At 61.1% G+C, this 107,364-nt stretch carries 125 protein-coding genes and 5 pseudogenes (2 of these 130 running past the window's edge); 64 read left to right on the forward strand and 66 right to left on the reverse strand.

The annotated features are described in order from the left end of the window. The 3 genes from ACRHIG_RS17705 to ACRHIG_RS17715 all read right to left on the reverse strand — a co-directional run. Positions 1-464, reverse strand: the 5' portion of a protein-coding gene (locus tag ACRHIG_RS17705) for an oxidoreductase (protein WP_489627288.1). It extends 349 nt beyond the left edge of the window; the window shows 464 of its 813 coding nt (coding positions 1-464); its start codon is at positions 462-464; the stop codon falls past the left edge of the window. Positions 465-561: 97 nt separating this feature from the next. After that, positions 562-1,197 (reverse strand): TetR/AcrR family transcriptional regulator, encoded by a 636-nt coding sequence (locus ACRHIG_RS17710; RefSeq protein ID WP_489627289.1) that lies wholly within the window; start codon positions 1,195-1,197, stop codon positions 562-564. Between the two features lie 74 nt (positions 1,198-1,271). Then, positions 1,272-1,676 carry a ribonuclease domain-containing protein gene (locus ACRHIG_RS17715; RefSeq protein ID WP_475413783.1) on the reverse strand — a complete coding sequence of 135 codons (405 nt, stop codon included), beginning with the start codon at positions 1,674-1,676 and terminating at the stop codon, positions 1,272-1,274. Positions 1,677-2,096: 420 nt separating this feature from the next. Between ACRHIG_RS17715 and ACRHIG_RS17720 the strand changes: the two genes are divergently transcribed. Continuing rightward, a complete protein-coding gene (locus ACRHIG_RS17720; RefSeq protein WP_489627290.1) occupies positions 2,097-3,956 on the forward strand; it encodes an amidohydrolase in 1,860 nt (619 codons plus the stop codon). A 95-nt stretch (positions 3,957-4,051) separates the two neighbouring features. Here the strand turns inward: ACRHIG_RS17720 and ACRHIG_RS17725 are convergent. From ACRHIG_RS17725 to ACRHIG_RS17735, 3 genes and pseudogenes are all read right to left on the reverse strand, one after another. After that, a pseudogene (locus tag ACRHIG_RS17725) lies at positions 4,052-6,000 on the reverse strand (FTR1 family protein). 158 nt (positions 6,001-6,158) lie between these two features. Next, entirely contained in the window at positions 6,159-6,746 is a 588-nt protein-coding gene (locus tag ACRHIG_RS17730; RefSeq protein WP_489627291.1) for a hypothetical protein, read from the reverse strand. Between the two features lie 217 nt (positions 6,747-6,963). Continuing rightward, on the reverse strand, positions 6,964-8,001 hold the full coding sequence (locus ACRHIG_RS17735; protein ID WP_489627292.1) for a zinc-dependent alcohol dehydrogenase: 1,038 nt from the start codon (positions 7,999-8,001) through the stop codon (positions 6,964-6,966). 194 nt (positions 8,002-8,195) lie between these two features. On the opposite strand from ACRHIG_RS17735, the gene arsH reads away from it, so the two are divergent. Then, complete coding sequence (gene arsH / locus ACRHIG_RS17740) at positions 8,196-8,954, forward strand: arsenical resistance protein ArsH (RefSeq protein ID WP_489627293.1); 759 nt, start codon at positions 8,196-8,198, stop codon at positions 8,952-8,954. Positions 8,955-8,958: 4 nt separating this feature from the next. Here the strand turns inward: arsH and ACRHIG_RS17745 are convergent, their stop codons facing one another. Next, positions 8,959-9,942, reverse strand: coding sequence for an acetoacetate decarboxylase (ADC) (locus ACRHIG_RS17745; protein ID WP_489627294.1), 984 nt, complete (start codon positions 9,940-9,942; stop codon positions 8,959-8,961). 43 nt (positions 9,943-9,985) lie between these two features. Next, a complete protein-coding gene (locus ACRHIG_RS17750; RefSeq protein ID WP_489627295.1) occupies positions 9,986-11,242 on the reverse strand; it encodes an NADH:flavin oxidoreductase/NADH oxidase family protein in 1,257 nt (418 codons plus the stop codon). A gap of 235 nt (positions 11,243-11,477) precedes the next feature. Between ACRHIG_RS17750 and ACRHIG_RS17755 the strand changes: the two genes are divergently transcribed. Together ACRHIG_RS17755 and ACRHIG_RS17760 are read left to right on the forward strand one after the other, a co-directional pair. Next, positions 11,478-12,266: a type 1 glutamine amidotransferase domain-containing protein gene (locus ACRHIG_RS17755; protein WP_489627296.1), complete on the forward strand. Its 789-nt coding sequence runs from the start codon at positions 11,478-11,480 to the stop codon at positions 12,264-12,266. 16 nt (positions 12,267-12,282) lie between these two features. Further along, positions 12,283-12,696 (forward strand): MerR family transcriptional regulator, encoded by a 414-nt coding sequence (locus ACRHIG_RS17760; RefSeq protein ID WP_489627297.1) that lies wholly within the window; start codon positions 12,283-12,285, stop codon positions 12,694-12,696. A 19-nt stretch (positions 12,697-12,715) separates the two neighbouring features. Here ACRHIG_RS17760 and ACRHIG_RS17765 read toward each other — a convergent pair whose 3' ends face one another. Both ACRHIG_RS17765 and ACRHIG_RS17770 read right to left on the reverse strand, forming a co-directional pair. Then, the gene (locus tag ACRHIG_RS17765) at positions 12,716-13,210 is read right to left on the reverse strand and encodes a MarR family winged helix-turn-helix transcriptional regulator (RefSeq protein ID WP_489627298.1); all 495 of its coding nucleotides are present in this window, start codon (positions 13,208-13,210) and stop codon (positions 12,716-12,718) included. Beyond that, complete coding sequence (locus ACRHIG_RS17770; RefSeq protein ID WP_489627299.1) at positions 13,203-14,534, reverse strand: S41 family peptidase; 1,332 nt, start codon at positions 14,532-14,534, stop codon at positions 13,203-13,205. Before ACRHIG_RS17770 ends, ACRHIG_RS17765 begins: the two co-directional genes overlap by 8 nt. Positions 14,535-14,622: 88 nt before the next feature. Here ACRHIG_RS17770 and ACRHIG_RS17775 point away from each other — a divergent pair, with 88 nt between their 5' ends. After that, positions 14,623-14,985, forward strand: a complete 363-nt coding sequence (locus ACRHIG_RS17775; RefSeq protein ID WP_489627300.1) for a hypothetical protein — start codon at positions 14,623-14,625, stop codon at positions 14,983-14,985. 85 nt (positions 14,986-15,070) lie between these two features. Here ACRHIG_RS17775 and ACRHIG_RS17780 read toward each other — a convergent pair whose 3' ends face one another. Both ACRHIG_RS17780 and ACRHIG_RS17785 read right to left on the reverse strand, forming a co-directional pair. Further along, positions 15,071-16,129: a DUF455 family protein gene (locus ACRHIG_RS17780; RefSeq protein ID WP_489627301.1), complete on the reverse strand. Its 1,059-nt coding sequence runs from the start codon at positions 16,127-16,129 to the stop codon at positions 15,071-15,073. A 25-nt stretch (positions 16,130-16,154) separates the two neighbouring features. Continuing rightward, on the reverse strand, positions 16,155-17,066 hold the full coding sequence (locus ACRHIG_RS17785; RefSeq protein ID WP_489627302.1) for a hypothetical protein: 912 nt from the start codon (positions 17,064-17,066) through the stop codon (positions 16,155-16,157). 492 nt (positions 17,067-17,558) lie between these two features. Between ACRHIG_RS17785 and ACRHIG_RS17790 the strand changes: the two genes are divergently transcribed. From ACRHIG_RS17790 to ACRHIG_RS17805, 4 genes are read left to right on the forward strand one after another with little or no spacing between them, the layout of a single operon-like run. Continuing rightward, complete coding sequence (locus ACRHIG_RS17790; RefSeq protein WP_489627303.1) at positions 17,559-18,629, forward strand: phenylacetate--CoA ligase family protein; 1,071 nt, start codon at positions 17,559-17,561, stop codon at positions 18,627-18,629. A 36-nt stretch (positions 18,630-18,665) separates the two neighbouring features. Beyond that, on the forward strand, positions 18,666-19,643 hold the full coding sequence (locus tag ACRHIG_RS17795) for an ABC transporter substrate-binding protein (RefSeq protein WP_489627304.1): 978 nt from the start codon (positions 18,666-18,668) through the stop codon (positions 19,641-19,643). After that, positions 19,643-20,452, forward strand: coding sequence for an ABC transporter permease (locus tag ACRHIG_RS17800; RefSeq protein ID WP_475417931.1), 810 nt, complete (start codon positions 19,643-19,645; stop codon positions 20,450-20,452). Before ACRHIG_RS17795 ends, ACRHIG_RS17800 begins: the two co-directional genes overlap by 1 nt. After that, positions 20,452-21,177 carry an ABC transporter ATP-binding protein gene (locus tag ACRHIG_RS17805; protein ID WP_475417929.1) on the forward strand — a complete coding sequence of 242 codons (726 nt, stop codon included), beginning with the start codon at positions 20,452-20,454 and terminating at the stop codon, positions 21,175-21,177. The genes ACRHIG_RS17800 and ACRHIG_RS17805 overlap by 1 nt, the downstream gene beginning before the upstream one ends. Here the strand turns inward: ACRHIG_RS17805 and ACRHIG_RS17810 are convergent. From ACRHIG_RS17810 to ACRHIG_RS17830, 5 genes are all read right to left on the reverse strand, one after another. Then, on the reverse strand, positions 21,162-21,584 hold the full coding sequence (locus ACRHIG_RS17810; RefSeq protein WP_489627305.1) for a methyltransferase domain-containing protein: 423 nt from the start codon (positions 21,582-21,584) through the stop codon (positions 21,162-21,164). The genes ACRHIG_RS17805 and ACRHIG_RS17810 overlap by 16 nt on opposite strands. 156 nt (positions 21,585-21,740) lie before the next feature. Beyond that, positions 21,741-22,424, reverse strand: a complete 684-nt coding sequence (locus ACRHIG_RS17815; protein ID WP_489627306.1) for a hypothetical protein — start codon at positions 22,422-22,424, stop codon at positions 21,741-21,743. 27 nt (positions 22,425-22,451) lie between these two features. Further along, positions 22,452-23,795, reverse strand: coding sequence for a sulfatase-like hydrolase/transferase (locus ACRHIG_RS17820; protein WP_489627307.1), 1,344 nt, complete (start codon positions 23,793-23,795; stop codon positions 22,452-22,454). A 78-nt stretch (positions 23,796-23,873) separates the two neighbouring features. Then, the gene (locus ACRHIG_RS17825; RefSeq protein ID WP_489627308.1) at positions 23,874-24,392 is read right to left on the reverse strand and encodes a 2'-5' RNA ligase family protein; all 519 of its coding nucleotides are present in this window, start codon (positions 24,390-24,392) and stop codon (positions 23,874-23,876) included. Positions 24,393-24,520: 128 nt separating this feature from the next. Next, positions 24,521-24,811 (reverse strand): hypothetical protein, encoded by a 291-nt coding sequence (locus tag ACRHIG_RS17830; RefSeq protein ID WP_489627309.1) that lies wholly within the window; start codon positions 24,809-24,811, stop codon positions 24,521-24,523. 662 nt (positions 24,812-25,473) lie between these two features. Between ACRHIG_RS17830 and ACRHIG_RS17835 the strand changes: the two genes are divergently transcribed. The 4 genes from ACRHIG_RS17835 to ACRHIG_RS17850 are packed head-to-tail and all read left to right on the forward strand — an operon-like array spanning position 25,474 to position 27,553. After that, positions 25,474-26,058: a ferritin-like domain-containing protein gene (locus tag ACRHIG_RS17835; protein WP_489627310.1), complete on the forward strand. Its 585-nt coding sequence runs from the start codon at positions 25,474-25,476 to the stop codon at positions 26,056-26,058. A gap of 8 nt (positions 26,059-26,066) precedes the next feature. After that, positions 26,067-26,912: a cupin domain-containing protein gene (locus ACRHIG_RS17840; RefSeq protein ID WP_489627311.1), complete on the forward strand. Its 846-nt coding sequence runs from the start codon at positions 26,067-26,069 to the stop codon at positions 26,910-26,912. Next, on the forward strand, positions 26,902-27,372 hold the full coding sequence (locus ACRHIG_RS17845) for a hypothetical protein (RefSeq protein ID WP_489627312.1): 471 nt from the start codon (positions 26,902-26,904) through the stop codon (positions 27,370-27,372). Before ACRHIG_RS17840 ends, ACRHIG_RS17845 begins: the two co-directional genes overlap by 11 nt. 10 nt (positions 27,373-27,382) lie before the next feature. After that, on the forward strand, positions 27,383-27,553 hold the full coding sequence (locus ACRHIG_RS17850; protein ID WP_489627313.1) for a hypothetical protein: 171 nt from the start codon (positions 27,383-27,385) through the stop codon (positions 27,551-27,553). A 77-nt stretch (positions 27,554-27,630) separates the two neighbouring features. Here the strand turns inward: ACRHIG_RS17850 and ACRHIG_RS17855 are convergent, their stop codons facing one another. Further along, the gene (locus ACRHIG_RS17855) at positions 27,631-27,942 is read right to left on the reverse strand and encodes a helix-turn-helix domain-containing protein (protein ID WP_489627314.1); all 312 of its coding nucleotides are present in this window, start codon (positions 27,940-27,942) and stop codon (positions 27,631-27,633) included. 143 nt (positions 27,943-28,085) lie between these two features. Here ACRHIG_RS17855 and ACRHIG_RS17860 point away from each other — a divergent pair, with 143 nt between their 5' ends. From ACRHIG_RS17860 to ACRHIG_RS17925, 14 genes are all read left to right on the forward strand, one after another. Continuing rightward, entirely contained in the window at positions 28,086-28,349 is a 264-nt protein-coding gene (locus ACRHIG_RS17860) for a hypothetical protein (protein ID WP_489627315.1), read from the forward strand. A gap of 95 nt (positions 28,350-28,444) precedes the next feature. Further along, a complete protein-coding gene (locus ACRHIG_RS17865) occupies positions 28,445-28,696 on the forward strand; it encodes a hypothetical protein (protein ID WP_489627316.1) in 252 nt (83 codons plus the stop codon). A 65-nt stretch (positions 28,697-28,761) separates the two neighbouring features. Next, a complete protein-coding gene (locus tag ACRHIG_RS17870) occupies positions 28,762-28,986 on the forward strand; it encodes a hypothetical protein (protein WP_489627317.1) in 225 nt (74 codons plus the stop codon). Between the two features lie 154 nt (positions 28,987-29,140). Continuing rightward, a complete protein-coding gene (locus ACRHIG_RS17875; RefSeq protein ID WP_489627318.1) occupies positions 29,141-29,347 on the forward strand; it encodes a hypothetical protein in 207 nt (68 codons plus the stop codon). Beyond that, positions 29,344-30,873 (forward strand): virulence factor TspB C-terminal domain-related protein, encoded by a 1,530-nt coding sequence (locus ACRHIG_RS17880; protein ID WP_489627319.1) that lies wholly within the window; start codon positions 29,344-29,346, stop codon positions 30,871-30,873. Before ACRHIG_RS17875 ends, ACRHIG_RS17880 begins: the two co-directional genes overlap by 4 nt. Then, the gene (locus tag ACRHIG_RS17885; RefSeq protein ID WP_070310738.1) at positions 30,870-31,157 is read left to right on the forward strand and encodes a DUF2523 domain-containing protein; all 288 of its coding nucleotides are present in this window, start codon (positions 30,870-30,872) and stop codon (positions 31,155-31,157) included. Before ACRHIG_RS17880 ends, ACRHIG_RS17885 begins: the two co-directional genes overlap by 4 nt. Before the next feature lie 16 nt (positions 31,158-31,173). Beyond that, positions 31,174-31,833 (forward strand): zonular occludens toxin domain-containing protein, encoded by a 660-nt coding sequence (locus tag ACRHIG_RS17890; RefSeq protein WP_489627320.1) that lies wholly within the window; start codon positions 31,174-31,176, stop codon positions 31,831-31,833. 71 nt (positions 31,834-31,904) lie between these two features. Beyond that, complete coding sequence (locus ACRHIG_RS17895) at positions 31,905-32,090, forward strand: hypothetical protein (protein ID WP_489627321.1); 186 nt, start codon at positions 31,905-31,907, stop codon at positions 32,088-32,090. Beyond that, on the forward strand, positions 32,087-33,340 hold the full coding sequence (locus tag ACRHIG_RS17900) for a type II secretion system protein GspD (protein WP_489627322.1): 1,254 nt from the start codon (positions 32,087-32,089) through the stop codon (positions 33,338-33,340). Before ACRHIG_RS17895 ends, ACRHIG_RS17900 begins: the two co-directional genes overlap by 4 nt. A 237-nt stretch (positions 33,341-33,577) precedes the next feature. Next, positions 33,578-34,672 carry a rolling circle replication-associated protein gene (locus ACRHIG_RS17905; RefSeq protein ID WP_489627323.1) on the forward strand — a complete coding sequence of 365 codons (1,095 nt, stop codon included), beginning with the start codon at positions 33,578-33,580 and terminating at the stop codon, positions 34,670-34,672. 40 nt (positions 34,673-34,712) lie between these two features. Then, positions 34,713-34,994 carry a hypothetical protein gene (locus tag ACRHIG_RS17910; RefSeq protein WP_489627324.1) on the forward strand — a complete coding sequence of 94 codons (282 nt, stop codon included), beginning with the start codon at positions 34,713-34,715 and terminating at the stop codon, positions 34,992-34,994. A 187-nt stretch (positions 34,995-35,181) separates the two neighbouring features. Further along, positions 35,182-36,003 carry a hypothetical protein gene (locus ACRHIG_RS17915; protein WP_489627325.1) on the forward strand — a complete coding sequence of 274 codons (822 nt, stop codon included), beginning with the start codon at positions 35,182-35,184 and terminating at the stop codon, positions 36,001-36,003. Next, positions 35,996-36,730 carry a hypothetical protein gene (locus ACRHIG_RS17920; protein WP_489627326.1) on the forward strand — a complete coding sequence of 245 codons (735 nt, stop codon included), beginning with the start codon at positions 35,996-35,998 and terminating at the stop codon, positions 36,728-36,730. Before ACRHIG_RS17915 ends, ACRHIG_RS17920 begins: the two co-directional genes overlap by 8 nt. Before the next feature lie 212 nt (positions 36,731-36,942). Next, the gene (locus ACRHIG_RS17925; RefSeq protein ID WP_489627327.1) at positions 36,943-37,287 is read left to right on the forward strand and encodes a hypothetical protein; all 345 of its coding nucleotides are present in this window, start codon (positions 36,943-36,945) and stop codon (positions 37,285-37,287) included. Here the strand turns inward: ACRHIG_RS17925 and ACRHIG_RS17930 are convergent. The 23 genes from ACRHIG_RS17930 to ACRHIG_RS18040 all read right to left on the reverse strand — a co-directional run bounded on the left by ACRHIG_RS17930 (position 37,284) and on the right by ACRHIG_RS18040 (position 49,401). After that, positions 37,284-37,409: a hypothetical protein gene (locus ACRHIG_RS17930; protein WP_285817012.1), complete on the reverse strand. Its 126-nt coding sequence runs from the start codon at positions 37,407-37,409 to the stop codon at positions 37,284-37,286. The genes ACRHIG_RS17925 and ACRHIG_RS17930 overlap by 4 nt on opposite strands. Then, positions 37,406-37,576, reverse strand: coding sequence for a hypothetical protein (locus ACRHIG_RS17935; protein ID WP_475417768.1), 171 nt, complete (start codon positions 37,574-37,576; stop codon positions 37,406-37,408). The genes ACRHIG_RS17930 and ACRHIG_RS17935 overlap by 4 nt, the downstream gene beginning before the upstream one ends. A gap of 8 nt (positions 37,577-37,584) precedes the next feature. Beyond that, positions 37,585-37,758 carry a hypothetical protein gene (locus ACRHIG_RS17940; protein ID WP_219137056.1) on the reverse strand — a complete coding sequence of 58 codons (174 nt, stop codon included), beginning with the start codon at positions 37,756-37,758 and terminating at the stop codon, positions 37,585-37,587. After that, complete coding sequence (locus ACRHIG_RS17945) at positions 37,755-37,949, reverse strand: hypothetical protein (protein ID WP_489627328.1); 195 nt, start codon at positions 37,947-37,949, stop codon at positions 37,755-37,757. The genes ACRHIG_RS17940 and ACRHIG_RS17945 overlap by 4 nt, the downstream gene beginning before the upstream one ends. A gap of 90 nt (positions 37,950-38,039) precedes the next feature. Continuing rightward, complete coding sequence (locus ACRHIG_RS17950) at positions 38,040-38,348, reverse strand: hypothetical protein (RefSeq protein ID WP_489627329.1); 309 nt, start codon at positions 38,346-38,348, stop codon at positions 38,040-38,042. A gap of 26 nt (positions 38,349-38,374) precedes the next feature. After that, positions 38,375-38,977 carry a glycoside hydrolase family 24 protein gene (locus ACRHIG_RS17955; protein ID WP_489627330.1) on the reverse strand — a complete coding sequence of 201 codons (603 nt, stop codon included), beginning with the start codon at positions 38,975-38,977 and terminating at the stop codon, positions 38,375-38,377. A gap of 17 nt (positions 38,978-38,994) precedes the next feature. Further along, complete coding sequence (locus tag ACRHIG_RS17960) at positions 38,995-41,022, reverse strand: SGNH/GDSL hydrolase family protein (RefSeq protein WP_489627331.1); 2,028 nt, start codon at positions 41,020-41,022, stop codon at positions 38,995-38,997. Next, the gene (locus ACRHIG_RS17965; RefSeq protein WP_489627332.1) at positions 41,019-41,882 is read right to left on the reverse strand and encodes a hypothetical protein; all 864 of its coding nucleotides are present in this window, start codon (positions 41,880-41,882) and stop codon (positions 41,019-41,021) included. The genes ACRHIG_RS17960 and ACRHIG_RS17965 overlap by 4 nt, the downstream gene beginning before the upstream one ends. Then, on the reverse strand, positions 41,879-42,478 hold the full coding sequence (locus ACRHIG_RS17970; protein ID WP_489627333.1) for a hypothetical protein: 600 nt from the start codon (positions 42,476-42,478) through the stop codon (positions 41,879-41,881). Before ACRHIG_RS17970 ends, ACRHIG_RS17965 begins: the two co-directional genes overlap by 4 nt. Further along, complete coding sequence (locus ACRHIG_RS17975) at positions 42,475-42,894, reverse strand: hypothetical protein (RefSeq protein ID WP_489627334.1); 420 nt, start codon at positions 42,892-42,894, stop codon at positions 42,475-42,477. Before ACRHIG_RS17975 ends, ACRHIG_RS17970 begins: the two co-directional genes overlap by 4 nt. After that, positions 42,867-43,088 (reverse strand): hypothetical protein, encoded by a 222-nt coding sequence (locus ACRHIG_RS17980; protein ID WP_475417817.1) that lies wholly within the window; start codon positions 43,086-43,088, stop codon positions 42,867-42,869. The genes ACRHIG_RS17975 and ACRHIG_RS17980 overlap by 28 nt, the downstream gene beginning before the upstream one ends. Continuing rightward, positions 43,085-43,453, reverse strand: a complete 369-nt coding sequence (locus tag ACRHIG_RS17985; protein WP_489627335.1) for a hypothetical protein — start codon at positions 43,451-43,453, stop codon at positions 43,085-43,087. The genes ACRHIG_RS17980 and ACRHIG_RS17985 overlap by 4 nt, the downstream gene beginning before the upstream one ends. 10 nt (positions 43,454-43,463) lie before the next feature. Next, on the reverse strand, positions 43,464-44,264 hold the full coding sequence (locus ACRHIG_RS17990; protein WP_489627336.1) for a major capsid protein P2: 801 nt from the start codon (positions 44,262-44,264) through the stop codon (positions 43,464-43,466). 55 nt (positions 44,265-44,319) lie between these two features. Next, the gene (locus ACRHIG_RS17995; protein ID WP_268766380.1) at positions 44,320-44,442 is read right to left on the reverse strand and encodes a hypothetical protein; all 123 of its coding nucleotides are present in this window, start codon (positions 44,440-44,442) and stop codon (positions 44,320-44,322) included. A gap of 104 nt (positions 44,443-44,546) precedes the next feature. Beyond that, positions 44,547-45,248 (reverse strand): hypothetical protein, encoded by a 702-nt coding sequence (locus ACRHIG_RS18000; protein WP_489627337.1) that lies wholly within the window; start codon positions 45,246-45,248, stop codon positions 44,547-44,549. Then, the gene (locus ACRHIG_RS18005) at positions 45,235-45,747 is read right to left on the reverse strand and encodes a hypothetical protein (protein WP_475417821.1); all 513 of its coding nucleotides are present in this window, start codon (positions 45,745-45,747) and stop codon (positions 45,235-45,237) included. Before ACRHIG_RS18005 ends, ACRHIG_RS18000 begins: the two co-directional genes overlap by 14 nt. Positions 45,748-45,750: 3 nt before the next feature. Beyond that, positions 45,751-46,077: a hypothetical protein gene (locus ACRHIG_RS18010; protein WP_475417822.1), complete on the reverse strand. Its 327-nt coding sequence runs from the start codon at positions 46,075-46,077 to the stop codon at positions 45,751-45,753. A 30-nt stretch (positions 46,078-46,107) separates the two neighbouring features. After that, the gene (locus tag ACRHIG_RS18015; RefSeq protein WP_489627338.1) at positions 46,108-46,254 is read right to left on the reverse strand and encodes a hypothetical protein; all 147 of its coding nucleotides are present in this window, start codon (positions 46,252-46,254) and stop codon (positions 46,108-46,110) included. Then, positions 46,251-46,403, reverse strand: coding sequence for a hypothetical protein (locus ACRHIG_RS18020; protein WP_489627339.1), 153 nt, complete (start codon positions 46,401-46,403; stop codon positions 46,251-46,253). The genes ACRHIG_RS18015 and ACRHIG_RS18020 overlap by 4 nt, the downstream gene beginning before the upstream one ends. Next, positions 46,400-48,139: a replication endonuclease gene (locus tag ACRHIG_RS18025; protein WP_489627340.1), complete on the reverse strand. Its 1,740-nt coding sequence runs from the start codon at positions 48,137-48,139 to the stop codon at positions 46,400-46,402. Before ACRHIG_RS18025 ends, ACRHIG_RS18020 begins: the two co-directional genes overlap by 4 nt. A 112-nt stretch (positions 48,140-48,251) precedes the next feature. Further along, positions 48,252-48,521, reverse strand: coding sequence for a hypothetical protein (locus tag ACRHIG_RS18030; protein ID WP_489627341.1), 270 nt, complete (start codon positions 48,519-48,521; stop codon positions 48,252-48,254). Next, on the reverse strand, positions 48,521-48,787 hold the full coding sequence (locus ACRHIG_RS18035) for a hypothetical protein (protein ID WP_489627342.1): 267 nt from the start codon (positions 48,785-48,787) through the stop codon (positions 48,521-48,523). Before ACRHIG_RS18035 ends, ACRHIG_RS18030 begins: the two co-directional genes overlap by 1 nt. Next, the gene (locus ACRHIG_RS18040; protein WP_489627343.1) at positions 48,784-49,401 is read right to left on the reverse strand and encodes a DNA cytosine methyltransferase; all 618 of its coding nucleotides are present in this window, start codon (positions 49,399-49,401) and stop codon (positions 48,784-48,786) included. The genes ACRHIG_RS18035 and ACRHIG_RS18040 overlap by 4 nt, the downstream gene beginning before the upstream one ends. Before the next feature lie 286 nt (positions 49,402-49,687). Between ACRHIG_RS18040 and ACRHIG_RS18045 the strand changes: the two genes are divergently transcribed. Further along, positions 49,688-50,017, forward strand: coding sequence for a hypothetical protein (locus ACRHIG_RS18045; protein ID WP_489627344.1), 330 nt, complete (start codon positions 49,688-49,690; stop codon positions 50,015-50,017). A gap of 141 nt (positions 50,018-50,158) precedes the next feature. Here the strand turns inward: ACRHIG_RS18045 and ACRHIG_RS18050 are convergent, their stop codons facing one another. Continuing rightward, positions 50,159-50,815, reverse strand: a complete 657-nt coding sequence (locus tag ACRHIG_RS18050) for an SDR family oxidoreductase (RefSeq protein ID WP_489627345.1) — start codon at positions 50,813-50,815, stop codon at positions 50,159-50,161. A gap of 545 nt (positions 50,816-51,360) precedes the next feature. Here ACRHIG_RS18050 and ACRHIG_RS18055 point away from each other — a divergent pair. Beyond that, positions 51,361-52,722: a chitinase gene (locus tag ACRHIG_RS18055; protein WP_489627346.1), complete on the forward strand. Its 1,362-nt coding sequence runs from the start codon at positions 51,361-51,363 to the stop codon at positions 52,720-52,722. 74 nt (positions 52,723-52,796) lie between these two features. Here the strand turns inward: ACRHIG_RS18055 and ACRHIG_RS18060 are convergent, their stop codons facing one another. Next, the gene (locus tag ACRHIG_RS18060; RefSeq protein ID WP_489627347.1) at positions 52,797-53,579 is read right to left on the reverse strand and encodes a hypothetical protein; all 783 of its coding nucleotides are present in this window, start codon (positions 53,577-53,579) and stop codon (positions 52,797-52,799) included. A 219-nt stretch (positions 53,580-53,798) separates the two neighbouring features. Between ACRHIG_RS18060 and ACRHIG_RS18065 the strand changes: the two genes are divergently transcribed. Continuing rightward, positions 53,799-54,227, forward strand: a complete 429-nt coding sequence (locus ACRHIG_RS18065) for a DUF2061 domain-containing protein (protein WP_475415091.1) — start codon at positions 53,799-53,801, stop codon at positions 54,225-54,227. Positions 54,228-54,340: 113 nt separating this feature from the next. On the opposite strand, the gene ACRHIG_RS18070 is transcribed toward ACRHIG_RS18065, so the two are convergent. After that, complete coding sequence (locus ACRHIG_RS18070) at positions 54,341-55,780, reverse strand: amidase (RefSeq protein WP_489627348.1); 1,440 nt, start codon at positions 55,778-55,780, stop codon at positions 54,341-54,343. Positions 55,781-55,881: 101 nt separating this feature from the next. Here ACRHIG_RS18070 and ACRHIG_RS18075 point away from each other — a divergent pair. The 3 genes and pseudogenes from ACRHIG_RS18075 to ACRHIG_RS18085 all read left to right on the forward strand — a co-directional run bounded on the left by ACRHIG_RS18075 (position 55,882) and on the right by ACRHIG_RS18085 (position 60,359). Next, a pseudogene (locus tag ACRHIG_RS18075) lies at positions 55,882-56,804 on the forward strand (LysR family transcriptional regulator). Positions 56,805-56,993: 189 nt separating this feature from the next. Then, positions 56,994-58,996: pseudogene (locus ACRHIG_RS18080) on the forward strand (c-type cytochrome). 82 nt (positions 58,997-59,078) lie between these two features. Beyond that, complete coding sequence (locus ACRHIG_RS18085) at positions 59,079-60,359, forward strand: NRAMP family divalent metal transporter (protein ID WP_489627349.1); 1,281 nt, start codon at positions 59,079-59,081, stop codon at positions 60,357-60,359. Positions 60,360-60,362: 3 nt separating this feature from the next. Here ACRHIG_RS18085 and ACRHIG_RS18090 read toward each other — a convergent pair whose 3' ends face one another. Next, a complete protein-coding gene (locus ACRHIG_RS18090) occupies positions 60,363-61,157 on the reverse strand; it encodes an SDR family NAD(P)-dependent oxidoreductase (RefSeq protein ID WP_489627350.1) in 795 nt (264 codons plus the stop codon). A gap of 70 nt (positions 61,158-61,227) precedes the next feature. Here ACRHIG_RS18090 and ACRHIG_RS18095 point away from each other — a divergent pair, with 70 nt between their 5' ends. The 7 genes from ACRHIG_RS18095 to ACRHIG_RS18125 all read left to right on the forward strand — a co-directional run bounded on the left by ACRHIG_RS18095 (position 61,228) and on the right by ACRHIG_RS18125 (position 66,166). Next, complete coding sequence (locus tag ACRHIG_RS18095) at positions 61,228-61,620, forward strand: MerR family transcriptional regulator (RefSeq protein ID WP_076568687.1); 393 nt, start codon at positions 61,228-61,230, stop codon at positions 61,618-61,620. Between the two features lie 3 nt (positions 61,621-61,623). Then, positions 61,624-62,274 (forward strand): SMI1/KNR4 family protein, encoded by a 651-nt coding sequence (locus ACRHIG_RS18100; protein ID WP_489627351.1) that lies wholly within the window; start codon positions 61,624-61,626, stop codon positions 62,272-62,274. A 100-nt stretch (positions 62,275-62,374) separates the two neighbouring features. Then, on the forward strand, positions 62,375-62,926 hold the full coding sequence (locus ACRHIG_RS18105; RefSeq protein WP_489627352.1) for a DUF4142 domain-containing protein: 552 nt from the start codon (positions 62,375-62,377) through the stop codon (positions 62,924-62,926). Positions 62,927-63,040: 114 nt separating this feature from the next. Beyond that, complete coding sequence (locus ACRHIG_RS18110) at positions 63,041-63,427, forward strand: hypothetical protein (protein ID WP_489627353.1); 387 nt, start codon at positions 63,041-63,043, stop codon at positions 63,425-63,427. A 28-nt stretch (positions 63,428-63,455) separates the two neighbouring features. Further along, a complete protein-coding gene (locus ACRHIG_RS18115) occupies positions 63,456-63,872 on the forward strand; it encodes a hypothetical protein (protein ID WP_489627354.1) in 417 nt (138 codons plus the stop codon). A gap of 224 nt (positions 63,873-64,096) precedes the next feature. Next, the gene (locus ACRHIG_RS18120; protein ID WP_489627355.1) at positions 64,097-64,564 is read left to right on the forward strand and encodes a cache domain-containing protein; all 468 of its coding nucleotides are present in this window, start codon (positions 64,097-64,099) and stop codon (positions 64,562-64,564) included. Positions 64,565-64,615: 51 nt separating this feature from the next. Then, entirely contained in the window at positions 64,616-66,166 is a 1,551-nt protein-coding gene (locus tag ACRHIG_RS18125) for a methyl-accepting chemotaxis protein (protein WP_489627356.1), read from the forward strand. Positions 66,167-66,171: 5 nt separating this feature from the next. On the opposite strand, the gene ACRHIG_RS18130 is transcribed toward ACRHIG_RS18125, so the two are convergent. Then, on the reverse strand, positions 66,172-67,218 hold the full coding sequence (locus ACRHIG_RS18130) for a hypothetical protein (protein WP_489627357.1): 1,047 nt from the start codon (positions 67,216-67,218) through the stop codon (positions 66,172-66,174). A gap of 47 nt (positions 67,219-67,265) precedes the next feature. Next, positions 67,266-67,697, reverse strand: coding sequence for a Cd(II)/Pb(II)-responsive transcriptional regulator (gene cadR / locus ACRHIG_RS18135; protein ID WP_034787498.1), 432 nt, complete (start codon positions 67,695-67,697; stop codon positions 67,266-67,268). Positions 67,698-67,797: 100 nt separating this feature from the next. On the opposite strand from cadR, the gene ACRHIG_RS18140 reads away from it, so the two are divergent. The 3 genes from ACRHIG_RS18140 (at position 67,798) to ACRHIG_RS18150 (ending at position 72,685) form a co-directional block, all read left to right on the forward strand. After that, a complete protein-coding gene (locus ACRHIG_RS18140; protein ID WP_489627358.1) occupies positions 67,798-70,077 on the forward strand; it encodes a heavy metal translocating P-type ATPase in 2,280 nt (759 codons plus the stop codon). A gap of 84 nt (positions 70,078-70,161) precedes the next feature. Further along, positions 70,162-71,604 (forward strand): alpha/beta fold hydrolase, encoded by a 1,443-nt coding sequence (locus ACRHIG_RS18145; RefSeq protein ID WP_489627359.1) that lies wholly within the window; start codon positions 70,162-70,164, stop codon positions 71,602-71,604. A gap of 28 nt (positions 71,605-71,632) precedes the next feature. After that, a complete protein-coding gene (locus tag ACRHIG_RS18150) occupies positions 71,633-72,685 on the forward strand; it encodes an alpha/beta hydrolase (protein ID WP_489627360.1) in 1,053 nt (350 codons plus the stop codon). A 4-nt stretch (positions 72,686-72,689) separates the two neighbouring features. On the opposite strand, the gene ACRHIG_RS18155 is transcribed toward ACRHIG_RS18150, so the two are convergent. Then, positions 72,690-74,168 carry an MFS transporter gene (locus tag ACRHIG_RS18155; protein WP_489630826.1) on the reverse strand — a complete coding sequence of 493 codons (1,479 nt, stop codon included), beginning with the start codon at positions 74,166-74,168 and terminating at the stop codon, positions 72,690-72,692. A gap of 118 nt (positions 74,169-74,286) precedes the next feature. After that, on the reverse strand, positions 74,287-74,871 hold the full coding sequence (locus tag ACRHIG_RS18160) for a GNAT family N-acetyltransferase (RefSeq protein WP_489627361.1): 585 nt from the start codon (positions 74,869-74,871) through the stop codon (positions 74,287-74,289). Between the two features lie 118 nt (positions 74,872-74,989). On the opposite strand from ACRHIG_RS18160, the gene ACRHIG_RS18165 reads away from it, so the two are divergent. The 3 genes from ACRHIG_RS18165 to ACRHIG_RS18175 all read left to right on the forward strand — a co-directional run bounded on the left by ACRHIG_RS18165 (position 74,990) and on the right by ACRHIG_RS18175 (position 77,123). Next, positions 74,990-75,850 carry a LysR family transcriptional regulator gene (locus ACRHIG_RS18165; protein WP_489627362.1) on the forward strand — a complete coding sequence of 287 codons (861 nt, stop codon included), beginning with the start codon at positions 74,990-74,992 and terminating at the stop codon, positions 75,848-75,850. Positions 75,851-76,408: 558 nt separating this feature from the next. Beyond that, positions 76,409-76,630, forward strand: a complete 222-nt coding sequence (locus ACRHIG_RS18170; RefSeq protein WP_489627363.1) for a DUF6434 domain-containing protein — start codon at positions 76,409-76,411, stop codon at positions 76,628-76,630. Positions 76,631-76,700: 70 nt separating this feature from the next. Further along, a complete protein-coding gene (locus tag ACRHIG_RS18175; RefSeq protein WP_475415073.1) occupies positions 76,701-77,123 on the forward strand; it encodes a hypothetical protein in 423 nt (140 codons plus the stop codon). Positions 77,124-77,126: 3 nt separating this feature from the next. Here ACRHIG_RS18175 and ACRHIG_RS18180 read toward each other — a convergent pair whose 3' ends face one another. Next, positions 77,127-78,191: an NAD(P)/FAD-dependent oxidoreductase gene (locus ACRHIG_RS18180; protein ID WP_489627364.1), complete on the reverse strand. Its 1,065-nt coding sequence runs from the start codon at positions 78,189-78,191 to the stop codon at positions 77,127-77,129. Positions 78,192-78,213: 22 nt separating this feature from the next. Next, positions 78,214-78,756 (reverse strand): GNAT family N-acetyltransferase, encoded by a 543-nt coding sequence (locus ACRHIG_RS18185; RefSeq protein WP_475415071.1) that lies wholly within the window; start codon positions 78,754-78,756, stop codon positions 78,214-78,216. A gap of 100 nt (positions 78,757-78,856) precedes the next feature. On the opposite strand from ACRHIG_RS18185, the gene ACRHIG_RS18190 reads away from it, so the two are divergent. Further along, on the forward strand, positions 78,857-80,029 hold the full coding sequence (locus ACRHIG_RS18190) for a citrate synthase family protein (RefSeq protein ID WP_489627365.1): 1,173 nt from the start codon (positions 78,857-78,859) through the stop codon (positions 80,027-80,029). Positions 80,030-80,390: 361 nt separating this feature from the next. Here ACRHIG_RS18190 and ACRHIG_RS18195 read toward each other — a convergent pair whose 3' ends face one another. The 3 genes from ACRHIG_RS18195 to ACRHIG_RS18205 form a co-directional block, all read right to left on the reverse strand. Continuing rightward, entirely contained in the window at positions 80,391-81,254 is an 864-nt protein-coding gene (locus ACRHIG_RS18195; RefSeq protein WP_489627366.1) for a class I SAM-dependent methyltransferase, read from the reverse strand. 307 nt (positions 81,255-81,561) lie between these two features. Further along, a complete protein-coding gene (locus tag ACRHIG_RS18200; RefSeq protein ID WP_489627367.1) occupies positions 81,562-81,852 on the reverse strand; it encodes a hypothetical protein in 291 nt (96 codons plus the stop codon). A gap of 21 nt (positions 81,853-81,873) precedes the next feature. Further along, positions 81,874-82,767 (reverse strand): NAD(P)/FAD-dependent oxidoreductase, encoded by an 894-nt coding sequence (locus ACRHIG_RS18205; RefSeq protein WP_489627368.1) that lies wholly within the window; start codon positions 82,765-82,767, stop codon positions 81,874-81,876. Positions 82,768-82,961: 194 nt separating this feature from the next. Between ACRHIG_RS18205 and ACRHIG_RS18210 the strand changes: the two genes are divergently transcribed. From ACRHIG_RS18210 to ACRHIG_RS18235, 6 genes and pseudogenes are all read left to right on the forward strand, one after another. Continuing rightward, the gene (locus ACRHIG_RS18210) at positions 82,962-83,549 is read left to right on the forward strand and encodes a TetR/AcrR family transcriptional regulator (RefSeq protein WP_489630827.1); all 588 of its coding nucleotides are present in this window, start codon (positions 82,962-82,964) and stop codon (positions 83,547-83,549) included. Positions 83,550-83,735: 186 nt separating this feature from the next. Continuing rightward, positions 83,736-83,936: pseudogene (locus tag ACRHIG_RS18215) on the forward strand (transposase); the annotation flags it as partial. A gap of 106 nt (positions 83,937-84,042) precedes the next feature. Beyond that, complete coding sequence (locus tag ACRHIG_RS18220) at positions 84,043-84,219, forward strand: hypothetical protein (protein WP_489627369.1); 177 nt, start codon at positions 84,043-84,045, stop codon at positions 84,217-84,219. A gap of 306 nt (positions 84,220-84,525) precedes the next feature. Then, positions 84,526-85,017 carry a MarR family winged helix-turn-helix transcriptional regulator gene (locus ACRHIG_RS18225; protein WP_489627370.1) on the forward strand — a complete coding sequence of 164 codons (492 nt, stop codon included), beginning with the start codon at positions 84,526-84,528 and terminating at the stop codon, positions 85,015-85,017. Positions 85,018-85,050: 33 nt separating this feature from the next. Next, positions 85,051-85,503, forward strand: coding sequence for a PaaI family thioesterase (locus ACRHIG_RS18230; protein ID WP_489627371.1), 453 nt, complete (start codon positions 85,051-85,053; stop codon positions 85,501-85,503). Positions 85,504-85,638: 135 nt separating this feature from the next. Next, a complete protein-coding gene (locus tag ACRHIG_RS18235) occupies positions 85,639-86,988 on the forward strand; it encodes a transposase (RefSeq protein ID WP_489627372.1) in 1,350 nt (449 codons plus the stop codon). 349 nt (positions 86,989-87,337) lie between these two features. Here ACRHIG_RS18235 and ACRHIG_RS18240 read toward each other — a convergent pair whose 3' ends face one another. Beyond that, positions 87,338-88,282 carry an alpha/beta fold hydrolase gene (locus ACRHIG_RS18240; protein ID WP_475417939.1) on the reverse strand — a complete coding sequence of 315 codons (945 nt, stop codon included), beginning with the start codon at positions 88,280-88,282 and terminating at the stop codon, positions 87,338-87,340. A gap of 175 nt (positions 88,283-88,457) precedes the next feature. On the opposite strand from ACRHIG_RS18240, the gene ACRHIG_RS18245 reads away from it, so the two are divergent. Both ACRHIG_RS18245 and ACRHIG_RS18250 read left to right on the forward strand, forming a co-directional pair. After that, positions 88,458-89,177: a helix-turn-helix transcriptional regulator gene (locus tag ACRHIG_RS18245; protein WP_475417938.1), complete on the forward strand. Its 720-nt coding sequence runs from the start codon at positions 88,458-88,460 to the stop codon at positions 89,175-89,177. A gap of 517 nt (positions 89,178-89,694) precedes the next feature. Further along, positions 89,695-90,054: a hypothetical protein gene (locus ACRHIG_RS18250; RefSeq protein WP_489627373.1), complete on the forward strand. Its 360-nt coding sequence runs from the start codon at positions 89,695-89,697 to the stop codon at positions 90,052-90,054. 160 nt (positions 90,055-90,214) lie between these two features. Here the strand turns inward: ACRHIG_RS18250 and ACRHIG_RS18255 are convergent, their stop codons facing one another. Both ACRHIG_RS18255 and ACRHIG_RS18260 read right to left on the reverse strand, forming a co-directional pair. Then, a complete protein-coding gene (locus ACRHIG_RS18255) occupies positions 90,215-90,706 on the reverse strand; it encodes a site-specific integrase (protein ID WP_489627374.1) in 492 nt (163 codons plus the stop codon). 97 nt (positions 90,707-90,803) lie between these two features. Then, on the reverse strand, positions 90,804-91,196 hold the full coding sequence (locus tag ACRHIG_RS18260) for a site-specific integrase (protein WP_489627375.1): 393 nt from the start codon (positions 91,194-91,196) through the stop codon (positions 90,804-90,806). A gap of 257 nt (positions 91,197-91,453) precedes the next feature. Here ACRHIG_RS18260 and ACRHIG_RS18265 point away from each other — a divergent pair, with 257 nt between their 5' ends. Beyond that, the gene (locus ACRHIG_RS18265) at positions 91,454-92,470 is read left to right on the forward strand and encodes a DNA-binding protein (protein ID WP_489627376.1); all 1,017 of its coding nucleotides are present in this window, start codon (positions 91,454-91,456) and stop codon (positions 92,468-92,470) included. A gap of 70 nt (positions 92,471-92,540) precedes the next feature. On the opposite strand, the gene ACRHIG_RS18270 is transcribed toward ACRHIG_RS18265, so the two are convergent. The 3 genes and pseudogenes from ACRHIG_RS18270 to ACRHIG_RS18280 all read right to left on the reverse strand — a co-directional run bounded on the left by ACRHIG_RS18270 (position 92,541) and on the right by ACRHIG_RS18280 (position 93,417). Continuing rightward, positions 92,541-93,092 carry a hypothetical protein gene (locus ACRHIG_RS18270; protein ID WP_489627377.1) on the reverse strand — a complete coding sequence of 184 codons (552 nt, stop codon included), beginning with the start codon at positions 93,090-93,092 and terminating at the stop codon, positions 92,541-92,543. Further along, positions 93,089-93,292: pseudogene (locus ACRHIG_RS18275) on the reverse strand (DUF1801 domain-containing protein); the annotation flags it as partial. The gene ACRHIG_RS18270 and the pseudogene ACRHIG_RS18275, both read right to left, overlap by 4 nt. A 2-nt stretch (positions 93,293-93,294) precedes the next feature. Continuing rightward, on the reverse strand, positions 93,295-93,417 hold the full coding sequence (locus ACRHIG_RS18280) for a hypothetical protein (protein ID WP_475417639.1): 123 nt from the start codon (positions 93,415-93,417) through the stop codon (positions 93,295-93,297). A 329-nt stretch (positions 93,418-93,746) separates the two neighbouring features. On the opposite strand from ACRHIG_RS18280, the gene ACRHIG_RS18285 reads away from it, so the two are divergent. From ACRHIG_RS18285 to ACRHIG_RS18295, 3 genes are all read left to right on the forward strand, one after another. Beyond that, positions 93,747-94,709 (forward strand): VirK/YbjX family protein, encoded by a 963-nt coding sequence (locus ACRHIG_RS18285; RefSeq protein WP_489627378.1) that lies wholly within the window; start codon positions 93,747-93,749, stop codon positions 94,707-94,709. A gap of 11 nt (positions 94,710-94,720) precedes the next feature. Continuing rightward, positions 94,721-96,094: a serine hydrolase gene (locus ACRHIG_RS18290; protein ID WP_489627379.1), complete on the forward strand. Its 1,374-nt coding sequence runs from the start codon at positions 94,721-94,723 to the stop codon at positions 96,092-96,094. A gap of 123 nt (positions 96,095-96,217) precedes the next feature. Further along, the gene (locus tag ACRHIG_RS18295; RefSeq protein WP_489627380.1) at positions 96,218-97,570 is read left to right on the forward strand and encodes a serine hydrolase domain-containing protein; all 1,353 of its coding nucleotides are present in this window, start codon (positions 96,218-96,220) and stop codon (positions 97,568-97,570) included. A gap of 3 nt (positions 97,571-97,573) precedes the next feature. On the opposite strand, the gene ACRHIG_RS18300 is transcribed toward ACRHIG_RS18295, so the two are convergent. The 3 genes from ACRHIG_RS18300 to ACRHIG_RS18310 form a co-directional block, all read right to left on the reverse strand. Then, complete coding sequence (locus ACRHIG_RS18300; RefSeq protein ID WP_475417637.1) at positions 97,574-97,927, reverse strand: hypothetical protein; 354 nt, start codon at positions 97,925-97,927, stop codon at positions 97,574-97,576. Further along, positions 97,924-99,492, reverse strand: a complete 1,569-nt coding sequence (locus ACRHIG_RS18305) for an EAL domain-containing protein (RefSeq protein ID WP_489627381.1) — start codon at positions 99,490-99,492, stop codon at positions 97,924-97,926. Before ACRHIG_RS18305 ends, ACRHIG_RS18300 begins: the two co-directional genes overlap by 4 nt. A gap of 92 nt (positions 99,493-99,584) precedes the next feature. Beyond that, positions 99,585-101,102 (reverse strand): MFS transporter, encoded by a 1,518-nt coding sequence (locus ACRHIG_RS18310; protein ID WP_489627382.1) that lies wholly within the window; start codon positions 101,100-101,102, stop codon positions 99,585-99,587. An 84-nt stretch (positions 101,103-101,186) separates the two neighbouring features. Here ACRHIG_RS18310 and ACRHIG_RS18315 point away from each other — a divergent pair, with 84 nt between their 5' ends. After that, the gene (locus ACRHIG_RS18315; RefSeq protein WP_489627383.1) at positions 101,187-102,062 is read left to right on the forward strand and encodes a LysR family transcriptional regulator; all 876 of its coding nucleotides are present in this window, start codon (positions 101,187-101,189) and stop codon (positions 102,060-102,062) included. On the opposite strand, the gene ACRHIG_RS18320 is transcribed toward ACRHIG_RS18315, so the two are convergent. Further along, the gene (locus ACRHIG_RS18320) at positions 102,059-102,631 is read right to left on the reverse strand and encodes a helix-turn-helix domain-containing protein (protein ID WP_489627384.1); all 573 of its coding nucleotides are present in this window, start codon (positions 102,629-102,631) and stop codon (positions 102,059-102,061) included. The two genes, ACRHIG_RS18315 and ACRHIG_RS18320, sit on opposite strands and share 4 nt — an antisense overlap. A gap of 91 nt (positions 102,632-102,722) precedes the next feature. Here ACRHIG_RS18320 and ACRHIG_RS18325 point away from each other — a divergent pair, with 91 nt between their 5' ends. After that, a complete protein-coding gene (locus tag ACRHIG_RS18325) occupies positions 102,723-103,253 on the forward strand; it encodes a GNAT family N-acetyltransferase (protein WP_489627385.1) in 531 nt (176 codons plus the stop codon). A gap of 13 nt (positions 103,254-103,266) precedes the next feature. Here ACRHIG_RS18325 and ACRHIG_RS18330 read toward each other — a convergent pair whose 3' ends face one another. Continuing rightward, positions 103,267-104,457, reverse strand: a complete 1,191-nt coding sequence (locus ACRHIG_RS18330; RefSeq protein WP_489627386.1) for a low temperature requirement protein A — start codon at positions 104,455-104,457, stop codon at positions 103,267-103,269. Between the two features lie 167 nt (positions 104,458-104,624). On the opposite strand from ACRHIG_RS18330, the gene ACRHIG_RS18335 reads away from it, so the two are divergent. After that, positions 104,625-105,083: a hypothetical protein gene (locus tag ACRHIG_RS18335; RefSeq protein ID WP_489627387.1), complete on the forward strand. Its 459-nt coding sequence runs from the start codon at positions 104,625-104,627 to the stop codon at positions 105,081-105,083. 198 nt (positions 105,084-105,281) lie between these two features. Here ACRHIG_RS18335 and ACRHIG_RS18340 read toward each other — a convergent pair whose 3' ends face one another. Next, positions 105,282-105,449, reverse strand: a complete 168-nt coding sequence (locus tag ACRHIG_RS18340) for a hypothetical protein (protein ID WP_475417629.1) — start codon at positions 105,447-105,449, stop codon at positions 105,282-105,284. Positions 105,450-105,542: 93 nt separating this feature from the next. On the opposite strand from ACRHIG_RS18340, the gene ACRHIG_RS18345 reads away from it, so the two are divergent. Together ACRHIG_RS18345 and ACRHIG_RS18350 are read left to right on the forward strand one after the other, a co-directional pair. Next, positions 105,543-105,920 carry a hypothetical protein gene (locus ACRHIG_RS18345; RefSeq protein ID WP_230538010.1) on the forward strand — a complete coding sequence of 126 codons (378 nt, stop codon included), beginning with the start codon at positions 105,543-105,545 and terminating at the stop codon, positions 105,918-105,920. A gap of 182 nt (positions 105,921-106,102) precedes the next feature. Further along, a protein-coding gene (locus tag ACRHIG_RS18350) for a hypothetical protein (RefSeq protein ID WP_489627388.1) crosses the window boundary here: on the forward strand, positions 106,103-107,364 show its start. It continues 2,407 nt past the right edge of the window; only the first 1,262 of its 3,669 coding nucleotides appear in the window; the start codon lies at positions 106,103-106,105; its stop codon lies off the right edge, out of view.

The raw sequence follows: 107,364 nt of genomic DNA on the forward strand, positions 1-107,364 counted from the left end.
CCCTCGATGGCGTGCTTGCTGGCCGAATACAGCGCGCCATAGGGCATGGGCAGGAAGCCCACGACGGAACCGATATTGAGGATGCGCCCGCCGCTCTGGGCCCGCATGTGCGGCAGCACGGCCAGGGTCATGCGCACAACGCCGTGGAAATTCGTATCGAATATCGCTTGCGCTTGCGCCACGCTGCTTTCCTCGGCGCCCGCTGGCGCCACGCCGAAACCGGCGTTATTGACCAGCAGGTCGATGCGGCCCTCCGCCTGCAGGACGGCCGCGACGGCTGTCGCCACCGAGGCATCGCTGGTGACGTCGAGCGCCAGCATCGTGTAGTCGCGCACGTCTTGCGCTTGCGCGCCGCGGCGGCTGGTGCCATACACCGTGTAGCCCGCCTGCGCCAGGCGTTGGGCCGTGGCGGCGCCGATGCCGGACGAGGCGCCGGTGACCAGGGCAATCTTGTTGTTGTTCATGGCAGTTCCTTCAGTGGTGGACAGTTTTGGAAATAAAATATGATGATCGTCATATTGTTGTTTGAAAAAAGCCCGGGACGGACCCGGGCCATGGGCGTTACGGCTGGTTTGTCTCTTGAAACTGCGCCAGGGTGGCCGCGCACAGCGCGTCCGACAGGGCCGGCTCGTCGACGGCGCGCGCCAGGATGGTGGTGCCGATCATGGCGCACACCGTCGCCATGGCTTGCGCGTGCGCTTCCGGCTGGCCCCAGTTCGGCAGCTGGCGCGCGAACAGGTCGATCATTTCCTTGATGTGGATGGTGGCGGCGCGCCGCACCTCGGGCGCCTGGCGCGGCATTTCCGAACCCAGCGCCGAGACGGGGCAGCCCACCTCGATGGCGGCGACGTGTTCGGGCGACAGGTAGGCGGCCAGCATGGCCTGCAGCGCCTGGCCGGGCGGGGCGGAGGCGGCCACCCGGGCCGCCAGCGCCACCGCTTCGGCGCCCGCGCGGTCGCCCGCTTCGGCCAGCAGCGCGTCGCGCGAAGCGAAGTGCGCATAGAAGCCGCCGTGCGTCAGGCCCGCTTCCTTCATGATGTCGGCCACGCCTGTCCCCGCATAGCCGCTGCGGCGGATGGCGCGCGTGGCCACCTCGACGATGCGGTCGTGGGTGGCTTCCTTGCGGCTGTGCGCCGTGGGTTTGGCCCCTGAGTTGTTCGATGTCGCAGTAGGTAAATTTCGCATGACGATCATCATATCGCAGTTTTCAACACCGTGCACGCGACGCGCCGCAGCAGGTGTTCCGCTGCTGCGGCTCGTATTTGAAAAAACTAGTTCTTCAGGCTGCAAAAGGACGCATAGTGATCCTGCGTGTAATAGCGTTCCACCAGCTTGCGTTTCCCCGCCGGGGTCTGCACAAGCAATACCGCACGATGGGAACCGGCTCCGCCATCGCCGCCGATACCCAGATAATATTCATAATAAACCTCGTCCTTGCCTGCGGCGGGAAGGCGGCGTTCATTGTTATTGAAGACGGTATTGCCCGGACCACCGGCCACCGCGGTCGTCTTCGCATTGCGGTATGCGTCATATTCGCTGTTTTGCGGGGTGGGCAGGGTTTTGCTCGGTTCCCTTTTGCCGCAGTCGGGAATTTTCGCCGCATAGGCATGCGAAGATAACAGGGCGCCTGCCACAATAAGACCCAGCGACCAGGTTGTTGCGCGTTGAGTTTTCATCGATAAGCTTTCGTTGGTGGTGCATTCAATGGATGGGAATTTCTGGATACGGCCGCTGTTCGGGTGGCCGGCATAATCTCTGCAATGCTGAATATAATTAAAATTTATAAAATATAGCTATCCAATTGTCACGCGATGATCTATATCGGGATTTCTTTTGCCGGAAACATTGGAAGATAAAATTCTTCTAAAAATAAATACGCTGCAGGGTGTCAGAAAAATCCATGCAGTCATTTACATTGACGTGACAATGTTTGAGTCTTTTTGATTTTCAATTCGTTATGCTCCGAGATAGTTACTGGCAACAAGCAAGCCAGTCCGGACGTAATATTCTCCCGATATTCTGTCGTTGGGTATATTTAAACCAGAATAATGGATGACTTCATTGATTTAAATCATTAACTTCTGATAGGAATCTGCATGAGCCATGACCATCTCGGTTGCGCCTGCTGCAACCTGCCCCATCTGCCAGCATTGACTAGCGGCCTGTTGACGGAAACCGTACCCGGCGGTGAACTCGATGCGGCGTTTCAACAAGCCTATGGCCAGCATTCCCGGACACTGGCGCCGCAAGCCATGATCTTCCATAACGGTGTGATCCATACCCTGGCCAGCGCCGGTAGCGGCCAGGTGGAGGCCCTGGGCATCGCCGGCGGCAGCATCGTTGCCGCCGGCACGCTGCACGCGGTGCGCCTGGCCATGCAGCCGCACCAGCCGGGCGAGACGGATTTGAACGGACGCACCTTGCTGCCTGGTTTCGTCGAACCCCACATGCACGTCCTGCCCAGCGCGCTGTACAGGAGCTGGCTGCCGCTCACGCCGTTCCAGCAGCCCCTCCTGCAACAGGAGCTGGATCCTGAATACAGTTTCCACAGCATCAGCCGGCAGATCGGCAACGCGCTGGCCCAGCCGGACACGCTGCCGAAAGACAAGAATGGCAACCCTTGGGTGCTCGGTTTCGGCGTCGATCCCTCGCTGATGCTGGATTGGGAAGATATCACCGCCAGCCGGCTGGATCCGCTGAGCGGCACGGTGCCCATCCTGCTGATGAACTCTTCCGGCCACCTTGCCTATCTGAATACCGCCGCGCTGAACGCGGCTGGCATCACGGACACCCCTTCCGGCGTGCTGACCGAGATCAATATCGCCAAGGCGCTGCTGGTCGCGCCGCAACCCAGACTGCTGGAATTTGTGGCCAGCCTGAAGCAGGTGCTGGACAACGCATCCGCCATGGGCATCACCACCGTCTTCGATGCCGGCCTCGGTGCCACCGAGCAGCCGCAGCTGGAAATCGGCTTGCTCAAGCTGGCGGCCCACCTGGGGCCCGTGCGCATCGGTGCCGCGCTGTTCACCAAACCCGAAGAACAGGCGCTGGACCACTGGCTGCAGCGCTACACGCCGGATCTGGACAGCCGCGGCGACCAGCGTTTCAGCATCAAGGCGATCAAGCTGATCGCGGATGGCTCCAACCAGGGCTTGACGGGCTACCAGAGCGAGCCCTATGCCTGTTCGCACGAGCACTCCGTTCCCGGGGTGCCGGACACCGGCCTGAGCAATTATCCCGAGACGTCCGTGTTCACCCGCATGCTGGACAAGGCGGTGGGGCACGGCTGGCCCGTGCTGGTGCACGCCAACGGCGACAAGGCGGTGGAGTATGTGCTGGACAGCTACGCGCAGGTACTAACGCCGCAGCCGGGCGGTCCCGGCGAAGAGGAGGCGCGGAAGCGGCGCCAGCTGCGGCTGCGCGTCGAGCACGCGTCGCTGCTGAATGACGCGGCAATCGACAAGATGGCCGAACTGCAATTGAATCCCAGTTTTCTCATCGGCCACGTCGGCTACTGGGGGCATACGTTCCAGCACACCATTTTTGGCCAGGAGCGCGCCCAGTTGCTGGACCGTTGCCAGTCGGCATTGCAAGCGGGTATGCGCATCAGCTTGCATTCGGACCATTTCGTCTCGCCGCTGGGACCCTTGCGCATGATGGAGCAGGCGGTGTTCCGCACCATGGAAGCCGCGCCGGCGAAAGAGGTGCTGAATCCGGATGAGCGCCTGGGCCGCATGGCGGCCTTGCGCGCCGTCACGCTCGATGCCGCCTGGCACTGCCACCTCGATCACCTGGTCGGCTCACTGGAAGCCGGCAAGCGGGCCGACCTGGTGATTCTGGCGCAAGACCCGCTGGACGAGACCGTGCGCAAGCTGCGCGACATCGAGGTGGAGGAGACCTGGCTGGCGGGGGTGAAGGTACACGGCAACAAGTCGTCGGGCGCCACGGCGCGCTAAGCCGCCGCAATGCAACAGCCCCCGATGGCGGCCTGCTGCTATCGGGGGCTGGCGGAAACGCCCGTACCGGCGCGCTTCAAGGGGCGAACTTAATGTCAGGCCAGCTTGCGCTTGCCTGCGGAAACGCGGTTCCAGCCATAGCCGACGATGATGATGGCCAGGATGGCCGCCTGCGCCAGCAGGGTTTCCGCCGTCGGCAGGATGCCCAGCAGGTCGATGCGCATGAAGTCGACGGGGGTGACGCCGACCCAACCCGCTTCCTGCAGTGCGGCCACGCCTTTGCCCATCAATATCACGGCCAGCACGGCCACGAAGGCGGACGTCCACGAGAAGAACTTGCCGATCGGCATGCGGGCGCTGGTGCGCAGCAAGGCCCAGGCGATCACGACCAGCAGCACGATGGCCACCAGGAAGCCGCCCAGCAGGGCGCCGCCGTTGCCGTCCGCCGCCAGGGCGGAATAGAACAGCACGGTTTCAAACACTTCGCGGTAGACGGCGATGAAGGCCAGGGCGAACAGGCCCCAGGCCGAGCGCCGCGTCATCGCCGCCGTGAGTTTCTCGTGCAAATATTCCTGCCAGCGCCCGGCGCTGCTCTTCTGGTGCATCCACAGGCCCACGCTGAGCAGGACCAGGGCCGCGAACACGGAACCGAGACCCTCGCTCACTTCGCGGCTGGCGCCGCTGATGGTCACCAGATACGTTGCCGCCACCCACGTCAGGCCGCCCGCCACCAGGGCGCTGGCCCAGCCCGCATGCACGTAAGGCAGCACGTCGTTGCGCTTGGCCTTGCGCAGGAAGGCGATGATGCCGATGACGATCAGCAGCGCTTCCACGCCTTCGCGCAGCAGTATCGTCAGCGCGCCGACAAAGGTCGTCATCGGGTCGGCCTTGGCGTCGCCCAGTTCCGCTTCCACGTGGGTAAACAGTTGCTGCAGCGTTTCGCCGGCCGCCTCGGCGTCGGCCACCGTGCCCTTGGCAACGGCGGAACGGTAGGCCAGCATGGCGTTTTCCACGGCCAGCAGCAGGGATTTGTTGCGCGCGCCCACCATCGGCTCGATCGGCTCGAAACCGTCCAGGTAGGCGGACAGGCCCAGGCGCGTGGCGCCTGCGCGGTCGCCCGCATGCATGGCGGCCAGGCTTTCGGCCAGGCGCATACGCGACAGGGCCAGGCCGGCAGGCTTGTGCGCCTCGGCCTTGTCAGGATGGCTGCGCAGGTATGCCGTCAGGGCCAAGGCCTCATCCGCGCCCAGCTTGGCGGCCGCCGCTTCCTGCGTCACGGTCGTCACGGCGGCCAGGTCCGCATACAGTTGCTTGGCCCGTGGATCGTCCTGCCACAGCTTTTCGCCGTGGCTGCGCGCCGCCGCGTCGTGCGACATGCCGCCAACAAAAAAGCCAGGTCCCAGCGCTCGTTTTCGGACAGCTGGCCGAAACTGGCCATCGAGGTGCCCGCCACGCCTTGCGAAATGACCTGGTACAGGGCCATCACGCTACGCGACTGCGCCCGATCGCCATCCGTGAAGGCGATCGGCTTCGGTTCCAGGCTGGCCGCCAGCGGACCGTCGCCGCCGCCGGCCACGCCGTGGCAAGAAGCGCACTGGGCCGCATACAGGGCCGCGCCGCGCGCCAGGTTCGGCAGCACTTTCGGCGCCACGGGGATCGGGTAGGCGGCAATCAGCAAGCCGTTTGCGTGGTGCGCCAGGCGCTTGACTTCCACGCCATCGGCCTTGGCCACGACGGCTTTGCGCAGGTCGGCGATGGCGGCGGCGATGGCCGCCTGCGACGCGTGGACGGGCAGGGCGGCGATCTGCGTCGTCGCGTTGTCGGTAAAGTCGAGCATTTCCGCGTATTCCGCTTCGCTGACCACTTTGCCGTGCTCGACGGCGCCGCTGTAGTCGACGGCAACATAATCAATGAGTTGCCACAACTGTTTGGCACCGGCGCCAGGATCGGTCGCCTGCGCCTGCGCGCCTCCGGCCAGTAACAGGCTGAGGCTGGCAGCCACGAGCGGATAGCAGACCAGCCATTTCTTGATAGAACTGAACATGATTCTCATTCTCATTTGTCGTTAACCCGGCGACTATAGGACAGACGGTGCAGGGTGTCAACGGCGCACGGGCGTGCGCGGGTGCAAACGGCGCTGTCCTGGCCGATATTCTTGACCAGGACAGCGTGCTTGGAGAATGGAAGGAGGAGGGAAGAAGGCTACTGCTTCGATGCCGGTTTGGCGTACAAGCCCCTGGCCAGGCCGCTGTCCGCATCGTCGACTTTCAGGCCGCCCTTGACGACGCGCAAGGCCAGCTTCTGGAATGCCTGGCCCCGCAGCCATTGCGGGTCGGTGACGGCGAACGCGGCGATGCGCTCCTGCGCGCGGGCGGGCGGCACGGCCAGCCATTGGTAGTCGGCCTTCGCCCCCTGGCGGCGCAAGCCGGCGCGCACCCAGCGTTCCGAGGCCGGCATGCGCACGATGGCGTCGCCGTTCGCCACGCTCACGGCCGTGGCCGTCTTGCCGCTTTGCGCCTCGAATTTCACCTCCACGCCGGCCATCGGCCCCACTTTGGGGAAGCCGACGATGGCCACCCACAGGCCCGCTTCGGCAGGCTTCTGGATGCGCATTTCCGCTTCCTCGAACACGCGGAACTGCGGCTCCTTGCCGCCGTTGCCCGTCACCAGGGTCACCGTGTCGCCGGCAACGCGCCACTCGCCGCTGGCTTGCTGGTCGGTATTGCCGTAGCTGAGCATCCATTCGAAGGTGCCGTCCTTTTTCAGCAGCAGCTCGGAACCCGTTTCCATCACGCCTTGCAGGTAATAGTGTCCGGGCAGCGTTGACGGGGCTTGCTCGGCCGCGCCGGCGGCAAGCGGCCAGGCGAGGGCGGCGCAGGCCAGCAGGCCGGAGAGGATTTTTTCATCGCTGTGTCCTTGTTGTGTCTTTTATGAAATGCCATCATAACAACGGCAATTGCTTGCCGTCGCACCATAGGACACAGCGGCCGCGCGGCCGGAGTCGCGCTCAGCTGCCGCTGAAATCGAGTACCACGCGCGAGGCAACCTTGCCATGCTCCAGGCGGCTGAAGACTTCGTTGATGGCCGACAGCGGCTGCAATTCGATGCCGGCCTTGACCTTGCCGGTGGCGGCAAACGCCAGCGCCTCGGCCATGTCCTGGCGCGTGCCCACGAAAGAGCCGCGTATCGTCACGCAATTGGCGACGACGTCGAACAGCGGCGTGGGGAAGTCGCCCGGCGGCAAGCCCACCAGCACGCAGGCGCCGCGCTTGCGCGTCATCGCCACGCCTTGCTGGAAGGCATCGATCGATGGCGCCGTGATCAGCACGCCATGGGCGCCGCCGCCCGTCGCTTCGCGCAAGGCGGCCACGGGGTCGCCCTGGCGCGCATTGATGGTCACTTCGGCGCCGAGGGCGCGTGCATGCTCGAGCTTGCCTTCATCGATGTCGACGGCCGCCACGCGCAAGCCCATCGCCACCGCATATTCGATGGCCAGGTGGCCCAGTCCGCCGATGCCGGACACGGCCAGCCACTGGCCCGGCCGCGCGCCCGTTTCCTTGATCCCCTTGTAGCTCGTTACGCCGGCGCAGATGATGGGTGCCGCTTGCACGGCAGAAAGACCGGCCGGAATATGCGCGACGTAGCGAGGGTCGGCCAGGATGTATTCGGCGAAGCCGCCATTCTTCGTGTAGCCGCCGAACTGCGCCTCGGCGCACACGGTTTCCCAGGCTGCCAGGCAATGTTCGCAATGGCCGCATGCCGAGTACAGCCAGGGCACGCCGACACGGTCGCCCAGCCGCACCTCGGTCACGCCCGCGCCCAACTCCACCACCACGCCGATGCCTTCATGGCCGGGAATGAAGGGCGGCGACGGCTTGACGGGCCAGTCGCCGCGTGCCGCATGCAGGTCCGTGTGGCAGACGCCGCACGCTTCCGTCCTGACGAGGATCTGGCCGGGACCGGGCACCGGCACGGGTACGTCGCGCAGCACCAGCGGCTGGCCCAGTTGCTCGACAACGGCGGCTTTCATGGTAGTGGGTAGCATGTGATTCCTTATGAAGTTGGTGGGGCGTGATGCAGGCGCAAGCGCGAAGCATAGTCTGCTCAACAAGAGCTTGCGCATGATCATATTCTGCTGCACACGATACAAAAAATGATTGATATACATCAACTTATACGGGGAGGGGGAATCCGTTCTGCTATAAAACAGGCTTCCATCAATTCCATAATTCGACTATCATGGAATTATTGAATAAGGAAACCATCATGCATGAATTGCCCAACATCAGCGCAGCCCACCTCGACACGCCGACCCTCGATAAACTGGCGCCGCCGACGGTGGCCACGCATCCGCCACGCATCCTGCTGCTGTACGGCTCGCTGCGTGAACGTTCATTCAGCCGTTTGCTGACCCTGGAGGCGGAGCGGCTGCTGCAGCATTTCGGCGCCGAGACACGGGTCTTCGACCCGCATGGCTTGCCCATGGTCGACAGCGTCAGCCCCGACCATCCCAAGGTGCGGGAATTGCGCGAGCTGTCGCTGTGGTCGGAAGGCCAGGTCTGGTGCAGTCCGGAACGTCATGGCGCCGTGACGGGCGTGTTCAAGTCGCAGATCGACTGGCTGCCGCTGGAAATGGGCAGCGTGCGTCCCACCCAAGGGCGCACTCTGGCGGTGATGCAGGTGTCGGGTGGCTCGCAATCGTTCAACGCCGTCAACGGCTTGCGCGTGCTGGGCCGCTGGATGCGCATGGTGACGATCCCGAACCAGTCGTCCGTCGCCAAGGCCTACCAGGAATTCGACGACAACGACCGCATGAAGCCGTCGCCGTACTACGACCGCCTGGTCGACGTCATGGAAGAATTGTATAAATTCACCCTGGTCGTGCGCGACCGCTCCGATTACCTGACCAGCCGCTACAGCGAGCGCAAGGAATCCATGCCGCTCGATGCGCGCGCCCTTGCCGCGGCGGCCATGGAACACGAGACGCCGGGCAAGTAGCCTGTTACTGACCTATTAATAAGGGTTTCGGCGCATACAGCGCATTTTGGAATTCCGGCACATATTCATATTTCATCATCTTGCCCAGCTTCAATGACTTGAGATAGCTGGAGAAGCTGCCATCGCCCAGTGCCAGGTCGACCGCTTCCGCGCTCGTGCTCGTTGCATGGCTGAGCTGGCGCGAAACGGCATAGCCATACGTCAGCGTGCCGGCGCCATCCTTGTTGGTGAAGCTGTTCGTCACCAGTTCGGGCTGGTGCGACAGGCCATCCAGCTTTTTCCCTGCAAAGACAAAATCGAGCTTGCCCGTTGCGTTGTCCATGACTTCAAAGGAGACGGTGTCGTCCGTTTCCTTGCGCTCGATACCGGTCAGCCACTTGGGCAGGTTGTAGCCGACGACACCGCGCACCCTGGCCAGTTCCGTGTTGACGGGCAGCTTGAGCACATAGCCCCAGAAATCGTTGGACAGCGATTGCCCCAGCAAGGTGAAAGGGCCGAAACTGGAGGTGCCGGGCTTGTTCGTCACGATCGCCAGGGAAATTTCATTGTAGCTGTCGTTGTCGCAGTATTCATAGGCGTAGGCCGTCAATGCCACCGCGCCCCGGCCCGGCCATACTTGCAATGGCTGCACCTGCTTCAGTATGTCTTCCGGCATCAGTTCCTTCAGCCTGGCCAGGTCGGCCGTGAAGACGGCCGTGATTTTATTGTTTTTATAATAGAAATTCGGTGAATACGAGTCAAAGCCGATGGCAACCTTTTCTTTTTTGATTCCCTTGAACCAGCTCAAGTCGAGCTCCGGCGCTTCCGACGCGATCACCGATAAGGGCGGATTCGAGCGATAGCGGTCGTACAGGCCGCCGGCCGCCACCGGCAGGTCATGGCCGGCGATATTGATGATGACCTGCTTGTTTTCAACAGGATTGTCGGCCCACGACGGGGCGGCGGCGGCACTCCATATCAATGCGGATACCGCCGCGACAATTTTCATGTTCATTGCTTGCACCTTTCATGTTGGATTGGAATTAATTGAGTCACAGGCCGCCGGGCGCCAGCCTGTTCATCCGGCGGCGATACTGCCGGTTCCTGATGGCGGTTTCCCATTGCTGCATCGCCAGCGCCAGGGCGGGCGCCACATTGGGCTTCGTTTGCTTGCCCTGGCTCAGACGCCGCAGCTGATACTTGACCATCGCCATATAACCGATCGACGACAGCACCTTGTTTTTCCAGGTAATGGCCCTGAGCAAGGGGCTGGCCGATTGATCGGCACGCCATGCTTTCGGCAGTTGCGGGTCGATGGCCAGCGCCGTTCCCATGCCTGCCATGGCAATGCCGCTGCCCAGCACTTGCTCGACCACCGGGTAGCGGCGTATGCCGCCCGTCACCATGATGGGCATCGTGGCCACGGTGGCGATGTCCTTGGCAAACTCCAGGAAATACGCTTCGCGGGCCAAGGTTCGGCCGTCGCGGGTCTGGCCATGCATGGCAGGGGCTTCATAACTGCCGCCGGACAATTCGATCAGGTCCACGCCCAGGCTGTTGAGCATGGAAACCACCTGCCTGGCATCCTCCGAGCTGAAGCCGCCTTTCTGGAAATCCGCCGAGTTGAGCTTCACGGCGACGGCAAAGCCTTTGCCCACGGCCTGCCGCACCCCGTTGACGACGTCCACCAGCAGCCGCGCCCGGTTCTCGAGCGAGCCGCCCCAGCGGTCCGTGCGCTTGTTCGTGATAGGGGAGAGGAACTGGCTGAGCAGGTAGCCGTGCGCGGCATGGATTTGCACGCCCGTAAAGCCAAACTGTTCCGCCAGCCTGGCAGAGTTGATAAAGCGTTGCTTCACGTCGGCAATGTCGGCTTCCGTCATTGCACGCGGCGCGGAAAACTGCTTGGAAAAGTTGCCCATATCCATGGGCACGGCCGAGGGCGCGATGGTTTCCTGTCCCATGGCGGCCGGCATCTGGCGTCCGGGATGGTTAATCTGCATCCAGATCTGCGCCCCGCGTGAACGGGCAGTGCGGGACCATTGCTCGAAGCGGGCGCCAAATTGCGTAGAATCGAGCACCACGCCGCCCGGTCCCGTCATGGCGCGCCGGTCGATCATCACGTTTCCTGTGATCATCAAGCCAACGCCGCCGTCGGCCCACGACTGGTACAGGCGGATCAGCTCCTGTGAGGGCGCGTGATCGTTGTCAGCCATGTTCTCTTCCATGGCGGCTTTGGCGAGGCGGTTCGGAATGACGCTTCCATTGGGCAGCGTCAGCGGGGTAAAGGTCATTGGCGTAAAGGCTTGCATGCTTATCTCCAGGGTTGCGATGGCCTTACGATAAGCTTTAAGCTAACTTGAAGGTCAAGCTCTAAAACGCACTTTTTTTGCCTGTGTCCCGTTCGCAACACGGGCTGGAAGAAACGCAGCAGCCTGAGACAACAAACTCCTGGCACCGCCCATCTGCCGCTTGACATTCAAGTTGGCTTTAAGCTTATAGTGGATCACATGGCGCAGGCCACGCAACCATCAGGAGGACGATCCCATGTCAGTTTTCAAGCAGCTTTTCCTCGCGCTCATGCCCGTGCTGTCCATGCAGATCGTTGCTGCGGAACCGGCGGCGCCAAAGCGGGAACCAGGCACGGTACTCGTGGTCATGACCAATCATTCCCAGTATCCGAGCAGAAACGACCATACCGGGCTTTGGCTCACGGAACTCACGCACGTGTATGACGCGCTGAAGGACGCCGGCTATGGCGTCGACTTCGTCAGCCCGAACGGTGGCGCCGTGCCGCTCGATGAGCGCAGCCTGGGATGGCTGTATATGGATGGCGCCGCAAAAAGCCACTTGAAAGATCCCGCTTTCATGGCGGCGCTGGCGTCGACACGAGCGGCGGCCGACATCGATCCTGCCGGCTACCAGGCTATTTTCTACACGGGCGGCCATGGCACGATGTGGGATTTCAAGGGCAACCAGGACCTCAAGCGCATTGCCGAGGCGATCTACCGCAACGGCGGCATCGTTTCTTCCGTCTGCCACGGCGCCGCCGGCCTGCTCGACCTGCAGGACGAAAACGGCAAGCCGCTGATACAAGGGCGCCGTGTGACGGGCTTTTCGAATACGGAGGAGTCGCTGGCCGGCATCAAGGATCAGGTACCCTATCTGCTGCAAAGCGAGCTCGAGGGCAGGGGAGCGCTATATGATAAAGGCTTCATCCCGTTCGGCAGCTTCGTGATGACCGATGGCCGCCTCGTCACGGGCCAGAATCCCGGATCGGGCAAGGAAGTGGCGCAAGCGCTGCTCGCGGCTTTGCGAAACAACAAACCAGAATAAGGGAGCAGGAAAAAAGATGAAAATCGGCGAACTGGCCAAGCGCAGCGGCCTGGCGGCGTCCACGATACGTTTCTACGAAGCCAAGGGCTTGCTGAAAGCCGTGGACCGGCAATCGAACGGCTACCGCGACTATCCGCTGGAAGCGGTGGCGGTACTGTCCATCATCACCGACGCCCAGCAGGCGGGCTTTTCCCTGGACGAAATCAGGCAAGTCTTGCCGGAGGATATTTCATCATGGAAACATGATGAGCTGATGGTGGCGCTCAGGAAGAAGATCGCCGATATCGAATCCCTGGAGGTGCGGCTGGCGCAGAACAAGGCGCATCTGCTGTCGCTGATTCAGATGATCGAGGCAAAACCCGATGAGCTGGACTGCAAGGATAATACGGCCAGGATCATGGAAAGCATGGGGATAGCCAGTAAAAAATGAAGACAAAACTGCTTGTGCGTCAGGTCAAACGCGCCGGGGAATGGATGCGCTTGTCCAGCGGCCTCTCGTTGAGCGCATCGGCGGCCCGGTCCACGAATTGCCTGACGTCCCCCACCTCGGCAAACAGGCCGGCATAGGCCGCCCGGATCAGCACCGTGCACTGCTCGAATTTCGCGAGCTGCGACAAGCCTTCCTCCGTGGGCACCAATAGCCGTCGCCGGGCATCATTGTCATCGTTCCGATACCGTATGAGGCCCAGACGGAGCAGCTTTGGTATCTTTTGCATGACCAGCTGGTGCGAATGTCCGAGTTCGCGCGCCAGATCCGCGGCGGAGGCCGTGCCGAGCGTTGCCAGGACAGTCATCAGCGAACACGAACGGACCGGGATGACGATTCCCATCGTATCGAAGACAGTCTTGGATTGCTCGGCGATCAGGACGCTCAGCCGTTCGACAGCGCGGCCGAGAAACACGGCGTCATCAATCGGGGCCGGTTGATGGGTCTTTTTAGTCAAGGCGCTTGTACCTCTGGATGCTGCCATCCTTGTTCACGCGTTCCAGCTCCGTCACTTTTCCGCGCAAGGTATTCAGGCGGTATCGAAAATCCGACACGCCTTCCACGGCGAACAGGTTGGGACCGATCGGCTCAAGCGCGACCCGAAACCGTTCGCGCCAGAGATAGTAGAGCGTGCCATTGTCCAGGATGATCTGGCGGCCTTCATATTTTCCGGCCGCTTTTGTCAACACCGCGGCATCGACGTGCGGGCGCTCGATCGCTGCCGTCAGGCTCGGGAGCAGCCAGGCAAGTTCGGTTCGCCTGGCGTCATCGGTCTTCGCCAGATGTTCAAGCGCCAGCTTGTGCGCCAGAGGAAGCGCGCGAATAGAGGGGCTAGGGATATCAGGTTGCACGCCGACACCTTCGAAATCGCCATGGTCCACGGGGTCCTGGATCTGGCCGATCGGCACTTGCACGAAAAAATCGTCGTTCAGGGGCTTGCGCGCAACCGGATGCGCACCGCCAGCGGTCCGCTCGCCGATCAGCGTAGCCCGCCCGAGCTTCTTCATCGCATAGGAAAACCATTCTGCGGAGGAAAACGACGTGGAGCCGGTCAGGATATAGACGGGCTTGTCCACCATGCGCTTGCCCGGCAGGCCCGGCAGTACCCATTGTCCGCGCTGGATACGCTTGCCATCCTCATTGTAATAGTAGTCGAAGAGCAGCTGGTCTTTCTCGCTGGAGAAGAAATAGCTCGCCAGGAATTGCGCCATTTCCAGATGTCCGCCATTGTTATAGCGCAAATCGATGATGACGGCATCCGTATTGCCGACGAAGCGCATAACGGACGCGGCCGTATCATAGGCAAGCTCGGGATCGGCAAAATAGCTGAACCGTATATAACCGATATTGCCCTGCAGGCGAGCGACCTCGTCGAAACCGAAATTAGCCTCTTCCAACCTGCTCAATTCCTCTTTTCGTATCTTGGCCTTGAGCGCCGGGTTGGCCTTTGCCTTGAATTCCGCGATCCATTGGGAGTCGGCTCCCACGAAGAAATGCAGGTCGCCGCTGACTTTGATGAGATCGTCGGTCAGCTTGCTCGCAAACGCTGCCTTCGTTGCCGCCGAATCATAATCTCCCTTTTTCAGACGCTCCTGAAGCACGGGTACAATTTTTCGCGCGATGTCCGGAAACGCGTAGTTCGTATTCAAGGTGCTGTCGAGGGAGGCGATGATCGCACCCTTTTCGTCTCGCGAGATGCCCGGCACCTCGGCAAATGCGCCCGATGCGCAAATGATGGACAGCGCCGACAGCGCTTGAAGCAGACATGAGTGATAGCGCATTCTAAGGTTTCTCCCCGGTGAGACTCAAGAATACAATATATTGCGCAATATGTTGTAAAAAATTAAGCAACATCGGGCGGCTTCCATCATGTACAAGCAGCACAAGGCTGCAAACGTGCTGAACGACCGTTACCCGATGGCGGCCAAAGCCAATAACAAGGCGCAGCAGCAGGATAATCAAGCACCTCAGCCAGTGCAGCGATGGAATGCGGGCGAGTTTTCCGCTTTCAATAGCCGTCAAAAAGCGATGGTGAAGCTCATGGTGCAAGCAGATGGCCGGTTATCCACATATAGCCGTGGTGAAGTGCAATCGGGCAACTTGCAGGATAGCTCCATGTTCATTGGCAATTCGCGCTTTCGCATCGAACCTCATGCCGACGGATTCCTGGCGACGGAACAGTCTGATGTCTCGCTCCAGCTGCGCTTCGAGCGCCAGGGGAGTGGGCGATAGGGGCAGGAGAGGGGGACTGTCTTGCATCCCTGTGCCAGGCAAGGGATGCATCAGGTCAGGCTGAGCAGCATCTTTTTCTTCTCGATCAGCCAGGTGGGAAAACCGATGTCGGAGCGCAGCGTATCGCGCCATCCGCCGGTGCCGAAGACGGGCAGGCCGACTTTTTCGATAGCCGCAGCATTTGCGCAAACACATGCTCTTCGCTCAGTCCATCGCGCTGCGCCAGATAGTGCAGCCATCGGTTGCCGATGCGTGCATGCAGCGCTTCGTCATTATTGATGACCAGAAAGCTCAGCGTCTCCTCTTCACGCGCCGCGCGCTGCAAATGGGTGGCAAGGTTCAGGTTGGTCTCGACCGCATTGGCCTCCTGCAGCAACTGCTGGACGATCAGGCCGTCCAGGAGATTGTCCGCCGACATGAAGCGTTCCAGTACCGTGTTGGTATAAGGGAAGGCGCCGATGATGCCGCCGCGCTCCAGGTACAGCGACTGGATGTAGCTTGCGTGGCGGGCCTCATCCCATATCTGCCGGCCCATGTCGCCCATGAAGGCGTCCGGCATGTCCGGGTTATCCAGGAGCATGTAGGCACAAATTTCCATTGCGGAGATTTCGACGTCGACCAGTACGTAAAAAAGAAAGCCCAGGTAGTTTGCGTCATCGTCGAGGATGCCGCGTCCTTCGATGAAGCGGAACGGCTTGACGGCAGACCAGTGCAGCGCGGCGTCGCGGGCCGGTTGCCGTGGCGGAGTGCTGTCGCCAGCCGCGTGGCGCTGCTCCAGCAAGGGCAGTTTTTCCACGAGCAAGGTCATGAGCGGCATTTCCGGCGCAAACAGGATGGCGCTGGATAAGGCCGGCAGCAACGTCCGGGCACGCGCCGCCAGGGCCGCCGGTCCCTGCGGCGGCATGATGGCCGCAGTGATCGCCGGCATGTCGGGCAGGCTGATGATCTCGTCCGTGGCGATCTGCGCCCGGCGCGCGCCGACTGCGCAAAACAGTTGCAGCAGGCCGTCCAGCGCAAGCCCGACGGCTATCTTCTCGTCTATCGAAGGGGCAGCGACCAATTGCTGGCAATGCCGTTGCAGGCAGGTGTGCAGACAGGCGTCGACGTCCGAATAATAGCGCTTGATCGCATCCATCCGTAGCATGATGCTCCTCCTGTCTGGTGGCAGATTAGCGGGCCTTCGGGCCGGGCCTGCTGCTGTCGGCATGCGCCGGTTCAGTTGTGCGTAGAACAAAATCGACCATTTGTTCCAGCCGGGCAGTGAGCCAGGCGTCGCCGTGGCTGGCCGAAACCAGCTGGACCGTCTCGGCAAAGAAGCGGCAGCTTGCAAAGAGGGTACGATACAACTGGGTGGGCGCCAGCCCATCGCAACGCGTTTCGGCCAGGCGCACCAGCAGTTGGGGGCTCAGGCGCTGCTCCGCGTGGCGGTATCCTTCCAGCGGCAAGCCGTGCGCCAGCTGCAGCATCGGCAGCAAGCCCTTCGCGCGCATGACGTCGAGCGAGTCGCCGGCTTCCCAATACTCGCCACGGGCAATCTTGGTGTGGGTGTACCAGATCCAGCCGCAAAATTTATTGTACGTATCTTCGAGAAAAGCTGGATCTGCTGACGCCGCATGTCCGGCCGCATGCGGCGCCGACGCCCGGAACGGTGGAATGCCCACCAGCAGCAGCCCTTGCTGAGGCTGGCTTGCTGCGCTTGCATGTAGATAGTGAATATCGATCTTGACCAGGGTGTCCTGGCAATCCCAGAAATGAATCAGGAGGTCGGGCATCTGCAAATGGGTCGCCGGGAACTGAGCTATCGCGCGTCCGTGCTGCTGCAGGCATTGCGCGACGGCGGCCTGGAGGCGCAGCCGGCTTGTCGGGTCATCGCAGCACATGGCGAGGTCGATATCTGAATAGGCATCGCCGCTGCCCGTGGATAGCGACCCCGTCAACAACATGTCAGCGTCACCACAGGCGAGGACTGTGTCGGCAATTGCTTCGATGAGTGACAATTGAATGGTTTGCTGCGCCATGTTTTCTGCTAAAAAATGCATGGCTCTGGTATTTAATTGGCGCGCGACCGTGTTGTTTCTCATATTCCTATCCTATCGATAGTTTAATAAGGTATAACCATGGGGAAAAATATTCCCGATGCATGACATCAGCGTTGCAAAATTGTCCCGAAAAATAATGCCGGGGCATAGTGGTGTGCGGTGAAAGAAATCTGATTATAATATGGGATACATGGAATTACAAACGTGCGACAGGCATGTGAATTCTATTTGTACTGTTTTAAGGCCTGCGCCAAATATATCTTATCTGGTTAATTGCAATCCAACAGGAGCTGCCATGTCGCCTCTGGAATTGTCGCGCAACTTTCATTTGACACGCACCTGGGGCTTGAGCCGCCAGAGGCTGCCCTCGCTGCGGCGCGTGATGCCGGAGCTTGCCGAGCGGGAAATTGACCTTCAATCGCTGCGCAGCCTGCCCATCATGGACAAGGCGCAATACCGGATCCTGGCGCAGGAGTGGCTGCAGACGAATGCGTCGCTTCCCCATTTCATGATACGCACGGGGGAACCACGGGCATGCCGACCTTGCAGTGGGGTTATATGCCGCCCTATGCGCCGCCCGTTGCACCGTCGCCCGGCGAAGCATTACGCCCGCTGTACCTGAAGGCCGGCGATGGCCGCCAGGGGACCGTGCCGCACTTTCCGCGCGATGTGGGGGCGCTGATCGCGCCTTTGCGCGATGAGGATGGCTACCGCATCATGATCGAGATATTAAAGACGAAATATAATTTCGCCGGATATGAAGAGCAGTTTTCCCGCATCTCGATACCGTTGCCGGCTGCAAAGAAATTGGTTCATTATATATTGGTGAATAATATTGAACTGCATGGATCTGGCCTGAAGGAAGTACATACGAATTCTTCGTTCGTGACGCAATCCTGGCGAAATAAAATTGAATCGGTATTGAGTGCGAAGTTAATAGATCATTACGGATTCACTGAAATTCAGAATGCTCGCGCGCATGAATGTCCGTATTGCGGTTATTATCATTTCCCTGACACTATTTATCCCGAAGTGGTCGATACCCGGGACCGGCTGCTCACCGCGCCGCATGCCAACGGCCGTCTGTTGGTGACGCGCCTGTTGGAAGAGCACGATCATGCCATGCCGGCGCTTCGCTTCGACAGCGGCGACGTCGTGCAAATAGGCGCATATTGCGAGATGGCAGGCGAATGCGGTTTCAAGCCATGGGGCAAGGTGGACCACAGTATCGTGATCGACAGCGCCGGTGGCGACGACCTGTATCCCGTGCGTTATGGGGATATCCAGGAAGCGCTCGACCATGATCCGCTGGTGGGCCGGATCGACAATACGCGCCATTCGCTGGTCACGCCAACGGAGGGCGATGCCTTTCCCAAATGGCGGCTGGTATCGCGCGGGGAGCGGCGCCCCAGGCTGGAAGTGGAAATGCTGTTTGATCCGCGTCTGTTTGCCGAGGCCTGGCGCGGGTTTGAAGTGCAACTGCGCCTGGCGCTGGGAAGCAGCAACCGCGCGTATCAGCATGCCATCGATACGGCAGGCTTTCACCTGGAGATAGCAGGCTTGCCGCCCGGTTCGCTGAAAGACATGGATGTTATGAAATCCTAGCCTGCGATCCGTCCGCGCCCAAGCCCGATGATGCCCATGTCCAAATACTGCCGCACCCGCCGCGCGCTGTTAACTTCGTCGGCGGCGCTGGCTGTTGTTGCTGCCTGCCCAGGTCTTGCTGCCAAGGAGGCAGCGGCGGCCGGTTTGCCTGTCGTGCGCTGGGGCACGTTTCGTAACTACCAGCCCGTGTACATCGGCATCGCAGCAGGCTTTTTCAAGTCTGCCGGCGTGCATGTCGCCATGACCGGCAATTTCAGCAGCGGCCCGGCCATCGTCCAGGCGGCAGGACTGGGCCAGCTCGATGCCGGCCATGCTGCGATCACGGGCCTGGCCAATGCGGCAGCGCAGGGCGTCGGGGTAATTGGGGTTGCCGATTCTCAGACGGAATTCGCCGATGCTCCTCTGCAGCAATGGTTCGTCCTGCACGCGGGGCCGGTCAAGGGCATGGCCGACCTGCGCGGGCGTCGCATCGCCGTCAACTCCCTATCCGGTTCCTTCTATTACACCACGCTGCTCGCGCTGCGCAAGCTCGGCATTGCCAAGTCGGAGGTCCATTTCGTGACACTGCCGCATGAGCGCCAGGAGCAGGCCTTGCTGGCGGGCTTGATCGATGTTGCCGCGCTGATCGATCCCTATAGCGTATCGATGGCAGCGCAGGCCAAGTTGCGTCGGCTCTTTACGGGAGCCGACATCATCGGCGAGCGGCAGTTTTCGCTGGTATTTTTCCGCAAAAAGATGCTGGAAGAGCAGGCCGATACGGTCAGCCGCTTTTTGGCCGGCTATCGCCAGGCCGTCGCCTTCCTGCAGAACGATATCCAGCACGGGAATGCGATCATGGCCAGGGCGCTGGGCCTCAAGCAAAGCGTGATGGTGGCGCACCGCTATACCAGCAATGCGCAGGTGCGGATGCGCGATGTCCAGTTCTGGCTCGATGTCATGCGGCAGGACGGTGGCCTGAGGCAGGCGCCTGGCCTGCGGGGCGATGCCTGCGCCACGGACCGCTTCAATCCGTGATGGCCCGCCCTGCGACCGGCCTGGGCGGCCCTGGCCATGCTGGCCGCTGGCGGGATCGGCGCGCGCCGCAGCTGCTTGGCCTGCTGGGCGTTGCCGCTGCGCTACTGGCATGGGAAGCGTTGATCCGCCTGCAGCTGCTCGACCCTGTCTATCTGCCACCGCCCGGCGAGGTGCTGGCGGCCTTGCCGTCGCTGCTGTGGCACGGTCCGCTGCTGGCCGACATGCGAGCCAGCCTGCATGCGGTGCTGGCCGGTACTGTGCTTGCCTGCCTGTTCGCGCTGCCAGCAGCGGCGCTGGCCCATTTTTATGCGCCGTTCCGATGGCTGACGGCTCCCCTGGTCGAACTGGTGCGTGGCATTGCTCCGTTGGCGCTGCTGCCGGCTTTTCTGCTGATCTTCGGACTGGGCGGCAAGAGCACGATCGCCATCATTGTCTGGGTCGCCTGGCCGCCTCTGTTCATCAATGTCCTGGCTGGGCTCGACGCTACCTGCCGCACGCTAATCGACGCGGCCCGGAGCATGGGCGCGAATCTGCCCTGGCTGCTGGCGAGCGTCTACCTGCCCGCCGTATTCGGACACCTGCTGGCCGGCCTGCGGCTTGCATTGGGCAGCGCCTGGCTTGCCGTCGTCGCCGCCGAAATGCTGGGCGCAAACGCCGGCATCGGCTTTCGCATCCTCGAGTGGTCGCAAACCTTCCAGGTGACCGCGATGTATGGCGCGATTGTTGTCACTGGCGTGGTATCGCTGGGCATCAATGGCGCCATTGCATGGCTGGCGCGCGCGTGCGCGCCGCACCTGGAGGAACGGTGATGGCCCGTCCCCTGCTGCGGGTAGACGCGGTCTCCCATGCATTTCAAGCACGCCAGGTGATACGCAATTGCTCCTTCACTCTAGGCGAGCGCGAGGTCGTGGCGCTGGTGGGGCCCAGCGGGGTTGGCAAAAGCACGCTGCTGCGCATACTGGCGGGCTTGGTGCGTCCGCAGCAGGGCAGCGTGACGCTGTCTGCCCGCGCGGTGCAACCCGGCATGTCCGGCCTGGCCATGGTGTTCCAGGATTACGCGCTGTTTCCCTGGCTCAGTGCACAGGGGAATGTCGAATATCCTCTGCTGGTCAATGGCGTGCCCAGAGCGCAGCGCCAGGCTGCGGCGCAGGCGGCCCTGCGTCAGGTCGGCCTGGGCGACAGCGGCCGTCTCTACCCGAGCCAGTTATCAGGCGGCATGCGGCAGCGCGTCGCCGTGGCCCGCGCGCTTGTCGCGCGGCCCGCCCTGATGCTGCTCGATGAGCCGCTGTCCGCCCTGGACCAGAAGACGCGTGAACACCTGCAGGGGCAGTTGGCCGAGGTGTTTGAGCAACTCGCCTGTGCCGCCGTGCTTGTAACGCATGATTTGCCGGAAGCCATACGGCTGGCGCAGCGGGTCATCGTGCTGACGGGCAATGGCGACAGCATTGTCGCCGACCTGCCGATACCACCCGGCGATGGCCGCCAGCAGCACGCGCTGCTGCTAGACCTGCTGGCCGCTCAACACTTGGCGTAGCGCCAGAACAGGCGCCGCGCCGCTTGCCCATTGCTGAGCACAAGCCGCTCTTCCTCGATGGCGGAGGCCAGTTCAAAACCCACCTCATGCGCAAATTGCCGTATCCATTGCGGATGCCAGGGGAAGACGGCAATATCGTTCCCTATCGGTTCGCCGGGGTTGGCGCGCATGAAAAGCGTGCCGCCTGGCCGCAGCCAGCCATGTACCTTGCGCAATGCCGCGGCGACCTGCTGCGCGCCGCCGAAGTTGATGCTGCCCAGCGCCAGGCAGACGTCGATCGAGCCTTCTGCAAACGGGGCATCGTGCAGGTCGCAGACGAGATCGGCGGCATCATTGGCGATATCGATGCCGATCAGGTTGGGAATTTTGCCTTTGAATGGATTGAAGCCGCAGCCGACGTCGACCACTGTGCGTGGCCGCAGTGCATTGACCTGTTCGACCAGCGCATAACCGCTGAGGGGAAAGCGGTCGATCGACGCTTGCCAGGTTTGGGGGTGAAAAAGGCAATCAGCCTCGCGTTGTCGTTCATGTCTGGCGTCTCCCTCAGATCACGCAGGTGCGGGCTAGCCCTGCCATGGCATGGCAGGCCGCCAGGACGTCGGCGACGGGCTGGTTGCCCAGTCCCCACTGCCGTTCGAATTCCAACTCCGAACGGCCTGGACCTCGGAATGACTGTAATGCAGGCCCAGTTCGTTCAGTATCGGTTGCATGCTGCGCCGGCGCCTTAGCTGCCGCTGATGTTGAGTGGCAAACGCAGCGATGTCCGCATTGTCGGCGGCGATCTGGTTTGCCATGTTGGTCGAACTTTTGTACCAGCTGTAATCAGGATAGGAGATGCTGAAACCGCCGGCCGCCTCCCACCATGCCAGGCATGCGTGGTCAGGGCGGTGCACCAGCAGAAAGCGCGCTGCAGGAAAAGTGTGTTTCAGCCACGGCAAATGCCGGGCAAACAGATGGCTTTTCAAGAGCTTGGTGCCGCCGGCAGCGGCATAGGGGCCGGCGAATTCGTCCAGGAGTTCCGTCTTGCTCATGCTGCCAAGGTTGTCGAACTGGCGCCCATACTCCATCCCTGGACCGAAATAATTTCCGAAATGCAAAGTGCGACTTTCCCCCTCATGGCTGCGCTGCAAGCGCATGTCCGAACGATTGACGCCGTTGGCATACATCAGCGCATGGGCGATGGCGCTCCACTTCGAGCCTGGCGTGCCCACCACAAAAACAATATCTGCTCCGTCTTCCTTAAACATGCTGGTCCTTGTCCGGTGAGGTGGGCGTCAGGCACGTATGGTGTTGTAGTGCACTAACATCTCTGCCAGTTTCTGCTGTATCGATGCTTCATTCGACGGTTGCGGAAAATGCGCGTCGTTGAAGCGTTCGAGCCGGCTGATCGGATCGATCGGCGCCATGCCGCCCAGGTATTGTTCGAAGTCGGCCACCGTGCGGCTGAATTTGTGCTGGCCGGCCCAGACAGTTTCCTTGAACAGCAGATGGGGCAGGTGTCCCTGCTTTTTGCCATGAGAAAGCATGCGCTGCTGAAACTTGACGAAACGGGCCGTGTCGGCGACGTATGCCTGCGCATAGCCGTGGCGGCTGGCATAGGGCATCCTTTCGCGCACGGTTGCCGCCAGCGATATGCCGTCGATGCTGGCACGCTGCCGCCTGCGGTCGCCATTCAGGTCCAGGATGGTTGGCAGGATATCGACCGTGCGCACCCTTTCGGTATGGATGGCAGGCGCGACATCGTCGCCGATGAAGAGCAGTGGCACCCGTAGCACGCCCTCGGCCACGGAATTGAAGTGGCCGAAACTCTGTTCGTCGTATTCCTCGCCGTGGTCACCGAACAGCACGATCAGCCAGCGCTTTCCTGCGAGGCGCTGCCTGAGTTTTTCCATGAACGGGGCAAAGCGGTAGCGCAGGAAATGTTCAATGCCCTCCAGATACAGGCCGAAGATGTCTTCGGCACGGTCCGCCTTCCACAGTTCCTGAATCACGCGCTTGTAGCGCATCAGATGCTGCATGTCTTCTTCGTCGCGCAAGGTCTCGAACAGCTGGTCTTTGGGCAGGCTGGCCGACGTGCCGACGCGCTTTTCCAGTTCGGCCAGCTTGCTGCGGTAGGCGTCGCCGCCATATTGCAGGTTGTGAAAACCGTAGGGAACATGCACGCCGCCAAAATGGGCCAGGCTGACCGAGCGTTCCGCCTGCCCCAGCGCCGCGAGATAGGCGTCGTCGTTTTCGACCAGGAAATGATCGATGCCGCGGTCGAAACCCAGGGTCGGACCGAGTATCAGCGGAAAATCGCTTTTCAGTATGGTGCGGTAGCCGGAACGCTGCGCGCGGGTAAACAGCGTTTCGCCGCTTAGTTTCTTGTTGAAAAATTCGTAGACGCCATGCCGCAGCGGCCATTTGCCGTTCAGGATGGAGGCGTGCGAGGCCGACGTGTATGGCGCGGCCGAGACGCAGTTGGCAAAGAAGGCACCCTCGTCGACCAGGGCATCGAGCACCGACGTGTCGGGAGCGCTCAGGTGGGGATATTTGGCGGGCCACAGTTTCAGGGGATTGCGTCCGATGCAATCGCTGCGTAGCGTATCGATGGACAACAGGACTATGTGATCGTACACGGACGTCTCCATTTCAAAAGGGCAGGACTGCCGACTATTCCAGTTGCGGTCAAGATTTGCCCGGCAGTAGGCGTAAGCCTATCTGGGCTCTCCAACCAGATGGCAGGCGCCTGCCTGGTAACTGCGCGTGGCGGGCGGCCTGGAGATCATGGTTGTTATATTTTTGGGAAGCAAAATACGGTCGTAGACTGACAGGTGCGGCACGTAGTGGGGGCCGGCATAGGCGGTCTGCAGCTTCAAGCCCAGCTCGCCATAGCGGCGCAGGGCGTCGAGGTGCAGGGCATGCAACTGCTCCGAATGGACGCGGAAATGGATGTTGGTGATGAAGCCGTTGCGATTGCTGAAAGTGGCGATGTCGCCGACCTCGAAGCTGACCCGGGCCGTTGCCAGCGAGAGGGCAAGCTGCTCCATTTGCCGCAGTATCTCCAGAGGCTGGAAGCCGCCGTACAGCAGGGTAATATGGGGATCAAGCTGGCGCGCGATCACCTCATCTCTGCCAAAACGATGTCGTTCGGCAATAACATGATCGAGCAGCTCAGGCTCGACGCTCAGGACCAGTGCACATTCATGGGTGTCGCTGATTGCATCGAGGTTCAAGCGGTTGCGCAGGCTAGTTAGGCTGACCAAGGCATCTCCAGTGCGTTTGCATGCTGCAATAAGGTGACCTGCCGATGAATAAGATGGCCGTGGCATTTGGGGAGCCACCGCCATCCTGTTCTACCCGCTTATGCCTGGGTATTTTGCGTCATGCTTTCCAGCTCCTTGGCCGTGATCTTCGAGAAAAACTTGACGTCGGAAGCCTTGCCAGTCTTGTCATGTATGACATTCAAGGTGCCGGAGCCGATATTCCAGGTCCGTTCCACGTGGCCGTTGGCCAGCAGTTTCATCGAAGCTGGCGTGCCGTACTTCTGGAAAAGCTCCGTATCAGCCTTATGGACAAGATCATGTACCGATTGCTTGGTGTCGCCAATCGTATCCGATTGCACGGACAGGTGTACCGCTGCATTGCCAGACATAATAACCCTCCTAAAGTTACGATGCACATCCATCCTAGAATGTGTAGAGGTATGGTATAGCACAAATTACTTTTTTCAGATTATTTTTATTTCCATATTTTTATTCCATGCGCTCTCTTGTGGAATGGCGGAGGGCGCGTATTTTTATGCTATTTACTAGCAATTTGATAGTGATTTGATTATGTGGTGATAGTTTCTGTGATTATTTGGAGGGGCGTTTCAATTTTAGAGTTCTGGCGTGAATATTGGTGATTTTTTGATGAATTAAATGAATCGGAGATTGTCGGTGCAATATGCGCAGATTATAACAGAAGCAGGAATGTCAGCCGGTTGTTTGCTATCGGAAATCATATATGAATATATTTTTTAAACATGTAAACGCGTTGACCTACACCAGGATAGGTGATAAATTTATTGCTGGCATGTGATCTGATAAGTGGTGGCATGGGACATCATTTATTTTCAGGGATTTCACGCTGCCATGAAACTTTTGTATTTTTGGTTTATTTTTGAAAATGGGTTTTTAATGAGTCATTCAAGGAGAATCAAATGTTATCGTCAAAAGAATTCGTTGCAGGTTTGAAAAAAATAATCAATCGCTTTTCAAGGCCAGTCAAATTAATGTGCGGGCTTATTTTGACTCCAAGCCATCGCAGGATGAAATGGTCGACCATTTCATCGGCCGTATGGTCAATGAACGCCTGAATATGGTGGAAATTGCGCAAAGCGTGGCCAGGCTGCCGGCCGACACGTCTGTCGAGGAATTGCAACTGCTCACCAAGCAGGCGCACGACGAAGCAAATCATTTCCGCATGGTCAAGGACGTGATCGAACATATCACGGGAAAACCCCTGAATGTCGAGGCGGCTATCGCTGCCGAAGCAGCCAAGCCGACGGCAAAGGGCGCTGACTTGCTGAAAAAATACGAAGCCGAAACTGATCCGATTGCCCTGGCTGCATACCAGCTGGTAGCCGAGGGCCGCGCAGAAGCCGTCTGGAGTGAAATGGCCAATTGCATCGACGACGAATTCATTCGCCGGACATATGCAAAAATTGCCAAGGACGAAGGGTTTCACGCCAATATCGGTGGCATGAAGCTGGAACAGCTACTTAAAACAGAAGCCGACCAGGCTTATGCAGAAGGGTTGATCAAGAAAATGCGCAGGGACCTGTTCGAGATCAGTTGCCACAATACCGCTGCGGCACCAGCGGCCAGGCAGCTGGTTGAAGAGGCCTATGGCTGGTAAGCGTTCCGATGCAGGCAGGCCGCCCGGCTGCCCATGGCTTCCGGGCGGCCCCCGGTGGTGCCGGTAATGGGCGCCCTGCATCGTCTCCGTTCGGTTATCCATGGGTGCTCAATAATTGTTCGGGAATCGGGCAGAAGGGGACGTCGATGGTATACCTTTCCTGTGGAGATAAGAAAATGATTAAAATAAGTTCGGATATTTCTATTGCCGACCGGTGGCCGTTTAATATATTCCCGATTGCTCCCGGACAGCGGCGCCAGTTTGTCTCCAGTGGTACGGATTATATATTGCTCAGGAATGCGAATTATTCCAGCCAAGAGGTCGATTTTAAGGGCGTGCATGGGGCCCTGGCGATCAGCGCTGAAACGGAATATGAGGTAAGTTGCGGCATGAATGCCAGCGCGTTTGTCGTCCGTTATCCGGGACTCAGACTTGAAGAGCAGCGTTATTTTACGCAGAAGAATCTGGATATCGGAAATCTTAGTTATATGGATGGTGGGACGAATACTACGGCGATTAATCCCGGAAGATTGGGGGATCCTGTCGTGAATTATGTGCATTTTCCGTCGAATATGTATCAGACCTTGCATACACACCCGAGTCATCGCGTGGGATTGATTCTTTCTGGTAATGGAAAGGTGGAATTGAATAACAAGGAAATGTTTAATGTGGAGGAGGGGAGCGCATTCTTCATGAGAAGGAACGAATTGCATAATTTCATAACCGGCGATGTACCGGTCGTTCTATTTGTATTTGCTCCCGATTCGGGCTGCGGTCCGACGGATGAAGTCAATGCCCTGAAAGTGCGCACCTATATTGGCCAACAGCGTGGGCAGCCGAATCATGAGCACTAAAAAATTATTAATCCTGACGGGACCGCAAGGGGCGGGCAATCATCTATTTAGCCGGATATTGAGCATGCATCCCGCCGTGCAGGGCTGGACGGCGCTGAAGGAGAAATACTGGGTGCCCAGCGATGAGGAGCCGTTTGCCGAATACTGGGTCCATCCGGGGCGCCTGGATGAACAGGCATTTGCGGAGGCTCAGTATTTTCTCGCCAATGTCAGCTGTCCATTTTTTTATGACGGCACGCGCTATTTGCCCAGGATACGGGAAGTCGCGGACCGGGCCGCATCATTCGGTATCAAGGTCGAGATCGCCATCGTGGTCAGGGACCAGAATATCAATGCCGTTCAGCAGCAGCGCGTGGGAGGCCAGGTGACTCTGGGCATGGCGCAGGATTATTATTATGCGCATTTGATGAATAGCCCGCATGCAGTCCATTTCATCGATTACGAAGCTTTTTCTGCATAAACTCCATTATTTGCGCTGGCTGGCCAGGGTGCTCGATTTCCCCATCGCCTGGGAGAGCGCCGATGTGATGCGTTTTGTTGAGCAGGATGCCAATCGTAAATATGTGGCGGCAATCGAGGAGAACTGGCTCGATGCAACGATACGCAATGGCCGCCGGCCTTTCAGCGAACGTTCGTCGTAGCCCTAGAATGCTGTCGCGGGAGTACTCATAATGCTGTCGGCGTACTAACGCTTTGATTCTGCACTGCTTTAATGATTTTACATAATATAAAGAACTAGTATAGTTGCAGTGCCTATTGCCATAGAGAGGAGGGGAATGATTTGTACAAAACCTCCTTGTAACTTAAAGTTCTTCGACTTCAAATTTCGTTGCTCTTCGGCTAGAGCAATGAAGGCTTCCCCAGGCTCCACGCCCGCCTCGATTGCAATCTTTAGGGCAAGATCATAGTCCGGCAATCTATTGCCCTGCATATACCGCGCTAAAGTTGGCTGCGGTACACCCCACGTTCTCGCCATTGAATTAACGGAACGCCCCTTTAGTGCCATTTCTATCAAGTCAGAATATTTCATAGATATTATCCATTTCAGTTATTCCGTTCGGAGTACTAACGTGTATTAGTACATCCGGTATAGCTACTCGGCTAGTACGTTTCTTCATCCTAGCACATTCGTAGATATTTCAAATCGCTCTAGTGGGCGAAATCGGGGGCAGCATGGCTAGCCAATTTGTCCTGAGTGATGATGCTGTGAACGAATCCATTTTGGCGCTCCTGTCGCGCCGTGCCGAAGGGCAGGAGCAACTTGCTCTTCTTCCTTTGCTGCCAGCGAACCTCACTCACCAGATTGACCTGCAACTTGCAGAGATAGCAAAGCTCGATGCTGTGATTGACGAGCTTTCCCGCTATCAAGCTTCCTCGATAGCAGTTCGGTTACTACTGACTTCTCACGCCAATCCGGCATTTCATCAATCGCTCTAGCGGGCGAAAAAGGGGCAAACCATGAAACACACAATCCAGATCCTGCACATTACTCAAGTCGCTGGCCGTTCCAAAAAACGGGCAACGATTACGACATGAGGATGGCGCAGTGCATCGTCCACAAGATCAATCGCGCCACCAATCTCGTTGAACCCCTCGTCGGTGAGCTGCTGCTGCCGGAAAAATTCAAGGACACAGTGCCAGGTACGTATGAGGTGGAATTCGACGTTGCCATTTCCCGGGATAAACGCGTGGGTGCCGAAGTGTTCTCCATCGAAGCAATCAAAGAGGAACCGCAACGGCCATCGCATCGTCATGCATCGAGCGCGCCGGCCGCCGCGACCTAATCAACTTGTTTTACGGCATTTTGCCGAATCGCGCCGGCGATCTCCGGTGTAGAAGGGGAGTCATCATGTTGAAGAAACACCTGTCGTTGAAAACGGTTGTCCCAGCGGTGCTGACAGCAGTATTTTCCGTACCGGCTTTCGCGGCCGTTGATACTGGCGCCATGACCGCTGGTATTTCCGAAGCGCAAACGGCCATTCTCGCCGTGGTCGGCGCGCTGATCGCCCTGAGCGTCGCCATTTTTGGCGTGGTCAAGGTGTACTCGTTCATCAGCAAGAAAGCGGGCGCATAACATGGCTTACCAGGTCGGCCCGTGGTGCTACGCTACTTCAGCGGATGCTGCGGTTGCCGCCTGTGCAGCATTTCCACCCGCTACCATCGTACTAGCCGACGGTAGCGGGATTCAATCGGCAAGCTGTACCTCTGCCACGCCAGACGGCGGACTCATGCTACGTATTACCACCACTCCAACCACCGGCGCCGCAGCGATTACCGTATCGGCCATCCATCGTATCGATTTCCCGCCGTGCCAGAACGATTCCATTATCAGCGCCGGGATGCAAGTGTTTGGCGCCGCCCTCACTGCGGTTGTTCTTTGCTGGAGCGCTTACAAAGTTTATTCATTCCTTGAATGGTCGAGGGCTGAGAAATGAAAACAATTCAAATTCTTTGTATTGTTGCCTTGTCGTTACTGGCGCTGTGGATTCCGCCAGCCCATGCGCAAGGCACGGTCTTGCTCCCTCCAAACAATGTGGCCGGACCGTATTCTGCATATTTCCCGGCTGGCCAGACCGGATTTTCCGTTGCAAGTGGCTCCACATCAGGATCAAGTGCAGGCGTGTCAGTGAACGCCAATGGCGTTGCCATTGCCGTTAAAAATGGCGTCCATATCAAGATTCCTGTTTCTTTGAGTACCTTGATTACCAAACCTAATGTTGCAATCGCGGCGGGCCGTGCGTTTAAGCTGGCACGTGGATTGTCTGGCCCTGTCGGGTTGGCACTCACCGCATGGGAAATCTACAATGTAGTGAAAGATTCCGGCCTGGCGCCTTGCCCTCCACCAGACTTTTTATGCAAAGTTGCGCAAAATACAGTTGTCGCGCCTATAAGTGGTCAGTTCGTCACCGTATCAGGGGAATATGTGACCGGCGCCTCTCCAGCCGCTGTTTGCGATGCTTACGGCCCGAAAGTTTCCTCATTCGGGGTTCCTCGTTTCTTTAAGCCGGTTGTTGTCGCCAACCTCGGAACCTATTGTGTTGAGGTCGGTTTTAACAATACGTATGTGCCTCAAGTTAAGTCTGATAACGTCGTTTGTCCCTCTGGTGCTGTTTTATCGCCACTCGGCTGTGTCAATCAGACCGGTTCCGCTCCTGCCAGCGATGCCGATATTGACGCGAAACTTACCGAAGCCTTCGCCTCGCCAACAACTGGTGCGGCTGCTGCTAAACGCGCCTGGGATGCGGCGGAAGCCGTCAATGAAATTGCACGTGCCAATGGCAAGTCCGGCGTGCCTGTCGATGTGATGATGCCGCCCACGTCACAAACCACGATGAGCGCGCCACCGGTCACTACGCCTCAAACCACCACCTCCGTGCAAAACTATACCGATGCAAGCGGCGTACCGCAGACCAAGACCACACAAGAAAAAACCACGATCACGCCGACGCAGACGGGCACCAGCACCTCCACCAGCATTACCTACAATACGCAAAACGTGACCACCACCACGGTGACCAACAACACCGGGCAATCCACGTCGAACCCGCCGACAACGACGACAACGACGGAAAACTCAGGCTTAAACGTGCCGCCAGTCGCTCCGGCCAGCATCAATCTTCCAACGGATTACAACCGCGAACCCACACAGCAAGCAATTGCCGCCGATATCAAGGCGATGCGCAACGCCTGCCAGGACAATCCGCGCAGGGCAGGGTGCGCGGAACTGGACGTGCCGCCCGTTGCCGACGTCATCCCGCGCCAGAACGTGCCTGTTACCTTCACGCCAGTGTTTTTCGCCTCCTCCGCGTCCTGTCCGGCACCAATCACATTTGATATGTACGGGCCGCGCCTGATTACTTTCACGCCGATGTGCGACTTGATGACCAAGCTGCGCCCGCTGTTCCTCGCCTGCGCTGCTGCGGGTGCGGCGCTGATATTTATGCAGGGGTTAAAAACATGACACAGCTTGCCGCTTGGTTACTGGCCCTTATCGGCCCCCTGGTCGTCAAAGCCATCATTGCTCTCGGCTTTACCGCGCTGGTTTTCACCGGCGTGACTGAGCTAGTCAATCAGCTGATCGCCTCGGCGCAGGCCAGCTGGTCCACGATACCGCTGGCCGTTCTGCAGCTATGTTCCTTGTCCGGCATCCCTGAGTCGCTCGGCATGCTGTTTGGCGCGTACATGGCGCGTGTGGCCATGTGGGCCAGCGTCGGCGCGGCGCGCTATGTGCTGAAATCCAGCTGACAGGCCGGGATGCGCCATGATCGAGCTAAACACTGGCGTGCCCGGCTCGGGCAAAACGCTCTCCATGGTCCAGCAATTGGCCGCACTCGTGGGGCGGTGGGAGCGCCACCCGGAAGAGGCAAGGCCGATCTTCGTACACGGCATCCCTGAATTATCCCTGCCGCATGCGGCCATGCCGCTGCTGTCTGTCACCGTTGGGCAGTTGGGGCTATCAGAGGTCATCCCGGACTGGCAAGCCATGCCCCATGGCTCGCTCGTCATTATCGATGAATGCCAGTGCGCGTTTCCGCCACGCTCCACCCAATCAAAACCGCTGCCGCACGTCGCTTGGCTGAACGTCCACCGGCACAACGGTTTCGATATCTGGCTGACCACGCAGCATCCGAAACTGATGGACGGCTCCGTGCGCGCCCTGGTCGGCAAGCATAAGCATTTCCGCCGATTGTTCGGTGGCCAGCGCGCCATGGTCTACGAATTTGATGCGTGCAATGACGGCCTTGGTGGGCTCAAGAACGCGGTCAAGAGTTACTGGGCCTATCCTAAAAGGCCTACGCCTGGTACAAATCGTCCGAAGTCCATACCAAACAGCGCTTCCGCTTGCCGATATGGGTCTTTATCCCTGTGCTGGCCGTGGCCCTCGGCGCCGTATTCGTCCCCCGCGCTTATTCCGTTCTGACGCACAGTATTAGCGGTAAAGGCCTGCACGACCCTGCGTCCGGCGCGGCCACGCCAATCGCTGCCGCGCCTGTGCTTGATGCGCGCACCTTCTCCACCACCGTCACCGCGCGCGGCTATTTCAATCACGGGGGCACGATTACCTTGCTTCTTTCAGACGGCCGGGTGATTTTCCAGCCGCAGCAATTCAAGGTTTTTCCGGGCGGGTATGAGGCGCAAATCGCGCCAGACTTATGGGTGAGGGGAGGTGTGCAATGAATCGGCTGTTCCGGGTTCTGCTTTTTCCAATGATTTTTCTTGCAGCTTCGCTGCCCATCGCGGCGCAGCCGCTAGGACCGTCCACCATTACGCTGAATTTTGCCGCGGTGCCGGTTGTAGCCTTTATGCAGGCGACGTATAAAAACTTGCTGATGCGCGACTATGTGATTGCGCCGGAAGTACTGGCCCTTGACCGGCAATTCAGCATCAACATCAAATCCTTGCCCGTGGAAGAGGTCCCCGCCTTTGTCGATGGGCTGCTGAGGGCGCAGGGCATTCGAACACGCATCAAAGACGGGGTGTATTACTTGGAAATGGCGCCCGTCAGTGCTGATAAAGGTACGCCCGACTTGCCGCAAGCGGCCCTTGCTCCCGCTGCTGCCGCTGGCTCACTGCCTGAACGCGACGGCGCCGCCTTCGATGTGGTCGAGCTTTATGCGCCGCGCCACCGGCCCGCCGAATTCCTTGTAACCGCTCTCAATGCGGCCTTTGGTGCGCCGTATGCGCGGTTGGCCGGTGTCGTCGTGGCGCTCTCCGTGCCCGCCGCACGCTCAGCCGATGCGCGCCGCTTGCTCGAGGCGATCGATGAACGGGGCCGCACCGTTGAGGTTTCCGCATCGTTTGTCGAGGTGCTGCGCTCCGATTCCAGTTCTCGAGGCCTGTCGCTCGTCGCCTCCGCGCTGGCCGCTCGGTTTGGCGCCGCCTTTTCCACGGCCACCGGATCGCTGAGCGTGTCGGCGGGCGGCTTCCAGCTGGTGCTCGACGCGCTGCGTGCTGACGGCCGCTTCAAGCAGGTATCGAATTCGCGTGTCCTGGGCGATGAAGCGGAACACTTGTTGCTGACAGTCGGGGATGAAACGCCCACCATCGCCAGTTCGGGCCGCGACAATCAGGGCAATGCCGTGCAAAACATCATCTACCGGCCATCGGGCGTGATACTCGATGTAACGCCGCGTGCCGCTGGCCCTGGGCGCCTGTCGCTGGCCGTCGATGGGCAAGTATCGTCCTTTCAATCCACGGTCAATGGCGTGACGGGTTCGCCCACGCTACTCAAGCGCCAGGTGAAAACCTCCGTGACGATAGCAGATGGCGAAGTGGTGATTATTGGAGGCCTGGATGACACGCGCTCGTCTACGACGCACAGTGGATTCTCTTTCCTGCCGCGCTCCTGGGGCGGTGGCACGTCTTCCGACTCGCATACAGATCTGGTGCTGATCCTGAGTGCCCGCGTGGCTTCCGCGCTCAATTAGCGGCTCTGAATGGCCTTGACAATACAAGCGGCCCGCATGGCGGGCAAAATCTTTGGGTGTCAGGAATCGGTGGTGGACGTTGGGGTTACAGCCGATTGACTGAGGCGGTATTCGATGCGGGCAACCCGCATAGTTTAAAAAGTTTTAGCGGGCAGACTTTACCGCTATTTATTTCTCAGGTGTCACACGTCGAATACAAGCCCCATCCATGAAGACAACATTATCAGCAGGCAACGAGTGGCGGTCGCGCTGCTTGCAGCGGCGGCCGCCGCAAGGCGGCCTAAATTTATATTAGGGACACTTAAGCACACCACAGGAGATTCGGCACTTGCATTAAAGAACTTAATTCCTTTTCTCCATAAAAAAACTCCAAGCATCGGCAAAATGCTTGGAGCCTTCGATAACCCTGCCATACAGGAGTACCGAATGAATGAATTAGATGATGAAAGCACGATTTCGTCAATAGATTTCTCTTCTGCTGAGCAAGATATTGATATAAGCAGGCCCAGCTATTGGAACGATGATGGTATTAAGAATACTTGGAATGATACCTACACGGCGCGACGCCGTATATTTCCAGACGGACAGTGCGAAGTCACTGTCGTTAAGGAACGTTTCTTTATCGGTCCAGCGTTGCGGCGGAAACAGCAAGCAAAACGCGGCGAATCGAGCCAGCGTGAAGCGAATGACGACGATGCAGGAAGGCGCGCAAAAAAGAATGTACGCCTTTGCTGTAAGCAGATCGGTGCTGATCGCATGGTCACATTGACCTACAGAGAAAATATGCTGGACCGCGAACTTGCATTAAAACACTGGAAGGCGTTTTGTCGAAAACTTGGTAAGCATAAACAATTTCATTATGTAGCGGTCATTGAGGAACAGGCCCGTGGTGCCTTGCATTTTCATGTGGCCGTCGCAGGGCGGCAAATGTATGCACTGCTGCGCTCAATCTGGCAAAGCATTCTGGGGCGCGGCCCGAACGGCGAGCAGATGGGCCAAGTCCATGTGCGTGACCCGCACCGTTTCGGCTTCGGCGTGGCCGGGGCGCACAAGATCGCCAGCTACATAGCAAAGTACTGCGGCAAGGAAATGCAGTGCAGGGCGCTTGACCAGAAACGCTACTTCCGCTCCAGAGGCATCGTGGTGCCGGAAGTGGATGTATGGCGGGTGCCGTTTTGTACAAACATGCTGCGCGCCGCGCAGGTCGCATTTCAGGCGCTATCCGGTCATTGCATGGACGGCCTACAGACCTGGTGCAACAACAATCTCGGCGTCGTGTACTTGGCGACTGCGCCCGGATTGCCACAAACGGTGGACGATTGTCCGTTTTGACAGTCACTCCACCTTGATTGACGAGGAGGAGGGACGTGACATGGCAAATTTTGACGCTAATTCACTGCGGATACTTGAGCAAATAGAAGATGAGTTCCGCAATCAATACTGGATTATTCGCAATTCCAGGCGGACGAATTGGCGGGCGGTCAACCGGACAAGGATGCTCGGCGATTTTATGTATATGCTTGGGGTGCCGAAATGGGCGGTGCAGCAGGCTCGGTACTGCTTGCGTTTACGGGTGTGTGAGCGGTGTTTTAAAGATGAATTTCGGTGCCATGGAATTTGTGAACGAGCCAGACGTGGCGATTTTGATACATAAATATATTTCCAGATTTATTGCATAGCCACAGAGCAATATTAGGGTTAAAATAACAAATGGCGTTTTCTATCGGCAATGTTAGTTTGTCGAGTAATGCTTTGGGTAATCTTGAATTAAAATTTCTTTATGAGAAATTTAATGTAAGGTTGAAATATTATGAAATTTGAAAAATAAATAGGCTTAAAAAATGTCAATTAATTTAGATGTGGTAATGGATACGCCAGATGGATCGGTAGATATGAAATCCGGACTTGACACCTTGCAAGGTGTTTCCGATGCATCACGAACAATCGCTACTACAATTCTTTCAGGCGTGGTCCCTGAGAGAAATACGCCAAAGGCAAAAGTCCGCACTACAATGAGACAGAGTTTTATTGGATCGTATGGCCAAAAATTTAGCATTGATATCTATGATGAGCAGTATGAGAAAAAATTCAGAAAAATAGGAAAAATGGCATTTGCCGAATTAATTGGTTATTTTCTTAATGATGCTGTCTATTTGGAGTTTGATCATTTATCGGAAAAAGCTCAAAATATCTTAAAGGAATTAGGAGATACGGCAGAGATTTTGTCGGAGCAACTTCGTACTTCTGCAATAGAGCATATTCATGATGTTTCAAATAAATTTAATCATGATATTAAGGTGCGCTATCGAAAAAGTAGGGATGAGCAAATTGTATTAGCAAAATTTGATACCGACACCGGAAGTGTCCTTGATGTTATTAAATCCAATGAGGTGGTAGATATAGTTGCCTGCATAACTCGATTAAATATTAATACGGGGAATGGTAGGTTACAAATAAAAGGAGAAAATGAGACCGTTGCTTTTGGATTTAGCACTGAGTATCAAGCCATCCCTTTAATTGGGAAAAAGAAATTCTCTGAAAATTTGGATAAAAACAACGGAGTGCCATCCGAAAAGAGAGAGTATTTGAATATATCCGCATCGCCGATGCATCTTGCGAGCGGGAAGATAATTAAATATCTTGTTGAGGGGTACGGTGATTAACTGGTATAAATTCGGGGCAGTAACCGCAATGGTTACTGTGGCTCTGATTTACATTATTAGATTTTGCAGCCCGCTTTTTGATCACACTGCCGAGGATTTTGCTATCTGGGGGCAGCTCGGTGATTATATGGGCGGGATACTTAACCCAGTTTTGAGTTTTGTATCAATAACGCTATTGATAAGGTCTGTGACTTTGCAAAATCAAGCAAATATTGATTTAAGGGAAGAGCTAAAAGAAAACAAAAGAGTTGAAAAGCTAAGATCTTTCGGGATTTTATTTTTCAATATGATTGATGAGCAAAAATCGTTATTAAATGACTTATCCTATACAACTAGAATAACACCTATCCTTACCGAAAAGGGTGTTGGTGCGATTAGACTTATCGAGGATGAAGTTGAATTACTTAGAGACCTTGAGAAGAGCAATGCTACGATTAAGGAATTTCTATTGGAGATCGATTCCAACGAGAGAATTTATGATCTCGTGCGAGCTTTTTATGTGATAGTGAAAATCGTCTCAGACAAGTTGAGTGATTCGAATGGATTCAGCCTCTCTGAGCGGAGGGAATATTTTGAAACTTTAATTAGTTTTACAAATTTCTCTCAAATTAGGTTGATCATGATGATGATTCAGTTTATGAGTTATCCTCCAGCGCTTTCTCTACGTGATCATGCAGAATTTATGAAGGTCATCAGCGAACGAGGTTTGGAGTTAGATCCTTACTAAAAATGGACAGAGAGCTGTAGGAGAGTGTGGCTGCTACCTTTATGTTTTTGAATGGGAATTAGTACTAATAGTACTAATCTCCCCGATCCATAATTTGACATAATATAAATTATGCGAAGTGTTCACCGGGCCGGAAAAACCCCCGTTCTCCTCGATATGGAAATCGCAATACCGATTTATGGTATGCGATCTTCCATAATCAAAAATAACAAATGAGATTCCCAAACCTGCGATACGGCAACCCTGCCGAGTTTGCCCACTACGCCATGGGCATGCCCCTGGCCGACCTGGCGCGCACCCTGCGCCGCGACGAGCGCACCGTGCGCGACTGGCTCAGCGCGAAACAGCGCGTGCCCTGGTGGGTTCCCGAGTACATGCGCCTGCGCCAGTTGGAGCAAGCCGACATTCGGCGCCAGATGAACATGACGGCCCTTGGCCCACGCCTGGGCATTGTCCGCGATAACGTCATCGAACTGGCCGTGCGCCGCCCAAAGAAAAAGCCGCAGGTCACAGACTTGCGGCTTGATGATTTCGACCCGATCCAGCTGGCAAACTAGCTCCTGTACGCCATCGGGTAACGATCGTTCAGCACGTTGGCCGCCTTGTGCTGCTTGTACATGAAGTACGCGGCCACGGCGGCGGCCAGGATCAGCATGTGTTTCTGGCTCAAGCCGCTCATGCCTTGGTTCCTTCACGGATGGCGCCGGCCAGCGCACCGGCCACGCCCGCCAAGCCTTGCGCGCAGATATGGAACGGCGGCGGCAGGAACGGCGACACGGACAGCGCCACGGCCGCCACGCCCGCCCAGGTGGACGCCTCTTTAAAACTATCGAAAAATCGTTTCATTTCATCCCTTAGTAAATGGTGTTGCCCTTGTCATCCTTGATGGTCAGGCTATTTTGTGTGACGAACTTTTGCAGCTTTGGAAACCGGGACAGGATGAAGGCCGCCACCAGCAGCCCGCCCAGGACGATCAGCGCCTCACGCGCCACTTGCGGCCCCGTAGGGATAATGCTTTTCAGGTTCAAAAGAAACTCCCGATAAATTTGCTGGCCGGGCATGCGAAGCTGGCGTCCCAGGTGCGGCCCTCGGCCAGCGCCTTCTCGCATTCCGTCATATCGGTGCGCGGGATGCCAATTTGATCGCCAATGCCGAGTGCAACACCACCGACAACACCGCCAGCCAGATTAGCAGCCGCCTCACCGACAGCGATTCCCACATCCGCAGCCGCACCCTTTTTTTACCAGCACCAGAAGCGCCAGGGCCGCCACTGCCACGCCGATCAGCATGAATTTGCTTTCTCCCAACATCAGTTCCACCAGCCTTTCACCACGATGCTGTCCGGCTGCGTGCCGCCCAGGCGTGGGCTGGTGATCGTAGACAAGTAGTCCTTGCCGCCATACGTCCAGTCGTTCGTTGTGCCGCTCAGCAACCCGGCCAGGCCGAACGATCCCAAGGCCGTATTCTGGTCATACGGCGCGCCTTGCATCGGGTTATAGCTTGTGCCGATCTGGCCGTTGAGGATGGGCGACAGCGCGCCAGCGGCGCCGCCGACGCTCTTGCCCGGCTTGAATTGCGTGTACAGCACGTAGCCCAGGCCGACGAGCGCCACGCCCATGACCAAATCTTGAATGTCGCTCTTGTTCATGCCAATTGGCCCCCTGCGTTGGTGTATGCGGTTTGCAGCTTGGCCAGGCTGTTCTCGCGCTGCCCGTAGCCTGCGCCTGGCAGACTGGCCCATTCTTTCTTGCACTTTTCGACGGCGGCGGCAAACTGGCCGTTCATGGCCAAGCGCAGGCCGCCGCGCTGGCGCATCAGTTCGATGCAGGCCAGGTCTTGACTGGCCGGTCTGAAATCTGGCAGGCCCAGCTTGCCCTGCACGCCGTCCCACGTGCGGCGGATGATCTGGAAGGCGCCCGCCGCGCTGGAATAGTCATTGATGCTTGGGATCCAGATTTTCTGTCGCGGATGGTCGGAATAGTCGTCAAACAGCGAACCGCCCACGATGGTGCGGTATCCGTCTGGCCCTGCCGTGCCCTCGCTGACGCGAATCATTTGCATGAACGCGGCCAGGTTGCGGCCCTGCTGTTCTGGTGAAACGCTTGAATTCATATCGGTAAATTCCTGAAAAAGTGCATCGGCCTGGTCAAGCAGATCAGGCGCCTCGTATGCCGTGTCGCCGTCATCCGCCCCGCCCTGCCCTGACTTGTACAGGATCAACAGGGCGGCACTTGCGGCGGCGGCCACGATGACTATTTTTACGTTCACGCGGCTTTGTACCTTGCTGTTTGAATGACCAGCACCACCGTTCCAGCTGGTGCGCCGCGCAGTGTCAACCGGCGTGTCCCTGAGCTGTAGGCCAGGTAACAGGCGCCAAGATTCGTGTTTCCGTCCGCAGAATAGGCCAGCGCCATAAACGGCATATCGTGCTGCGGACTGCACCAGCGCGGCAACTGCATCACTTCGATGTTATTGCCCGGCGCCGCAAGGCGGATTGTCCCGCCTATCCCGGCCTCCCCGCCCTTGTCCACGTTGAAACGGAAATCCGTAGAGCCCGTCACACCGTTCAGGAATGAGCCAGGCCCAGCCAGCGATGCAACGCAACCCGGCACACTCAAATACTCATTCACAATTGCTTGTGCGATTGCACGGGCATCCATCTGGCTTCCCACCACATCATGGTGGATGTTGTCGCGCACCAGCACGCTATCAGGGCTATTCGTCAGGTAGGCCGGGTCCGGGTTTGGTAACTCGTCCGTCAGCTTGACAACTATGCATTTTTTGTCGACGGCGATGCGCTCCATTGCCATGCGATAGGGCGCCCCTCGCTCATAGTTTGCGGAATCCTGGCCAGTTCCGCCAGACTGCGCCTTCGTGTACCACATACCCGGAATAACGATCACCGGGCGGCGGCCCTGGCCTTGAATGTAGTCGATGACGTTCGCCACCACGGTCTTAAATGCCGCTACGCCCAACTGCCCCTGGATATTATTTGTGCCGGCGCATACGACAACGTGCAGTGCATTACCCAACCCGTTTGCCTGCATAGCGGCATAGGCCTGATCCAGCGTAGTGCCTGCAACTGCAAAATTTGTCACACTGCGCAGGCGCAGCCCCGCCACCCCATCAATCATTGGAATCAGGTACTGATCCCACGAGCCAGGGTATCGCTCTGCCATGGAGTCACCAAAGATGCGCACCTCTTGCAGCAGTTGCGCGCCAATAACCGCATCTGTGCGCCGTTCCAGCGTCAGTCCTGACACGGAGAACGCCTGCATTCCATACGTCACGAATCCCACTTCCACCAGGCCGCCGATGGCGGCCATGTCTGGGGTCGTCAGCGCTTTGCCGTTCAACTTGATAATCACGCGCTCATGATTCAGGCGCGTGACACTCCACACGGAGTTCTCAGCACGATACGACTGGTAGACGCCCTGGCCCAGCACCGGCCATACCATATTTGCGATGTTGCCCGTCAATGGCTGTCCGATGACCTTGGATGCGGTAGTGTAGTTCCCGTCGCCACCACTGCTATACAGGACCGTGAAACCACCAGTTCCGCGCAGGATGATGCCAATCGGCCCTTTCGTCACGCCGCTGTCAAAATAGGCCGATACGGTTTCATACGGCCCCACATCGACAAACGCACCGCGAAACGCCTCGTTTCCACGATCCGGAAACGCCAGCGCATCAGCCGTGCGCGTTACGGCCGAATCGTTGAAGTCGTCATATGTATTCCACAGCAGCACGCGGGCCGCTACCAGGCTGTCATTCGTGCAATCTAGCGCCGTGCGCACGCTTGCCTGCGCCGGCATCAACATCGGCAGCGCATCTTTTTTGAACGAGCTTGGCGTCTTCGGGAATACGTATTTGCTTCCGATGTCGCGGAAAAATACGCGTACATCGTTTTCCATCACAATGTTTTTGTACAGGCTGTAGGCATTCGATGCGAAGGACAGCGTTACGCCCTCGTCGGTCGAAATGGTCGTGCCCGATAAATCACCAGGCTGAAACCAGCCCATCACATATGTCGTTGCGGCGCCGCCGATGCGTGGGAAGTGGAGAAAATTCGATGCCGCCCTGGCGCGCAATACGGCAGCGATATCGTCATTTCCATCGCCCTTGGCGCCAAAGTCGGTGACGCTCACCATTTCTCCGAATTTGCCTGCCACCGTACCGTATTTGTAGCCGATCAAGGCGGCCCCCACCCCCACGGCACTCGACGCCAGCCGCGCCAGCATGTCCGCGATTGCCCGCGCTATGGCGCCACGCTGCAAAATACCGCTACTCATTTCAATCCCATCATTTGAACGTTCGTTGCAGCCGTATCACTGACGACATACCAGGCCGCGCCCGCCGCGTCTTCTTCGAACCAAACATCGCCAGGCAGCAACTGTATCGCCGCATTTGCCAGCGTCACGCCAACCGCACCGATAGCGATGATGGCCGTTGCATGACCGTTGCGCACCCTCAGGCGCTTGAGCGTTGGATCGGATACCAGCGGAGCAGCAGCAATCCCGGCGCTTACTGGTGCGATATTGACGATGGTCGACAGTTTCTTTTCTTCGACCGACTGCGCGCCGGCCGGCAGCGATACGGCCATCGGCACGGCGTTATTGACATGCACCTCGAATACCTCGCCCGGCTTTTGCAGCACGGGGATGGCCTCCTCGTTGGTGTTGTCGATGGTCACGACGCCCAGCACGGGCGATACCGTCCCGGTGAAACTGACCGGTATCGCCTGCGCTACCGTGTTGTTCACGCGGATGCTGGCCAGGGATACGGGAATCGGCGTGGTGTTGCTGCTGGATGTGAGCGTGACCGGGACCGAGTGCGCCAGGTCATTTGTCACGTTGACGCCGGACGGGATGACCACCGCGCCGCCAGCCGTGCCGCCGAGCTGCACATCGTTGGTAGCCAGGAAGATACCCACCTCGCAATCGAGCGCCGAGCGCAGCAGCACGCCGCCGAAGTCTTCCGCCAGGCGGAAACCCGCCTGGCGGCCTGGAATGTATGGCGATGGCGTGCCCGAGCGCAGCAGGGCAATATCGACGCCCTGCCCTGTCGATACGGAATCGACGAGGATCAGGCGCCCCGGAATGTCGACGCGCATTTCAATGCCCGCCGACAGGCGGATTAACTGGTAACTCATGCTTTTCCCATTGCTTTGAAGGCCACCACTGCGACCAGGGCCAGGCCCACGCCGACGAGTACTTTTTGTTCACCGGCCTTGCTGTTGGTGTAGGCCGTTTCAATTTTGCCGCTTACGTCGCCGTAGGCATCTTTTACCGATTGCAGCGAACTTTTAAACACCGCGTCCGAGCGGGCGCCGGCGGCGGCCAACTCGTTTGCAGCACCCGCCGTAATATCCGCGGCGAATTTGAAGGACGCGCCCATGGCGGCATCGTTCGACTTGAATGCGCTGTCGGATACGGCATTAGCGAATTTGAAGGAACTGTCCTGCGCGGCGCGCGCCGTGTCCAGGCTGTCTTTCACGCTGGAATTGATGGTCTTGAGCGCGCCTGTGACGGTGGAATCGGCAAATTTCAGCGCGCCATCCGTCAGGGCGTTGCCGAACTTGAAGGCACCGTCCACCGCCCCGTGGTCGGTTTGGGCAATCGACACATTGCCGATGCTGGAACGGCTGGCGACCAGATTAACGGACTCGCCATCACCTGAAATCCGGTTATCCTGCGATTCCTGGGTCTGTGTTTGACTGGAATCGCTCTTGCTATCGCTTGAACTCATTTGATGTTTTTTCCCATGCAGTAGGCGTCAAGCACCCAGCCTTGTTTTTTTAATTTTCTGACCAGACCAGGGCGCCGCGTGCGCATCGTCAGCCGATCCGCCCCCGCGCCTGCCCCCTGTTGTTCAATGTTTGGCAGCACTGAGGCGACCAGATCGACGCCTGGAAGGCCGCCAGCGGCCGCCACGACGACGATTTCGCGCCCGTTGGCATGTTCTACCGTCCGCAGTGCGTAACGCGCCACCACGGCCCCGCAGCACACCACTTCGAACAACTGAGCGCCGCGCATGCCCGCTTCCATCGAACCCAGCCCGCCGCCCGTCTGCCGGTCTGGCCGGTAGGCGGCGGCATAGGCCGCCCGCGCCGCGTCATCGAGCACGCCTTCGCGGATTACGCCTTCTTCTTGAACAGCGCCCATGCCACCGCTCCCGCAATGGCCAGCATCAGCCAGGTTTTCGACGTCATGCCACTGCTTGCGCCCGCGCCGCTGTTGATAATCCAGTCGCCGCTACTGACGCCGCCCGATGCGCCGCCCTGCTCCCCGCCTTTGGCGCCGGACGTTGCAGTCGACGCCATTTGCAGCGGCGGCAGGGATGGCATGCCTGGCGTCATTTCTTCACCAGGAAGATCAGGCCGGCAGCGATGGCCGCCCACAGCAGCAGGTTGTTGTTGCGCACCTGCTGCACCGCGACTTGCTGCTGTACCGCCTGTTGCGGGGCGTTTGCCACTGCCGTGTATTTCTGCTGGTCACGGAACATGGCGTAATTGAGCGCCGTTGTCAGGCCGCCGAGCAGCGCGCCGCCCGCCTTGGAATCGAAGAAGTCGCCAAAGCCGTTTCCCGTGGACGTACTCGTTTCCATCGGTGGCGCGCCGTATGACACGTCCGGCACGACTGCCGCACCCGTGCCCAGCACGTTATAGGGGTCGGAATCGTAGTCACTCGATCCGAAGCCCAGGAAGTTATCAAATTGGCCCATGACGCCCGCCTTATTTCAGGAGCTTGATGTCGGAAACGTAATCGATATACGCTTTCAGGCTGTCCGGCGCGTCGGTCGTGATGCGCAACAGCGCTTCGGTGATCTGCGACGTGTCCAGCATGTTCATCAAGTTGCCGTCGCCGATGAAGTCAAGCACCAGCAGGTTATTTTGCGGCACCAGGCGGTTACGCTTTTGCTGGTAAGTCAATTCGCCCACCGTGGCGCGGATGCGTGGCGTGCCATCGGTGCGCAGTTCGGCGGCCGTGATATGGCCGGTACTGTGCAGCCAAATGCGCTTGATCAAGCCGCCGTTTGCCATCACCGGCAGCATCACATCGTTTTCGCCCACCAGTGTCAGCGGGACATTGAAGTCCTTGCGTTGCAGGACGAACGGGTTTTGCGTTTTATCGCGATGCTCCGTCATGGCCTTCATGTCGCTGCCAGCGGCGGCCGTGACCTTGATTTCAAATTCGAATGTCAGGGACGCCAGCATATTGCGCGGCAGCGCGGCCAGGTACTGCGCAGCAGCACCGCCACGGGTGTTTGGCTCCGTGAAGTCGATGGTGATAATGTTCGGATCAACGTACACGCCTTGATAGCCATCGCGCACGCCAATCAAGGCGCCGTCATCGACAAAGAACGTCACACCGTTGGCTTTGCCTTCGATGCGACCCACGTTGGCCTTCGTCAGACCGCCCGACAAGGTCAGATGGATGCGGTCGTAAGTGGCGTTATACGACAGTTTCAGCACCGCAACGGCGCCCGGTTTGACGTTTTGCAGATCAATCGAGCGATCGAAATTGGAACTCATAGTTTCTTGTCCTGATGGTGTGTTGGTGAAAGTGACCGCTTGCCGCTGGGCCGGGTTACTGGCCGCCCGGCAGGTAGACGCCGACGACGGGGATTTTCACGAACGATTTTTGAATGAAGTACACACCGGCGAAAGCAGCCAGGGCAATCAGCGCGGTATGGATGGTGGCCTTGTTCATATTCGGTTCCTATGGGGTTATTTGTTCGGTATTAACAAGCCCCGATGCTGCCCGCCCCACGGGAAACCGGCAATAAGCTGTAACCGTTACGGTATCCGTTACCGTTACAGCGATTTATTCATCCCGCGCCGTGTCGAAAGGTCGGGATTTTTGTGAATAAAGTGGAAATTCGGCAGCGTACGGATCTGTTGAAGTGGTTTTACCGCCACAGATTTACCGCCCGCGCCTGGCTCATACTCCGTTTGCAGGCCCAGCGAGTCAGCCATCACCTTGGCGTCATTGTCGTAATTGACGCGGTAGCAACGGATTTCCGTGCAGTTGCCCAAAAAATCCTTGTCGATGGTGGCCGGGCGCTGGCTCGTGCCGATGATCGTCAAGCCCTGATGGCGGCCCGCCGTAGACAGGTTTTTCCAGGCGGGCGGCGACCAGCTGGCCATGGTGACGCGGCTCAACTCTTCCACCAGCACCGTGGCGCCGTTCAGTTCCCACACGATGCGGCAGAAGCGGTCAAACTGCGTCTTGACTTCCGCATCGCTGCCGGTAGGCACGTAGACGATTGCCTTTGCCCCGCTCTTGACCTGGGCGACCAGTTCCGAAATCTTGCCCGTGACCACGACGCCCTTGCAGAAACTGGCGTAATCGTCCGTCTTTTCCAGCGGCGACCAGACCAGCAGGCGCTGATACTTGCGCAGCAACTCGCCCTTGATGTACGAGGACTTGCCCGTTCCGCTGGCGCCGATGACGGCGATTATGTCGGCCTTGTTTCTCGTGCCCGCACTGGCGCGGCCCTGCTTAGGATGGCTCAACGAAGCCTCCCGGCGCCTGGCCCATCGGTGGCACTTCCGCCCCTGGCGTAATGTCCTTTTCTTCGCGTGGCCGCGCCTTTTCCTTGCGCTCCTTTTCCTCGCGGCGCGCCTTGATCGCCTGAAAAGTCGGCACCACCAGCGGCACGGATGCCACCGCCAATGCGATTTCAGGGCCGAAGCGCCCGATTACCTCACCGGCATTCCATCCGTACTTATCGGACACCGCAGCCATGCCCACGCCCCACTGGTAGCATTTCTCTTCCGTGTAGACGCCCGCCAGTTCCGGCATGGCCATGCTCAGCACCTTGCCGAACATGAAGGGAATTTGCCCCCAGGTCTGCGCCGGGTCGATGCCTGGCGGTTGCGGCGGGTCGATAAAGTCGGCGTCAGCCTGGGCCTGTGCCCGCTCCTCGCCCATGGCTTCCATGGCGATGCGGTCTAGCGGGTCGTTCGGATCGAGCTTGGGCGGTTCTGCCTGGCTCTCGTTCAAGTCGGCCATGGCCTATCCTTGTGCTAAAAGTGGTTGAAACCAGCCGCCCGGCTTTTTGACGGGCGGCACCTTGTCGGCGGGCGGCTGTTCCGGCGCCTTCGGCGCTGTCGCAGGCGCAGGCGCTGTAACGGTAACGGTATCGTCCGTTACCGTTACCGTTACAGCCCGCATGCGCTCCCGCAATTTGCCGTCGCGGAAATCGTTCCGGGTAAATGTCTGCGCCTGGCAGTTGTCGGCACAATGGATATACGCGTGGCCGTTCTTGTCTTCCTTGACGTGCGCGTCATGAAATCCGCACACGGGGCATTCCACATGCCCGATTGTTGGTTTTTTTGCCATGATGTACGCGGCCCGCTAGGCCGCGCCCGGTTATTTGCGCTTGGGCTTCTCCGCTGGCTTCTTCGCCTGGGGCTTGCTGGTGGCCGGCGCGGACGCCGGGGCTTTTTCCTCGTTCACGACGGAACTTTTCAGGTAGTCCGCCTGCTGTTCGGGCGGCACGTATGGATTGCGGTTCATTGCGTCACTTTCATCAGGTCTTGCCATTGCAGGTAAATTGCCAGTTTGCGAAAAAACACTTTCGCCGGGCCTGGCAAGAAAAACCCGTACTGCCGGTACAGCGCGACGGCCTCGCGCTCAAGCGCCAGGCCCTGTTCGATATTCGTCACTGGTGATCCTTTTTCTTCGGTTTTTTGATGTAAAAGCGTGGATATGCGACCTCATGCCGGTCGCAAGCGCTCAGCGCCCGCGCCTGAGACTCAATGCCTGCTGCCCTCCCCTCCGTGCTGGTCATGAATTCCTGATAATCCGGGTGGTCAAATACGTCAAAATCTGCATTACCCCACCATGCGGAATCATCTGGCGGCTCTACCGGGTCAGGCATCGGTGCGTCCTTCTCCCACTTCACGTTCCTGGCGGGCGTACAGTTATTGACAGGACTCCAAGGACGGCAAACCCGCACGTCAACAGCAACCCCGACGCGGCGCCACGTGAAGCGGGTAGAGGCGTACATCTGTGGCGGGCCGATGAATGCAGGATCAGGCTTGACGAACAGGCCCACAGGGCCGCGCCCGAACAGGCCATATCGCCCTGCCTCTGTGCGCGCCGCCTGCGCCACGCGAACCTTGTAGCCCCTGCCCATGTTGATGCCGCCCTGCGCCCGTATGTAGGCCGCCCAGGAGCATTTCTTCTGCCCTGCTATCTCGCCGGTTTCCTCGTCCACCAAGTCAAGGCGGTTTCCAGCAAGCCAGATTTCCTTTACGCATTCCGGCGCCTGCTCCACGACGGCCTCAGCGACGCGGCGGCCCTCGCGGTACGGCGTCACGGGGGGCTGGCCGAACGCCTGAAACTGCCGGATGCCCCACACGCCCGCCCATGCATTGACGCGCATTTCCTTGGTGATAATGTCGCGCCCGTTCGCGTCTTCCTTGATGTCTTCGGCGTCAATGTTCTTTGCCGTGTACTTCATCATGTAGGCGGCGGCGCTGCCCTTCGCTGGGTCGAGCGCTTCAAATTTCACACGGTGCTTGTCCGCGCCGGGGTCGTTCGCGCCCTCTTGCAGGGCGAACTTGCGCAGGTTGCGCTTGAATATCTCTATATCGTCATCAGGCATGAAAACCATCATGTGCCAATGCGTGCAGCCGTCGTGGTGCGGCTCAGCGACGCGGAACCCATACGGCGCGATGCCGTCGCGGTCGTTCTGTGCGCGGGTGCGGCCCCACAGGTCGCGCAGGTGCAACTGCGTTTCGCGTGGCGTGGCGCCGTTGTATTTCGGGTTCGGCATGCTGCTCGATTCCAGCACGGCATGGTAGGCGGCGGGCGCCGTCAGCGTGACGAACAGGCCTACATGACCGTTTTCAATGGCTATCTCGTCCACGCCGTCCATGCGCATCATCAGTTCGTCGTGACGTATTTTCGGGTTTGCCGTGCTCTTGTCGGCCAGTTCATCGAGCGCGAACTCTTGCCCCGTTTCCATGTTGCGCAGCACTGTGTTTTGCAGCACTTTCTTGTTGCGGCGGCGCTGGCCGACGCGGCTTTTCGCTGCCTCGTCGCTGCAATACTTGCCCTTGCGGCTTGACACGAAGCCCAGGCGCATCGCGGCATGCTCACGTGCGCGCCCATGGACGGTTCGCAGGTTGCGGCGCCACCATGCCGGGTCTGTGTAGCGCTTGACTGCCTGCCGGTCGTCCTTGATGGTGGACACATCCATATCGTACATACGCACGATCAGTTCGACGCAGACGCGCAGGGCCGCCGCGTCATGAGCATCCAGCGCGACATTCATGCACTCGTTCGCGCACCGCTCAGCCAGCATCGTTAGCTGGGCCTCTGTACTATCCAGCGGTAGCGGGCAGGCCGTCACCTCATCCAGCATGGCCGACAGGCGCTTGTAGCCATCAGGCATGGCGCCAATCGTTCCCGCCTGCGCCGCATGCAACTCGCGGTAGGCAGGGATACCCCAGCGCAGGGCAAGCCCTTGACGCTCCGGATACCGTTTTCTTGCTGGATGGTCGGCATCAGTGCAATACCGTCGTGGTGGTCGTCGTCACATCGCTGTCGTTCATGCACGACTCAGCCACGGACAGGTGCGTCATCATCGAGCGCAAGGCCGCCGTGATGCGGGCGCGCTCGATACGGTTGAAGGCCGTCAATTCGTCATTGGCGCGGGCATCCGGCATATCAGCAAAGGCCAGCACGAGGCGTCGCACCGGATGCGGCAGCAGCATCCATATGGTGATGCGGGCCTCTTTCCGGCTGTTTTTTGACGACGCGGCGGCGACTGGCATTATCGTTTCCTCAGCAATTGAGTGCGGATCAGGTGCGCGATGACGGCGCTTTGTTTTTTGCCCTTCGATGTGAGCCAGGTCATGAACTCAGCGTGAAGCGCTTCCGGTAACTGGACAGTCATGGGCACAATGCCATTACGCGCCATGTAGGCGCGCTGGCGGGCGGCAGGGTCGGCATGGAGGGCCGGACGCCCCCGCCTTTTCGTCACCGGTGGCGGCTTGATGCCAGGCAGTTCCAGCGTTTTAGTGTCGTCGGCGTTTCTCATACCCTTCCCCACTGGTCGGCCATTGCAGCCGCTATACCGGGATAGGTGCGCGAACGGTCTTTCCAGCGGTCAGCAGATGGCGCCAGCTTGTTCTGGCCGCTGTCGGTCTGGTTTGCCCAGCGCTCGACCATCTTTCCCTTCCACTCAACCATGCGGCCCTGCACGCGCTGTGTGTTGCGCAGCAATGGCAGGCCCTTGATCCACAGACAGGTGTTTTTGCTGGCGTCGTCGCCAAAATTGTATGGCTGGATGGCCTGACTAGCCTTCCTGATGCGCGTGCCGATGCAGCCAACCGGGTTTTCCACCACGATGCGCGGAATGTCGGCATCGAGCAGGCGCTGCACGAACTGCAGCGACTCTTCCGTCTGCATGCCGCCGAAGCGTTCGCTTTTCGGGTTGCTGTTCCAGTGCAGACCACTGGACGACAGATATGTGCATGGCGGGTGCGCGATCATCAAATCCCAGCCCTCGCCAATGATGTCGAACACGTCGCCCTGATAGTGGGCGCCGATGGTCTCGCTGGGCAGGAAATCACAGCTTGTGGCCTCATGGCCGGCAGCTTGGAAGGCGTCGCGCACGGCTCCGCTGTATTCGCAGGCAATGAGCACTTTCATTTCTGCTCTACCAAGGAAAGCGTGATTGTTTTGTAATTTTGTGTAACTGACATGTTGCCTCCTCAGGCTGATTTTTCTCCTCGGGCGAAAGTGCCGGGCGGGCGGCAGGGCCGCTAGTTGCCTGAGGAGGGACGGAAGAATCCGCCCGACAGCACGAAGACTACTACCCGAATGACACATGTGTCAATCGGCAAGCGTGTCATTCGGGTAGCTTGTCGTGTGCGGAACAACGGTGTAAGGTTCGGGAAATGCTGCACATATCTGCGGCCCAGCCCTGAGGAGAGCTATGAAAACCACTATCGAATTCCTTGATGCCGTCAAGGAAAAGCTCGGCATTACGTCCGATTACGCCCTCGCGAAACAGCTTGGCTTCCCACTGTCTACGATGAGTAACTACCGCACCGGCAGGCGGATAATCGATGACGACGCGGCGCTTGAAGTTGCTATCGCCCTTGAGGTTAATCCGCTACAAGTCATCGCCGCCGCAAACATTGAGCGCGCAAAAACGCCCGAGCAGCGTGCGCGCTGGTCGGGCGTCGTGGAAAAATTCTCACTGTCTTTTAATTTACTGTTATTGGGCGCCAGCCCGCGCCAAGCCTCGTTCTTGACGCGCTGATAACAGTTTTTGTGCTGGCACTACACTCTATAAATTATGCGAAGTTATGGGTGGGTTTGTCAAATCCCTCGTTTTGGAACTTATACAATCGCAAATGCGATTTTGGCCCTTTGCGCGCCGCTTTCGCTGGTGGCGCACAAGCTACATGAAATACGGCTTGTCCCCGCCCGTGTTCGGTTTGTTCACGCCCAGGTTGGCGTGCATGTGCAGGTCTGGCGTTTCGATGATGCTGGCGATCAGGTCCGCTACGCTCCTGCGCGACACCACGGTGCCTTTGAATGGCGCATGGCGCGTGGTCAGTTCGTAGTCGACTTCGTCTTCGTTCGTCATCCAGGCTGGGCGCACGATGGTGTATGCCAGGCCCGATGCTTCGATGGCGTCGGCGGCGCGGCGGAATGGTTTCAGGTCTTCGGCCAGCATGGCGTTGTTCCACTCGCCGAATTTGCCGGGAACTTCATCGTAGATGCCCATCGACAGGACGAAAATCAGGCGTTCGACGGCCGAGGCCCGCATGGCGGCGATGATGCTGTTGGCCTGGGCTTCCATGTCGTCGCCCACCAGATTGGCGTAGACCACATCGTGACCGGGCATCGTTTGCCGCAGCAAGGCCTGGTCCAGCACGTCACCGGCCAGCACGCTGCCGTTGGCCGGGACTGGCGTTGGCAGCTTGCCGGGATTGCGCAGCAACAGCGTCAAGGCGATGTTGTCACGGCCCGCGAAGGCGCGGATGACCCACTGCGCCACCTGTCCGCCTGCGCCCAGTATCAATATCTTTTTCATCGTTATCGCTTTCGTCATGGCACGCCGCCATGCAGGAAGTTACAGGTTTTCTTTGACTAAAGGAACACGGCGCGCTTGAAAAAAGACAAAAACGCCCCCATGAGTGCCAGCCCATCGCCTTGTCTCTTGGTAGATTGCTGCCCATGTAATTTCAATAAAATCAGGTGCTTGCCAACTATGTTGAATGAGAAATCTCAACATCGGAGGAGCAATCAGGAGACCCGCATGACCCACTCGCATCCACGCACTGCGCTTCTTTTAGCGCATCGCCGACGTTTTCTGTCCTTTGCTGGCACCCTAGCCATCGCGGCCGTCCTCCTCCCTTCCCCGCCCTGCTCCCGGCGCTCTTGCGTACACCATACCAGCGGACCGGAAAACAGGCACTGGTATGGCCCGCGTCGCACATCCCGAGGGGAAAGTCCGCAACTGGTATTGTGATCTTGCGAAAAGAATAAAACCAGTTGACTACCACCTGCAATGCTTGCACTCTGAAAAATCGGACGGTGATAAACCGGCTCGGCCATGAAAAAAATACACAAGGAGATGCAATGAACCGGACAGTCATGAATACCCTCATCATTACCCTCTTCGGCGGGACGTTGGCCGCTTGCGGCGGCGGCAGCGACGGCTCCAGCGCAGGCGCGAGCCAGCTGCTGGCGGGCGCCACCGAAGCGGTCGCCTGCTACACTCCATGGAACAGCGGCACCGCCTACAATGGCGGCGGCAAGGCCAGCTACAACAACGTCAATTACACGGCCAACTGGTGGACGCAAGGCAATAACCCGTCGACCAGCAGCGGCGGCGCCGGCAGCGGCCAGCCCTGGACGGTGGTGGGAGACTGCGGCACGCCGACGCCGACTCCTACCCCAACGCCCACCCCGACGCCTACGCCCACCCCGACACCGACTCCTACGCCAACCCCAACGCCGACGCCAACCCCGACACCAACCCCGACACCAACCCCGACGCCTACGCCGACCGGCCTGGCCAAGCACGCGCTGATCGGCTACTGGCACAACTTCACCAACCCCAGCGGGGCCACCTATCCGATCAGCCAGGTCAGCGACGAGTGGGACGTGATCGTTGTCTCGTTCGGCGACAACGCGGGTGGCGGCAATGTCAGCCTGACCATCGATCCGGGCGCGGGCACGGAAGCGCAGTTCATCGCCGACGTGGCCGCCAAGCGGGCCAAGGGCAAGAAAGTCATCCTGTCGCTGGGCGGGCAAAACGGTTCCGTTTCCGTCGGCAATACGGCCGAAGCGACGAATTTCACCAACAGCCTGTACGCCATCATCACCAAATACGGCTTCGACGGCATCGATCTGGACCTGGAAAACGGCGTGGCGCAGGGCGCGGCCATCCAGACGTATCTGCCGATCGCCGTGAAAAACCTGAAAGCCAAGGTCGGCAGCAGCTTTTACCTGTCGATGGCGCCGGAATGGGTGTACGTGGAAGGGGGCTACACGAGCTATGGCAGCATCTGGGGCGCCTACATTCCCATCATCAACGCCTTGCGCAGCGAGCTGACGGTCCTGCACCCGCAGTATTACAACAACGGCGACATCTACACGCCGTACGCCACGGGCGCCATCAAGGCCGGTTCGGCCGACCAGCTGGTGGCCACGGCGCGCATGCTGATCGAGGGCTTTAACTATGGCGGCAATACCTTCGCTGGCCTGCGTCCGGACCAGGTGGGCTTCGGCGTGCCGTCGGGCCGCAGTTCGGCCGGCTCCGGCTTCACGACGAATGCCGACGTCAGCAACGCCCTGAATTGCCTGACGCGCCTGCTCAACTGCGGCACCATCAAGCCGCTGCAGGCGTATCCGGACTTCCGCGGCGTGATGACGTGGTCGATCAACTGGGACCGCCACGATGGCTATAACTTCTCCGTACCGACGAAGAACGTGCTGAAGACCTTGCCGTAAGGCGCCAGGCGGGCCGGAGGAGACTGCCCTCCTCCGGCCTGCCGCTTCTTCAAACCATATATAGTCAGGCGTGTTCACGCCCCAGGCTGGAACACCAGCCGCTCCAGGTCGCTCATCCGCCAGTCCAGCACACGGTCGCGCCAGCTTGGCTTGCCGTCATGGGCCAGCACGTGGCGCGCATAGGCGCAAAACCGGGCCGCGTCGATGTGTTCGGCGCGGGGAACGCCGCGAAAACGCCGGTCCACCACAAAGAAGCGCAGCTGCCACATGATGTCCGTCCCGCCAGGCACAGCGGTTGGTGGCAGTTCTTCCCGCGTGACGCGTATAAAAATCACCTCCGCATGGCGCTTGCTTAACTGGCTGAGCTGGCAAAACAGGTACCAGGCCTGCATGTCCGGCTGATAGTGGCTGGTCGACACGCCGCTGACCAGCGGATACCGCCCCGTCCGGCGCGCAATGCGGTCGCAGGCAAACTTGGCCAGCACCGTGCGGTGATTGCCGCCGCCATCGGTGTACCAATTCTCGCCATCGATGGAGCCGAGCTGGATGCCATTGTCGAGTTCACCGTTGAAATAATAGTCGGGGTTGCGCTCGAATTGGGCAAAGACGTCGCGCATCTTGCCCGGCCTGTATTGCGGCTCCAGCACCGCGTCGCGCCACGATTGTCCCGCATAGTGGTCCGTCTGGCCCACCACGTTGCGCATGTCCATGTGCGCGTCGCGCCGCCGGCATTCGCGCACGACGAAATCGTCGAGGCTGGCACCATGTTGCGCAGGAAATATATCGCGCCATTCGGCAATCGGTTGCTGCGACCACGGCTGCGACGTGGCCAGGATGTCATCCAAAAGGGTCGTCATTTGTTTCTCCCATGCACCAGAAAATACTGGCCTGCTTGGTATAGGGAGCGCAGGCGCTGTGTGACGGCTAAAATGCTCAATTTTATAAAATACAATTATATTACTATTTTCAATAGCCAATATCTATCGATTCAGTTGAAATATTTTACTTTCTTTTGTAAATGAGAATCGTTACTATCTAGATCAAGGATAAGCGAATTCAACAGAAAGGAACGTCCCTTGTTCACAGCCATCAAAACATTCAGCCAGGTGTGCACGCACATGTCGATCGCCTTCGGCCTTGCCTATTTGCTGACGGGTTCGCTGGCACTCGGTGGCTTGGCCGCAATCATCGAACCGGTCATCAATGTGGGCCTGCTGCCGTGGCATGAAAAAGCCTGGCACGCGATCCGCCGCCGCCACGCGGCCAGCCGCCTGGGCTTGGCCGCCCTGGCCGGCGAAAAACTCAGCCAGACGGCCATGCACATGGGCGTGGCCTTCGGCGTCATGTACTGGGCCACGGGTTCCATGGCCTTCGGCGGCCTGCTGGCCGTGGTCGAGCCGATCTGCAACGTGATCGTCCTGCCCTTCCACGACCGGTTGTGGGAACGATTTCGTTTCCGCATGCAAGGCCGGGGCGCGGCGCAGCTGGCTACGATGCCCAGCTGATACTGTTCACCCAAGAACAAGGACTGGGGTCGGACCCGGCGGGTCCGACCCCGGCTTCTTGTCGCAGGCCAAAGCCGCTATGGTGGCCGGTTTCAGCCGTCCGCAAGGCATGCTTACGCCTTGCCCGCCCACACAGGCGGCCGCCTTGGAAGCCATGGCGCCGCCCGCTCCAGCTGGCCGGCCAGGCGCAGCAAGGTTCCATCGTTGCCATACCCCGCCATGAACTGCATGCCGATCGGTAAGCCATCATTGGACATGGCCAGCGGCACGGACATGGCCGGCAAGCCCGCCACGTTGGCCCGCGGCGTGTACGGCGAATGCTCGAACAGGCGCGCCGTCCAGCCTAGCCCATCGAGCTGCTCCTCGTTTTCTCCATAGCGCCCCAGCGGCCACGGCACATCCGGCATGGTGGGCGTGAGCAGCACGTCGTACTGGCCGAACAAGGCGCCGGCCTGGCGCGTGACGGTGTTACGCACGTCGAGCGCGGCGACGAACTCGGCGGCCGACACGGTCTGCCCGTACCGGTAGCAGGCCAGGGTCGCCGGCTCCAGCGTCTCGAGCGACACGGCGCGCCCGCTTTCCCGCGCCAGGCCGTCTATCCACGGCACCAGGTTGGCGCACCAGATGCTGGCGTTCGCCTGCACGAAGGCGTGCCACGACACGCCCAGCGCGGGCGACACTTCCTCCACGTGGTGGCCAAGCTCTTCCAGCAGGCGCACGGTGTCTCGCAGCGCGGCATCGACGGCAGGTACGGGCCGGGCGCCATTGCTGGCGGCCCGTTGCACGGCAAAGCGCAGCTTGCCCGGCGCCACGCTCACCTGCGACAGCCAGGTGAAGTTGGGCGGACGCGTCACATACGGCTCGCCCGGCATGATTGCCTGCACGCAGTCGAGCAAGGCGGCGCTGTCGCGCACGCTGCGGCTCACGCCCAGCTGCACGCCCAGGCCGCTGAAGATTTCGTCCATGGCGGGGCCGTTCGACACCCGTCCCCGGCTGGGCTTGAAGCCGAACAGGCCCGTCGAGGCGGCCGGCACGCGGATGGAGCCGGCCGCGTCCGTCGCATGGGCCAGCGGCACGATGCCGGCCGCCACGGCCGCCGCCGCGCCGCCGCTGGAGCCGCCCGCGCTCAGGCTGACGTTCCACGGGTTGCGCGTGGTGCCATATAAAACGGGTTCGGTGGTGGTGGCAAAGGCCATTTCCGGCGTGCTGGTGCGTCCGAACGTCGCCAGGCCCGCTGCGCGGAACTGCGTCATCAGGTGGGAATCAAACGCGGCGACATGGCCGGCGCCCAGGCGGCTGCCCGCTTCGCTGCGCTGGCCCGCCATCGTGACGCCCACATCCTTGATCAGGAATGGCACACCGGCGAACGGCGCCGCGTGGTCGATGGCAGTCAAATCGGCCGGCCACAGCTCGACGACGGCATTGATCTGCGGGTTGACGGCGGCGCAGGCGCGCTGGGCGGCGTCGTGCAATTCGGCGGCGGAAACGGCGCCCTGGCGCAGCAGCTGGGCCAGCCCTAAGCCATCAAAGCTTGTATATTCATGGAGTTGCATCAGTTAGTTCCTGTAAAAGGTGAAGAGTAAAAGTCACAGGAACCACTGTAGGGCTTGCGCTATCATAGTGGAAATGAATAGTTGTTATACAAGGTATAGTCATGGACAATTTACGCAAGCTGGACCTGAACCTGCTGCTGACCCTGAACGCCCTGCTGATCGAGCGCAACGTCACGCGGGCGGCCGCGCGGCTGCACCTGAGCCAGCCCTCCGTCAGCGTGCAACTGGGCAAGTTGCGCGCGGCCTTCGACGATCCGCTGCTCTTGCCCGGTCCGCGCGGCATGCTGCCCACGGCGCGGGCGCTGGCCCTGTTCGCGCCCTTGCAGGCCGTGCTGGCCCAGCTTGAGCAAGTCTTGCAGCCGGAATCGGCCTTCGATCCGGCCACGGCTGAAGTGCGCTGGAACCTGGCGGCGGCCGACGCCGCCGAATATGCGATCCTGCTGCCCATGCTGCCCGCTTTGCGCGCGCAGGCGCCCTGTCGCGCATGGCCGTGTTCGAAGCCGTGCCGGCGCGCATGGCGCACGACCTGGAAACGGGCCAGGTCGACCTGGGTTTCCTGGCGCAGGAAGAAGCGCCGCCCGGCTTGCGCCACCGCACCTTGTTTACCGAGCACTACGTGCTGGCGGGCCGGCGCGACCACCCGTTGCTGCAGGAGCAGCCCAAGCTCGATCAGTTTTGTGCGCTGGAATTCATCGTCGTCTCGCCCAACGGCGGCGGTTTCCGCAGCAACGTCGATACGGCGCTGGAAAAGCTGGGGCGCACACGCAAGGTGGTGCTGTCTGTGCCGCATTTCCTGATCGTGCCGCCCTTGCTGGAAGCGTCCGACATGGTGGCCCTGCTCCCGTCGCGCCTGCTGAAGAAGGCGCTGGGCGCGCTGCGCACATGGGAGCCGCCCGTGGCCCTGCCCGACTACGAAATGGCCATGGTCTGGCACGAGCGCATGCACCTGGACCCGGCGCACCGCTGGCTGCGCGAGCGCATCCTGGCCAGCTTGCAGGCACCGCTACACGATTTTCCGCTGTAAAACACTAGGGAAGATTACCTAGTTGTTCGAAAGAAATTCCCAATGTTCGCCGTGGTGACGACTGCGTAAGCTTGCGCGTAATAATAAAGGGTCACCATGAACGCCATTTCCATCCTGCACCGCGGTTCGCGCCGCCCTCCCGCTTTTTCCTTTTCGATCACTGCCTGGCTGGCTGCAATGCTGCTGGGCATGCTGGCCTTCAGTGCCGGCGCCAGGGCCGCGACCGCCAACATGCCCGCGGCCTCGGCCGAGCTGATCAAGCGCGGCGAATACGTCGCCCGCCTGGGCGACTGCGTGGCTTGCCACACGAGCCCGAATGGCGCCGCCATGGCCGGCGGCCTGGAACTCAAAACGCCGTTCGGCACCATCTACAGCACGAACATCACGCCCGACGCCAAGACGGGCCTGGGCACGTACACGTTTGCCCAGTTCGACCGCGCAATGCGCAAGGGCGTGGCGGCCGATGGGCATAATCTGTATCCGGCCATGCCCTACCCTTCCTACGCGAAGATCACGCCCGGCGACATGCAGGCGCTGTACGCCTATCTGCAGCGGGGCGTGGCGCCCGTGGCGCAGCAAAACCGCGCAACGGACATGAAATGGCCGTTCAGCATGCGCTGGGGTTTGTCGCTGTGGAACGCCGTCTTCCTCGACGACGCGCCGTTCAAGCCCGACAGCGCCAAGTCGGCCCAGTGGAACCGGGGCAGCTACCTGGCGCAAGGGCTCGGCCATTGCGGCTCCTGCCACACGCCGCGCGGCGTGGCTTTCCAGGAAAAACCATGGGCCAGGACGGCGGCAGCGGCAAGCTCTACCTGTCCGGTTTTACCTTCGACGGCTGGCATGCGGTGAACTTGCGCAACCTGTGGACGCCGGGCGACATCGTGCAATTGCTGAAAACGGGCCGCAACAGCTTCGGCACGGCGGCCGGCAGCATGACGGAAGTCATCACGCACAGCACGCAATACTTCACGGATGCCGATCTCGACGCGCTGGCGCACTACCTGCACGGCTTGCCCGCCAAGGATGGCGCGGCCGCGCCGCCGAAGAAAACGGCGCCGCTCGCGGCGGCCAGCAACGATGCGCTGTACAACACGCGGGGCGGCCTGGGCTACCTGCAATTCTGCGCCACCTGCCACCGCCGCGACGGCCGTGGCGTGGACAACATTTTCCCGCCGCTGGCGCGGAACGACTCGGTGCAGTCAAAAGACGCCACCTCCGTCATCCATATCGCGCTGACGGGCTGGCAGTCGGCCGTCACGCAGCACTCGCCCCGCTCGTTCGGCATGCCCGCATATGACCGCCTGTCGGACACGGAACTGGCGGAAATCCTCACCTTTGTGCGCGGCAAGTGGGGTAATCAAGGCGCGCCCGTCACGCCCGCGCAGATCGCCAGGGTGCGCAAGGAGCTCAAGCTCAAGGCGCCGGACGCGGGCGGCTTCGTCACGCCCCGTTTCGCCGCCCTGACGGCCGATCCGAACGCCAGTCAATTGATCCACGGCATGCAGCTGATGACGGAAACGCGCGCCCGGCTGCCGCAAAACGTGGGCAACGACCTCAATTGCAGCAGCTGCCACCTGAATGGCGGCACGGTGGCCGGCGGTTCGCCCTTCCTCGGTATTTCCGCCTTCTTCCCGTCGGAAGCGCCGCGCGCCGGCAAGGTCATCAGCCTGGGTGAGCGCATCAACGGCTGCTTCCGCCGCTCCATGCACGGCAAGCCGCTGCCCGTGGACGGCCCCGACCTGCAGGCCATGGTCGCCTACATCGACTGGATGAAGGGCGCCACGCAGGCGGGCGACAAGGTGGCGGGACGGGGCGTGGCGAAGATCGACCGCGCGCTGTTGCCCGATCCGGTGCATGGCAAAAAGGTATATGCCGAGCAATGCGCCGTCTGCCATGGCGCGAATGGCGAAGGCATCAAGGGCGCCAACGGCGTCGTCGCCTTCCCGCCGCTGTGGGGCGAGCGCTCGTTCAATATCGGCGCCGGTATGGCCCGCACCTACACGGCGGCCGGCTTCGTCAAGGCGAACATGGTGATGGGCCACGGCCAGAAATTCCCGCTGGGACAAGGCAACCTGTCCGACCAGGATGCCGTCGACGTGGCGGAATATTTTACGCACATGCCCCGTCCGGACTTCCCCGACAAGGTCAAGGATTGGCCCAAGGGCGGCAAGCCCAAGGATGCGCGCTACTGAGGCGTGAATTTCCCGGGCGGCGCCCCTTCTGGACGCCGCCCGCCTGTGATACGCTGCTCGCTCCATCACGCAGGAGCCACGCATGCACACCGACAGCGGCCGCGCGGCCCCATCCGACACCTGGCTGGGCAAGCTGGGCCCCGGCCTGATCACGGGCGCGGCCGATGACGATCCCAGCGGCATCGCCACGTATGCGCAGGCGGGCGCCCAGTTCGGCTTCGGCATGCTGTGGACGGTGTGCCTGACGTATCCGCTGATGCTAGGTATCCAGGTCATCAGCGCCAAGATCGGCCGGGTCAGCGGCCATGGGCTGGCGACGAATATCCGCCGCCACTACCCGAAATCCTTGCTGTACGCCATCGTCGGCTTGCTGCTGCTGGCCAATGTCATCAATATCGCCGCCGACGTGGCCGCCATGGGCGATGCCCTGACCCTGATCATCGGCGGGCCCACGCATCTGTACGCCGTCGGCTTCGGTTTACTGTCCCTGCTGCTGCAAGTCTTCATTCCGTATCAACAATATGTGCGCATCCTGAAATGGCTGACCCTGGGCTTGCTGGCCTACGTGGCCACCGTGCTCACCGTGCATATTCCCTGGAGTGAAGTGGCGCTGCGCACGGTCTGGCCGCAGGTCGCCTGGTCGGCTGCGTCCGTGACCATGGTCGTGGCCGTGTTCGGTACCACGATCAGCCCGTATTTATTCTTTTGGCAAGCCTCGCAGGAAGTGGAAGATCTGCAGGCCGATGCCAGCGCGCAAGCCTTGCGCCGCACGCCGGAACAGGCGCCACGGCAATTTCAGCGCATCAAGATGGACACGGCCATCGGCATGGGTTTTTCCAACCTGGTGGCCTTCTTCATCATGCTGACGACGGCCGTGACCCTGGGCGCGCAAGGCATCACGCACATCGATACGTCCGCCCAGGCCGCTTCCGCCCTGCGCCCCATCGCGGGCGATTTCGCCTTCGCCCTGTTCAGCCTGGGCATCATCGGCACGGGCTTGCTGGCCATTCCCGTGCTGGCCGGCTCGGCCGCCTACGCCATGGCGGGCGCCTTTCACTGGAAAAACAGCCTGGAACTGGCGCCCCGGGCGGCCAAGAAGTTCTACGCCATCATCATCGGCGCCACCATGCTGGGCGCGGCCCTGTGCTTTTCGCCGCTGGACCCCATCAAGGCCCTGTACTGGAGCGCCGTCATCAACGGCGTCATCTCCGTGCCCATCATGGTGCTGATGATGGTGATGGCCTCGCACCCCGCCATCATGGGCACGCTCACCATTTCGCGCCGCCTGCGGGCGCTGGGCTGGCTGGCGACCAGCGTCATGGCGACGGCCGTGCTGGCCATGTTCGCCACCATGGCGTTCTGACGGTTACGCCGCCTTCGGCTTGAGCATGCCTTCCACGATGCCCAGCACGGTCTGACGGGGCAGCAAGCGCGGCAGCCAGGCCAGCAGCTGGTTGGGCCGGCCCGCCACATGGCTGCTGCGACCCCGGTCCAGCGCGCGCAGCGCTTCATCGACGACGGCTTGCGGCGCCATGCGCTGGCCCACGGCCGCTTCGGGCGCGGCCACCACGTCGAAGAAAGCCGTGTCCGTGGCGCCCGGGCACAAGCCCAGCACGCGCACGCCGCGGCTGCGGTTTTCCGCCCATAGTGCTTCCGAGAACGACAGCACGAAGGCCTTGCTGGCGCCGTAGACCGCCATGTAGGGATCGGGCTGCAGGGCCGCCGTGGAGGCCACGTTGATGATGGCGCCCCGTCCCTGGGCCAGCATGTGCGGCAAGACGCAGTGCGTCAGTTCCATCAGGGCCGTGCAATTGACGGTCACTTCGCCAACTTGCCGTGCAAGATCGATGCTTTCGAAGCGGCCATGCGTGGCAAAACCCGCGTTATTGATCAGCACGTCGGGCGGCATGCCCAGCGCGCAGGCCTGTGCATGGGCTTGCGCCGCCGCTCCCGGCAGGCTCAGGTCCGCCACCAGCGCGTGGGCGCGGATGCCGTGGCGTTGGGCAAGTTCCTTGGCCAGGCTGTCGAGCACGGCGCCGGAGCGGGCCAGCAGCAGCAAATGGGCGCCGCGCGCGGCCAGGGTTTCCGCAAAGACGCGGCCGATGCCGGACGAGGCGCCCGTGATCAGCACGGTCTGCTTGGTGTAGTTGAAAGCGGTCATGGCATTGGTGTGGAGTAGAAAGAGCGTTTAATGTAAACTGTAGACTTTAGTCCACGGTCAAGGGGAATCGATGCGCATCGGAGAAATCACCCGCCTGACGGGCGTCAGCAAGGATACGGTGCGCTTCTACGAGCGCCAGGGGCTGCTGGACGAAGCGCCGCAGCCGGGCCTGACGAATAACTACAAGGAATATTCGGCGCAGGCCTTGCGGCGGATCGAGCTGATCGGCCACGCCAAGGCGCTGGGCTTTACCTTGAAGGAAATCGCCGAGGTCATTGCCGTCTGGCAGGAAAATGCGCTCGATGCGGCCACCAAGCGGGCCATGCTGGAAACGAAGATCGCGCAGATCGACGACAAGGCCCGCTCGATGGCCGTGCTGCGCGCGGGACTCGTCGATGCGCTGGCCAAGGTGGAGACGGGCTGCGACGATGGCGTGGCGGCCGCAGGACATTTACAAGGATAATCCATGACCTATTACACGCAATACCGCCACCTGGCGCTCGAGGGCGCCAAGCCTGCCCCCACGGCGCAGCAGCTCGCCGCCATCGAAACCCTGCTGGAAGCGAAGTTGCCGCCCGCCTATCTGGCTTTCCTGCAAGCGGCCAACGGCGCCTGGTTCGACTACACGACGGATGTGCCGGACGGCAATGGCGGCGTGGAAAAGATGGGCTTCAATACCTTTTTCAGCGCCGACGAAGGTGATTTCTGCGATGAAACGTTGGTAGGCGAAATCCGCGCCGCCCGCCAGCATACGGACATGCCCGTGAAAATCCTGCCCTTCGCCCGCGATGGCGGCAATTCCATGGTTTATCTGGATCTGACGGAAGAAGGCGGCGGCCGCGTGCTGGCTTATGTACAGGAGTTGCCGGACTGGACGGGCAAGCGCGCCCACGGCCTGATGACACTGGCGCCCTCGTTCGATGCCTGGCTGGACAGTCTGTATATCGACCGCGACACGGTGCTCGATGAACTCGAACACAGCGTCTCGGAGCCATCGCACCTGGACGCGATGGCGGAATGGCTCGATATCGGCATGCCCGCCTGGCGGCGCGATGCCGGCATCGCCGCCTTGTTTGCCCTGAAGCAAGTCGAACTGTGCGCTAACGAACAGGACTAGTCCTACGGGCATGATCGCGACTGTCCTATGGGTGTGCGCAGGCTGCTGGCTTAACATTGTCATCAGCTTGCAGAAAAAACCACACCTTAAAGGAGTTTCCATGCCTATCCCTACCACCAGTTCCCGCGCGCCCTCCCTGAAAAGCGTGGCCATCGGCGCCGCCGTGGCGTTGCTCAGCGGCATCGCCATCAACAGTATCGCCGCCGCCGCGCCAGGTGCGTACGACAAGCAATTCCTCAGCAAGGCGGCCGACGCGGGCAGCACGGAAATTGCCGCCAGCAAAGTCGCGCAAAGCAAGAGCAGCAATGGGGAAGTGAAGAAATTCGCCGATGCCATGGTTACCGATCACACGAAAGTGGCCGATGAGCTGAAACAGCTGGCCAGCAGCAAGCAGATCGAGGTCAGCGACCAGCCCGGCAAGAAGCACCAGGCGCAGATCGACAAGCTGAGCCGCCTGGAAGGCAAGCAATTCGATACGGAATACGCGGCCAGCATCGGCGTGGCGGCGCACAAGGATGCCGTGAAACTGTTCACGGATGCCAGCCAGAAGGCGAGCGATCCCGATATCAAGGCCTTTGCCGCAAAAACCTTGCCAGCGTTGCAACACCATCTGGCAATGGCCAATACCCTGCAGGCGGCCTTGCCGAAATAGATCGCCATACACAGCAATAAACGGGAAAATACTTGCCGTACGTGCTGTACAGCAAGTATTTCCGCTCTTGGCATACAATGCGGCTCACTCAGTTTCAGGCTCCGCCATGACCTCATGCAGCTACTCAAGAAAACCGGCCTGATTGCCGCCGCCCTCCTGTTCTCCATCGTTCTGGCCGCCTGGCTGTTCATCAAGGTGGCGGCGGCCCGCAATGCCACCGTGTACGCCCAGGAATGGAACGATCAGCGCACGTGCGTCATCAAGACCTATGGGCCCCACTACGGCGACGGCGTGCCGCAGAACATCGTGCGCGCACTGAGCACGTCCACGTTTTTCCGCGTCTACCACAAGGATGGCACCTTGCTGGAAAGCACGGAATGGGTGCTGGACATGCATGAAGACGGCATCCTCGACCATGCGCGCTGGGGCCAGAACCAGACCCGCGCCATCTACCCGACGGACATGGGCGACGAAGGCTGGACCCTGCCCGAATGCGCGTAACCCTTTAGCAATCAAACGAAAGACTCCCATGCTGCGAGGCCCCTGGAGCGACGCTCCCTATCTCCCCACGCTCCACTATTTCCTCGGCCCTTTCGACGTGTATGACCGCGAAGAAACCATGGGTGTGGAGCTGGACAGCTGGGACATGAACGACCCGGTCCAGCGCGCGGCCCTGATACGGCGCGACATCACCTCGCAATACAAGGAACTGAGCTACCGCCACCGCCACGCGCTGGTGGCCGTGCTGGCGCAGGCGCTACAAGACCCGGGCTACGATTTCCAGGCCATCCTCGAGCATGATCCCGAAAGCACGCACGCCCTGCCCGCCATGTGGGATGAGATGACCGATCCGCGCGCCTTCTTTGCCGATATCTATCGGCTGGTCCGGCAGGATTGGGCCGACGACCTGGCCAGGGCGGCGGCGGAAGACCCGTCCGGCTGGTAGCGCGGCGCGGACGCCACACTATCGCCACGATAGCCGGGCCCCTGCTTTTCACTCTGTAAACGCGATTGCGGCCAAGTGCGCGTGGCGTTGCAAAAACGCCCCACTCAAAAAATCTGTTGCACCAGCGCATGTCCACTGGCATCGCGCTACCATGAACCGTCAGCACGCCCCCAACCGCACCGGTTTCCCGCCGGCTTTCCTGCCGCAATGTGAAGGAGATTCTCATGCCCAAGTTCGCCCCTGCCATTTGCCTGCCGCTCCTGCTTGCCGTCGGCATGCTGCCCTGTATCGCCAACGCTGCCGAAGGCGGCGCCACGCGCGCCGATGCCGAAGCCATGGTCAAGAAAGGCGTGTCCTACATCAAGAGCGCCGGCGACGCCAAGGCGTATGGCGAGATCACGGCCAAGTCGCCGCAATTCATCCTGCACGACCTGTACCTGGTCGTGTATAAGCTCGACGGCACGGTGGTCGCGCATGGCGCCAACCCGAAAATGGTGGGCAAGAACTTGATCGAACTCAAGGATATCGACGGCAAGGCCTTCGTCAAGGAGAGAGTCGACCTGGCCAAGAGCAAGGGGACGTTCTGGCAGGAATACAAGTTCACGAATCCGGAAACCAAGAAGATCGAGCCCAAGGTGATGTATTGCGAGAAACTCGCCGAAACCGTCGTCTGCGGCGGCATCTACCTGTAGCCAGCCGCCGCGCCGGGATGGTTTTCCGCTCTCTTGACGATATGGGTTCCGATGAAAATCGCACAGAAGATGTTGATCGTCCCGGTGGTCGCGCTGGCTTGCCTGCTGGCCATGGGGGCCTTGTCCTACTTCGCCATGCAGCAGAACGAAAGCCGCATGCGCGAACTGAAAGACGTCACCCTGACGGCGGAGCGGCTTGCCAACCAGCAAGCCATTGCCCTGGGCCAAGTCCACGCCGACGTATATGCGAAGATCGCCATTGCCGCCAGCCTGTCGGACGAACAGTTCAAGCAATTCGGCGCGCAAACGGATGGCCAGCTCAATGCCATCGCGCAAGGCTTGAAGGAGCTCAAGCAATTCTCGGGCGCCGCCACGGAAGCGGACCAGGCCCTGCCGGGCCTCGAGCGCTACCGTGCCAGCGTGGCGCAGGCGCTGGACCTGGCCTCGATGGACCCGAATACGGGCGTGGCGGCGATGCAAAATGCCGCCAAGCACTACCAGCAGGTGCGGGGGCAGCTGCGCCAGGTGTTGCTCAACCTCGACCACCGCACCGTCGACGCGCTGCAGGAGACAAAAAACGCGGGCCAGCGCGCCGGCTGGCTGTCGCTGGGCACCATGGCCATCGGCTTTGCCCTGCTGGCCCTGATCGCCACCTGGGTGGCCCGTTCCGTCGTGCGCCCCATCGATGAAGCCTGCCGTGCCGCCGAGTCGCTGGCCGCCGGCGACCTGACCATGCGCATCGATGCGCGGGGCGACGACGAGGTGGGCAAGCTGTCGCGCGCACTGGCCACCGTCTTGAAAAACTGGAACACCTTGTTGGGCGACATACGTCAGGCGGGCTCCACCATCACGGTGGAAGCGAGTGAAATCGCCCTGGGCAACGCGGACTTGTCGGCCCGCACGGAGTCGCAGGCTCATTCCTTGCAGGAAACGGCCTCGTCCATGCATGCCCTGACCGATACCGTGCGCGAAAACGCCAGCCATGCGCACCAGGCCAACCAGATGGTGCTGTCGACCTCGAACGTGGCGCTGGAAGGCGGCCGCGTCGTGGGCCAGGTGGTCGAGACGATGGGCTCGATCAAGGCCAGTTCCGGGCGCATCGTCGACATCATCGCCGTCATCGACGGCATCGCGTTCCAGACGAATATCCTTGCCTTGAACGCGGCCGTGGAAGCGGCGCGCGCGGGCGAACAGGGGCGCGGCTTTGCCGTGGTCGCCACGGAAGTACGGGGTCTGGCGCAGCGCTCGGCCACGGCGGCGCGCGAAATCAAGCAGTTGATCGAGGATTCCGTTGCCAGGATAGAAACGGGCAGCGAGCTGGCCGACAGCGCCGGGCGCACCATGGGCGATATCGTCGCCTCCGTCCAGCAAGTGACGGAAATCATGAACGACATCACGGCGGCCAGCCAGCGCCAGAGCAAGGGCATCGAGGAAGTCAACAATGCCATCACGGAAATGGACGAATTGACCCAGCGCAATGCCGCCCTCGTCGAGCAATCGGCCGCCGCCGCGCAAAGCATGCAGGACCAGGCGCATGATCTATTGCGCGTGGTCGACGCCTTCCGCCTGGGCGACGGCGGCCCGCCGCTGCTGCCGCGCTAGTCGCGCTAGTACCGCTGCGGCATGGCGGCCCGGGAACAGGCTTGCATGGCCTTGCCTGTCTCGACCAGCGCGGGATCGGTTCCCCGCCGCAAGACATTGCCCATGCGGAATTGCTGATGGTAATCGCCGAGCATGGCGGCATACAGGAAAACCTGATCCCGCCTGCGCCAGACGGCACTGTAGTTGCTGCCGGGAGCGACGGGCATGGCGCCGATGAAATAACTGTACAGGCCGCTAATCTTCTTCTTGTGCAGCCATTCCATCAATTGCACGATGCGGTACTGTTCCAGCAAGCTCAGTTCGCTGACATTGGCGCCGGACAGAGCATAGTACAGCTCCAGACGGGCCATCCAGTTGCCCTTTTCGCCTGCCGCCACCAGCGCATTCCAGGCGGGGCCGGTGCGTACCTTGCCCACCTCGTCAGACGATCCCACCCAGGCCTCGACGGCAGCCTGGTCCGGCACGGGGCCATAGTAGGCGGGTGCGCGGCAGACGAACTGGCGCGTGTCGGGCCCGTCCTCCTTGAACTCGTCGGCGATGTACCGGGAGACCTTGTCGCCGATGCCCAGCAGGCGCTTGCCATAGCCGTCCAGGGTCCAGCTCGAAGGCAGGCGGCCCAGCCAGGCCAGCGCATCGTCGTTGGCCCGGGCTTCCACCGCATAGGCGGCGATTCTGGCCTGCATTTTCAATTCTTTCTGCTGCTCCGCCAGCTTGAGCGCCTCTTGCTCCTCGTCATAGCGGCTCGTGGTCTTGGCCAGCTTGACGCAATCTAGGAAAGCCTCGGGCGCGCCCTGCCAGCACCGGGCCGGCACCTTCAGCTGCCAGCGCATGCTGACGGTTTTCAAAATATAGTTTTCTTCGCCCTCTTCCCCTTTGAGATAGGCGCGGCCGTCCGCTTTGGTCACGCCCTTTGTCAGCTGCTTGCCGCCCGCCGTGCTCCAGGTGTACGGATCATCGTCTTGCGGCACGCCGGGCACGGCGTACAGGGTCAGGTAATGGCCGGCGGCGGCCGGCGCATCGGCCGCATGGCACAGCGGCGACAGCAGGGACAAGGTGAGTAAAGTTTTTTAGGCAACAGTTTCAGCATGCAGCAATCGGTTCAATGAAGTTCGGTATGGCAGGCGCAGTCGTGGCCGCTGGCCGCCTCGGACAGGTTTTGCAGAATCGCGCAGTCTTGCGACGGCTGCGGCTGGTCGCACTGGTGGCGCAGGGTTACCAGCTGCTGCTGCAGAGTTTGCAGATTCGCCATCTGCTCGGCGATGCGCAGGATATGGTGGTCGAGCAATTCGTTGACGCTCTGGCAGCCTTCGGCCGGATTGTTCTTAAATTCCAGCAAGGCGCGGATATCCGTCAAGCCGATCTGCAAGGAGCGGCAATGGCGGATGAATTGCAGCCGTTCCTGGTGTTCTTCGCGGTATTCGCGGTAGCCGGCGCTGTTGCGGCCCGGTTCCTGCAGCAAGCCCGCCTTTTCATAGTAACGCACGGTTTCCACGTCACAATCTGTCCGTTTGGCCAGTTCTCCGATACGCATGGCATCCCCTTTTTCATTCCAACTTGCAAATTCCGCTTGACCCTGTAGCGGCTACAGGGTTTCTAATGGAAGCATACACCAAACCGGAAGGACGAATGCGATGCCGCACGATAGCCACGATCATACCCACGAGCACAAGCACGACCATGAGCATGAGCATGCACCCAAGGCGGCCAGCTGCTGTTCCAGCCAGCATGCGTGCTCGTCCACACCTGCAGTCAATGCTGCGCCAGCCCTGCCCAGCACTCCCGTCGCCGGCGCCAACACGGCCAAATACCGTATCGCCAACATGGATTGCCCCACGGAAGAACGGCTGATCCGCAACAAGCTGGCCAATATGGCGGGCGTCGTGGGCCTCGATTTCAACCTGATGAACCGCGTGCTCGACGTGCATCACACCCTGGCCTCGCTGGCCACGGTGGAAGCGGCCCTGCACGGCATCGGCATGCAGGCGATTCCCATGGAAGCGGACGCTGCCGTCGCGCGCGACCCGAACGAAGGCAATCTGCCCGGCCTGCAAAAAGGCTTGCTGGTGGTCTCCGGCCTGGCCGCGTTTGGTGCCGAGGCGCTGGCGTGGACCACGCATGCAGACAGTTCGCCCCTCGTCATCGCCCTGGCCCTGCTGTCTATCGCCACGGGCGGCTGGCCGACCCTGAAAAAGGGCTGGATTGCCCTGAAGACCTTCACCCTGAACATCAATTTCCTGATGAGCCTGGCGGTTTTCGGCGCCATCGCCATCGGCCAGTGGCCGGAAGCGGCCATGGTCATCTTCCTGTTCGCCATCGCCGAGCTGATCGAGGGCTTGTCCCTGAACCGCGCGCGCAACGCCGTGCACAGCCTGATGCAGCTGGCGCCGGACACGGCGACCGTCGCCGACGCCGGCGGCGCCTGGCAGCAAGTATCCGTCGCCACCGTGGCCATCGGCGCGACCATGCGCGTGAAACCGGGCGAGCGCATCGCCCTCGACGGCGTGGTGGCCAGCGGCGAATCGTCCGTCAACCAGGCGCCGATCACCGGTGAAAGCATGCCGGTGGACAAGACCGTGGGCGACGTCGTGTATGCGGGCACCATCAATGAACGGGGCTTGCTCGACGTTACCGTGACGGCCAACAGCGGCAACAGCACCCTGGCGAAAATCGTCAAGGTGATCGAGGAAACTCAGGGAAAACAGGCGCCCACGCAGCGCTTTGTTGACAATTTTGCCCGCTACTACACGCCCGCCGTGGTCGTCTTCGCCATCCTCGTGGCCGTGCTGCCGCCCTTGTTGCTGGGTCAGCCCTTCATGGCGTGGGTCTACAAGGCCTTGGTGATGCTGGTGATCGCCTGCCCGTGCGCGCTCGTCATTTCCACGCCCGTCACGGTCGTCAGCGGCCTGACGGCGGCCGCGCGGCGCGGCATTTTAGTGAAAGGCGGGCAATTCCTGGAAACCGGCTACCGCATCAAGGCCATCGCCGTCGACAAGACGGGCACCTTGACCATGGGCAAACCGGCCGTCACGGACGTGGTTGCCATGGAGGGCAGCGACCGCGACACCATCCTGCTGCTGGCCGCCAGCCTGAACGCCAACTCGGCCCACCCGCTGGCCGCCGCCATCGTCAAGGCGGGTCCGCCCGCCGGCAGCCACTTGCCCGTCACCCAGTTTGCCGCCTTGCATGGACGCGGCGTGCAAGGCAATATCGATGGCCAGACATATTACTTGGGCAATGCGCGCCTGATGACGGAGTTGAACGTGCTGACGCCGGCACTGCAAGCCATCCTGGCGCGGCTGGAACAGCAAGCCTACACGGCCATGGTGCTGGCCACCCCGGCCGGTGCGCTGGGCGTGATCGCCGTGGCCGACGTGCTGCGCCCCACGGCGGCGTCCGCCATTGCCCGCCTGAATGCGCTGGGCGTGACCACCGTCATGCTGACGGGAGACAATCTGCTGACGGCGCAGCGCATCGCGGCCGAGGTGGGCGTGAGCCTGGTCAAGGCGGAGTTGTTGCCTGAAAACAAGCTCGATGAAATCAAGGCCTTGCAGCAGCAGTTTGGCGTGGTGGCCATGCTGGGCGACGGCGTCAACGACGCCCCGGCGCTGGCGCAGGCGGACATCGGCTTTGCCATGGGCGCGGCCGGCAGCGATACGGCCATCGAAACGGCGGACGTGGCCCTGATGGACGATGAATTGGGCAAGTTGCCTGAATTCATCAGCCTGAGCCAGCGCACGCGCAGCATCCTCGTGCAAAACATCAGCTTTGCCATCGGCATCAAGGCCGTGTTCTTCGGCCTGGCGCTGGCCGGCACGGCGACCTTGTGGATGGCCGTGTTCGCCGACGTGGGCGCCAGCCTGCTGGTGGTGGCGAACGGCTTGCGCTTGTTGCGCAATAACAAGCAAGCATAGTCCTCCGCAGAAATATTTCCATCTGGACAATTGGTGTAAAAAACGCTACTTTGGCGGCTGTTCCCACCGCCGCCAAAGTAGCCGATGACCTTACTGCCCCATTTGCCCCTGCTGGCCACCCTGCTGGCTGGCGCCTCCCTGCATGCCGAACCGATGTTCTTCACGCCTTGCTCCGATACGGCCGTGTCCGGCAGCCTGTGCTCGGGCTTGAACGTGCCCGGCAGCTACGATGCCCAGGGCCGCGCCGTCGGCGACGCGGACGCCATGCACGTCTTCGTGCGCAAGATCGCCGCCGATGTGCCTGCCGGCAAGCCCGCCAAGGCCACCGTGTGGCTGGTGGCGGGCGGCCCCGGCGAATCGGGCGCTTCGTTCTACAGTCTGCTGCCCACCCTGCGCCGCAGCTTTCCCGGTTTCGAATTCCTCATCCCCGACCACCGCGGCACGGGCCACTCGTCGCGCCTGTGCAAGGTGGAGGAATCGGAACAAAGCCCCGGCGGCCGCGCCCTGGCCGGCGCCGAATGGGCCAGCTGCTTCAAGGGCATCAATCTGATGCCCGAATACGCGGCGCAGTTTTCCATCACGACGGCCGCGCGCGACTTGAAAGCCTTGATCGAGGGCGAGCGGAGCAAGCGCAAGCAGCCGCCCGTGTATGTATACAGTGTGTCGTACGGCACGCAGCTGGTCTTGCGCACCTTGCAGCTGGGGCCGCTGCCCGTCCAGGGCGTCATTTTTGATTCGCTGGTACCGCCGCAAACGGATGCGCGCTGGGACTTGAGCCAGCGTTCGCACGTGGTCAACCAGGTCGGCATGCAGGTGCTGGCCCGCTGCGATGCGGATGCGGCTTGCCATGCGGCATTGGGCGAGCCTGCCGAAGCCTTGTACCGCCGCGTGCTGGAGAAGGCGCAAGCCGAGCCCGCCCTGCTGACGAAGATTCCCGGCAAGAACCTGAAAAACTTCCTGGGCGGCATGCTCGACGTGCCGGCCGCCCGCGCCCGCATCCCGTATCTGCTGCACGACCTGGACCAGGGCAAGGATGGCGAACTGGCCGCCGTGCGCGCCACGTTGACGGAAGCGGCAGCCAGCCTGGGCAGCTATCCCCAGTCGCCGCTGTCGATTCCGCTGGTCAGCATCATCAGCAATTCGGAAAACAATCTGCAGCCCTCCTTGCGTCCCGACTGGACGGCCGCCGACCTCGACCGTGAAGAGGCGGACTTGCTGTTGACCAGTCCCCTGCCCCGCATCTTGCTGGGCGGCGGCTTGCCCACCTACCCGCGCGACGCCTATTTCGGCACCCTGCCGGCGAAAATGCCGCCCACCCTCGTGCTGCAGGGAACCCTGGACCCGAAGACGCCGTACGCTGGCGCACAGGCGCAAGTGCAGGCTTTGACGCAAAGCAAGGCGGGCACGGTGGCGCTGGCCACCGTGCAGAATGCCCCGCATTTCATCCTGTGGACGGCGCCCGCCTGTTTTGAGCAAGCCACTACCCGTTTTATTGCCGGCAAACCGGCGCGCGATTGCACGCTGTAGTTCCCCCTACCATATAGAAGAGGATGATATGCGCATCACAGGCCTGGCATTGCTGCTGTTAACCTGTTTCGGCGTGGCACAAGCGGCGGCGCCCGCCGCGCCGTCCATCTGCGCCTCGCCCGCGCAAGCCGTGCGCGAACAGGGCTATGTGCCCATCAATGGCATCGAACAATGGATCACGGTCACGGGCGCCGCCTGCGGCAATCCCGTGATCCTCTTCATCCATGGCGGCCCCGGCAACGCGCTGAGTCCCTACGCGGAGGCCATCTATGCGGGCTGGGAGCGCCAATACACCCTGGTGCAATGGGACCAGCGCGGCGCGGGCATGACGTATGCGAAACAGCGCCCGACGGAAGACGTGCCCTTGACGGTGGAACAGATGCGCGACGACGGCATTGCCGTGGCGGCCTATCTGCAGCAGCACCTGGGCAAGGACAAGGTCATCCTGATGGGCAGTTCCTGGGGTTCGATCCTGGGCGTGCACATGGCCAAGGCGCGCCCCGACCTGTTCCACGCGTACATCGGCACGGCGCAAGTGGTCAATGCGCGCGACAACGAGGCCGGCATGTACCGGCAAGTGCTTGCGCTGGCGCAAGCGGCGAACGATGCGCCCACGCTGGACAAGCTGGCGGCGCTCGGTCCGCCGCCATGGACCGATCCGCGCAACTTCGGCATCCTGCGCCGCTTCGACCGCAAATATGAGGCACTGGCAACGGATGCGCCGCCCAAGCACTGGTGGCAGCCGGCGCCGTTCTACGCCACGCCGCAAGCGCTGGCCGATGCCGAGGCGGCCGATGATTACTCGTACCTCCAGTTCATCGGCCTGCGCGGCGACGGCATGTTTGCCAAGGTCGACCTGCCCGCGCTGGGTACGCGCTTCGACTTGCCCGTGTTTTTCGTGATGGGCGAAGCGGACCTGCTGACCTCGCCCGCCATCGCGCGCACGTATTTCGACAGCATCACGGCGCCGGCCAAGGGTTTTACGGTAGTGAAACGGGCCGGACACGACCCCAATGAGGCCGTGCACGACGCCCAATGGACGGTCTTGCGCGAGCAGGTGGCGCCGCTGCTGAAGCGCTGAATAATCAGATCGCGCGGCGCGCCCGCAGATGCAGGTGGCGGATGGTGGCGGCGGCCGCCATCAGGATGCCGGAAGCCGTTGCCAGCACGACAATAAATGCCTTGTCGAAGGCCGAACGGGCCAGTTCCGACACTTGCAGGCCCAGTTCGGCCGGCAATTGCTCGGCGGCCAGCAGCGCCGCATCCAAGGTGTCATGCACGTTCGGCAACACGCCCGCGCTTTCCGGGATCACCAGGGTGGCGCTGTAGACGGCTGACATGATGGTGCCCAGCACCGTCACGCCGATCACGGCACCCAGCTCGTACGACACTTCCTCGATCGAGGCGGCCATGCCGGCTTGCTGGGGAGCCACGTTGAGCATCACGGCGCTCGAGGCGGCCGTCATGACGGCGCCCAGACCCAGGCCCAGGATCACCAGGCTGGCCACCTGGGCCGAGACGGCGGCGTCATGCAGCAGCAGATACGACGCCATGCCTATACCGGACAGCAACAGCGAACCCCACAAGACCTTGGCCTTGTCGGCGCGCGGCAGCATGAAACCCGTCAGCGGTCCCGCAAACACGGACGCCAGCGGCAGCGGCAACAGCAGCAAGCCCGCTTCCAGCGGCGACAACTCCCGCACCAGCTGCATGTGCTGGCTCAGCGCCAGTTCCATGCCGATCAGGGCGGCGGACGCCACCATGGCGGCGGCCACGGCGCTGGAAAACGGCAGTTCACGGAACAGGGCGAAGTCGATCAGCGGCTTGGCTTGCCGCTTCTGGCGGCGCACGAACTTCAGCATGAAGAAGGCGCCCACGGCAAACGAGGCGGCGGCCAGCGCATACGAGGGCTGCGACTTGCCCAATTCCTTGATCGCATACACGCCACCAAGCAGGCCCATCATGATTTGCAGCGAGCCCTTCAAGTCCCATGGCTTGTCGCGGTTACCGGCCCGTTTCGGCAGGACGACGGTTGCCAGTACCAAGGTCAGCAGCACGATGGGCACGTTGATCAGGAAGACGGAACCCCACCAGTAATGTTCCATCAGGAAACCACCGAGCACGGGGCCGAACGCGGCGCCGCCCGAGGCGATCGCCGCCCACACGCCGATGGCGAAGGAGCGCTCGCGGTTGTCCGTAAAGGTCAGGCGGATGATGGACAAGGTGGCCGGCATCATCAAGGCGGCGCCGATGGCCAGCAGCACGCGGGCAAAGATCAGCCATTCGGCGGCGGGCGAAAACGCGGCGCACAGCGAGGCGATGCCGAACACGGCCAGGCCGGCAAGGAAAACGGGTTTGTGGCTCAAGCGGTCACCGAGGGTGCCGAGGCCGGGCAACAGTCCGGAGACGACCAGCGCGTAGACGTTGATGATCCACAGTTTTTGCGAGGAAGTGGCCTGCAAGTCGCGCGTCAGCGCGGGCAAGGCGGTGTAGAGCACGGTCATGTCGACCACGATCAGGAACAGGGCGCTGGAGACGATGGCCAGCGTCAGCCATTTTTTCATTGGATGCATAAACAACTCATGTATTATTTAACAACTGTCGGTTTGGATGAATCTGGTGCTGCGCAAATATTTACGTTCCAGGCTGCCACGGGCCTGGCCTTGTCGGGGGCGGCGGGCGTCAGCCACGGTCGCCGTCCTTGTCATCCACGGCGGCACTCGCTGCAGTTGCGTCGAGTTCGCGCAGCATGACGACGGACACTTGCTTGAAGCCGCGTCCCTGGAAGAATGTCTGCGCCGTCAGGTTGTGCGCGCCGCATTCGAGGAACAAACGGGCGATGCCGTGGCTGCGCAACTCGCTTGCTACCCACTCCACCAGTTGGCTGCCGATGCCGCTGCCGCGCATGGAAGGCAGCAAGACCAGGTCGTCCAGCGCGGCGAACGATTTCGAAGCGCGCTGGCGCGTGTCGATGGACACCAAGGCCATGCCGACGATGGCCTCGCCGGCGGTGGCGACGGCCAGCAGGGTCGAATCGCCATGCGCCCAGTCGTGCGACAGGGCGGCGCGGATTTCGCCGCGTATGACCTCAGGCAAGTCCGCGCGCCAGTTGCCGGGCGCATCGGCCCGTTCGCCCTGCAGCTCCGAATGGGAGATATAGTCGGCGCTGACGTTGTCAAGATAGAGCTTGCACAGCGCATCTTCGGCGGTGGCGTCGTGACACCAGCTGAAGCTGATGGCGGGGGTATGGGCTTGGGCGTTTTTCATGGCGGATCTCGTGTTATTGAATTAGTAAAAGCATTTTATGTCGCCCCTGAATGGCATTCAAGTTAAAATCCATCTGTAAAACAGATAGGTGGATGCCGTGCAATGGACTTTGGAACAAATGCGTTACTTTGAAGCGGCCGTCGCGGCCGGTTCTTTCTCGGGCGCGGCGCGCCGGCTGGGCCGCGCGCAATCTGTGGTCAGCACCTCGATCGGGCTGCTGGAAGCGGAATTCGGCGTGGAACTGTTCGACCGTTCGCGCCGCAGCGCCGTGCTGACGGAAGCGGGCAAGGTGATGCACCTGGAAGCGTGCGAACTGCTGCGCCAGGCCGAGCGTTTGCAGCTGCGCGCCCAGCTGCTGAGCGAGGCGCCCGAAGCCCAGCTGACCCTGGCGCTGGACGAAGCCCTGCCCTACCTGGCTATCGGCACCTTGGTCAAGGAACTGGCGGCGCGCTACCCGGCGCTGGAACTGGTGATGCTCAACGCCACGGCGTCCGAGGTGGCGCAATACGTGGAGCAGCAACAAGCCGACGTGGCCTTCCACTTCGACCGCGGCCCAATATCGCCCGTGCTGGAACAGCAGCACATCGGCAGCGTGGCGCAAGGCGTGTTCGTGGCAAAAGGCCATCCCATGGCGCACGGCCAGGAAGTAAGCCGCAACGAGCTGACCCGCTACCGCCAGCTGATCATGGATTCCGAGCTGAACCGCGAACACGCCTTCAGCCCCGCCGTCTGGTTTTCCGACAGTTTCTACAGCATCGCGGAAATGGTCGCGGACGAGCTGGGCTGGGCGATCCTGCCGCTGAACATCGCCAATTACGACAACTACAAGGGGTATCTGCAGGAAGTGCCCTGCCCTGCGCTGGCTTTGTCACGCCTGCCGGTACGGCGCTTGTCGATCCATGGCAAGAAGCTGAGCGAGACGAGTTTGTGGCTGACGACCAGGCTGGCGGAGTTGTTGGCGGATGGGCCTAGGGGGTGAAATGCGGCATCCGTGACAGGCCGCGAGCTGTCTGCTCGATAGCTTGCGGGCGTCCCCCATTTCCGAGGAATACCAGAAGCAGATGAATTTATTTGTTTGATAGTGCGGCTATTGCTCTACCTGTTCAACCTTTCTCTTTCTTGATTTGTAAATATATAAAAAAACAAAGGCCAAGAAGATTGAAAATATAATTACTCCGTTGAAAATGAAAGGATTGCGCATTGAAAAATCAAGCAACCAGTAAGAAATCATTGCACATTCACTCAATAGGAAAAATAGCAGAGCAATAGATGTCGAGAAAAAATTACTGAAATAATTATACTCTTATCAAAATGTTTCATATATATTCAAGAGTGTTTGATACGATGAGTCATCGATACGCGGGCATGTGGCTTGCTTTTATCCTAAAACAAATAATTTCTGTCATATATAAGATTAGTCCTAAAAATTGCTGAATGGGATGATGCCGGCATACAATGCTATCTCATCTCACCTCTCTGTCGGCATCAAGCTTGCACTGCACGTCGGCATTACTGTTACAGCGAGAAGGAGCACAGCATGGACTTCAATTGGCACGGCGGCGTCATTACCCGGCACACACTCGTTGATGACAACTACCGGAACACGCAAAACGTCAGACGCTTCCTAGTTCACCAGTGTGGCCCCGAATTCAAGCTGGGCCGTGATTTCATGGCCTGGATATGCGATGGCGCCGTCAAAAACATGGGCGATGTCGCGGATGAATGGATGCGCCGACATAATCAAGCCGGTGATGCGTAAATAAACAAATATTGATAAGCACTGAAGGCTTTACATGATTCACTCAACCGTCGTAAGCAACTGGCTCACCATGGCAAAAGACGATGCCGTCGAGATTGATCCCGACGACATCAATCACGAAGCCAGGACCAATATGTGGAGCTTTTCGCCCACGGACGAGGAAACGCCGCAGATCCATGCGGCCGATATCGTTGCCTTCATCGGTGAGGTGATCGCGGCGCGCCGCAGCGCGCTCCATGGAGAAGACATGCTGTTTTACTGCTGGCACGACGCGCAATGCCGCCAGCTGCGCTTCAGCCTGGTGTCGCGCTCGCATGGGCGGCTGCCGTTTCGCTGCACGCTGCGCGAAACGCAGGATCTGGCGCTGATCGCCGAGCGCGTGGTGAACGGGGACTGGCGCAATGAGCATTATATGCAGGCGCCGTCGGAGGACTGCGACGCGCAGGAGCCGGCGCCGTTCGTCCTGCCCGTTTTCGCGGTAGCTGTGCCTTAACAGTCAGCACGCCAGGAAACGCGCGGGCCGGCAAGCGTCCAGGGCCGGCGCTGGCTCGCCAGTGACAATTTCCCCGCTGGCCAGCTGGCCCACGATGGCTGCCAGCACCACGCCCGGATGCATGGCGCATACGTACACTCCGTTGATATTTGGCAGAGAGCCGATGACGGGCACGCCGTCTGCGGGCATGGGGCGCAGGCCGACGCAGGCGAATTCCGGCGCGATGGCCTCCGCCCCCTCCAGTTCTTCCCGGATCGCGCTGGCCGTGCGTAGCGCGATGGCGGCCGGCTGGTTTTCCGGCGCGTCGTCCACGTAATCTTCCGCTGCCAGCATGGTCCCGTCCTCGGCTTGCCGCACTTCCATTGCATGGCTGGAAATGATGCCGCGCACGAGGCCCGGCGGCGCCTGGTAGCGCAGGAAGATAGCGGGCGAGGCGTGGATCGGCAGGCTGGCGCCCAGCTTTTCCGTCAGGCTGGCCGTGCCCGTGCCTGCCGCCAGCACGACCATATCAGCCTCGATAAGGTCCGCAGCCGTTTCCACGCCCGTCACCTTCGCGTCCTCGGTTGCAAAGCCCAGCACGGGCGTGTGCGTGCGGACCGTCGCGCCGAGCGCCTCGGCCGCTGCCAGCAAGGCGTATGTCGCGGCAACGGCATCGAGGGCGCCCTGTTCCGGTTCGTGGACGGCCTGTTGCGGCGGCCGCCGCAGTTGCGGTTCAAGCCGGGCGATGCGCGAGCGGTCTATCAAGATGGATGCGGGCGACACGCGCCCATCTTGCGTGCCATACGACAAGGCGCCGTGCCAGCGTACCGTCAAGCCCGGCACCTGCGTTTCCAGCTGGCGCCAAGCGGCGATGGCGTCGCCGCGCAGGGCCGCAATGGGGTCCGGCCCCGCGCAGGACGTGTTAATCCAGGCAAACGAGGTGCCCGTCACGCCGGACGCGATGCCGCCCGCCTCGAGCACGGTGACTTGTGCTCCCTTGCTGGCCAGGTGGTATGCGAGCGACGCGCCGACGATGCCGGCGCCGATGACGATGATGCGTGCTGGACGTTTGGGGCTTTCCTGATTCATCTCTGCCAACTTTGTTTATTTATCACAGGATAGAGTCTACCCCAGCCGCCCGCAACTCCAGCGCATAGGCATGGCCATCGACAACATTGCCTTCCACCAGGGCAATATCGGGCACGGCCATTCCCTGCACGAAACCGCAGCGTTCCAGCACGCGGATCGACGCCGCATTGCCGTCGATGGCGTAGGCGCACAGGCTGGCCAGCTGCCATTCGTTTTGCGCCAGATCAATCAAATGGCGCAGCGCGGCCGTGGCCAGGCCCTTGCCCGCTTGCTGCTCGCCGATGCGGTAGCCGACTTCGGCCGTTTGCGTCTGCCCGTCGATATCCTTGAGGTTGGCGCGCCCGATCAATTGTCCATGTTCGTCCAAGATGATGCAGGGGTGCAAGCGTCCCTGTGCATGTTCGTCCAGGAATTGCGCGACGTGCGCGGCAATGCCGTCGACGCTGTAAAAATCGTCGGGGCGCCGGTCGATATGGCGCTCGAACCAGGCCCGGTTGGCTTGCTCGAAAGCAAGCAAGGGCGCGGCATCGTCGGGGCGCAGGGTGCGAATGGTGTGTGTACTCATGGAGACTCCTGGAAAGGCATGAGTCTAGTGATGCGCCGCCCGACCCGTCAATCTTGATTCCATCAATCAATATAAAGTGACAGCCGCTACAATGGCCGCCATGAACAACGATCTGTCCGCTGCCGAGGCCGCGCGCCTCTTGAACGTCAGCCTGCCCACCCTGTATTCCTATGTGAGCCGGGGCTTGCTGGCCTCCGTCAGCAATGGCGCAGCGCGCCGCAAGCGCTATCCGCAGGAAGACGTGCTGCGCCTGGCGGCCCGCAAGAACGACGCCAAGCGCGGTGGTCAGACAGCCGTTGCCGCCATGCACTGGGGCTTGCCCGTGCTGGAGACGCGGATTTCCCATATTCTCGATGGGCGACTGCTGTACCGGGGCTGCGATGCGACGGCGCTGGCCGAGTCCGCGACGCTGGAAGCGACTGCTAGCCTGCTGTGGGACGATAACGCGAGCGACCATTTTCAGCAGGACGCGCCGGCCCTGCCGCAAGGGTTGACCTGCGCACCTGAAGCGCCGCCGCTGGCGCGCGCCATGCTCGCCATGGCCATGCTGACGACGGCGGACATGGCGCACTCGCCGCAATCCGGCCCCGCCTTGATGCGCCTGCTGGCCGCCGCCCTGCTCCGGACGGCGCCGTCCGCACTGCCGCTGCACTTGCAGCTGGCGCAAGCGTGGCAAGCCGATGCGGAGCAAACTGAGTTGCTGCGCGCCACCCTCGTGCTGCTGGCCGACCATGAATTGAACGCGTCGACCTTTGCCGTGCGCTGCGTCGCCTCGGCGGGTGCCAGCCTGCCCGCCGCGCTGATGGGCGGGCTGGCGGCCTTGTCTGGCGACAAGCACGGCGGCGGCAGCGCGGCGGCCAGGTGCATGTTGACGCAGGCGCTGGGCGCACCGGATGCCAGGGCCGCCATCGGCGCCTATTACAAGACCGTCGCGCCGGAATTCGCCGGTTTTGGCCACCCGTTGTATCCAGGCGGCGACCCGCGCGCCGCGTATCTGCTGGAAATCCTGTCGAGAATGGCGCACGAGAAACCGGAACTGGCCGCCATCCTGGCCGTTTGCGCCACGGCAGGCGAGCTGCTCGATGCCAGGCCGAACGCCGACCTGGCGCTGGCCGCCATGGAGCTGGCGTTCGGCTGGCCCGAGGGCGCCGGCATGAGCGTGTTTGCGCTAGCCCGCTCCGCCGGATGGATCGCGCATGCCGCCGAGCAAGCGGCCAGCGCGGCCCTGATACGGCCGAGAGCCCGCTATGTGGGGCGCCATCATCGCGATTAGAAATCAAAGTTCAGAATGCGTTGTGAATTGCCACTCAGGTCAGCATATATGACACTATCGGTTTGGTAATTTTTCACTATACGTAACGCTGGTTTGCCTATCTGTAGCGGCTCGCGTTTGAAAAGGGCCATGCTTGCATTCGACGCCGTTTTCGGCTCGAATTAACTGCAAATGAACGTAGGGTCGTGCTCACGCTATCTGCAAACATGCTTGCAATCGACGGCGCCAGCTCGCATTCGACGGCAGCAAGCTCACGCTAACTGCAAATGAAATGCTTGCGTTGACCGATTGAATCCGCAACCCAGAGCAGTTATTGAATTGCATTAAGTGGGACTGGGGTAAACCCTCCTTTAAATCCCTGTCAGCTTATCGGATTGCGCGCCATCACGATCCACGCCGCACCGTCGATCATCACCGACCGCTCGCCAGGGAGGCCCGCGAAGACGGCACGAACCGCGGCCGAGGCGCGGGCGCGGATGTCGTCTGGCTGATCAGCGAGCGCACGCGACAGCGGGCCGACCTCGAGCGCCATCTTCACCGCGTCGTCGATTGCAGCGTCCCGCGTCCCGCCCTCGCCGAACGGGACGGCAGTATCGAAGGGCGCGATAGCGATATCGGTGAAACCGGCTGCCGTCAGGATGCACGCCACCCGCCCCTGGTCGCCGAACGAAAATGGGCCGGGCCCTTCAGGATCGGGCAGCGCGGTCAGCGGGACGATGCTCTTGATCGCGCCGATCGGCAGGCGCATCCAATCGTTCTCGGCAACGCCGCGCCAGCAAACGAAAGCGACCCGCCCACCCGGCCGGAGCGCGCGTCGCAAGTGGGCGAACGCCCTTGTCGGATCGTCGAAGAACATCACCCCGAAACGCGAAAACAGGATGTCGAACGCGCCTTCGGGCAACTCGGCGCTGCTGGCATCGGCTACCTGGAACAGGGCCGGCGTATCCTGTGGCGCAAGCGTGCGCGCGCAGCCGATCAACGCTTCGGATATGTCCACGCCCAGCACGTGGCCCTCCGCGCCGACGCGGGCGGCCAGAGCCAGACTCGACGCGCCCGCGCCGCAGCCGACGTCCAGCACGCGCTCGCCCGTCGCGGGCGCGGCGGCTTCGATCGCGGCTTGGCCGAACACCGCCACCATGGCATCAAGCCGGGCCTGGTTTGCGACCCAGCGCTCCCCGCTTTGATCATTCCAGTCGCCGACCTGATAGGTATTTTTCTCTGTCATGCTATCTCCTTGTTCTGATTCGTTCTTAACTCGTCCCCTTTTATCGAGGCAGGGGGATGACACGAGTCGGCCCCGCGCCGCGCTCCGTTCCGCAATCGCCTCGGGGGTCTCGAGGTGTTGGAAGTGGCCGACGTCGGGGACGAGCGCCATTGCGTGCCGGGCGGCGAACCCGATGTCGGTCGTCGACCTACTCGGGGAGGATGTGGCCGTCGTTGGTGCCGTGAAGCTGCAACAGGGGCACCGCGATCGGCTGAGACATGCGGCGCGTCGCCCCAAGCATGCCGGGTCGCAGCATCGCCCGGCAGTACTATAGAGGCGCGGGCATGCTCGTCCGCAGGCGCTCTTGTAGCTCCGCCTGGAGAGCGGGATCGCGGGCGGTGGCCACCCAGCCGCTTCCAGACAGTTGAAGCAGCCCCATGTACCAGCTCCGGCGTAGCTGGGCGGGGATCGTCAGCTGGCTCATGACCGTGAGTGGGTAAGGGATTGCGAGCGCGACGGCGCGTTCGAACCGCTCCGCCGCCAACCCCGACAGCAGCGCTCCCGGATAGATGAAAGGCGGAGGGAAGCGCACACCCGTGCTGCCGGGTTCGATGGCCATGCTCATCTCAAATCTGTGCTTTCAGACCAGCAGCGATTGCTGTACGGAGATACCCGCCGTCGCGCCCTGCGATATGGCCGTGGTGACCGAGGCCATGGCTGGGTTTGCAAGATCGCCGGCGGCGTAGATGCCGGGTATGCTGGTTTCGCGGCGCTCGTCGACCTTGAGGGCGATGCCCAGGGGCGTATCGAGCGTGGCGAGGCCCAGTGATTCATGCAGTCTTGCAGACGGCTTGTTGCGCGGATGCGCGAACAGGATGTCGACCGCGACATTGGGGGCGCTAGCGAGCTTGACAGTGGCATTATGGCCTCCGTGTCGGGCGATTTCCGTGATCTGGCCATCGACGACAGGTATGTTGCGGCGCGCCAGATCGGCCCGGATATCGGGTGGAATGTCGTGACCATCGGCGAAGACCGTCAGCGTCTCTGTCCAATCGCGGTACAGCCTGACATAATTGTGCGACTGCGGACCGGACCAGACGAGGCCCCAGTGCTGGCCGGCGACTTCAAAGCCGTCGCAATAGGGGCAAGGCACAATGGACGTGCCCCAGCCTTCGGCGAAGCCCGGGACATCAGGCATCTGGTCGACGACGCCATAGCTCAGGATCAGGCGGCGTGCCCTTAGACTTTCGTTATCGTCAGTGACGACGCAGAAATCGTCGATTGCGCCGGAGATGCTGTCGGCCCGGGCAGTGACCAGCCTGATAGTCGGATAGCGCGCCAGCTGCTGCCGCGCCTCGACCAGGATGTCCAGCGGCGGCTTGTGATCGTGGCCGAGCAGGCCATGTGAATGGCCGGCAAAGCGGTTGCGCGGCCGGCAAGTGTCGAGGACCGTGACTTTGCGGCGGGCACGGCCGAGCTGCAGGGCGGCGGCGAGGCCGGCAAAGCTGCCGCCGATGATGATGACGTCATTCATGGTGATGGGCTCCGTGTGTGGATGAAGGGTGGGCTGCGCCTGGCGCGCGATAACCTGCCCATTGGGTTTGCACCTTTCGGATACTTCATGGTATCCTAATTAAAGAATTGGATACTGTCAAGTACTGGAATTTTTATGACTGAAAAAATCAGGGCCGGCGCGGCCGGCCCGCCAACGAGGCGCTTGGTCAAACGATCGCCGACGCCGCGTGCGAACTTTTTGTGGAATTGGGTTTTCAAGCGACGACAATGGACAAGGTCGCCCAGCGGGCGAAGATATCCAAGCTAAGCATCTATCGGCACTTCGAGAACAAGGAGGCGCTGTTTAGCGCTGCCATCGCGGCCCGCTGCCATCAGTTTGCGCCACAGGCCCTGTTTGAAGGCGTCGACGGTTCGGCCGCGGATCAGCTCATGGCGGTGGGGTCATCCCTGCTTCGCACGTTCTTGAGTCCGGACGTCCGTCGTGTCGAAGCCATGATCTTGATCGACAAGACAAATCAAAAGTCGTTAAGCAAGCTCCAATACGAAGCCGGCCCCGCCCATGTCATCGCCCAAATCGAGGCCCTGTTGCGTCGGTTGCACGCGAGGGCGGTTCTGAACGTGCCCGACCCTCTCCTGTCCGCCCGCTTGTTTGCCGCGCTTTTGAAGGGCTCCGATCTGCTGATCATCGCACGCTTCAATGATGCGATAGCGGAGGACGACAACGAAATCGAATCCTATTGCCGCTCGGCCGTCGCCATGTTCATCGCCGCGCACGGTGGCAACGACCACGCGGGCAGATAAGCATTTGATTGCTTCGGGCAGCTTGGCCTGGGCAAATCTACCGACTCAAACTGAGGAATAACGGCAGGGTGGGAAAACCTTGTGATGCCAGTGTCGGCTCTTGGCCTATTGCGTTGAAAAACTCCAGTTGAGCACGCGACCTTCATGATTTGCCGCTGTCTAAGCAAAGAAAAGACGCAGGCTGCGATGATGGGACGTCAGGAGACCAAACGGGAGCTGTTCGTATTGATTAGTCTAAACGAATACGTTCCCGAAGACCATCTACTGAGAGCGGTGGACCAGTACCTCGACCTGAGCGAGTTTCGCGAGAACTTGGCTCAGTCATACAGCCATACCGGTCGACCATCAGTCGATCCCGAGCTAATGGCCCGTATGCTGATCATTGGCTAATGATACCGTCATTTGCAGTTAATTCGAGCCGGAATCGGCGTCGAATGCGAGCACGGACGGTTTGAAACGCGAGCTGCTACACCTATCCAGGATCGTGGAAATCATGGCCGCCATAACTTGGGAAGGTTCCATGCGCAGAAAATTAGTCATATCGCTGATTGCATTACCGTTGTTCGGCTGTGTGAAGCCCGAACCGGAAAATCTGACCGACTGGACGCAACTTGCATTGGTTGGCAAGACTTTGACATTGATCGACCCGGATCTGCAGCAAATTTTCTAGTTCGACAAGGACGCAATAGTGCGCGCGACTTTTGGCCGCAAAGGCGGTCCTGTCTCGGGCCCTATTCTGTACTGGCGGATCACAGACAAAATGCTGCTTATTTCGATTTTTCCGGATTCTAACGTTGTTGACACATTTAGTAACCCCGTAATGCAGGGTGCCAATATTATTGCGACCCGTAGGTCATGCGCAAAGGCAGTCTTCATCCTGGCGAATTCCCCGTAGACCGCCAGTGGACATTTGCCTCCCGCTGGTACTTGAACATCGATGCTTGCTTTATTACGCATACGTAGTAGTATACTCCGCATGCGTATCAATACCTCTCCCCAATCCGACCTTCCCGATGCCGCCGCCTGCCCGCTGGGCGAGCGTTCGCCGCGCCTGTTCAATCTGCTCAACCTGGCCCGCCAGAACCTGTTCCGCTCGGCCGACGCCGTGTTCACCAGCGAACTGGGCTTTTCCGGCACGCAAGTCGTCGCCCTGTTTGCCCTGAAGGGCGAGGAAGGCTGCCAATTGAAGGATCTGGGGCGGGCGCTGCAGCTGAAAAACTCGGCCGTGACAGGCCTGGTGACGCGCATGGAAGAAAACGGCCTGATCGTGCGCGGCCAGTCGGCGCTCGACGCGCGCGCCGGCACCCTGCACATGTCGGCCAAGGGCGGCGAGGTGCTGGCTCATGCCCTGCCCCTGCTCGACAGCCTGAACGAACAACTGAAGCAAGGTTTCAGCGAGGAAGAATTGGCCATCGTCGCCCGCTTCCTGCTGCACGCCTCGCGCCTGCGTTTTGCGCAGGACGTCTGACTCATCCCCACATCACCACCACAGGAGTTACCCATGCACCCGAAAGACATGACAGGCTTGCAACTGATGCAAGCATTCGCGCAAGGCCTGTTCCCCCGGCCCGGCATTTCCAAGACCATGCCCATGGATGCGCACACGATCGAGCACGGCAGAGTCATCTTCACGGCCACGGCGAATGAAAACCACACGAATCCCATGGGCGGCGTGCACGGCGGTTTCGCTGCCACCGTGCTCGACACGGTCACGGGCTGCGCCACGCACACGGTCTTGCCGGCCGGCGAAAGCTACGGCACGACAGACCTGAACATCAAGATGTGCCGTCCCCTGCCCTTCAACGTGACAGTCTTTGCGGAAGGCAAGGTCATCAATGCGGGCCGCAACCTGGTCATTTCGGAAGGCACAATCCGCGACGAAGCGGGCAAAGTGTACGCGCACGCGACGGCCACCTGCATGATCATCCGGCCGCGGGAGCGAGCGGCCGCTTGATATTGATCGGCGCCATGGCCGAAGCCTGGTTCATCCTGGCCGTCTGCTTTCGGCCTATTGCGTTGAAAAACTCCAGTTGAGCACGCGACCTTCATGATTTGCCGCTGTCTAAGCAAAGAAAAGACGGAGGCTGCGATGATGGGACGTCAGGAGACCAAACGGGAGCTGTTCGTGTTGATTAGTCTAAACGAATACGTTCCCGAAGACCATCTACTGAGAGCGGTGGACCAGTACCTCGACCTGAGTGAGTTTCGCGAGAACTTGGCTCAGTCATACAGCCATACCGGTCGACCATCAGTCGATCCCGAGCTAATGGCCCGCATGCTGATCATTGGCTACTGCTACGGCATACGTTCCGAGCGGAGGCTGTGCGAAGAAGTCGGCATGAATCTGGCATACCGCTGGTTCTGCCGGCTGGGCCTGAAGGACAAGGTGCCGGATCACTCAAGTTTTTCCAAAAATAGACACGGCCGCTTTCGCGATCACGATGCATTTCGCCAGCTATTCGATTCGGTTCTTCGGCGTTGTATGGCAGAAGGCCTGGTACAGGGCGAAGGGTTTGCAACCGACGCCAGCATGATCAAGGCTGACGCCCAGCGGCAACGTTCCTGTTCAGGCGATTCCGCTATTGATTGGGGTGATCCTGAGCAGGCAAGTCGACCGGTGCGAGAATATCTGGCAGCTTTGGAGCAAGCTAATCCAGTGCCGCCCAAAAGAATTTCGCTGACCGATCCGTCTGCAACCTGGACTGCCGCTGCAGGGCCAGCTATTTTTGCCTACTCAACAAATTACCTGATCGATTTGAAAGCGGGAATGATTGTCGATGTCGAGGCATCAGCCGTCAACAAGATAGCCGAGGTGGAAGCGACCAAAACGATGATCAACCGGGTTGAGGAGAAATTCGCTATCAAGCCACAGCGATTGGTGGGCGATACGAATTACGGTGTGGCTGCAATGCTGGGATGGCTGGTTGATGAAAAGAAGATCGCCCCGCACGTTCCTGTCTGGGATAAATCCGATCATCACGACGGCACTTTCAGCCGTACCGATTTCATTTTCGATAGAGAAAACAATCGTTATGTTTGCCCTGCTGGCAAGTACTTGAAACCCGCTCAGCGTAGCCAGCAGAAAAACCCATTTCGCTATCGGGCCAGCCTGTATGACTGCCAGGCCTGCCAGTTCAAATCGAAATGCTGTCCCAATATGGATATCCGTAAGATCGATCGTAGCCCACATGAACCTGCACGCGACGTGGCACGAGCCATTGGTAAGACCGACGCTTATCGACAATCGCGTAGAGAACGGAAAAAGGTCGAGATGCTATTTGCCCACCTCAAACGCATCCTTAAACTCGGCCAGTTGCGCTTGCGCGGCCCTAGTGGCGCCCACGATGAGTTTCTGCTGGCAGCGACGGCACAAAATCTGCGGCGAATGGCCAAAAAGCTGCTGCCGCCAAGACAGAGCGTGAAACTCGTGAGGCGTTAAGCGAGCCCAGCAACGCCACTGCGTACAATTTTCCTGTACATTTATTGCATTGTGAGAGGTCTTGCCCAAGAGTTTTTCAACACAATAGGCCAGAAGCGGACGGTCAAACGTAATTTACGCCAGCAGGCGATTGAAGGACATTTCGTGTCGAATCTTTCGATTCTTGAGCGGCTGGAGAACTCGCTAGAGGCTTACGCCGCAGGTAGTTTGACTCGTGCTGTGTTCGTAGATTTCCTCAGAAATAGAATTCATGCGCTTGAAGGCGTACCACTCACTGATAGCTTTCGGCGTGCCATCCTGCCCTCCGGCCGGGCCGGAGAGCGTACATGCCCTTGAACCGGCCCTACGATCAGATTGAGCTCTGCCGTGCCAGCCAATTCAATATCGCCTGGTTGGTTTCTTCCGGCTTTTCCTGCTGGATCCAGTGACCGCAATCCAAACTGATCACGTCCACATTGGGCACGAACTTTGCCAGTCTTTCTGATTTGAGAACCACATCACGGTCCCCATAAATCATGAGCGTAGGTTGATGGATGACAGGGTCCACATCCGCCAATAGGTGCCAGTTGCGGTCGAGATTCCTGTACCAGTTAATACTGCCCGTGAACCCAGTTTTTTCGAAGGCCGAGACGAAAACGGCTAATTCGCTGTCGCTCATCAAAGGCTCGCCGAGTGGAGTTTCTGCTCTGGCCAGATTGATCATTGCCATGCCCGGCTCGGGTTCCTTGAGTGGCACGTTTTTCCGGTACAGGTTGCGCAGGAACCGGAAGGTATTGTCGTCCAATATGGCGTCCGCGACACCCGGCTTTCGATTGAAATGGACAAAGTAATAGTCGCTGCCCAAGATTTGCTCAAGGACTTCGATCCAGGGGCTTGCGCCACGCTCCTGGTAAGGCAGGCTTAGATTTATCACTTTGTTTACGCGGTCCGGATAGAGCAGGGTCAGCCCCCAAACGACCATTGCACCCCAGTCATGACCGACGAAGGTCGCATCCTGGTATCCGTAGTGATCGAGAAGAGCGACAAGATCGCCCGACAGATTTCGAATGTCATAGTCCGTCACTTCGGCCGGATGGGACGAATTGCCGTAGCCCCGCTGGTTGGGGATGATGACATGGTAGCCCGCCGCGACAAGGGCGGGAATCTGATTGCGCCAGGTAAAGGCGTGCTCAGGCCAGCCGTGACAGAGTACGATTGGATTTCCGCCATTTTGTCGGCCTGCTTCAAAGACTTCCAGTACCACGCCGTTGACTGGAACAAACGTAGGCTTGGGAAAATGGGTTGTGGTTGACATTAGTATTTCCTTTATTTGGTCGTCCCGGGTGATCAAGCGACTCATTCCGTTGTGGAGTGCCCGCTCTTTCCTGTCCTCGGGTTTAATGGGTGTGCACGGCAGTTTCGACGGCAACACTGATATATTAAAATCCAATGGTGCCAAATACTGGCACCATTTAAGGGTAGGATGAGACATGAATCTTCGCCTTCGACATGACGCCATCGTACGCAGCCTTCGCCGCAACAGCACTTCGACAGTCGGAGCACTGGCGGAGGAGATTGGCGTATCCAGGCGGACGGTGTTGCGTGACATCAGCGCGCTGCGCGATGAGGGCTTTGTCATTTATTCCGAACCGGGTCGCGGCGGTGGCCTGCAACTTAATTTGCAATCGGTTCAGACCACGCCGCGTCTCTCGGTCGCCGAGGTCTTTGCGCTGCTTGTCAGCGTTGCATCAATGCGGGCAGCCATGAATATACCGTTTTCAGGTCTTGCAGATGCCGGGCTGGCCAAGATTGAGCAGGCCCTGCCGCCCGACAAGGTGCACGACCTGCGCCGGTTTCTGGACTGCCTGTATGTCGGGCAGCTTTCACCACTGGTGGATATATCAGATATGAAAGCGATGGAGCCGACCTTGCTGCCCGCATTCGAGCAAGCTTTTCTCCAGCGGCTGCACCTGGGTTTCCAATATAGTGACGCAAAAGGGGGCGTAACCAATCGAGTTGTTGAACCGCAAGCCATGCTCATCTTGCCACCGCTCTGGTATTTAGTGGCCTGGGATCCTGCGCGCGAGGACTTCCGTCATTTTCGAATGGACCGGATCAGCAGACCGGAATGCATCCAGGGCGCACCGTTTCGCCGGCGGCGTGTGCTATTCGGGGATAGCGTCTCCCCGATCCGTGATTTACCTCGTTGACGTAGTTCTGACAGCCGCTAGAGCCACGGTAGCCGCTCGACCATCGTCACCTGCCAGCTTCCGATTGACCATTTGCACGCTGCCATTGGCCACGCAGACAAGCGGCTTTCGGCGGCGAATCCATCCTGTCTTGAGGGGGCGCTATATTTTCCATCTGACAACCTGCTATGCTGGACAGAACGGCCGGGTTCGGCCAAAAGCGGAAGTAGTGAGAATGAGGACAGATGGTTATGCTTCCAGTTATACAGATCTTCACAGCCATCATCAGTGTAGCGTGCGCCGTTATGATCGCCTTGTATGCAACGTGGTTGTTGATGCATCGGCTGAGGCAACGAGAGTCCAAACGCCTCGCGTTTAGGGATTGGGTTCGTCATCTCTTCGAGGCTGTTATGGGCCTCTAGGATTTATAGTGCTTGCAGCGGGGTGAATTTCCTCAAGCGGAACCTGGCAACGGCGGCAACCGGCCAGAAGCGGACAGTCGGCAATTGACCAATTAAGCTTTACTCAGAAAGTCAGCATGTCTCACCGTGATCCTTTTGATGTTATTTCATCCACCGTTGATCTGGATGATCCGGTAGCGCACGGTGATGCTCAACGCTTTATGGTTAACGCCCTGGCTCGGGTGATCGAATGTCTACCCGTTACCGCGCAGTCTTCTGTTTTGGCTGCTAAACGATATCTTGAGGGCGCGGCAACGGATAGCGAGGCCTTAGCTGTCCGGGTGAGGCTTTGGGAGACCATCCGAGGACGCGATATGTCGGATGACCCTGAGGTGTTGCGTATCAGAACCACGATTTGTGCGCTGCACGGCATGGACGCTGAAGCACCTTACGACAAGTTGGAGTACTTTCTGTTTTTTGGGAGCGCAGCGGCTTAAGCATGGTCGAGCTAGCTGGAGCTATGTTCGACACATACGGCGTTGTTTATCACGACGCTTAATCTGCTGCGGTGGCATATGTCGAATGCGTCAGATCTATGCCTGCTTCGGGGCGAATGCAGACGCGCTGAAGGTGTCCGGCAAGGCGTTATCGCTCGCCTCACCCCACCGGCTTCCTCTTCCCCTTCAACAAACTCCCCGCCGCATTTTCCTCGAACCGCCCAGCCTCTTCTATATAGCCATGCACGGTGCCGTCGTGGCGCCAGCCGCCCTGGCGCTTGATGGCCTGGAAATCGGCGCCGGCCCGGTGCGCGCTGGTGGCCATGCCGCGGCGCAGGCTGTGGCTCGATAGTTCCGGCACGTAATCGAGCCCGGCCAGCCGGGCGCAGCCTTCCAGTATCGTGTTGATGCTGCTCGCGTGCAATCCCTTTCCGCCCACATGGCCCCACTGGTTGACGGTGCGCAAGAGCGGGCCGCTGGCGATGCCCGCCACGCCCAGCCAGGCGCGCAAGGCCGTGACCGGGCAGCAGACGCCGTCGCCGAACGGGATCGCCTTGACGATACCTTCCCCCAGTTGATCCGTTTTCGAGCGGGGCAAGGTGATCACCAGGCCTTGCGGCTCCCACCGGATGTCTTCCAGCCTCAATCCCACCAGTTCGCTGCGGCGGAAAGCGCCAAAAAGCCCAGCTGCAGCAAGGCGCTGTCGCGCAAGGCCTTGTTGGTGCCCAGGGCGGCCAGCCTGGTGACGATCAGTTCCAGGTCTTCCAGGGCAGCGCCCTCGCCTTCCTTTTCGGCTTGCCGTGCAGGCGGGCGATGCCGGCCAGGGTCTTGCGCACGGTGGGCGTGGACGCGGGGTCGACAAAGCCCTGGTACACATGCCATTGCGACAGGGCCGTCAGGCGCAGGGCCAGGGTACGCGCGTTGAGGCCGTCCGCATACGCCATCAGGTAGCGGATGACGGTGGACTCGTCGGCGGGCAGCGCCCCGCCCCAGGCTTGGAAGTGGCGGATGGCGGAACGGTAGGTGCGGCGCGTGTTGTCGGAGGTGGCGGCGGCAAGAAATGCCTGGTGGCGCGCGGCCAGCTCGGCATCGATCAAGGCGCCGTGTAACGGCGCATCAGCGATTGCGGTGTTCTTTGACACGCCAACACGGCGTTTCAGGAGGGGCAAATCGGGCATGGCGGCAGCGAAATCGCGGTTTTGTACTGGGAGGGTCTCAGAATAGCATGCAAACCACCCCCATAACACGCGATAAGCAATCTTATCGTGAGTTATATTTATCAAGAACCATCAAAATTTATATCGTAATATTATTCGATATTACGTATCATGTACTACGTTACTAAATTTCGCTCATAGGTGATTTCATGGCCCGCACCGGTATTTTGTACTCTGATGTTATGAAAGCAGCCCAAATCGTCGCTGCCGATGGGCGCAATCCCACGGTCGACAATGTGCGCGAAGCGCTGGGCAGCACGGGCAGCAAGAGCACCATCGCGCCCCTGCTCAAACGCTGGAAGGAAGAATTCCAGGGCGCGGGCGCCGTGAAAACGGAGTCAGGCCTGCCGGCCGAACTGATGGAAGCGATGCGCGGCGTCTATGAAAAGCAGCAGCGCGACGTGGCGCAGCAGCTGGAAACGGGCATGCAGCAGAACCGCGCCGAACTGGACGCGGCGCTGGAAAAACTCAAGAAGACGGAAAGCGAACGTTTGAAATTGACGGAGGCGCGCGCCGCCCTCACCCAGGAATTGCGCGCCACCCAGCATGCGCTGGCGCAACTGAAGGAAGAACACCATTTCCGCGCCGTCACCCTGGCCACCCTGCACAGCGACAACGCGGGCCTGACGCAGCGCCTGGCCGACCGCGGCGAAGAAGTCGCCGCCCTGAACCGCCAGCTGGCGCAGGTGCGCTCGCAGTTCGACCATTACCAGGAAGCGGCCGCCGCGCAGCGCAGCGAGGAGCGGGCCCAGGCGGAGCAACGGATCAGCCGTCTGGAGCAGGACAACGCGCAGCTGCAGCAGCGCCTGCAAGGACAGCAGGCGACCCTGGTGCAGCAGGAGATGCGCCTGTCACAGATGCAGGCGGAACACGCGCGCCTGGCAGATGAGGCGGCCGCGGACCGCGCGGCGCTGGCCACCGTGCGCCCCGAACGCGACCAGTTTGAATTTCAATACCTGCAGGCGGCCGCCTCGGCCGACGCCCTGCTGGCCAAGCTCGATACGGCCTTGCTGGCGCTGAACGACGCCAAGGTGGCGCTGGCTGCACAGGACCGCCAGCTCGACATGCTGGCGGAAAATACCCAGGCGGCGCAGCAGCGCGCCGAAGCGCTGGCGCTGGAACGCGACGGCTTGCTGCGCGACAATGCCGGCATGGCCGCGCGACTGGCGTTGCACAACAAGGGGAAACGCGATGTTTGAACCCCGTCTACATGGTGTGGGATCTATGTGATGGTCCCGGACGGGCCGGGAGCCGCGTCCGAACCTATGCTCATAGGCGGCGGTTCAGCACGCTGTCGATATCGTGGGTTTTCAGCTCGACCTGGACCGCGCCGTCCTGCAGCCAGTAGCCGTCGCCTCCCCGCTGCAGCGCGCCCATGTCGAGCGTGCCCAGCGCTGGCGGGATGACGCCGGCAAGCAAGGCCGCCGCGTCGTCCCATGCCGCATACAGCAGTTTCAGGTACCAGCCGTCGTCGTGGGCAAAGGCGAGAAAGCGGCCACGCAAGGCGGCAGGCGGCGTGAGCGCGCCACGGTGGTCGAGCATCGCGGCCACGTCCGCGTCATGCAAAGCGGGTGCTGTGTCTTGCCAATCGGCCCAGGCATGGCTGCCGCAGGCGTACAGGTCTTCCTGGGCCAAGGCCGCCAATTGTTGTCGCGTCAAGGTCTGCCAGGCGGCAGGCCTTTTGATTGTGCCGGCGCGGCCCTTGCGCAGCACGATGCCGCCGGACTCGCCGAGGGCCGGGAGAAAATCCTTGAATTCGATGCCGGAAGCGACCAGCATGCGCTCGGCCGGGTCGTGCCAGATATACAGATAATGTCTCAAGTGGTCGTTCGTTTCGGTTTGGGTGTCGTATTCAAAGCCACGGCGGCGCGTATCAGCGCCTTGAACGCCGCGGCATCGAGATGCTCGCCTTCGTGGATGTCGATGGCCCGGCGCGTGTTGCCGTCCAGGCTGGAATTGAACAGGCCGGCCGGATCGGGCAAGGCGGCGCCCTTGGCGAAGGTGAGTTTCACGGCCAATTTGATCAGCGCGCGCACGGCGGCCTGCTGCTGGCCGACATCTCCTGCATGTAGGCCACGATGGTCTCGCGGTCGGCGGCAAACTGGCCTGCGGCGCTGCGCTCGATCTTCAGATTCACGAGGGGCAAGCGGCTCCTGCGGAACAACATCAGCCGATAGCCGTCGGCCGTCGATACCGGCCGCTCCCCCGCCGCCATCTTGACGACGCGCGTGGGCGCACTGCGCGGCGAGCAGCATGGGGATGGCAAGCAAATGGCGGAGTTTCATGGGGCGGTATCAGTCATCGGGCCTAGGTACTGGCAGGATAACCGTCAATCTTGCTAGGAGGCAAATGATTAGTTCTCATCCTCTACACTCCCTTGGGAATAGCGTCTTAATATGAAATTCACCTGGCGCGCGTAGCATTCAAATTGGCAAGGCCCTCAGTGTGCAGCGCCTGCCATTTTCCTGCAGAACCATGAATGACATCGCTTTGACCTTGCACCACGGCGCCGCCGTGCCACGACCTCCCGCCAGCGGGCACCGCCTGAAAGCGGCCCTGGGCGCCCTCTTCTTTCCCCGCCAGCGCACGCGTTGGCAAGCCTTCCTCGGCAGCATGCCGGGCTTGAGCTCGCTGGCGCAGCTGCATCCCTGCCTGCGCTTCAAGATTTACCGCCCGTACGCCTCGCGCCAGCTCGGTTGCGCGGATCGCCTGGCCTTGCTGGAAGGACATTACCGCTTCCTGTGGCAGGCGGGTGCGCGTGCGCTGGTCGAACGGGCCGCGCGCGAACCCGTGGTGCTGGCCGCGCTCGACGGCAAGGACGGGGCGCTGTACCGTTTGCAGCTGACGGCCATCCACGACAGCTACCGCGAGGGCGAACTGTGCCTGCGGCTGACGCGCGACGGCCTGCCCCTGTACCTGGCCAGCTTCTTGTTCGTGCCGCGCGCCGATGGCGTCTCGCTGCAGCTGGGCGCGCTGCAAGGCTTGCGCTCGGAAGCGGGCAAGCTGGCCGTCAAGGACGCCACGCGGGCGCTGCACGGTTGCCGTCCGAAAAACCTGATGGTCACGGCCTTGCGCGATTTCGGCGATTTTTTCGCCTGCAATAACCTGTTCTTGATCAGCAATGACAACCGCATCGCCCTGAATGCCCGGCGCCGCCGCCATATCGCCGCCGATTACGACCTGGCGTGGCAGGAATTGCATGCCTTGCGCATGCGCGACGGCAATTATCACTTGCCCTGCGCGGCCTACCGCGTGCCGGATCTGGCCGGGGTAGCATCAAAGAAACGCGCCGATGCGCGCCGGCGCGGCGAATTGCTGCAAGGCATGGCCGCCGACATGCGCGCGCAGCTGGCAGCCATGATCGCCGCACCATCTTGCCAAAACGGCTATCTTGCCGGTGATGCTGTTATGCTGTATTCCGACCAATCACTTTCCTGACGGAATCGACGATGCCTCCACGTTTACGCACCCTGCTGCTGCCCATCCTGTCCCTGTCCGGCGCCGCCGCCGTGGCCGCGCCCACCCTCGACGCTGCCATGCGGGAACGGGCGGAAACATTGGTGCGTGACGGCAAGCATGCAAGCCTGGTCATCGCCGTGATCGACGGCAAGGACAGCGCCGTGTACGGCTTCGGCCGCGCGCGACCCGGCGACAAGGGCGTGCCCGATGCCGACACCGTGTATGAAATCGGCTCCGTGACGAAAACCATGACGGGCTTGCTGCTGGCGGACGCCATCGTGGCGGGCAAGGCGCAACTGGATCAGCCGGTGGCCGAACTGCTGCCCGCCTACGCCATCCCCGCGCTGGCGGGCCAGAAAATTACCGTGGGCCAGCTGGCCACGCACTTTTCCGGCTTGCCCCGCCTGCCCGCCAACCTGGCGCCGGCGGACATGCGCAATCCCTACGCCGACTATGCCGAAGGCCAGTTGCGCACTTTTTTGGCCGGCCATGCGCTGGCGCGCGCGCCGGGCGCCGCGTATGAATACTCGAACCTCGCGTATGGCTTGCTGGGCGCGGCCCTGGCCATGCAAGCCAATATGTCTTACGAAGAACTGCTGCAGGCGCGCATTTTCCGTCCGCTGGGCATGGCCAGCAGCTCGGCAGTGACGACGCCGGCCCTGCGCGCGCGCCTGGCGCCCGGCCACCTGGCCGATGGCAAGCCGGCCGCGAACTGGGATTTCCAGGCCATCGCGGGGGCTGGCGCCGTGCGTTCCAGCGCGCGCGACATGATTGCCTACATGCAATCGTACATGCGGGCGAGCAGTCCCGCGCAGCAGCTGGCCGTGCAGCCGCGCCGGGTATTGGCGGGCGAAGGCGATGGCGACGGCGTGAAAAAGATCGGCCTGGCGTGGATGCTCGACCAGGTCAAGGGCGAGCCCTTTGCCTGGCATAACGGACAGACGGGCGGCTATGCCAGCTTTGCCGGCTACACCCTGGACGGCAAGCGGGGCGTGGTGGTGCTGAGCAGCACGGCGCGCGACGTCGATGGGCTGGGCGTGGGCGTGCTGCTGCCCGGCAGCCTGCCGCCGCCGAATGCCCCGGCGCCGAAGGAAATCGCCATCGCCCCGGCCGAACTGGCGCAATATGCGGGCCAGTATGCGCTGGCGCCCACGTTTGTCCTCAGCGTGCGCCAGGGTCCCGACGGCTTGCTGGTGGGCGCCACGGGCCAGGGCGAAGCGCCCGTGTATGCCAGCGCGAAAGACACCTTCTTTTACAAGGTGGTCGAAGCGCAACTGGTATTCCAGCGCGACGCCCAGGGTGCCATCACGGGTGTCGTCCTGCACCAGAACGGCCAGGCCATGCCGGGCAAGCGCAAACCTTAGCAAAGCGGCAAAAGTGGCATAAAACTCAGGCGCCCTTCATGTTGGCGCCGTATGCTTCCCAGGGCATGCCAGCCGCCTTATCCAGGCGCTGGCGCCTATGGCCCACCCTGGACAAGGTTTCCCATGACACCCAATTTCGCCCTTCTCCCCCTTTGCCTGCTCGGCGGCGCCGCCCTGGCCGCGCCCGTCCTGGACGACGCCGTGCGCCAGCGCGCCGAGGAACTCACGCGCACGGGCATGCTCCCCAGCATCGTCATCGCCGTGATCGACGGCAAGACCAGCGCCATCTACGGTTTTGGCAGCGTGCATGCCGGCAAGAATACCAAGCCGGGCGCGGACACCGTCTACCAGATCGGTTCCGTCACCAAGACCATGACGGCCTTGCTGCTGGCCGACGCCGTCGTCGAAGGCAAGGTGACGCTCGACGAGCCGGTGGCGGTTGTATTGCCCGGCTATACCATGCCGGCCTTCGACGGCAAGCAGATCAGCCTGCTCGACCTGGCCACGCATTACTCCTCGCTGCCGCGCCTGCCCGACAACTTCGCGCCGAAAGACCCCGCCAATCCGTATGCGGACTACACGGAAGCGCAACAGCGGCAGTTTCTCGCCGCCTACCAGTTGCCCCGCGCGCCGGGCACCAAATTTGACTACTCGAACATCGGCTATGCCGTGCTGGGCACGGCCCTGGCCGCACAGGGCGGCATCAGCTATGAAGCGCTGCTGCAAAAGCGCATCGCCGTGCCGCTGGGCATGCGCTCGACCTCGAACACGCCCACGCACGGCATGCTGGCGCGCCTGGCGCCCGGCCACTTGCTGTCGGGCGAGCCGACTCCCGCCTGGGATTTGAACGTGGTGGCGCCGGCCGGCGGCGTGTATTCGAGCGCGCGCGACATGGTCGCCTACCTGCAAGCGTACATGTTCAAGCCGCTGCGCCCGTATGCGCTGGCCATCCAGCCGCAGCGGGCGCTGGCGTCCGGCGGCGAGACGAAAATCGGCCTGGCCTGGCTGCTGGAGCAGCGGCAGGGTCAAAGCTACGCCTGGCACAGCGGCCAGACGGGCGGCTACACCAGCTATGCGGCGTTCACGACGGATGGCAAGCGGGGCGTGGTGGTCTTGACGAACGCGGCGCGCGATATCGACGCCCTGGGCGTGTCCGCCTTGCTGCCGGGCACGCCCTTGCCGCCGCTGAAAAAACCGCAAGCGGCCATCGAACTGCCGCGCGCCGCGCTGGCCGAGTACGTGGGCGAGTATCCATTGGACAAGGATTTCACGTTGACGGTGAGCCTGGGCAAGCACGGCCTGGAAGCGGCCGGCACGGGCGTCGGTTCGGCGCCCCTGTTTGCCAGCGCGAAAGACGCATTTTTCTTCCGCGCCATCGAGGCGGACCTGGCGTTTACGCGCGATGCGGCGGGCAAGATCGCCGGCGCCGTGCTCACGCAAGGCGGGCAGGACGTGGTCTTGCCGCGCAAGCAGTAAAACCTAGGCTGCCGGGTCCAGCATGAATTGCTCGACCCTGGCGACGAACTGCGCCTTGCTGCGCGTGCGGAATTCACCGAGGAAGGCGTCGCTGCCCTGGACGATCTTGCCGTGGCGGTCGTATGCCACCTTGCCCATTTCCAGCACGAATTCGCCGGCGGGATCGTCTTCCGGCTCGAAGTGCGAATTGAAGCAGTAACCGCTGTCGCGGCAGCTGCCCCACAGCAGCAGCGCGCTGCTGAACCATTGCATGGTATCCGGGCCAGGCTCCACCTCGAACAGGGTGTTGACGGTGATGTGCCAGCCGCCCGGGACGCGCAGCGGCTGCAATGGATAGGGAAAGCGTGGCTGTTTCATGTGGATGATGGCAGGCGGCGGCTTGCGTAAAAGGCGAGGAAGTCCAAGGCCGGCAGCGCTTTCGCAAACAGCCAGCCCTGGCCGAATTCGACCTTGCGTTCCAATAAATAATCGGCTTGCTGCCGCGTTTCGATGCCTTCGGCCACGATCAGCATGTTCAGGGTGCGGGCCATGTCGATGATGTGCGGCGTGACGCTGCTGGTGGCCGCGTCCGTGCCGATGGTGTCGACGAAGGATTTGTCGATTTTCAAGGCGTCGAGCGGCAGGTTTTGCAGGCTCGACAGGCTGGAATAGCCGGTGCCGAAGTCGTCGATGGCCACGGCGTGGCCCCGCGCCCTGGCTTTTTCGATGGTGGCGCGGGCCGCTTCCACGTTGATGAAGCCCCGCTCCGTCGCTTCCAGCCAGATCTGCTGCGCCTCGATGCCCGTGCCGGCCAGGGCGCGTTCGAGCACGTCGAGCACCCGCCCCGTCTCGATGTCGCTGGCGCACAGGTTGATGGCGATGTGCAGCCCGCGGTCGGCCAGCAGCGCGGCGCGCATGTCGGCGATGACGCAGGCGATCACCTGGTCCGTGATGGGCAGGATGAGGTCGCTTTCCTCGGCCACGGGGATGAACAGGTCGGGCCGTATCATGCTGCCGTCGGGACGGCGCCAGCGTATCAGCGCCTCGGCGCCCACGCACACGCCCGTGTCGAGCGCGATGATCGGCTGATAATGGACAAAGAATTCGCGCCGCTCGACCGCCGTTTCCAGTTCGCCGCGCAGCGACAGGCGCCGGCGCGACAGCCACACGACGACGCCGACGATGAAGGCGGCCATCAGCAGGCCCATCGGCAGGAGCAGCAGCTGTTCGCGGCGCAGCCTGTCGTTCAGCTTGCTGCGCGGTTCGATCATGACGGCCGTCAAGCCATCGCGGTACAGCATCGCGTGGATACTGCCGTCGGGCGCGGTGTCGACGGCCGCCGGCAGCCCGGCGAGCAAGCTTTGCACCAGCGCGGGGTCGGGATGGTGCAAGGTGTCGAGCACGCCTTCCTTGCCGATGGCCACGGCCATCTGGATATCGCTGTCGACGATGACGTCGGAAAAGCGCACGGGATCGATCAGCACCTTGTAGGCACGGTGGGACAGTCCCACCATGCGCTTGCCGCCGCTGACGACGGGGCGCAGGTTGAAATCGATGCCCATGCCGTTGGCCAGGGTGAAATCGGCGGGCGTGACGGCGATGCGCGCTTCTTCGATGCCCGTGGACGTGCATTTGAGCAAGCCGTTCTCCACGTAGCCGATATCGTCGATGCTGCGCGTGGTGATGGTGATGCGGCGCAATTGCTGGATATGCGCCTCCGAACACGGCGCCAGGTCCAGCGCATCGGCGCTGCGCAGGGCGACACCGGCCGAGGCGATGGAACGGTGGGCGCGCTCGAGCGCATAGCCGGCCAGCAGGCGCAGGCGTTCCTGCTCGCCCTGCTCGGCGCGCACGGACGACAGATAGAAGGCCAGGCTCAGTGGGGCGGCCACGCCGATGACGGCGACCAGCACGCTGGTCACGATAATGCGTTTTCTGCGCATGCGAATACCTGTGGTAGTTATATGATTGCTATGTATTGCTCGATGGCATCATATTACAGGCAGAGGCGGCGCACGCGGATCTTGCTGAAGAGTTACACTTTTTCCAGCTGTTTCTCCACGGTTATCGCCGGCCGCGCCAGCACGAACACCAGCGCCGCCACCACGCCCGCCAGCCCGCCGGCCAGGTAGAGCACGCTGGCAAAGCCGTCGATGAAAGCGTGGCGGGCCGCTTCCTGCGCCACGGCTTGCAGCGCGGGCGGCAGCTGGCCGAAGGCCTCGGCCGCGTTGCCGGCGACGATGCGCCCGATCATCTCGGGCGAGGCTTTCAAGCCGTGCAGCCACGCCAGCTTCTCAAACGAGGCGGCCGTGCGCATGGCCAGCACGGCGCCCAGCGCGCCCACGGCCAGCACGATGCCGACAAAGCGCGTGGTGGTGCTGATGCCGGAACCCATGCCCGTGCGTTCGCGGGGGATGCAGGCGAGGATGGCCTTCTGCGTCGTGCCGTTGAGTAATCCTGCGCCCGCGCCCGTGACGACCATGCCGGCCGCCACCCAGCCGTACTGCAGGCTGGCGGCGGCCAGGGCCGTGGCGACGTTGCCCACGGCGACGATCAGCAAGCCCGTTACCAATATGCCGCGGTCGTCCAGCACCCGCATGGCGCGCGGCGCCAGCCGGGACGCCGTCACCATGGAGACGGCGAACGGCAGCATGGCGCAGCCGGCCAGCACGGCGGAAAAGCCGAAGCCGTTCTGCAGGTACAGCGGCAAAAAGGTCATCATCACCTGCGCGGCGATGGCGTAGCCGAACATGCCCAGCACGGCGCCGACGAACACGCGCCGGCCGAACAGGCTCAAATCGACCATGGGCGCGCGCTGGCGCCGCTCCACCAGCACGAAGACCAGCAGCAGCGCCGCGCCCGCCGCAAAGCGCAGCATGGTGGCATGGCTGGACCAGCCCGCCACGCTGGCGTCGATCAAGCCCCAGATGATGCAGAACAGGCCGGCGGAAAACAGCAGCGCCCCCGCCGGGTCGAAGCTGGCGTTGGACGCATCCTTCGATTCGTCCACATGCTTGCGCACCAGCCACATCAATATGGCGACGACAGGCAGGTTCAGGTAGAAAATCCAGCGCCAGTTGATGGCGCTCGTGACGAGGCCGCCCAACAGGGGCGCCACCGTCATGGCCACGCCCATGGCCGCGCCCCACACGGACCAGGCACGCGCCCTCTCCTTTTCCGCGTGAAACGTGTGGCCGATGACGGCCAGCGCCGAGGTGAGCAGCAGCGCGGCACCGAGTCCCTTGACGGCGCGCGCCACGTTGAGCACGAACGGCGTCCACGCCAGGCCGCACAGCAAGGAGGCCAGCGCGAACACGGAGAGGCCCAACAGCATGACCTTGCGCCGTCCCAGGCGGTCGGCGATGCTGCCGGCCGGCAACAAAAACGAAGCGAACGCCAGCATGTAGGCGCTGACCACCCATTCCACATCGACGAAGCTGGCGTTGAGCGAGCGGGCGATCGACGGCAGCGAGACGGCGACGACGTTGGTGTCGAGCATGATCAGCGCGCACACGCCCGAGCAGGTATATAAAGTCCAGTTGGTATTCTTCATGCCTCGATTGTAAGCAGGCTGGTGTTATTTCCTGTTATAAGACAAGCGCCTTATAATTCACTCATGGTGAATACGGAAAAAGACATGGAATTGCGGCATTTCCGCTGCGTGCTGGCCGTCGCGCACAGCCTGCACTTCGCGCGGGCGGCGGCGGAACTCGGTATTTCGCCGCCCGCGCTGACCAAGCAGGTGCAGGAAACGGAACAGTTGCTGGGCACGCGGCTGTTCCAGCGCAGCAAGCGCGCCGTGTCCCTGACGGCCGCCGGCGAATTGTTCGTGCTGGAAGCGGCGCGCGCGCTGGAGCAGCTGGCGCAGGCGCAGGACGTGGCGCGCCGGGCGGGACGGGGCGAACTGGGACGGCTGGAAATCGGCTACGTGGCCTCGGCCGCCTATGCCGGCGTGCTGCAGGGCCAGTTCGCCCGCTTTCGCGCCAGCCACCCCGGCATCCATATCGCTGCGCGCGAATACGCGATGGACACCCTGCCCGGCTTGCTGGACCAGGGCCGCGTCGATCTGGCCTTCGTGCGCCCGCCGCTGCACCTGCCGGACGGACTGGGCAGCGTGGTCTTGCTGCGCGACCGCTTCGTGCTGGCCGTGCCGGCCGACAGCCCGCTCGCCGGGATCAACGTGGCGGCACCGGCCGCGCTGGCGCAGCAGGCCTTCATCGTGCCGGAACAGGAACTGGGCACCATGGAAGTGAGCCGGCGCGGCGGCTTTGCGGCGCAGGTGGTGTCGCGTCCTGGAAGCCTGGTGGCCGTGCTGACGGAAGTGTCGCTGGGCGTGGGCTGCGCCATCGTGCCCCATTCCGTGATGGCCAGCGTGCACCTGCCTGGCGTGGTGTTCCGCGAGCTGCAAGGGCCGCAGATCAGCTCTGAAATCGCCGTGGCCTTCCGCCGCCACGAACAGGCGCCCGCCGCGCGCGCCTTCATCGCCCAGCTGCGCGCTGTAGCGCTGGCTTAGCCTCGGTTCTTCAAGACGGCCACGGCATAGGTGCAAGCGGTGGCCGTTTCATTGCGGAATACGCAGTCGGCCGGCGGACCCAGTTCCAGGCAGTCGCCCTCGTCCAGCACGTGGCGCGTGTCGCCTTCGATGAAGACGAGGCTGCCGGACAGCGCCCAGATCAGCTGGCGCCGCGCCACATAGGCGGCGGCCGGCATGGCCACCACGGCGCCCGGCGGCAAGGTAATGTGCACGAGGTCGAGCGGCATGTCGGAGGCCGGCGACACGTGGCGCCGCACATAGCCGCTCTGCGGGTCGACCCACACGGGCTGCTCAAGCTTGCGCAGCAAGCGTCCCTCGCGCATTTCCGCGCGGGCGATCAGTTCGGACATGCTCAGGCCGAAGGCGCCCGACAGGCGCGCCAGCAAGGTGGCCGTGGGACTGCAGTCGCCCCGCTCCACCTTGTGCACCATCGCGCGCGACACGCCCGAACGGGCCGCCAGCTCCGTCAGCGACCAGCCCAGGCTTTCCCGCTCGAGGCGTACCCTGGCCCCGATGCGCTGGTTCAATTCGTCTGGTTTAGTGGACATGTATCGGCATCCATTCGGATTTTATTGGACAAGGCGTGGGCGCGGCTCTATGATTTGTCCATTATAGTAGACGACCAGCAAGGAGATCAACATGCACGTACGCGATGCCCACGCGGGCGATATCGAGGCCATCACGGCCATCTACAACGATGCCGTCAGCAATACGCTGGCCATCTGGAATGAACGGACGGTTGACGCGGCCAACCGCGCCGCCTGGCTGGCCGACCGCGAGCGGGCCGGCTATCCCGTGCTCGTCGCCATCGATGCAGAGGAAAAGGTAGCTGGCTACGCCTCGTTCGGCGACTGGCGCCCGTTCGAGGGTTTCCGCCATACGGTCGAGCATTCCGTGTATGTGCGCGCCGATCGCCGGGGCGCCGGGGTCGGCAAGGCCTTGATGGGGGAGTTGATTGTACGGGCGCGCGGCCTGGGCAAGCACGTGATGGTGGCGGGCATCGAGGCGGGCAATGCCGGCTCGATCGCCCTGCACAAGCAGCTGGGCTTCGAGGAAGTGGGCTTGATGCGCCAGGTGGGCACCAAGTTCGGCGCCTGGCTGGACCTGGCGTTCCTGCAGCTGCAGCTCGATGCGCGCAGCGATCCGGACGGCATCGCGCCGGCCGGATAAGGTCACGCCGGCATCAGGGATCGATCTCCGGCGGCGGGCGGCGCAGCGCCATGTGTTCCCACACGGCCACCAGTACCAGCACGCAGCTGGTGATGCAGGCCAGGGTCAGGGGCGCATACAGCCGTCCGTACGCCATCGGGATCAGCGCCAGGATGATCAGGATGCCCAGCAGGTGCGACAGGGGCGGCGCGGCGCGGTCGCTGCTGACCCATTTGAATAGCGCATTGCCCAGCAGATACAGGATCGGGCCGCCCAGCAAGGCGCTGATGCCGGCGAAGCTCGCTTCGTCCGGATGCACGAGGGCCAGTTCATCGGCCACGGCGGAAACGATCACGCCGCCCACGATCAGCACGTGGATATACGTGTAGGCCTTGCGCGCGATGCGGCCCGGGTCCTTCGAGTGGGCGATGCGGTGGTGGCCCGCCTCGGCGCCCGTGTCGAAATAGATCCACCACATGGCGATGCTGCCGACCAGGGCCGACAAGAAGCCCAGCCAGTTGCCGGCCGTCCATTCCAGGCCCGCGAACGTGGCGCCCGTCACCAGCAGGGATTCGCCCAGGGCGATGATGACGAACAGGCCGCAGCGTTCGGCCATGTGGCTGCCGTCGACGTCCCAGTCGGCCGTCGTCGAGCGGCCCAGGCCCGGCATGCCGAACAGCATCCAGGGCCCGGCCAGGTCGATCGCCAGGGCCGCGGCCCACCAGAAGATGCGCTGCTCGGGCGACGCGATGCCGCCGGCGATCCAGAAGATGCCGGACAGCACGGCCCACAGGGCGATGCGCTGGAAATTGCGGCGGCGCGCCAGCGCTTCATGGCGCACGGCCCACCAGGCGAACAGGGGCCGGCCCACCTGCATGGCCACATAGGCGAGCGCGAAACCGAGGCCCCGTGTGCCGAACGCTTCGGGAATCGAGGCCGACATGATCAGGCCGCCCAGCATCAGCGCAAACAGGCTGATGCGCACGGGAATGCGCTCGGGATCGAGCCAGTTGGTGATCCACGAGGTAAAAATCCACACCCACCAGACGGCCATCAGCAGCAAGCCCGTCTGCAGCCAACCCATGGCGCTCAGGTGCGCCAGCAAGCCATGCGACAGCTGTGTCACGGCAAACACGAACACGAGGTCGAAGAACAGCTCGATCATGCCCACCTTGCCGCTGTCCTGCGCGCCGCGCTGGCGCAGCAGGGAAATGCGATTATTCATTTTTTCCTTGCATAAATACGGGAGCGGCGCCCGCGGCGCCGGCCAAAACGGCACGATGATAGCAGATGGGGATGGCGGTCGTGGCGCCGCGCCGCGGCCGCCATGCGTTTGCTCTTCCGGCCGAATTTCGCTACGATGGGCCGCATGCGCGGGACACCACCTCCACCATGTATCAGCTGAATTGGCGCGGCCCCTGGCTGGCTGCCGTGCTGCTGCTATCGCTCGGCGGCGACGCCCCGGCGCTGGCGCGCCAGCTGGCCGAACCGGCCCCCGCGTGCCGGGCGCCGCAAACCATGGCGCTGACGGTCAACAGCGACGCCGTCGCCACGGCCAGCAACGATATCAATGACAACACCCTGGTGGCGCTGCGCGCCAACGGCACCGCGTACTGGACGGTTTTATTGTCGACAGGGACTATCCTGCTGCAGCTGGACGCCGACCGCGGCGATACCATCGTGACGTTCCAGAAAGGACTGACCCTGCGTTTCCAGGCGCTCGGTCCGCAGCAATATCAAATCCTCATCGATGGCCCCATCCTCGATGACGGCACGCAATACACGCTGACTGGCAAGGTGGTGGCCGTTTTTGAGCGTTGTCCGGCCCTGCCCGCGCCAACCGCGCCGTAAACGGTCGATAAATGCGCAGTAAATCCCCGCATGCCCTCTATTTAAATCAATAAACCGTTTATATTCAATTGCATTCCCTGCCTGCCTAGGCCCGGCTTGCCTGCCGCCGCGCCCGGATGCCGCGCCATTCTTGCCTTTGCGACAATTCGAGAGAATCGCGCAAAAAAATAGGCATAGAATCGCTACTCGTGATGCGCATCAACCGGCATGCTTATATGCCGAATAGCCGGAAACTATTTTTTGAATAAGTAAATAAGAAATATATTCATCCATTCCGGATTGATGAATATCAAATGTCTTGTCTTTATTTGAAATTGCGTATTGTCCTGCCATATTTTTATGGCATGGTCGCAAAGCCGTTGCCATACCGTTTCCACCGACTTACCCAACTGCCCCGGACCTGTCGGCCACGGGGCGCCCACCGCAAGTGCAGGCCGATATCACCTCATGGAGAATGTCATGTCTAACTTACCTCGCGTCGAAGTCACCAACCATACGCTGGCCGCCGGCCAAAGCGTCACCACCAACACCACGCCGAACAGCCTCGCGCTGTCCATCGCCAGCAGCGACAGCAACAACCAGACCGGCATCGCCTTCCAGTTCCAGGGCCGCACCACGTACTGGAATCCCAGCGTCAGCACCGGTTTCACCACGGCCAAGCTGGCCAGCGACACGGGCAATGGCGTCGTCACGTGGAAAGCCGGCCTGACGGTCACCTACTCGCCGCAAAGCACGGGGCTGTACAACGTGCTGCTGTCCGGCGACATCGTCGACAGCGGCACCGTGTATACCTACACGGGCTTCGTGCTGGCCACCTTCACCTCCAACTCGCAGTAAGCGGCGGTTCCGCGTCCGCCTGCGGGCGGGCGCCCCGGATGGCCGCCCGCCACCGCATCCAGGCAGCCCGCCTGGCCATCCGCCGCCCTTTCCGGGCCCACCCGTTGTAAACGATTGCGATGCCGCGCGGCGCGCCATGCCGCCGCATCGCAGCCCGAGTCGCGTCTTGAGTGGAGGTTGTCATGGGTTTCAGCTTCGTCGCCACCGATCCCGCCAGCAAGGTCAGCCTGTATGAAGCGCCGCCGCAGGCGGGCCATGCCTGGGCCGGCTATTTGCTGCCGCCCGTCGCGCCGCCGGCCACGCCCCCGGACAGCATCGGCTATGCCGACAGCCTGTCGCCGCAGCGCATGGGCAGCTACGTGTTCGCCAGCGCCCGTCCGGCGGCACTGGAGGCGGCGCCCGGCCCCTTCATCGCCGCCCTCGCCGCGTATATCGACCTGCAGTCGTCGGCGCCGGGACTGAACCTGAACGCGCTGCTGTGGCTGCGCGACGCCGATGCGGCGCCGGCCGATCCCTTCAAGAACTACGGCTGCAGCTACAGCTATAACCCGCTGACCAAGGGCTTTGCCACCAGCACCAATGTCAATTTCCGGCTGGGACAGGACCTGCTGTTCAACGTGCTGTCCGGCGTCGGCCTGTCCATCGACGCCGCCAACGGCAGCCTGCGGCTGTCCGCGCCGCTGGCGACGCCGCCGGCGCTGGCCTTCCAGCGCAACGCCGGCGATATCGGCATACGCGTCACGGGCAGCGGCAATACGATCCGCACGTTCGTGCCACTGGAGGGCGCGAATGCGGGCTGCCTGACGTTTACGGCCACCGTCAACCCTGCCGTCACCTTCGGCCCAAGCGGCCTGGCCGTCGGCTTCCCCCTGAGCGCGCGCGACACGGCCAGCGGCCAGCTGCAGCAGCTGTTCTACCCGGCGCTGAGCGCGCCCGCCGCGCTGCCGGCCAGCCTGGCCTGGGTCGGCACGGTCGACCCGCTCGATCCCTACAATCAGAAGCTGTCCGCCCAGGCCAGGCTGGAAGGCGTATTGCGCTGCGGCTTGCTGCCGGCCGGCCAGCCCGCCTTGCCGTCCACCTACCGCACGGCGCTGGGCCATGCGACGGCCTTGCTGCCGCTAGGCGCCGCCAGCGGCCAGCCGCCCGTGGTCGGCCTGCAGTCGGGCGCCCTGGCCTTTGGCTGCGCCGCGCGCTCACCGTCTGCGCCCGCGACCAGCAAGGCCCTGGTGACGCCGGCCGGGCGCTTCGGCCTGAGCGCCAGCGGCCAGGCGGCGGGGACGCAGATAAACTTGTTATGCGGCATCTTCGGCTCTGAACAGCTGAGCATGACCACCTATGACGGCGCCGCGCCGGAGAATGACAGCCTGCTGTTCGTGCCCGCCTCGCCCGCCTTCGCGCCCGTCTTCCCGTTCCAGGCCGCGACCCTGGACTTGCCCGATTCCGG

The sequence above is a fragment of the Janthinobacterium sp. C22 genome (genome assembly GCF_057919405.1).

Excerpts from the sequence above, each read along its gene's own strand:
- ACRHIG_RS17710 (WP_489627289.1), bottom strand. The coding sequence starts at position 1,197 with ATGATGATCGTCATGCGAAATTTACCTACTGCGACATCGAACAACTCA.
- ACRHIG_RS17715 (WP_475413783.1), bottom strand. The coding sequence starts at position 1,676 with ATGAAAACTCAACGCGCAACAACCTGGTCGCTGGGTCTTATTGTGGCA.
- ACRHIG_RS17720 (WP_489627290.1), top strand. The coding sequence starts at position 2,097 with ATGAGCCATGACCATCTCGGTTGCGCCTGCTGCAACCTGCCCCATCTG.
- ACRHIG_RS17730 (WP_489627291.1), bottom strand. The coding sequence starts at position 6,746 with ATGGAAACGGGTTCCGAGCTGCTGCTGAAAAAGGACGGCACCTTCGAA.
- ACRHIG_RS17735 (WP_489627292.1), bottom strand. The coding sequence starts at position 8,001 with ATGCTACCCACTACCATGAAAGCCGCCGTTGTCGAGCAACTGGGCCAG.
- arsH (WP_489627293.1), top strand. The coding sequence starts at position 8,196 with ATGGAATTATTGAATAAGGAAACCATCATGCATGAATTGCCCAACATC.
- ACRHIG_RS17745 (WP_489627294.1), bottom strand. The coding sequence starts at position 9,942 with ATGAAAATTGTCGCGGCGGTATCCGCATTGATATGGAGTGCCGCCGCC.
- ACRHIG_RS17750 (WP_489627295.1), bottom strand. The coding sequence starts at position 11,242 with ATGCAAGCCTTTACGCCAATGACCTTTACCCCGCTGACGCTGCCCAAT.
- ACRHIG_RS17755 (WP_489627296.1), top strand. The coding sequence starts at position 11,478 with ATGTCAGTTTTCAAGCAGCTTTTCCTCGCGCTCATGCCCGTGCTGTCC.
- ACRHIG_RS17760 (WP_489627297.1), top strand. The coding sequence starts at position 12,283 with ATGAAAATCGGCGAACTGGCCAAGCGCAGCGGCCTGGCGGCGTCCACG.
- ACRHIG_RS17770 (WP_489627299.1), bottom strand. The coding sequence starts at position 14,534 with ATGCGCTATCACTCATGTCTGCTTCAAGCGCTGTCGGCGCTGTCCATC.
- ACRHIG_RS17775 (WP_489627300.1), top strand. The coding sequence starts at position 14,623 with ATGTACAAGCAGCACAAGGCTGCAAACGTGCTGAACGACCGTTACCCG.
- ACRHIG_RS17780 (WP_489627301.1), bottom strand. The coding sequence starts at position 16,129 with ATGCTACGGATGGATGCGATCAAGCGCTATTATTCGGACGTCGACGCC.
- ACRHIG_RS17785 (WP_489627302.1), bottom strand. The coding sequence starts at position 17,066 with ATGAGAAACAACACGGTCGCGCGCCAATTAAATACCAGAGCCATGCAT.
- ACRHIG_RS17790 (WP_489627303.1), top strand. The coding sequence starts at position 17,559 with ATGCCGACCTTGCAGTGGGGTTATATGCCGCCCTATGCGCCGCCCGTT.
- ACRHIG_RS17795 (WP_489627304.1), top strand. The coding sequence starts at position 18,666 with ATGTCCAAATACTGCCGCACCCGCCGCGCGCTGTTAACTTCGTCGGCG.
- ACRHIG_RS17800 (WP_475417931.1), top strand. The coding sequence starts at position 19,643 with ATGGCCCGCCCTGCGACCGGCCTGGGCGGCCCTGGCCATGCTGGCCGC.
- ACRHIG_RS17805 (WP_475417929.1), top strand. The coding sequence starts at position 20,452 with ATGGCCCGTCCCCTGCTGCGGGTAGACGCGGTCTCCCATGCATTTCAA.
- ACRHIG_RS17815 (WP_489627306.1), bottom strand. The coding sequence starts at position 22,424 with ATGTTTAAGGAAGACGGAGCAGATATTGTTTTTGTGGTGGGCACGCCA.
- ACRHIG_RS17830 (WP_489627309.1), bottom strand. The coding sequence starts at position 24,811 with ATGTCTGGCAATGCAGCGGTACACCTGTCCGTGCAATCGGATACGATT.
- ACRHIG_RS17835 (WP_489627310.1), top strand. The coding sequence starts at position 25,474 with ATGGTCGACCATTTCATCGGCCGTATGGTCAATGAACGCCTGAATATG.
- ACRHIG_RS17840 (WP_489627311.1), top strand. The coding sequence starts at position 26,067 with ATGCAGGCAGGCCGCCCGGCTGCCCATGGCTTCCGGGCGGCCCCCGGT.
- ACRHIG_RS17845 (WP_489627312.1), top strand. The coding sequence starts at position 26,902 with ATGAGCACTAAAAAATTATTAATCCTGACGGGACCGCAAGGGGCGGGC.
- ACRHIG_RS17855 (WP_489627314.1), bottom strand. The coding sequence starts at position 27,942 with ATGAAATATTCTGACTTGATAGAAATGGCACTAAAGGGGCGTTCCGTT.
- ACRHIG_RS17860 (WP_489627315.1), top strand. The coding sequence starts at position 28,086 with ATGGCTAGCCAATTTGTCCTGAGTGATGATGCTGTGAACGAATCCATT.
- ACRHIG_RS17865 (WP_489627316.1), top strand. The coding sequence starts at position 28,445 with ATGAGGATGGCGCAGTGCATCGTCCACAAGATCAATCGCGCCACCAAT.
- ACRHIG_RS17870 (WP_489627317.1), top strand. The coding sequence starts at position 28,762 with ATGTTGAAGAAACACCTGTCGTTGAAAACGGTTGTCCCAGCGGTGCTG.
- ACRHIG_RS17875 (WP_489627318.1), top strand. The coding sequence starts at position 29,141 with ATGCTACGTATTACCACCACTCCAACCACCGGCGCCGCAGCGATTACC.
- ACRHIG_RS17880 (WP_489627319.1), top strand. The coding sequence starts at position 29,344 with ATGAAAACAATTCAAATTCTTTGTATTGTTGCCTTGTCGTTACTGGCG.
- ACRHIG_RS17885 (WP_070310738.1), top strand. The coding sequence starts at position 30,870 with ATGACACAGCTTGCCGCTTGGTTACTGGCCCTTATCGGCCCCCTGGTC.
- ACRHIG_RS17890 (WP_489627320.1), top strand. The coding sequence starts at position 31,174 with ATGATCGAGCTAAACACTGGCGTGCCCGGCTCGGGCAAAACGCTCTCC.
- ACRHIG_RS17900 (WP_489627322.1), top strand. The coding sequence starts at position 32,087 with ATGAATCGGCTGTTCCGGGTTCTGCTTTTTCCAATGATTTTTCTTGCA.
- ACRHIG_RS17910 (WP_489627324.1), top strand. The coding sequence starts at position 34,713 with ATGGCAAATTTTGACGCTAATTCACTGCGGATACTTGAGCAAATAGAA.
- ACRHIG_RS17915 (WP_489627325.1), top strand. The coding sequence starts at position 35,182 with ATGTCAATTAATTTAGATGTGGTAATGGATACGCCAGATGGATCGGTA.
- ACRHIG_RS17925 (WP_489627327.1), top strand. The coding sequence starts at position 36,943 with ATGAGATTCCCAAACCTGCGATACGGCAACCCTGCCGAGTTTGCCCAC.
- ACRHIG_RS17930 (WP_285817012.1), bottom strand. The coding sequence starts at position 37,409 with ATGAGCGGCTTGAGCCAGAAACACATGCTGATCCTGGCCGCCGCCGTG.
- ACRHIG_RS17935 (WP_475417768.1), bottom strand. The coding sequence starts at position 37,576 with ATGAAACGATTTTTCGATAGTTTTAAAGAGGCGTCCACCTGGGCGGGC.
- ACRHIG_RS17950 (WP_489627329.1), bottom strand. The coding sequence starts at position 38,348 with ATGGGCGTGGCGCTCGTCGGCCTGGGCTACGTGCTGTACACGCAATTC.
- ACRHIG_RS17960 (WP_489627331.1), bottom strand. The coding sequence starts at position 41,022 with ATGAGTAGCGGTATTTTGCAGCGTGGCGCCATAGCGCGGGCAATCGCG.
- ACRHIG_RS17965 (WP_489627332.1), bottom strand. The coding sequence starts at position 41,882 with ATGAGTTACCAGTTAATCCGCCTGTCGGCGGGCATTGAAATGCGCGTC.
- ACRHIG_RS17970 (WP_489627333.1), bottom strand. The coding sequence starts at position 42,478 with ATGAGTTCAAGCGATAGCAAGAGCGATTCCAGTCAAACACAGACCCAG.
- ACRHIG_RS17975 (WP_489627334.1), bottom strand. The coding sequence starts at position 42,894 with ATGGGCGCTGTTCAAGAAGAAGGCGTAATCCGCGAAGGCGTGCTCGAT.
- ACRHIG_RS17980 (WP_475417817.1), bottom strand. The coding sequence starts at position 43,088 with ATGACGCCAGGCATGCCATCCCTGCCGCCGCTGCAAATGGCGTCGACT.
- ACRHIG_RS17985 (WP_489627335.1), bottom strand. The coding sequence starts at position 43,453 with ATGGGCCAATTTGATAACTTCCTGGGCTTCGGATCGAGTGACTACGAT.
- ACRHIG_RS17990 (WP_489627336.1), bottom strand. The coding sequence starts at position 44,264 with ATGAGTTCCAATTTCGATCGCTCGATTGATCTGCAAAACGTCAAACCG.
- ACRHIG_RS17995 (WP_268766380.1), bottom strand. The coding sequence starts at position 44,442 with ATGAACAAGGCCACCATCCATACCGCGCTGATTGCCCTGGCTGCTTTC.
- ACRHIG_RS18005 (WP_475417821.1), bottom strand. The coding sequence starts at position 45,747 with ATGGCCGACTTGAACGAGAGCCAGGCAGAACCGCCCAAGCTCGATCCG.
- ACRHIG_RS18010 (WP_475417822.1), bottom strand. The coding sequence starts at position 46,077 with ATGGCAAAAAAACCAACAATCGGGCATGTGGAATGCCCCGTGTGCGGA.
- ACRHIG_RS18015 (WP_489627338.1), bottom strand. The coding sequence starts at position 46,254 with ATGAACCGCAATCCATACGTGCCGCCCGAACAGCAGGCGGACTACCTG.
- ACRHIG_RS18025 (WP_489627340.1), bottom strand. The coding sequence starts at position 48,139 with ATGCCTGATGGCTACAAGCGCCTGTCGGCCATGCTGGATGAGGTGACG.
- ACRHIG_RS18030 (WP_489627341.1), bottom strand. The coding sequence starts at position 48,521 with ATGCCAGTCGCCGCCGCGTCGTCAAAAAACAGCCGGAAAGAGGCCCGC.
- ACRHIG_RS18035 (WP_489627342.1), bottom strand. The coding sequence starts at position 48,787 with ATGAGAAACGCCGACGACACTAAAACGCTGGAACTGCCTGGCATCAAG.
- ACRHIG_RS18040 (WP_489627343.1), bottom strand. The coding sequence starts at position 49,401 with ATGAAAGTGCTCATTGCCTGCGAATACAGCGGAGCCGTGCGCGACGCC.
- ACRHIG_RS18045 (WP_489627344.1), top strand. The coding sequence starts at position 49,688 with ATGAAAACCACTATCGAATTCCTTGATGCCGTCAAGGAAAAGCTCGGC.
- ACRHIG_RS18050 (WP_489627345.1), bottom strand. The coding sequence starts at position 50,815 with ATGACGAAAGCGATAACGATGAAAAAGATATTGATACTGGGCGCAGGC.
- ACRHIG_RS18055 (WP_489627346.1), top strand. The coding sequence starts at position 51,361 with ATGAATACCCTCATCATTACCCTCTTCGGCGGGACGTTGGCCGCTTGC.
- ACRHIG_RS18060 (WP_489627347.1), bottom strand. The coding sequence starts at position 53,579 with ATGACGACCCTTTTGGATGACATCCTGGCCACGTCGCAGCCGTGGTCG.
- ACRHIG_RS18070 (WP_489627348.1), bottom strand. The coding sequence starts at position 55,780 with ATGCAACTCCATGAATATACAAGCTTTGATGGCTTAGGGCTGGCCCAG.
- ACRHIG_RS18085 (WP_489627349.1), top strand. The coding sequence starts at position 59,079 with ATGCACACCGACAGCGGCCGCGCGGCCCCATCCGACACCTGGCTGGGC.
- ACRHIG_RS18090 (WP_489627350.1), bottom strand. The coding sequence starts at position 61,157 with ATGACCGCTTTCAACTACACCAAGCAGACCGTGCTGATCACGGGCGCC.
- ACRHIG_RS18095 (WP_076568687.1), top strand. The coding sequence starts at position 61,228 with ATGCGCATCGGAGAAATCACCCGCCTGACGGGCGTCAGCAAGGATACG.
- ACRHIG_RS18100 (WP_489627351.1), top strand. The coding sequence starts at position 61,624 with ATGACCTATTACACGCAATACCGCCACCTGGCGCTCGAGGGCGCCAAG.
- ACRHIG_RS18105 (WP_489627352.1), top strand. The coding sequence starts at position 62,375 with ATGCCTATCCCTACCACCAGTTCCCGCGCGCCCTCCCTGAAAAGCGTG.
- ACRHIG_RS18110 (WP_489627353.1), top strand. The coding sequence starts at position 63,041 with ATGCAGCTACTCAAGAAAACCGGCCTGATTGCCGCCGCCCTCCTGTTC.
- ACRHIG_RS18115 (WP_489627354.1), top strand. The coding sequence starts at position 63,456 with ATGCTGCGAGGCCCCTGGAGCGACGCTCCCTATCTCCCCACGCTCCAC.
- ACRHIG_RS18120 (WP_489627355.1), top strand. The coding sequence starts at position 64,097 with ATGCCCAAGTTCGCCCCTGCCATTTGCCTGCCGCTCCTGCTTGCCGTC.
- ACRHIG_RS18125 (WP_489627356.1), top strand. The coding sequence starts at position 64,616 with ATGAAAATCGCACAGAAGATGTTGATCGTCCCGGTGGTCGCGCTGGCT.
- cadR (WP_034787498.1), bottom strand. The coding sequence starts at position 67,697 with ATGCGTATCGGAGAACTGGCCAAACGGACAGATTGTGACGTGGAAACC.
- ACRHIG_RS18140 (WP_489627358.1), top strand. The coding sequence starts at position 67,798 with ATGCCGCACGATAGCCACGATCATACCCACGAGCACAAGCACGACCAT.
- ACRHIG_RS18145 (WP_489627359.1), top strand. The coding sequence starts at position 70,162 with ATGACCTTACTGCCCCATTTGCCCCTGCTGGCCACCCTGCTGGCTGGC.
- ACRHIG_RS18150 (WP_489627360.1), top strand. The coding sequence starts at position 71,633 with ATGCGCATCACAGGCCTGGCATTGCTGCTGTTAACCTGTTTCGGCGTG.
- ACRHIG_RS18155 (WP_489630826.1), bottom strand. The coding sequence starts at position 74,168 with ATGAAAAAATGGCTGACGCTGGCCATCGTCTCCAGCGCCCTGTTCCTG.
- ACRHIG_RS18160 (WP_489627361.1), bottom strand. The coding sequence starts at position 74,871 with ATGAAAAACGCCCAAGCCCATACCCCCGCCATCAGCTTCAGCTGGTGT.
- ACRHIG_RS18165 (WP_489627362.1), top strand. The coding sequence starts at position 74,990 with ATGCGTTACTTTGAAGCGGCCGTCGCGGCCGGTTCTTTCTCGGGCGCG.
- ACRHIG_RS18170 (WP_489627363.1), top strand. The coding sequence starts at position 76,409 with ATGGACTTCAATTGGCACGGCGGCGTCATTACCCGGCACACACTCGTT.
- ACRHIG_RS18175 (WP_475415073.1), top strand. The coding sequence starts at position 76,701 with ATGGCAAAAGACGATGCCGTCGAGATTGATCCCGACGACATCAATCAC.
- ACRHIG_RS18180 (WP_489627364.1), bottom strand. The coding sequence starts at position 78,191 with ATGAATCAGGAAAGCCCCAAACGTCCAGCACGCATCATCGTCATCGGC.
- ACRHIG_RS18185 (WP_475415071.1), bottom strand. The coding sequence starts at position 78,756 with ATGAGTACACACACCATTCGCACCCTGCGCCCCGACGATGCCGCGCCC.
- ACRHIG_RS18190 (WP_489627365.1), top strand. The coding sequence starts at position 78,857 with ATGAACAACGATCTGTCCGCTGCCGAGGCCGCGCGCCTCTTGAACGTC.
- ACRHIG_RS18195 (WP_489627366.1), bottom strand. The coding sequence starts at position 81,254 with ATGACAGAGAAAAATACCTATCAGGTCGGCGACTGGAATGATCAAAGC.
- ACRHIG_RS18200 (WP_489627367.1), bottom strand. The coding sequence starts at position 81,852 with ATGGCCATCGAACCCGGCAGCACGGGTGTGCGCTTCCCTCCGCCTTTC.
- ACRHIG_RS18205 (WP_489627368.1), bottom strand. The coding sequence starts at position 82,767 with ATGAATGACGTCATCATCATCGGCGGCAGCTTTGCCGGCCTCGCCGCC.
- ACRHIG_RS18220 (WP_489627369.1), top strand. The coding sequence starts at position 84,043 with ATGGCCGCCATAACTTGGGAAGGTTCCATGCGCAGAAAATTAGTCATA.
- ACRHIG_RS18225 (WP_489627370.1), top strand. The coding sequence starts at position 84,526 with ATGCGTATCAATACCTCTCCCCAATCCGACCTTCCCGATGCCGCCGCC.
- ACRHIG_RS18230 (WP_489627371.1), top strand. The coding sequence starts at position 85,051 with ATGCACCCGAAAGACATGACAGGCTTGCAACTGATGCAAGCATTCGCG.
- ACRHIG_RS18235 (WP_489627372.1), top strand. The coding sequence starts at position 85,639 with ATGATGGGACGTCAGGAGACCAAACGGGAGCTGTTCGTGTTGATTAGT.
- ACRHIG_RS18240 (WP_475417939.1), bottom strand. The coding sequence starts at position 88,282 with ATGTCAACCACAACCCATTTTCCCAAGCCTACGTTTGTTCCAGTCAAC.
- ACRHIG_RS18245 (WP_475417938.1), top strand. The coding sequence starts at position 88,458 with ATGAATCTTCGCCTTCGACATGACGCCATCGTACGCAGCCTTCGCCGC.
- ACRHIG_RS18250 (WP_489627373.1), top strand. The coding sequence starts at position 89,695 with ATGTCTCACCGTGATCCTTTTGATGTTATTTCATCCACCGTTGATCTG.
- ACRHIG_RS18265 (WP_489627376.1), top strand. The coding sequence starts at position 91,454 with ATGAAAGCAGCCCAAATCGTCGCTGCCGATGGGCGCAATCCCACGGTC.
- ACRHIG_RS18285 (WP_489627378.1), top strand. The coding sequence starts at position 93,747 with ATGAATGACATCGCTTTGACCTTGCACCACGGCGCCGCCGTGCCACGA.
- ACRHIG_RS18290 (WP_489627379.1), top strand. The coding sequence starts at position 94,721 with ATGCCTCCACGTTTACGCACCCTGCTGCTGCCCATCCTGTCCCTGTCC.
- ACRHIG_RS18295 (WP_489627380.1), top strand. The coding sequence starts at position 96,218 with ATGACACCCAATTTCGCCCTTCTCCCCCTTTGCCTGCTCGGCGGCGCC.
- ACRHIG_RS18300 (WP_475417637.1), bottom strand. The coding sequence starts at position 97,927 with ATGAAACAGCCACGCTTTCCCTATCCATTGCAGCCGCTGCGCGTCCCG.
- ACRHIG_RS18305 (WP_489627381.1), bottom strand. The coding sequence starts at position 99,492 with ATGCGCAGAAAACGCATTATCGTGACCAGCGTGCTGGTCGCCGTCATC.
- ACRHIG_RS18310 (WP_489627382.1), bottom strand. The coding sequence starts at position 101,102 with ATGAAGAATACCAACTGGACTTTATATACCTGCTCGGGCGTGTGCGCG.
- ACRHIG_RS18315 (WP_489627383.1), top strand. The coding sequence starts at position 101,187 with ATGGAATTGCGGCATTTCCGCTGCGTGCTGGCCGTCGCGCACAGCCTG.
- ACRHIG_RS18320 (WP_489627384.1), bottom strand. The coding sequence starts at position 102,631 with ATGTCCACTAAACCAGACGAATTGAACCAGCGCATCGGGGCCAGGGTA.
- ACRHIG_RS18325 (WP_489627385.1), top strand. The coding sequence starts at position 102,723 with ATGCACGTACGCGATGCCCACGCGGGCGATATCGAGGCCATCACGGCC.
- ACRHIG_RS18330 (WP_489627386.1), bottom strand. The coding sequence starts at position 104,457 with ATGAATAATCGCATTTCCCTGCTGCGCCAGCGCGGCGCGCAGGACAGC.
- ACRHIG_RS18335 (WP_489627387.1), top strand. The coding sequence starts at position 104,625 with ATGTATCAGCTGAATTGGCGCGGCCCCTGGCTGGCTGCCGTGCTGCTG.
- ACRHIG_RS18340 (WP_475417629.1), bottom strand. The coding sequence starts at position 105,449 with ATGGCAACGGCTTTGCGACCATGCCATAAAAATATGGCAGGACAATAC.
- ACRHIG_RS18345 (WP_230538010.1), top strand. The coding sequence starts at position 105,543 with ATGTCTAACTTACCTCGCGTCGAAGTCACCAACCATACGCTGGCCGCC.